This window comes from Streptomyces sp. NBC_01384, from assembly GCF_045040035.1.
GTDB lineage: Bacteria > Actinomycetota > Actinomycetes > Streptomycetales > Streptomycetaceae > Streptomyces.
The window spans coordinates 572,915-681,953 of the sequence record NZ_CP109560.1; the positions used below are offsets into that span (position 1 = coordinate 572,915).

A 109,039-nucleotide genomic window follows, 5' to 3' on the forward strand; every position below is an offset into this window, starting at 1 on the left:
CCGATACAACCGACGCGGTTCGTCAGGACTTCGCATCCTGGGACTGTTCTGCACCGGCCTCCCAGCCTGGGTCAGCAGCGCATTGACGACGAGCGCGGCCGCTGGCGGGCCTTCCGCCGCTGTTGCCACGGCGTTGGCTGTGAGCTTGTTGGTCACGGCGTTCGGGGATGGTGTGCTTGATCTGCCGACGCCGCAGGTAACGGCGGTTGCGGCGTGATGAGTACACCCCTCCCCCGCGCCCTGCCCAGAGACGCCCACTCCGCCGCAGGTGAGAACGCCCCGCATACGTGAGCAATGCGTGAGCGGACTGTCTGGGACGAGCCGTCACACGCCTGTACCTCCTCCTGTACCGCGTGTGGCGGGGGTGCAAGGAGTCGCGTGCAGCGGGTAGTACACGCGGCCGTCGGTCCACACCGTGGTCACCGTGACGATGCCGTTGTCGGTCTTGCCGTACCGGCCCAGCCACTGTCGGCCCACGTGCACGGTGGCCCGTGCCGTCCTTGCGGTCCCCGGAGTCGTCGATCACGATGACCCCGCCGTCGCGCGGAGCGGTCGCCGGCTGTTCGCGGAGCAGTTCAAGCCGCCGGTCGTTGACCTGCTCGGCCTCCCAGGGGGACTCGGACAGGAAGAACTGCAGCCGCTGCACCCCCCGGCATCCCCGCGCCGGTCACCGGCTCCGCGCCTGCCAGGCAGGTGATCGTCCTGTTCCGCTCCCGCGGCGCCAGCAGCCCGGTCAGATACTCACGAAACCCCCGCCGCTGCGCCAGGCTGAAGAAGAGGTCGTCGAACCGGGCCGCGTACTCCTCCAACGGCCGCGGCGCAGGCGGACACGGACGACGAGCAGTCATCTTCAGTTCCCAGCAAGGCAGTTGACTCCTACCACCGGCCTACGACCAACCCGACCTGCCGTCAACCCGCACTACCGCCGGATTTAACGAACTACCGGTAACGCCCTCTCAGGAGTCAGTGGCCGCTGGGTGTTCGGGCGTCGTACAGGTGGCTGTGGGCCTCGTGGACGGCGGCGCGCCCGGCTTCCAGTGCGGTTTCGAGGAGGTCGCCCTGGCGAGCCAGGCGGCCGACCGGCGGTGTGCCCGGGGCGGGGCGGATCGAGACGATCGTCGGGTGGTGGGCCAGGTAGGTGTCGTCTTCGGCCAGGCGCGCTTCGCGGTCGAGGAACACCCGGCGCAAGGTCGCGGGCTCACGGCGCAGCAAAGTCTTGGCGATGACCGGGGCGGAGCGCGAGGGGCGCGCCGCGTCGATCGCACGCCTGGATCGCAGCACCATGACATGGGTCGCGCCCTGGGCCAGCGCGGTTCGGTAGGGCACGGATTCGGAGACGCCCGCGTCGTAGAACCGGCGCCCGCGCAGCATCACGGGGTCGCCCGCCAGGAGCGGCAGCGCGGCGCTGGCCCGCAGCGCCAGGCGCAACTCCGCGGCGTCGTCGATGAAGGGCCGCAGGTCGGTGGAGTCCCCGGTGGCGGCGTCGGTGGCCAGCGGGTGGTACTCGATATCGCTGGCCAGGATCGAGGCGAAGTCCATCGGCGCGAAGTCCCGGTCGCCGTAGCGGTAGAGCACCTCGTAGAAGGCGTAGAGGTCTACGAGCGGCCGCCCGCGCAGAGGGTTCGAGCGCCGGATTACCGTTCTGGCGTAGCGGGAATCCGCCCAGAAGCGCAGCGACTGCGGGCTGCTGCTCAGCAGCCACGCTCCGGACGCGGCGCCGGCGGAGGCGCCGTAGACGGCGTCGAAGCCGTTGGTCAGGCCGAGTTCATGCAGCGCCAGGGCCATCCCGCCGGCGATGATGCCGCGCATCCCGCCGCCCTCGATGGCCAGTGCGACGCGGTGCCCGTCGGTGCGTGCGCCGGGCCGGCTGTCGGCCTGTGCGCGCTCGGTGAGCACGCGCCAGACCGGGTGCGGCCCCTCGGGCTCTGTCGCCGCAGCAGGTGTGGCGGTCATCGTCATCGTGGTCACGGCTCCAGGGGACTTGCTGGGGGGCGGGATCTGCGCGCCGCCCCGGTGTTGCTCGGCTGCTGCTGGCCGGCCTTGCGGTCGAGGGCGGCGTTGGCCGAGTGCCGCAGTGTACGGCGGTTCTCCCAGCCGGGGTAGAGATCGACCATCCGGGCGACGATGTCGGTGGTGGTGGTGGTCTCCTCGGCGGACGTCTGGGTGGTGGTCGCGGAGCTCATGGCTCGCGTCCTTCTCCGCAGTGGTTTTCGAGGCCCGACGTGGGCTCTGAGTGATCAGTGCGCAAGCTGCGGGTAGAGCGCACCGAGGTCGCCGGACAAGCCTGCCTTGACCTGGCGGGTCACCTCATCGGCCAGCACCTCATAAGCGTCGGTTTCGACGCCGTCCAGGGCCGACGCGGCGACGCTTGCGGGGGAGGACTTGGGGGCGTCGATGCGGGCGGCCAGGTCGGTGTCGACGTAGCCGACGTGCAGTCCGGTGACGTTGATGCCGCGGGGCTTGAGGTCCAGGCGCAGCGAGTTGGTCTGGGACCAGAACGCGGCCTTGGACGCGCTGTAGGAGCCGCCGAGGGCGATCCAGGACACAACCGAATGCACGTTGAGCAGGTGGCCGCCGCCGTTGGCCTCGATGATCGGGACAAAGGCCCTGGTGGTGTGCAGCGGTCCGTAGAAGTTGGTCTCGAACTCGCGGCGCACGTCCTCGATCGGTGACGTCAAGTAGGAGGCGGCGACGGCCGCGCCCGCGTTGTTGATCAGGATCGTGACGTCCGGCGCGGCCGCGGCGGCGGCGGCCACCGAGGCCGGGTCGGTGACCTCGAGGGCCAGCGCGACGGCGTCGGGGTGGGTGACGGTCCTCGGGTCGCGGGCGGTGGCGTACACCTTCTTGGCGCCCCGCGTGTACAGGTCTTCGACCAGTGCCTTGCCGATGCCCCTGCTGCCCCCGGTGACCAGGACGGTCGAGCCTGCGATTGCGGTCATCGGCCTTCTCCTCGCACGTTGGAAACCGATCGGTTCCGGATCACCGTAAACCGAACGGTTTCTGCAGGCAAGTCGATGACGTAGCCTGGCCGGCATGAACGTGAGTTCCCCCGCCGCGACGACAGCGCCGCCCGCGGCGGCTGCCGCACCTCGCGAGCGGCTGCCGGAGGCCGCAGCGTTGCTCTTCCACCGGGAGGGCGTCCCTGTGGGAGTCGAGGCGCCGTGCCGGGCGGCGGGGGTGTCCAAGCGGTCGATGTATCAGCTGTTCACCAGCAAGGACGAGGTCCTGGCCGCGAGCCTGGAACGCGCGGCGCCGACCTACTGGGAGACGGTTTCGGTGGCGTCCACGGATTGGCTGTCCACGATCGCCGAGGCCGCCGTCGGGGTCTTCCCGGCGGCGAGGTGGATCCTGCGGCAGAGCTGGTCACGGTTGAGGTTCTCACTCGGGGCGGCTCGGAGGGCCTGCCGCAGAGCCTGGACTTCGTCGCGGTGCCGCAGGGGTATCAGACCGTCGCTGATGCCGGTGAAGGTGAGGGCTCCGCTTCAGGCCGTACATCGCTGGTGAGGCGGATGCCATCCCGGTTCACATCCAGCCTCGCGCCCCGGCCCTTACAGACCCCCTGGGCGCGCCTCGCTGAACCTAGGTCCAGGTGGTCCACCTTCACCGAACCCGTCAAGGGGCTGCGGTGCTAACACTGGATACATGAAACAGAACGGCGAACTGGGTGACTTCCTGCGCTCGCGACGGGCCCGTCTGCGCCCCGAGGACGCGGGGGTGGACTTCAGCGGCGGCGCGCGCCGGGTGCCGGGGCTGCGCCGCGAGGAGGTCGCACACCTGGCCGGGGTGAGTACGGACTACTACGCCCGCCTCGAACAGGGCCGGCACCCTCACGTCTCGGAGACGGTGTTGGAGGCTGTGGCTCGCGCTCTGCACCTGGACGACATCGAACGCGGCTACCTCTTCGAGCTCGCCCGGCCCAAGACACCCGGTCCGGGCCGGCGCCGTCCGGCCCGCGTGCCACGGGTGCGGCCGGCGGTCCACCGCATGCTGGACGTTCTGGACAACGTCTCTCCGGCCCTCGTCATCAACCACCGCAGCGACGTCCTGGCGGCCAACCACCTCGCCCACGCGCTGATCACCGACTTCGACGCACTGCCGTACCGCGAGCGCAACCTCGCCCGATTCGTCCTGCTCCACCCCGCCGCCCGTGATCTGTACACGGACTGGAACAAAGCGGCCGAGACGTTCGTCGCCAGCCTGCGCCTGGCGGCCGGCCGCCAACCCGACGACCCCCAGCTGAACGAGCTGGTCGGGGAGCTGTCCATCAAGGTGCCCGAGTTTCACACCTGGTGGGCCAGCCATCGCGTGGACCAGTGTGCCCACGGCACCCAGCGCCTCCATCACCCCGTGGTCGGCGAGCTCACGCTTTCCTACGAAACGCTGGCCCTTCCCGCCGATCCCGACCAGACCGTCTGCCTCTACACCGCCGAACCCGGCTCCGCCTCCGCGGAGACGCTCCGGCTGCTCGCCAGCTGGAGTACCCCGGCGGCTACAGAAGCATCCTCCCCTTCCGGGCACGGCACGGCGCACCGGAACTGACCGGCCCGGTCAGTTCCGGTGCGCCGCCAAGGAGGTGCGCGGAACATGAACGCCTACCAGGTTTTCCGGGTTGACGGGCTGCCGGAAGTGACAGCGTGCGACGACCTTGCCCCCTTGTTGCCGGCCAGGACGAGCCGGTCGCTGCCGCGGACCTGGCCAAGGGCAAGGCCAAGGGGCATCAGGACAGCCGAGTTCTACCGGGCAGCAGCATGTTTTCGCCGGCAGCGCAGGGTACGGACACACGACAACTGTCGCGCTGACCAACGTCCCGGACGCCGCTGGGTACACCGATCGCCGGAGTATGACGCTTCGCGCTCGCAAGTGCCCACACCATCACCATGACGACATGTCGAACAAGGCGACCAGATCCGGTCGCACAGACCGCCCCCTGACCCAGCCGCACACGGTCGAACGACCGTTCGCCCCGGCCTGAGGCACGGGAAGAAAGGACACCGCACAATGCCATCGACTAGGGCGGAACTGCTGACACAGAGCATCGATCTGGTCGTGGACGCCGTCAACGGCGCGCCAGTGGACCAGTATCAGAATCCGACTCCGTGTTCAGAGTTCACGGTGAAGGATCTCGTCAACCACATCGCCATGATGCTCCTTATGACAAGGGACATAGGCACCCGGACGGCAGAGGACCTCAGCCTGCTGACCGCCAACCCAGTGCCCTTCCTCGCCGGACGACCGGAGTCCGCCTGGGCCCAACTGCTGGCCGGCAAAGCGGAGCCGGCAGCAAAAGCCTGGTCGGAGCCGACGGCATGGGAAGGGGAGGCGAGCCTCGGCGGACCGCCCATGGCCGCCACTGCCCTCGGCGAGATCCTCATCGCCGAATTCACCATCCACGCCTGGGACACGGCAGTAGCCACCGGTCAGCCTGTCAATGTCCCCACGTCCTTGGCCAAGGCCGCGTTCGACACCTACACGCGTGAGGCACCTCGCATGCGCGGCCTGGGCCTTCTCACCGACGAGGTGCCACAAGAAACCCACGCGCCCCTGTTCGACCGCGCACTGGCCTTGACCGGCAGGGACCCCCGATGGAGCCGACCCGCGCATGAGCGGCGTAAAGCCCGACGTTGACGGGGATTCTTGAAAACGTCCAAAGCTGCTCCTCGCCTCACTTGATCAAGTCCTCAAGCGGGTGGGGAAGTTCGGTAAGCGCCGGGCCCCGGGTGAGCCGGGGCCGCCCGCGCGATCGGCGTCCGGGCCACGCCGGCCCGTCAAGGGCGCCTTCGGCGTCGCTCACGCGATGCGCTGCGCGCACCCTGGACCGGCCACCACGGCCCTGGTGCTGGCCGGCTATCGGGCGGCCCCTCCCCTGTGGCGACCCGTCCGCAGGTCAGCGCGGGTTCGCCTGGGAAATCAAGCCGGGCAGCTGTCAACTACCCGTCGCTAAAGCATCGCTAAAGCGACGGCCTGCACAACGGGCATCACTGGCGGTGATGTGTCGTTTGCGTCCAGTCCCACTCCGAGGTGTCCGGGTGGGTCAGGGGCCGTTGACGGGACCCCGCGTCGCCACAACTCCCACGCACGGGCACGGATGTTGCGGGAGCCTCCCCCACTCTCGGCTTCGCTCGAGCGGGAGGTGCCCCCATCGGTCCGCGTGATCAACGAATCCGCAGTTCCGGCTGGAGCTGATCACCGAGGCGGTGCGGGCCTCGCTGGAAGAGCTCGCAGGCACCGCCCCGCACCTGCCGGCCGGCCTGGTGGACGAGGAGGGCCCTCACGGGCTTCCGTCACCTTCCGATGCCCCCGGCTCGATTGAAATCGAGTCATGGGACGACCAGCCCAACGCCGAACAGCCGACCTTCAGTCGATGAAGACGCTCCATGCGACAGCGTTGAGGTTGTCGGCGAGGAAGATGTCGCTCCCCCCGAGGCGCTTCTCCCAGGACGGCATCAGTTCTGCTGCGCGAGCGACGACCGCGTCCATCCAGACCTTGAGCTCCGCCTGCCGATTGCTCGCCGACACCTTGGCGGCGGCCGCGGCCTCTTTCAGATCCACCGTCCGCAGCGCCTCGACAGCAGAGGTCCGCAGGTCGCGAATGTACTCACGATTCGTCTGCACGTCCTCGGGAGTGCCGTACAGGGACATGTGACCGGTCGCGATGGTCTCGAAGTCGTACTCCAGCATCTGGTCCATGGCGTCGAAGTACGCGGGCACGTGCGCGGAGAAGACAAGGCGGAAGAACGGCGCGTTCTTGACGGTGAAGCTGTCCATCGCCGCCATGGCCTTCTGTTCCGGGAGGTGGATGAACAGATTGCCCGCCTGATGCCAGTCCCCCGTGTAATCGAGGACGAACCTCACTCCGTCGATGTCCAGCTCCTTCCGCCTCCCGCTGAAGGTCTCGGTGGGCAGGGGCCGCCTGTCGTCATGTGCCTCCTTGATGAACTCGCCGGTGAGCTCGTGGGAGATGATCTTCAGGCCGTCCCGGTTCAGCAGGTGAGCTGCCCCGATGTGGTCGGAGTGCGCGTGGCTGTAGATGAGGTGAGTGAGCGGCTTCGGAGTGACCTCCTCGATGGCCGCCAGCAGCTTGTCACCCAGGACCAGAGGGGCGTCCACGAGGACAACGCCCTTCTTGGTCACCAGGAACACGGTGTTGATCATCCCCTGGGTGACGCCGTGGACACCGCCGCCCAGGTCAGTGACGACATAACCGGACTCAGGGATTTCCGGACCCTGAGCGAAATCAGGCAAAGGCGTGAATTCAGTCATTGGTGATCTCCCTTTTGCGGCCCGTCCGGCAGACGGGTGGAACGGTGTGGCAGTGGCGCCAGGTGATCGAGGGCCCGTTAGGGCCGTGGACCTCGAGACCCAGAAACAGCGGGGCTTACCCCTGAGGGCTGTCCGCCGAGGAGTTGCCCGACGCGGTGGACAATCTGGTGGCCGGCGTATGCGTGACCGGCCAGGAAGTCACCCGGTTCGCCGTTTTGATCCTGCAATCAGTGTTACCGCTGGAGTGCCCTGCCGGGTTCGGTGAAGGTGGACCGCCTGGACCTGGGTTCAGCAAGGCGCGCGCAGGGGGCCTGTAAGGGCCAGAGGGCGCGAAGCTGGATGTGAACCGGGATGGCAGCGCCGCCTCATCAGCGATGTCCGGCTTGAAGCGGAGCCCTCACCTGCGCGCAGTGCCCGCAGGGAGCGGAGCGGAAGCCACCTGGTTCGTCCTTCGACCACCTTACGGAGCAGCTGGATCATGCCGTTCGTCATCTATGTCCTGGGGCTGGGCATCTTCGCTCACGGCACCTCCGAGTTCATGTACGGAGGGCTATGCGGAAGCGTGCGCGCATGGTGGTGCTGCTGCCCAGGCCGGTCAGCATGTCGCCCTCGGCCATGCTGAGGTCCGGTCCATGGCGCAGCTCCGCGGGGAGGCCCTTGATCAGGTCGAACAGCCTCTCGCGGCCCGGTGCGGTGTGGGCGCTGTGCTGGATGTAGTTGGGGTCGGCAGCCGGCCGGGCGCTTCGACGGGGGTCAGACCTCCGCACGAGGTGGGTCTGCCCTCGGAATCAGGGCCACGGCGGATCGCGCCGCCTGCTCGAGTGTCGCCGCGTCGACATCCGCCTTGGCAATGGAATCGATGCCCCTGATGACGCTCAGCAGCAGATACCCCAGAGCCGAGGAGTCGACATGGTCGGCCACTTCCCCTGCGTCCTGGGCGTCGCGGATCGCGGCCGCGAGGACGCCGGCGAGATCGTCGAACGCGCGGCGGGCCGTCTGTGCCACCTCCTCGTCCTCACCGGCGCGGTCCGCGGTGACCTTGGTGAGGAAGCATCCGCGGTGGGGCGACTCACCGGCGAAGGTGTTGGCGAGGGAGACGAGGTAGCGCTCGAGTCGCGCCATCGGCGAGGGGAGCACCGCTTCCGGGCCGCCCTGCAGCTGCTCGCGGGCCTGGGCGACGAGGTCCTGGCAGTAGTCGGAGAAGACACGCACGTAGAGGTCGTGCTTGTTGCCGAACGCCTTGTAGATGCTGCCCTTGCCCAGCCCGGTCGCTTCCATGAGGTCATAGGTGGACGTGCCGGCAAATCCGGTCGTCCAGAACCGGTCGCGTACGACATCCAGCACAACGGCCTCGTCGAAGCCTCGTTTTCTCCCCATGCCCCTAGGCTACGCCGTTGTGGTCCGCCTGGACCACAACGACTGGTGACCCGCTCACGACGCACGGCATTCCCCCGGTCGCGTCACGCCCGCCCGGGCGAGGAAACACAGGCCCCTCCCCTACCGGAATACGGTCGCCCGCCCCCACGCCGAGCACCGGGACGACACGGTCAAGCGTCACGCAGCAACAGCAGCAGCGACCACGGTCACTCACCGCCGGAGTCGGCTCACATCCCCTGGCCGGGGGCGTGGCGCTGGTCGTAGGCGACGCGGGCCGCGTGAACGTGCGCGGCCCGCTTCTCGGCCCCCGCCGGGGAGCACGTGCCAGGTTGGCGATGAACAGCTGCCCGTGGGCGATGCCTGCGCGGGGGTGTACCCGTGCCGCGGTCAGGCAACAGAGATCTCGGTGAGATCGATGGTGACGAGGACCGGCTCGGGCAGGACCCGCGCATCCTCCTGAATGGGCAGGACGTACCGGTGAGTTGGGAAGACCAGTCCCGATGCCGTTGCGTGCTTCTCGCACAGATGTGCAGCCGGCGCGCCGCCGAGCACCTCGGCAGCGTAGTCATGGCGTCGCAGCAGGCCCGCAGCATTGTAGTAGAAGATCTGCTCTCTGGCGTGTGTTGCGAGAGCATCGGGGAAGGCCGCCCGCAGCCGTCGCCAGTTCTCGCCGGCTTCCTGCCAGGGCTCCAGTTCCTCCACCACGACGCCGGGGCGCGTCAGCAGGTAGGGGGCCGTGAGGTAGTTCCACATGGCGTAGCCCGCGAAGTACAGCACGTGGAGCTGGTCCCAGGGGGTGTCCGGGCCGTGGCCGGCGAAGGCTTCCCGTGGGGAGGTCCGCTCGGCCACGACCTCGCCCTCCCGCCTCTCGATCGCGACACGGTCGGGCGTGAACACGCCGCGCAGCCCCGGGCCGGTGAAGCCCTCATAGACCACGCGCTGCTGCTGCACATCGACGGTCATGTCGGCCGTGGCGAGAATTCCCTCCTGCCCGCGGAGGGTCCACAGGAGCCCGCCCATGGACCCCTTGGCATGGATGGTTCTTGCTTCTCGCCACCGCTGGAGGCCGCCATGGGCCTCAAGAACAAGATCCAATAGGTTCGTCATGGGTAGGTCTCCGTGGTGAGTGACGCTGCCTGTGTGTCGATGTTCCTGCGGCGTTCGCCTGTGGCGCGCGTTCGGCGCGCATGCGGCGGAAGCCGCCGCGAGAAGCGGCGTGGACGCCGTGCCCCGGCATCAGGTTGGCGTGCCGTGGGGTCGGCGGGGTCTCCGCCGGGGTCGGCGTCGGGTCTACGTCGGGCGCCGACTCGGAGTGCGTACCCGAGCCGTCGCGTCTTCGAGTCAGGCCTGCCGGTCGGCCTAGCCGGCCTGAGGGTTGGTGAACATGGGGTTGCCCGCGACGGTGTCCTGCGCGGCCACCTCGTCCTGCAGGACGTCCCAGTGCTCCACCACCAGGCCGTCTTCGAAACGGAAGATGTCGATCCCGAGGAGGGGCTTGTCGAATCCGCCGGAGTACCGGCCGTGGACCATGACCAGGTCTCCCTCGGCGATGATCGCTCCCGGCTCGTAGCGGGTGGCGTCGGGCAGGTCGGCGATGAACCCGCGCAGCCCGGCCTTGGCCGGCGGGATGAACGAGTTGTGCTGCACGTAGTCCGGGTGCAGGTACCGGTCCAGCGCGGTGAAGTCCTTGGAGCTGAACGCGGTCGTCAGGATCTCGAGGATGACGGCCTTGTTCCGCTCCGTCTGAGTCTGGGTCTGGGTCTGGTGCATCGGAATCCTCCACTAGGTTTGTTGACCGATTGGACCACTATCGAAACATGATGTGGTCCAATCGGTCAACAAATCGCCGTGCCGGATCTCAGCGCAAAACGGTCTCAGGCAACCACCGGAAAAGCGAAGATCCATATGAGGTCAGGATGCGGGAGCCCGACCGTTCGCCCCGGCCCGGTCCTCCCAGTCTGTCCTGGTCACCCCCGTACCGAGCTGCTCGAGCGCGGGATCGACCTGCATGTCATCGAGCAGGGCATCGACACCGCCACGATGGGGCCGCGCGATGTTCGGCATGCTCTCCGCCCTCGCCGAGTTCCAGCGCGAACCCATCGTGGCTGGACGGCCTTGCCGCAGCCCGGGCCCGCGGCCAAGTCGGCGGCTGACGCCACTCGTAAGTGGCCTCGCACACGCGCTCCGCAGGCGGGAAGCGGAGCGGTCCACCCGGCGCCCGGCATCCCACGAAACTCCCGATCAGACTCCCCAGCATCGCAATTGGGCCGGCGCTGTCAAGCTCCGTGAGGCGTCCGAGTACCGGTCTGCTCGCCGATCCATGACGCGGCGAAGCGTGTCCATGTCGATGCCTCTCCAGCCCCATGAGCAAGGCCCAGGCTGTGGGGTCCGTGGGGGAAGACGTGCACCGCGTGGGGCACATTGTCGGCGGCCAACGCCGCAGCAAGGCGATAGGTGTGCTCCGGCGGAACATAAGGATCCTCCGCCGTGTGCCAGAGGAAGAACGGAGGAGCCGACGGAGTGACCAGCGCGTCGAGCGAGATCGAACGACGCAGACGCCGGGGTGTCTGCCGCGCCGTTCGGCCAGGGAGACGGTGGCGCCGCCGGCCGGACCGGGGCTTCGCGAAGGCATCGTCCGCAGAGTCGAGGGGACTTTCGGCCCCGTTTTCGGGCCCCGTCGCCGCCCGTCACATCACCGACTCCCGTCGACGCAGGTCCTTGCGCAGTATCTTGCCGGCCGGGGACTTCGGGATCTGGTCCAGGAACTCGACCAGCCGGACCTTCTTGTACGGCGCGACCCGGGCCGCAACGAACGCCTGGACCTCCTCGGCATCCAGACCGGGGTGGGTGGCGCGGCGCACGACGAACGCCTTGGGCACTTCCTCTCCATCGTGGTGCACCCCCACCACAGCGGCGTCGGCGATCCCGCCGTGGGTGAGCAGCAGGGCCTCCAACTCGGCGGGGGCGACCTGGTGACCCCGGTATTTGATCAGCTCCTTGAGCCGGTCCACGACGTGGAAGACGCCGTAGGCATCAACGGTCACTATGTCGCCGGTATGCAGGAAGCCGTCGGCGTCGACGGTGGCGGTGGTCGCCTGGGGGTTGTTGAGATAGCCGCGCATGATGTTCGGGCCGCGGCACCACAGCTCGCCCTGACCTCCGGGCGCGCTGTCTTCTCCGGTGACGGGGTCCACCACTCGGGCTTCCAGGTTGGGCATCAGCACGCCGACCGATCCCCGGTCGAGGTCGGGCCGTGCCACGGGGATGCCGTGAGTGGTGGGACTCGACTCGGTCAGGCCATAGCCCTGGACCACGACGGCGTCCAGCCGCTTGGCGAGCGCCTGTGCCAGATCGCGATCCAGGGGGGCGGCCGCGCTCATGATCAGCTTGACGCTGCTCAGGTCGTACTCGTCCAGCTGTGGACAGTTGAGCAGGGCGAGGGCGATGGGCGGCACGATGTAGAGGTGGTCGATCCGGTGCTCTTCGATCGCGGCCAGGAACCGGGGGAGGTCGAACCGCGGCATGGTGACGATGCGGCCTCGCCTGTACAAGGTACCGTTCATGAGACCCGTGATGCCGTAGATGTGGAACAGCGGCAGCACTGCCAGCATCCGCGAGTCGGGGCCCAGGAGGTTGAGCGGCTGGGTCTGCAGCACGCCGGCAACCAGGTTGCGATGGGTGAGCATGACGCCCTTGGACAGGCCCGTGGTGCCCGAGGAGTAGGGCAGCGCGGCAAGGTCATCGCCGCTGAGTACAGCCTTCGGGGTCGGGGCGGTGCTCGCCAGGAGCTCGTCGAAGCCTGTCTCCCGGACCGGGCCCGGCGCGCCCCGGGCTGAGCCGAGCACGATGATCTCCTCCACCCGGACCCTGTCCTCGGCCACCGCGGCGCGCGCCCGGTCCAGGGAGTCGGCGGAGGCGAACAGGACCCGGGCGCCGGAATCGCGGAGTTGATGGGCCAGTTCGGCCGGCGTGTAGAGCGCATTGGCCGGTGAGGGGACGGCGCCGGTGCTCATCACACCGTGGAAGACCGCGGGGTAGTCCGGGCAGTTGGGGGAGAAGATGACGGCCACGTCGTGGCGGCCCAGACCGCGCTCGGCCAGACCAGCCGCGACCCGGCCGATTGCGGCGGTCAACTGGCCGTAGGTGTAGCCGCGATGGGAGGTGTCGATGATGGCAGGGCGGTCGGCGTCATCGGTGCCGAGTCCGGCGAACAGGAACTCCGGCAGGCAGACCTCCGGGATGGCGATGTCCGGGTAGGGACTGCGGATGATCATCGATACTCCTCGGCTCTCGGCAGTCAGCGTGCGGCAGTGGGCGCGGGTCGGGGCTCCTTCGGCAGGCCGAGCACCAGCTCCCCGACGATGCCGCGTTGGATCTGGGAGGAGCCTGCGTAGATCGTGCCGGCGCGGGCGTTGAGGTAGACGCTGGTCCAGGACGCGGACGAGTTCGGCGCGCCGGGGTCGTCGGTGTGGAACCAGTTCGGCGAGGGCCGCCCGGTCGGGGTCAGCGCGCCCAGGCCGAGGACGTCCACGGCCAGCTCGGTGGCCCGCTGGTGGTACTCGCTCCAGAGCAGCTTGAACGCGGCAGCGGCGGGGCCAGGTTCCTCTCCGGCGATCAGTGTGGCGGCGGTGCGCAGCCCGTGGCAGCGCAGTTGCTCGACCTGGACATGGCACCAGGCGATCCGGCGGCGGATGTCGGGGTCGCGGTGCAGCCCGCGCTCCCGGACCAGCTCGATCAGCCGGTCCAGCTCGTTGCGGAAGCGGATCGGTGCCTTGAGCGCGGTCGCGCCGCGCTCGAAGCCCAGCAGCGTCATCGCAACCGTCCAGCCACGGTCGACCTCTCCCACGACCAGGCCGAGTTCGGTCGTCGCGTTGTCGAAGAAGATCTCGTTGAAGTCCGCCTCGCCGGTGAGGTTGCGGATCGGGCGGATGTCGATGCCGGGTTGGTCCAAGGGGACCAGGAGCATGCTGATGCCGCGGTGCGCCGGGGCGTCGGGATCGGTCCGGGCCAGGACGAACGTCCAGTTCGCCTTGTGTGCGCCGGAGGACCACAGCTTCTGCCCGTTCAGTACCCACTGGTCGCCGTACGGTTCGGCCCGCAGGGAGAGCGAGGCCAGGTCCGAGCCGGCGCCCGGCTCGGAGAAGCCCTGCGCGAAGACATACTCGCCGGAGACGATCCTCGGCAGAAACCGGCGCAACAGGGTCGGGTCGCTCCAGCGCAGCATGGTGTTGCCCAGCATGGTGATGCCGAACTCGTCGTTGTCCGAGCCGGAAGGAATGCCGGCTGCGGTCAGTTCCTCAATGACGACGACCAGTTCCGCCGGTCCGAGGCCGGCGCCGCCGTACTCCCGCGGCCATGCCGGGGCAACCCAGCCGCGCTCGGCGAGCGCGGCCCGCGTCTTCTCCTGGAACGTCTCGCGCTCGATCGGGTCGAGGGCGCCGATGCCCCGCCAGTCCGGCGGGACCAGGTCCGCCACGAATGCCCGCACCGAAGCGCGGAAGCGCTCGGCCCGCTCGCTGCCCTGCGGTTCCACTACAACCTCCTGGTGTCTTCGGTAAGCGAATGAGCAGAACAGTTGCGTAGATAGACTCACTAGTCAATGCTGGGCGCCTTGGATTTCCCCCGACGTGAGGAGGACCCCGATGCGCTTCGCGCCAACCGACGAACAGCTCGAACTGGGCCGAACCGCGGAGCGGTTGCTCGCCGCCCACGCCCGCAGGAACACCCTCCCTCCGCCTTGGGACGCCATCCCCCAGACCCTCAACCGTGAGCTATGGGCCTCGCTCGCCGAACTCGGACTGCTCGGCCTGGGCGTGCCCGAGAGACTGGGCGGCTCGGGTGGCGGTGTTACGGACCTGTGTGTCCTGGCCGAGCGGGTGGGGTCGGCCCTGCCGACCCTCCCGTTCGCCGCCACCGCGACCGTCGCCGCAGTGCTGGCCGAGCACGCCGACAGTCCCGGCGCGCGAGCCGCGCTGGCCGGCGTCGTGGGCGGCTCCACCGTCGCCGTACCGGCCTGGGAGACCTTCCCTGCCCACATGGTGCCCGGCCGGCGGGCGGGCTCGCTGACGCTGAACGGCTCGGCGGCGGACGGCATGCTGGCAGCGGTGCCGTTCGGCCTCGACGCCGAACTGCTGCTGGCTTTCGCCGACGAGGGCAGCGCCCCGGCGCGGCCGGTCCTCGTGGAACTCGCCGAACCGGCCACCGCGCGGACCTCCGTGGAGTCGCTGGACGTCACCGAGCCGATGGCGAGCCTGCGGCTGACCGGCGCGCCCGCCATACCGCTCGGACCGCTCGGCGCACATACGGTCGCCCGCCTGCTCACCGTGCTGGCAGCCGAGCTCATCGGCACCGGGCGACGCGCGCTGGAGGGCGCCGTTGAGTATGCCGGGCAACGTCGGCAGTTCGGCCGGCCGATCGGATCGTTCCAGGCCGTCAAGCACGTACTCGCTGACCGGTCCGTCCAGCTCGACGCCGCCTGGATGCTCGTCCGCGGGGCGGCCCACGCCATCGACGGCAAGCGTGCTGACGCCGACGTGGCGGCTCGTACCGCGCTCGCGGCGGCGGCCGACGCGGTCGAGGCAGTGACGGCCGACGCCCTGCAGACCCATGGAGGCATCGGCTTCACCTGGGAGCACCCGTCCCACGTACTGCTCAGGCGCGCCCGTGCGCGGCGCTCACTCCTCGGCTCGTCGGCCCACCGGCTCAACGTACTCGCCGACCGCCTCCTCGGATCGGCGCATCTGTCCTGACGTCGGCCTTACGGGCTGCCCCATCGCGGCGGGCGGCCTGCGCCTGCGCGGTTCGCGGGCTGCGGCAGTTACCCGGTAGCGCCGCAGCCCACCACTTGACACATAAGTCTATCTACGCAACTTTACTGTTCAGACCCCTATTTTGCAGGGATCTTCACCACCGAATGAGGAGGCCACCGGGCCATGGAATGGACGGGCGCGCGCTACGCGGACAAGCCGACGGTCGAGGTGCCGATCTGGATCGCCGCCCCGCCGGAACGGGTATGGGGGCTGGTGACCGACATCGAGCTGATGCCGCGCCTGAGCGCGGAGTTGCAGTCGGTGGAGTGGCTGGACGGGGCGACACAACCCGCGCCGGGGGTCCGCTTCGTGGGCCGGAGCAGCCACGAGGCGCTGGGTGAGTGGGCCACCACCTCCCACGTTGTGGAGTACGAGCCGCCCAGGGTGTTCGCCTGGGCGGTTGAGGACCCCGAGCAGCCTTCGGCGATCTGGCGATTCACCCTCGACCCCAAGGACGGCGGGACGCTGCTGCGGCAGTGGATGCAGCTGGGACCGGGCCGCTCCGGTCTTTCGTTTGCCATTGACCGCATGCCGGAGAAGGAACAGAAGATCATCTTCGTGCGGATGCGGGAGTTCGAGACCAACATCAGCGTCACTCTCACGGCGATCAAGAAGCTTGCGGAGAAGTCCGGAAAGGCGAGTGTGTGATGCGTACGTCGACCACGATCGAGGCATCCGGGGGCAGCTGGCCGGAGACGGTGGACTTCGTCATCGAGGCGGAGAAGCTGGGCCTGAACATCTGCTGGGTGGCGGAGGCGTGGGGATCCGAGGCACCGTCGCCGCTGGGGTATCTCGCCGCCCGGACGGAGCGCATGCTGCTCGGCTCCGGGATCATCCAGCTCGCCACCCGCACGCCGATGGCCATCGCCCGAGCGGCGATCACCCTGTCGCAGATCTCCCAGGGGCGCTTCCTGCTGGGACTCGGCCCATCCGGCCCGCAGGTGATCGAAGGACTGCACGGCGTACCCTTCGACCGGCCGTTGTCACGGATGCGGGAGACCGTCGAGATCGTGCGGCAGGCCGCCGCGGGCGAGAAGGTCTTTCACGCCGGGCGGGAGTTCCAGATCCCGCTGCCCGGTGGGGATGCCAAGCCCATGCGCCTGTCAATGCGCGCCGAGCACGACATCCCGATCTACTTGGCGACCCTCTCGCCCAAGATGCTGCAACTGACCGGCGAGATCGCCGACGGCTGGCTCGGCACCAGCTTCGTACCCGAGGGCGCCAAAGAGGCCTACTTCGACCACCTGGACGCGGGCCTCACCGCTTCCGGCCGCTCACGCGCGGACTTCGACATCTGCCAGGGCGCCGAGGTGGCCTTCGCCAAGGACGAGGACGCACTGCGGGCGATGGTGGCCGGCCGGAAGAAGGAACTGGCCTTCAGTCTGGGCGGCATGGGCTCCGCGAGCACCAACTTCTACAACAACGCATACAGCCGCCAGGGCTGGGCCGACGTCGCCGCCGAGGTCCGCGAGCGCTGGCAGGCCGGCGACCGGGACGGCGCGGCCGAACTGGTCACCGACGAGATGGTGCTGGGCACCACGCTCATCGGCACCGAGGACATGGTGCGGGACCGGCTGCGGGTGTGGCGCGACGCCGGCGTCGACACCGTTCGTTTCTACCCCGCCGGCGAGACGCTGGACGCCCGGCTCACCACCCTGGGCCGGGCCCTCGACCTGGTCCGCGCCATGGAGCGCGAGCCGGGCCGGGCCGGGAACCCGAACGCTCGATGACGCCGTCCGTCAGGCCGGCGCTCGTGCTGATCAGCATCGACAAGCGGCACAAGGTCCGGTATCCGCATCCCCGGCCTGGGACACGCTGGACGACCACCGACGCGGGTACCGGAAGCACGACCACCGTTGCGTGTCGCCGCGGTGGCGACCACCCCTGCGGCTACCCACCGCTCGGCTTGCGGATTCACAGGTCCGAAATGCTGAGTCCTATGGTGAGACCTATATGCTGAGGCCATGAGGCGGACCTCTTTCGCGAACTGGCCGTGCTCAGTCGCGCGCACCATGGACATGCTCGGGGACTGGTGGACGCCACTGGTCCTGCGGGAGGCCTTCTACGGGATCAAGCGGTTCGACGCGTTCCAGCAGGAGCTCGGCATCGCTCGCAACACCTTGACCGACCGTCTCCGCCGCCTGGTCGATGAGGGCCTCATGGAGAAGAAGGCCTACCAGCACGAGCCGGTGCGCTACGACTACGTGCTCACGGAGAAGGGGCGCGACTTCTTCGGCGTGTTGGCTGCCATGAACACCTGGGGCAATCGCTGGCTCAGCGGCGAGCAGGGACCGCCGGTGGTCTTCCACCACGACCGCTGCGGTCACCAGAGCGACGCCGAGGTCGTTTGCGCCTCCTGTAAGGAACCGATGACAGCCGACGACACCCACCCGCGCCTCGGCCCCGGCTATCCCCCGCACCTCGCCGAGCGCCCGGACATCCAGAGCCGCTTCACCGCCTGAGAGGGGCCCAGGCCCTCATCGGCGCCGAGGCGGCCGCGGCGCGTCCGGGGGCGTTCCCTCGCTGACCGCGTCTCTTCACGGCGGAGCGTGTCGTTCAGGGGGCGGTCTGGTAAACGACGGTTGTGGTCAGGCAGGCCTCGACGAACTGAGTCAGCACGGCATGCCTGCGAGCAGGACAGCACGTCGCGATGCGACTGAAGACCGGACAGCAGGTTACGAAGGGAGGCTGTTCATTGCGGCTTCGGCCAGGTTCGGCCACTGTTTGGCGTGGCGCTCAGGAACAGCGACCCAGTCCTTGAAGGGGTGGTTTTTGAAGGATGGGTCGAAGAGTTCAGCCCCGCGCAGAGCGAGGGCTTCGGCGTGGGCGGGGGTGCCCTCGCCGAGTTTGAAGGCGAGGTTGTCGCCCAGGAGGCAGGCGAAGGCTTTGTCGTGGGCTTTGAGGGCTCGTTTGCCGAACAGGATGCCGGTGGTGACACCGCGGGGCGCCAGGTCGGCAGCGATGCCGTCGAAGAGTTCATCGGGGGTCATGGGCGGATGTCCTTGTCCTGGTGGAGTGCGCTGGTCGCATCGGCCGGATCAGGAGTCGCGTTCAGCCTGGTTGCCCTCGTGAGCGGTGCGAGATCGCAGGCAGCTGCTCCTTCGGTCGTGCGGCCAAGACGGCGCACAAGGTCGTCCTGCGCTGCGGGCAGCAGATGCCTTCCAGCGGTCCGCCTTCTTGAAACCGGTTCCAGCGCCGTCAGGCCGACGTAGGGGTCGCCGGCCATCGCGTGCGGGCGTCGTCGCAGCACAGCGCTGATGCTGCAGGCGGGTTGCCGCAGCCCGGGCGACGAGCTCGGCCCCCGAACTGCGCTACCGCCTGATCCGGTGGACCCGCCGAGCCGCCGTTTTCTGAGACCCCATGCTTCGGGCCCGGCGCCCGGCAGGTGCGCGCTCCGCCGGCACACCACGCGCCGGAGAGTCGGCTGTCAGACCTGGTCGGCGCCGGCCCGCTTGCGCGCACGATAGTTGCGCAGGTTGGCCGCGTTGCCGCAGACGTGGACGTCGTGCCAGACGCCGCTGTTGTTGCGGGAGCGGTCGTAGAAGGCAGCCAGGCAGCGCGTGTTTCGGCAAGACTTCAGGCGGCGCAGTGTGTCGGTGCACTGCGCCTGGTAGGCCTCGATGAGGGCGAGTGACGCCGCCTGCCGCCATCCCGTACCGCGGGGCTCAGCGTGGATGGCCCCGTGCTCGTCGAGCCGCAGACCGGTGGGCAAAGTCATCAGTGAAGCCGCCGGGCCGGGCTCCGTCGCCGAGTCACCGAGCTGGGCGTGGAGGATCTGGCCCAGGTCATGGCGGAAGTCGCGGAGGCCCTGCACGTCCTCGGCTGTCAGTTCGATGCCGGGTGCGGGCCGGTGGGTCACGCCACTCCAGCTCTTCAATGCCTGGTCAAGCCAAGCACGGGCGCCCTCGGCGGTCTGCAGAAGGTCGGGCTCCCGGGGCTTACCGGCGGACAGTGTGTTGAGCAGGTCCTGCACGAAGGCCAGCCCGCCCGGGGCGGGCTCCAGGCCGTATCGGGCTGTCGCAGTCCAGGACATTCGCGGATCTCTTTCGGTGACGACAGCTACGGCAACATGTCCATAGCCTATTTACTTATTACGTTTGGAAGTGTAACTCCCCGAATGACGAGCGTCAGCTCCCCGAAGTTCCACGTAGGGTCCGGTCGGTTCGCCCATGCAGGCTGCGCCGCTCGGGTGAGTCGCGAACAGAAGCAACCGGACGACGGATACGCACTCAGCTGACGCCTCCGTGCCCCGGGCGCCCCGACCATTGCGTGACCGGGCGGCCAGGCCCGGCCGCTCAGCCCTTGGCGGACCTCGCCGAGCCCCACAGTGCGCCCTGGTTGATCCGGCCAGGATGCAGTTCCAACATGCCGCGGTAGAGGTCGAGAGTGGTCGTGGCGCGCTCTGCGACCGCCTCGAAGTCGTGGATATAGCGCCGGGTCTCGGCGATTGTCTTCGGGTCGTCAGGGCGGTCGGGGTTCTTGTGTCCCGCGACCACCGCTTCTGGCTCCAGCGCGGCGATGGTGTCGAGCGCGTCCAGCCAGGCTCGGCGGCCCTCGGCGGGCGATTCGGCGAGGTAGAGGTGCACATCGTTGTAGACGGCGTCTCCGGCCACGACCAGGCCGATCGACGGCACGTGCAGACAGGTGGTGTCATCAGTGTCCGTGTGCCCGAGTCCCACGACGACGAGGTCGTGACCCTCCAGCTCCAGCCGATCGCCGGCCAGCGGCTCCGCGGCCACGAGCCTGTCCGGGATCTGGCCGGGGAAGCGCTTGTCCCAGAACGACGCGACGAACTCCGGTGCCATCTGCTTCTTCATCTGCTCCACCACCGCCGGCGTCGCCACTGCGCGCGCCCCCGGGAAGCGTTCAAGAAGGGTGCCCAGCCCGAACCAGTGGTCACCGTGCCCGTGGGTCACGAAGACCGTCGTGAGGTTCATGCCGCTCGCCGCAACCCAGTCGGCCAGCCGGTCGGCCTGCTCGGCAGTCATCAGCGCGTCGACCAGCACCGCATCGCGCTCGCCAGTGATCAGCGTGGCCGTGATGGGCGACCACATGCGCCGGGGGACGTCGGGCGGCAGGTCCGCGATCTCGGTGGGGATCGACGGCGCTACGTGGACACTCCAGCTCAGTTGCGCTCCGGGCATGATCGCTTCCTTGGGGCTCAGAGGCACCCACGAGGTGGCTGTAACCGATCAGCCATGTCGACACCCGTGGACGCTGCCTGGTCTGTCGTGCTTCTCCAGTCGAAAGTAACGCGAATAAACGACACAGTCAATAGATGTATGCCTATGTTGCGCATTCCGCACCGTAGCCGTCCTCGCGCAGGCCTCGACTTCCCGCGTGCAAGCAGTGCCCGCCGGTACGCGACCAGACAGCCCCGGCGGCCATGCATCACGCCTCACAAGGGGGCCACCATGACCGCAGAGGCTCGCGTCACACACGGGCGACATAACTAACGGGCATATACTTATGTCGGCCGAGCGTTACACATTTGGCCAGGCGTTCGGCACCGCCGCGCGGGCCGCTTCTCTCCGGCGTGGACCGCGCCTCAACCCGATGGAGGTCTGACGATGATCATTGACGCTGCGGAACTCGACGCCGCCCACGCGTACAAACTGCTGATCGGAAGCATCATCCCGCGCCCCGTGGCCTGGGTCAGCACGGTGTCCACCGAGGGCGTGGCCAACCTCGCGCCCATCTCCTTCTTCACCGCCGTCGGCAGGAAGCCGCCCATGGTCTCGATCACGCTGCAGCCGCAGGCGGACGGCGTCACGCTGAAGGACACCTTCATCAACATCCGTGACACCGGCGAGTTCGTGACCAACCTGGTGACGCTGCCGCAGGCGGACGCCATGCACGGTTCGGCGTTCGGGTTCGAGTCGGACGTCGACGAGTTCGAGGCGCTCGGCCTGGGCAAGGAGCCGTCCGAGGTGGTGCGCGCCCCCCGGGTCAAGGATGCGCCGATCTCCTTCGAGTGCGTCGTCGACCGGATCATCCCTGTCGGGGACGACGGGGTCGACCACGTGGTCTGGGGCCGGGTGGTGCGCTTCCACGTCCGGGACGACCTCTACCTGGAGCGGGGCCGAATCGACACCGCCGCCCTGCCGGCCGTGGGACGCCTGGCCGCCGAGTACACGCTGGTCGAGAACGTCTTCACCACCCCCCTGGACAAGGAACTGCTGGAGGCGAAGCACGGCCTGCGGATGCAGCGCCTGGACGGACGGCCCGCCGACTGGTCCCCGATCGACACCAAGGCGTGGTCCCCCTCGGGCGAGGTCAGGGTCGCTCCCGGAAAGTGAGCACAGCAATGAGGACAGAGCGGATCGGAACGAGCGATGTGCGGTTCCGGCGGCAGGGCGAGGGAGACTTCGCCGTGGTGTTCGTCCACGGCTTCCTGGACGACCAGTACGTCTGGGACGGCCTGATCGGCGAACTCACCACCCCCGGCATCGAATGCGTCACCCTCGACCTGGCCGGGAGCGGGGACCGCACGCAGGCGAGCGGGCCGTTCACCTACGACCGGTTCGCCGACGAGGTGGGCGCCGTGGCCGACGCCCTCGGCAAGCCCTTCGTGATCGTCGGGCAGAGCATGGGATCGGCGGTGGCCGAGCTGGTGGCCGCACAGCGCCCCGACCAGGCTCTCGGCCTGGTCCTGGTCACCCCGCTCCCGCTGGCCGGCACCCGGCAGCCCGACGAGGTGATGGACACCTTCCGTTCCCTGGGCGGCGACGGCGACGCGCAGCGCGCGGTCAGGACGCAGCTGTCGGCCGCGCTGGCGGAGGCCGACCTCGACCGGCTGGTGGTGAGCGGCACGCGGATGCGTCCCGAGACCGTGCGGGACGCCGCCGACTGCTGGAACAACGGGCACCCGGCGGGCGAGCAGTCCAGCCGGTACACGGGGCCCGTGCTCATCGTGCGCGGCGAGGACGACGGTCTCGTCACCGACGAGCTGGTCGCCCAGGGGGTCGCGCCGCGGTTCGCCGCGCCCGAGACGGTCGCGGTCGGCCAGGCCGGGCACTGGGCCCACCTGGAGCAGCCGGCCACCGTCGCGGGTCACCTCGACCGCTTCCTGGCCGGTGTGCTGCCCGCCGTGCGCGCGTCGGGCTGGACCAACGCCTTCGAGGAGAAGTCGGCCAACGCGTTCAGCGAGGCGTTCGCCGCCGGCGTGACGCTGGAGGCGAGCGCGCTCACCCGCACGGTCGAGGGCCGGGACCTGGTCAAGAACGTGATGGCCGCGGCGAGCACGATCTACGACTCGCTCGTCTTCACCCAGGAGACCGTCAGCGGGGAGCGCTCCTACCTGGAGTGGCAGGCCACCGCGTTCGGCGGCACGCAGATCGACGGCGTGACGATCCTGACGAAGAACGCGGACAGGCAGATCGTCCGGGCCGCCATCCACCACCGGCCGCTCGGCGCCGTCCACCGGTTCTCCGCCGAACTGGGCCGCAGGCTTGAGGGCGTGCTCGACGCCGAGTACTTCCACCAGGGCTGAGCCCCCGTTTCCGTCATTCCGACCAGGGCCCGGCCCTGGTCGCACCGAGGAGGTTGTTCCATGGTCCAGCGCGAGGATGTCGCTTTCCACGCCGACGGCGGGGTCACGCTGCGCGGCTGGCTCTTCCTGCCGGACGGTCCCGGCCCGCACCCGGCGATCACCATGGCCCACGGCTACGCCGGGGTCAGGGACCACGGCCTGGAGCCCTTCGCGCGGGCCTTCGCCGAGGCGGGGTTCGTCGTCCTGCTGCACGACCACCGCAACTTCGGTGTCAGCGACGGCCTTCCCCGGCAGGACATCGACCCCTGGCGGCAGATCGCCGACTGGCGCCGCGCCATCTCCTACCTGGAGAGCCGGCCCGAGGTCGACGCCGGCCGGATCGGCCTGTGGGGCACCAGCTACGCCGGCGGCCACGCGATCGTGCTGGGCGCCACCGACCGCCGGCTGCGCGCCGTGGTCTCCCAGGTCCCGACCATCAGCGGCTTCGAGCAGGGGCGGCGCCGCATCGCGCCGGAGGCGGTCACGAAGCTGGAGGCGGCCTTCGACGAGGACGAGCGCGCCCAGGCCCGCGGCGAGGCCCCCCGCACCCAGGCCGTCGTCGGCGACGACCCGGCGGTGCCCGCCTCCTACCGGACGCAGGACGCCATCGACTTCTACCTCCAGCCCGTACCGGAGGGCGTGTGGAGCAACGAGGTCACGGTCCGCTCCAACCGGCTGGCCCGTATGTACGAGCCCGGGACCTGGATCACGCGGGTCTCCCCCACGCCGCTGCTCATGGTGGTCGCCGAGAACGACACCGTGACCCTCACCGACACGGGGCTCACAGCCTTCGAACAGGCCCTGGAGCCCAAGCGGCTGCAGATGATCCCCGGCGGCCACTTCGACCCGTACACCACCGAGTTCGACCAGGCGAGCACCGGCGCCCTCGACTGGTTCCGCCGGCACCTCTCCTGACGAGGGCCCCCGACAGAGTGCAAGGACGAACCATGCCCCATCTGACCTACTCCATCGACGACGGCCTCGCCACGCTGGTCCTGACCAACCCGCCGCAGAACCGCATCGACCCGCGGATGGCAACCGACCTCGCCGAAGCGCTGGAGGCGATCGGCCACAGCGACGCCCGCGCGGTCCTGGTGCGCGCCGAGGGCCCGGACTTCAGCTTCGGCGGCGACATCGTCGAGTGGCCGGATGCGGACGTACGCGAACTGCGGACCCTCTTCGAGCGCTACATGCAGGTCTTCAACCAGCTCGAGCGGCTCCCGCTGCCGGTGATCGCCGCCGTTCACGGGCTGTGCTTCGGCGGCGGTCTGGAACTCGCGCTCCGCGCCGACGTGATCTTCGCCGGCGAGACGGCCCGCTTCGGCCACCCCGAGCAGACCCTGGGCATCGTCACCCTGCTCGGCGGGATCTACCGGGTCGCCGAGCGTGCGGGCCGGGCACGCGCCGCGGAATGGGCACTCACCTCCGAGCAGGTGCCCGCCAGGGTCATGGCAGACGCCGGTGTCGTCAACCGGGTCGTCGCCGACGACGCCCTGCTGGCCGAGGCGACCGCCTTCGCTCGCAAGGCGGCCAAGGGACCCACCCGCGCCTACGCCGCACACAAGGCCCTGCTGCGCGCCTGGGCCGTCGGCGGCGTCTCCGCCGCGGACGAGGCGATGTTCGACATCGCCATGCCGCTGTTCGAGACCGACGACGTCACCAAGGGCCTCGCCTCCGCCGTCAAGGCCTTCAAGGCAAAGCAGCCCCGGCCCGCCGTCGACTTCCAGGGCCGCTGACCGGCCCCGGGCCCACCCCACCCCCCACCACCACAGAAAACTGCAGGACCCCTCCCCCAGGCACCGCGCCCCCCCTGCCGCCGGCACCCGCCGATGAACGGTGGGTACCAGGTGCACGGCACCCACCGTGACTGGCACCCATGACCGGCACCGGGGCCCGGGCCGGGCCGGGCCGGCCGCAAGGCCCCCCGGCACCACGGCGCACGGCGCCGACACGACAGTGCACGGCGCCGGCCCGCCGCCGCGGGCGCCTGCCCGTCCCGGCCGGCCGCCCGCGAGCAACCGCGCCGTCCCGTACGGCACCAGCCCGGGGGAACGGACCTCCACCGCAGCCCTCGCGCCTGCCTGCCCAGGGCAGACAGGCGCGACGCGCACGAAGGAACAGCAGTCATGAACACAGAAAGCACCACGTCAGCCGAGCACCGCGAAGCCGCCGGCCGGGACAGCAAGCCGGTCTTCGCGCTGCACCGCCGCGGCAAGATGGCGATCACATCGACCGTGCCGCTGCGCGACAGCGACGACCTCTCCCTCGCCTACACCCCCGGCGTCGCCGAGGTGTGCACCGCGATCGCCGAGCAGCCCGCGGTCGCCGAGGCCGTCGCCACCGCCGCCCGGCTCGAAGAGGTGGCCCGGCGGTGAGCCCCCCAGCGGTGTGACCACGAACGGTCCCGCTGTCGTCGATCCACCACCAGTCATGGAGAAACCCGGAGTGCATCCCCAGCCCCACCCCCCGCATCACAGGCGCCGCCATCCCGTCCGCGTCTGGCTGCAGCCGTTCCTGATCGGCCTGGTCATCGTCTCGGCGTTCGTCAGCTGCTATGTCGGACTCATGCGCGACCCCCAGCCCCACCGGATCCCCGTGGCGGTCACGGGACCGCAGCTGGCGAACAAGGTCCAGCAGGCCCTGGGCGACTCGATCGACGTCCGGCGCGCCGACTCCACCACCGAGGCACGCGACGCGCTGCGCCACCGCGACGTCGTGGCCGTGCTCGGCACCGGCCCTCACGGCAAAGACCTCAAACTCGACGTCGCGAGCGCGAACGGCCTGTCCACGACCACCGCGGTCACCAAACTCGTCACCGCCTACGCACACGGCGCCGACCAGCACCTCAGCGTCTCCGACATCGTGCCGCTCGACCGGTACGACGCCCGCGGCCTGGCCGGGTTCTACGTCTCCTTCGGAGTGACCCTCTCCGGCTTCGCCCTCGCCCAGAACGTCGTGGGACTCAGCAGCCTGCTCCACCTGCGCCACCGCTTCACCCTGCTGGCCGCCTTCGCCGCAGCGTCGGGCCTTGTCGCGGCCGCCATCGCCGGCCCCATCCTGGGCGCCGTCCCCGCGTCGTATCTCCCCCTCGCCTTCGTCCTGGCCCTGCTGGCCGCCGCCGCGGCCTTCACCACGAAAATGCTGGCCACCTACGTCGGCCCCCTCGGCATCCCCCTCGCCACCCTGCTGCTGCTGACCGTCGGCAACTCCACCAGCGGCGCAACCGTCGGCACCGACCTGATGCCCAGCGGAGCCCGGACCCTGTCGGAGCTGCTGCCCCCCGGCGCCGCCGTCCGCGCCATCGCCGACCTCAGCTACTTCCAGAGCTCCCACGTCCTCGCCCCGCTGGCGACACTCATCCTGTGGGCCGCGGGTTCCGCAGTCCTGCTGGCCTTCCACACCACCAAACAACGCCCGGCAGCCCCCGCACCGCCCCAGCCCCAGACCGCCCCGAACCCGCACCTGTCCGGCAATGACCGCCCCACACCACACCGGGCCACAACCGACTACGCACCCACACTGCCCTGGGCCGGCACCGACGACACACCCACAACCCACTGGGCCGGCACCGACGAAAGACACTTCGCACCGGGCAACGGCACCACGCGGCACCACGCGGCACCCGGCGTTCACGTGCCGCCGAAAGAACCCGACACGAACGCTGAAAGGTTCGTCTGATTCCGTCTGACCGATGTGACAACAACCAGGAGAACGCCACGGCACTGCACCACCAGCGCGCGCCCACCCGCCCCGGTCAGGTGCGGACATCTTGTGTAGGGCGTGAGCGGGTCGAGTTTGTTGGGGAGTCGGCGCCTACGGCCCTTGACCATGTCCTGCCGGCGGGCGGCCCGGGCGTACCGCTGGACGGTGTGCCGTCCCCCAGCCCAGGTGGCGGGCGACGCGGCGCAGGCCCATGCCCTGGGCGAGGCGATCGTGGACGAGGGCGTCATGGGCGCGGCCCCGCTCGGAGAACGTGCCGGCCGGATCGTCTGCTTCGTCGCCCTGACCGGGGGCCACCTCGGCAGGCGTCTCCCACTCGGGCTCGGGTTCCGGGGTGGGCGGTGACAGATCACGCAGGCACGAGCGGTGGGCGGCGACGGTCGACGACGAACCGGTCGGCGGACCGGTCATTCGCTGCATGCGACGTGGCGGCGCTGCACCGTAGCTTCGGATTCGTTGAGTGCCTCAGCCCAAGCGGTGTACACGCGGCTCACGAGAGTCAAGAAGCCGCCCTGCGCGAGGGGAAGTAGCGTGGGATCTAGGCTCAGATACAGGCAAAACGCCGCATACAGGTAAAACGCGGCACCGGCGGGCCCACGCCCGGTGGGGCGTGATGGCGATCTGGCCCGGCTGGGGGCTCTGGTTGCCCTGTCCCGGACGGGAGCCGCGCATCTGTCCGTGCGGGGCGAGGCGGGGATCTACAAGCGAGCGTAAGGGAAGAGATGATTGATCATGTCGTCCAGCGACATCGCGCTGACCGCCCCGAACCAGTCTGTTGAGGCACCTAACGGCGTCAGCTACACCTACCGGCGGTTCGGCACTCCCTCCCCCGGCGTGCTCCCGCTGGTGATGCTGCAGCACTTCCGCGGCAACCTGGACAACTGGGATCCGCTCCTTCTCGGCGCCCTCGCGTCCGGCCGCGAGGTCATCCCGGTCGACAACGCCGGGGTCGGCCTGTCGTCCGGGACGGTGCCGCACACCATCACCGAGATGGCCCGCGACGCCATCGCCTTCATCGAGGCGCTCGGGCTGAGCCGGATCGACCTGTTCGGGTTCTCCATCGGCGGGATGGTCGCCCAGGAACTCACCCTGATCCGCCCCCAGTTGGTCCGCCGGCTCGTGCTGGCCGGCACCGGGCCGCAAAGCGGCCGGCTGATGCACGGCTGGATCAACGACGTCCAGGCCCTCGCCAATGTCGCCGACAACCATCCCGAGGATCTGCTCTCCCTGTTCTTCGAAGTCACCCCAACCAGCCAGCAAAAAGGCCGGGAGTTCCTGGAACGGCGCGCCGCCCGCACGGAAGACCGCGACAAGCCCGCCGGCCTGCAGGCCCGCGACGCTCAAATGGACGCCATCACCGAATGGGGCATCCCCGAGCCGTCCCGGCTGAACCGGCTGGCCGGGATCACCCAGCCGGTTCTGATCGCCAACGGCGACAACGACATCATGATCCCGACCCCAAACTCCTGGCTGCTGGCCCAGCACCTGCCCAACGCGCGCGTCCGGATCTACCCCGACTCCGGCCACGGCTTCCTCTTCCAGTGGCCCGAGCAATTCGCCGCACTGGTCCACAGCTTCCTGTCCGGAGCCGGCGAAGAAAAGGCCCCATGATGGACACGACCAGCAAGCTGCACAGGCAGCAGCGAGCGTCACATGCGGCGGCGGTCACCGGGCTGCGGGTGCTGCTGTGGTGGCTCGGGCACCGGCTGGTGCTGGCGTCACGGTTCAGCGCGCCGGTCCGGTCGCAGATCACGCGCAGTCTCACGGTCGAAATCTCCGCGGACGACGGTCCCGCGCGGCACTGGGACTTCGACGGTCAGCGGCGCCGCGTCTCCACCTCGGCGGGCAGGGCCGAGGCACCCGACTTCGCGGTCCGCTTCCCCGGCAGCGGTCACGCGCTTCGTGACCTGATGTCGCGCGATGCGATCGATGCCATCATGCGTGACCGCATCCGCGGAACCGTCCGCGTCGAGGGCAACCATCTGCTCCTGATGTGGTTCCGCGGCCTGATCCGGAAAGTGGTGCCCATCGGCGGGGCCGGTCCTGCCCGGCGGGCCCTCCCGGGCGCGTACGTGGCACACGACCCGGCCTCGAACGGCGTCGAGAAGATCACGATCGAGCCGGCCGTGCGGCAGCTGGATCCGGCCTGGACCGGTGCCTGGAACGCGCGGGCCAAACTGTGGATCGTGCGCGGGGCCAACGGCGAACCGCTACGGGAGCCGTGATGAGCACGCGCGCCGAGACCCCCGAGGCGGGAACGCCCATGGCCGGGCTGAACGACCGCGCGCTGGGCTGGCTGCGGTTCATGTGGGACAAGGCGACGACCCCTGACGACTGGAGTGACCGGGGCGAGCCCCACCCGTGGTGGGATCGCTACACCGCGCCGCCGATGTGCTCCTTCCCCCGATTCGACCTCCACTACATGTCGTACGCGCTTCCGGTCATGCTCGAAGCGACCCCGGCGTGGCGGGAGGCCTACACCCGGATCGCGGATGAGCTCATCCGCCGTTATGTCTCGTTCTGGGGCGCGGTCGACTGGTGCACACTGATCGGGCCTGATCCCGGTGTGGACCGCTACCCGCCTGAGTGGCTGGCCTTCATCCCCGAACCGCTTCGCGGCCGCTACGCGCCACCGGGATGGACAGGGAACGGGGTCGAACCATGGGGGCTGCAGCCGGACCCCGTCGGCGCCGACGGGAACGTGTTCTACCGGGGCTGGCTGAACCTGCTCCTCGGGATACGCCACTACGTTTCCGGAGAGGCCACCGAACACCAACCACTCGATATCACCGGCTACCAGAACCGCCAGTTCACCTGGACCCACGCGCGGATCGCGGAGTTCATCTCCGCCCAGTTCCGTACCCGCCCGCAGGGCCCGCACTGCGAGAACACGAAGATCTGGCCGTTCTGCGTCAGCGCCGCCGGACTCGGGCTGAAACTCTACGACGCGCTGCTCGGAACCACCCTGCACGAGCCGTTCCCGCACTGGGTCGACTACACCCGCCGGCACTACATGAGCCTGACCCGCACCGGCGAGCTGCGCACCTTCGCGCTCTACTACGACCCGATGGAACAACGCCTCCACACACTGCCCGGGCCCTCCGTAGCCCACGGGGTGTTCCCCTGCCTGCTGTATCTCTACCCGCAGGACCGCGAGTTCGCTCTGTGGATCTACGACCTGGCGATGCGGCGACTCGGCTGGAACAACCCGGATCTACCGCTGAGCAAGCTCCACCCGGACCCCAACCACCTCAGCACGGCCATGTGGATGGCACATGAGGTAAAGGACACCACCACCGAAGACCGCATCCGGGACTTCGTCGAGCGTGAATACCAGCCCCGGTTCTTCGGCGAGGAGAACGACCGTTTCGCATTCTGGTTCGGCTACGACTCCACCTGGCCCCGCGGGCAGGTCAACGCCACCCTGATGCTCGCCGAGAGCGGCAGCCCGGGAGCGTGGTGGCGGATCTTCAACGAACCCCGGCTCGCGCCGGCGCCGGAGCCAGAGCTCCGCGGTGTCGACTACCCCAACATCGGCATCCGCCGCGCCCAGAACGACATGGCCCACCGTGTCCTCGGCATCGAGACCACAGCCGCCACGCCCTCACAGCGAGGACATTCCACCAGTTTCACGATCGACCAGCTCGCCAGCCCTGCTGAGGTGTCGGTCACCGTCGACGGTCAGGACTCGGCCGGCTGGCACGTCACTGGCCGCAATTCCATCCGGCTCGACCTGGACATCGGCGACCACCAGATCCGCGTCGCCTTCCCGCGCGGCAGCTCCCGGTAGAGCAGTCCCCGCACATGAAAGGTGCCGTCATGACGCCCGCGTCCGCCTTGGCAGCCGCGCTCATCGAAGATCCGCTCAACGGAGTCCGCCTGATCGCAGAGGGCAAAGGACGCATCGGCCGTAGTCCATCGTCCGCATGGCGGCCTCTGCCAGCGCGTCGGCACTCACCACACCGAGACCCCGTCGGTCCGCTGTTCGGCGTCGGCTTCTGCTGAGGTGGCTGGGCGGCGCCGGGCCCGGGACGTGCACCTCGACCTGGCAACCGGTCGGCAGCAGCTCCACCAGCTGGTCCACACCACCATCTACCAGCCGACTTGGACCATACGGATGACACCGGTGCGGTGGCCTGACTCGTCCTCGCCTCAACGCGGCAACCCGAGCAAGCTCAGCGGCCGACTGCCGCCCACGCTCCGGCCGCGCTCCGGCCGCGCCTCCCGCCCAACCCCTGCCGTCGCCCGATGTCTCGCCTCCGGTACTCCGTAGCACACACGGTCACGGAGACCACGTGCCGCACGTGATTCCTCTTACCAAGGCATGCGTGCGAACCTGGAATGCATCGGAACGTCTGACCCTTGTGCCGTCACCACACACTCTTCCTACCGGATCGGCTCTCTCCGGACACCCGTTCGCCTCCTTCCCCCGCGGGCGGCTGGACGGGGTACCGCATCGTCGCTCTCGGCGTTCTGATGGCGGCCGAGCCAGTCCGCCACCTGCCCTCGCCGGACCAGCCGCGCCAGGAAGGTCAAACCCCACCCACCGACACTTCGGTCCGATTGGCAAAAGTGGGAGGATTCCGCATGAGAATCGCGATTCTGGACGACTATCAAGGCGTTGCGCTGGGCCTGGCCGACTGGGATTCGCTCCACGCCGAGGTCCATGTCTTCACTGAACCCTTCGAAAACGAGGGGGCGGTTGTGACGGCGCTCGCCGAGTATGAGGTAGTGGTGGCCATGCGAGAGCGGACTCCCTTTCCGTCCGCAACCCTGAATAGATTGCCACGTCTGAAGTTGCTCGTCACCACCGGGCCGGTCAACGCGGCAATCGATCTGGATGCCGCACACCGTTCGGGTATCACCGTGTGCGGTACGGGGTATTTCTCGTACCCGACGGTTGAACTCACCTGGGGGCTCATCCTTTCCGCGGCACGCTTGATCCCACAACAGGTGGACTCCGTTCGCCGAGGTGGATGGCAAGAGGGGCTGGGGTCGAGCCTTAGGGGTGCCACTCTGGGAGTGCTGGGCCTCGGGCGATTGGGGACCGCGGTAGCGGAGATTGGGCGCGCATTCGGCATGCAGACCATTGCCTGGAGCAAGAACCTGACACCCGTGGACGCGCAGGCGAAAGGAACGACATACGTTTCGCGAGACGAATTGTTCATGCGCTCCGATGTGCTGAGTATTCACGTAGTACTCAGTGAGCGCACTCGAGGCCTCGTCGGTGAGCGCGAACTGGGCCTCATGAAGTCGACGGCGATTTTGGTGAATACCTCGCGCGGGCCTGTGGTGGACGAGGCGGCGCTGCTCAGGGCATTGGCCGAGAAGAGGATTGGTTCAGCGGCGCTGGATGTCTTCGATCGCGAACCCCTGCCGGCCGATCACCCTCTGCGTTCACTGAACAATGCTGTGGTGACACCCCATATCGGCTACGTAAGTCGGGATCTGTATGAGGTCTTCTATCGGGACGCGGTCGAGGACATCGCCGCATGGAATGCCGGAACGCCTGTTCGCACGCTGTCTTGACGGTCCGCAACGTGCTCCCGGAAAGCACCGTCGCCCCCTGCCCGATCCGCGCCACATCCGTCTGCGGATCACTTCGCTTGCAAGGTTGAGGGGTCTCGCGTTTTCCGGACAGGCGTCCGGAGCGGTTTCGGCTATCGTAGTGATGCCTGTGATGTGGCAGTGGATGAAGCCGATCTCGGCGAATACTTTTGCCGCGGCCTGCACGAGCCGGGCCCTGGTTGCCCATCCCCGCGGCGTCAACTCAAGCGCGACCGCAGTGCCGAACCCCGGCGAGTCCTCGTTGCTCATCCAGTCTCAACCTTTCCGCCGACGAGCACACGAGACGTGCATGCGACTTCTGTCTACGCCCGCGCACCGCCGGTTCCTGATCGCTCTCCAGGACCGGGCCCCGGAGTTCACCAGCGAGGGGCGCCTTCGGCCAGTTGGAGTTCGCCCCTGCCGAAGGGCCAGCAACTGCAGCGGGAAGGGAGGAGAAACATCATGACGTCGTCGTCCTCACCGGCCACCGTGGTACTCCTCCACGGGGCCTTCGCGGATGCTTCCAGCTGGTCCCGGGTCCTGGACCACGTGCGCGCACCAGGTTGAGCGGTGCGGCCATCTGCCGGTGCCCGCCCGTATTACCTTCGCCCACGAGGATGTGACACTTCAGCGCCGAGTGTCACATCCTCGTGCCTCACCACTCGGGCGCCTGCGCTCCCCGCGCACCTCCTAATGATGTTGTCAAGTCGCCACTGTGGCTGGGAGTGCGCTTTGACAGCACCGTCCGTCACGGATCAGGGCCCACAGGACATTGACCCGCCGTCGGGCCAGGGCGAGGACTGCCTGGGTGTGCCGTTTGCCCTCGGTGCGTTTGCGTTCGTAGTAGCGGCGGGAGGCGTCGCAGCTGCGGATGCTGATGAGCGCGGAGGTGTAGAAGACGCGTTGCAGGCCGCGGTGGTAGCGCCGGTGCAGGTTGCCGCTGACGTTGCCGGAGTCGCGGGGAACCTGGGCGAGGCCGGCGAGGCCGGCCAGGCGGTCCGCGCTCGTGTAGCGGGTCATGTCGCCGCCTGTGGCGGCCAGGAACTCCGCGCCCATCAGCGGGCCGATGCCGGGCATGCTCTCGATCACTTCGGCGAGGCCGTGCTCGCGAAAGGGCATCAGCCCCTCGGGCACCAGCGGATCGCCGGTCCTCTGAGCCAACTCCGCCCACCGCAGGCGTCGCCAGCCGGGTCCGGGGTGCTCGGCGCGGCGCCGACTTCCCCGTCCACGTCGCAACTGGAGTACGCACGGGTTCCTGCGCGGACACCACGGCCGTGATCGAGCGAAGTCGGCAGGCAGAAGACCCGTGTTCGAGGTGTCGCTCCGGACACCGGCCGCTACCACCGACCGTCGGCCCACAGCGATGCGGCCCAATCCCTTGCACCCTGACGCGCTATGAAGGTGGGAGGCGACGGTGTCGCGCCCCTCATCGTCCCCGATCCGGCGGTGCGCACCGAGTTTTGAGAAACGTTTTACGCGACGCAGGCAACTGCGGTCCACGCCCTCGCTGTCTGATACGGAGTCGGGCCCGTCAGGGCCGAAGAACGAGAGAGCGGGGCAGGTCGTGGGACGGCGCAAGGGCAGCATAGGGATCGCACTCGTCACGGGTGCGATGCTGGTGGGCGCGAGTGCCTGCGGCGGGGGTGGCAGTGACAAGGCGAGCGGGGACGACGCAAAGGCGCCGGGCAAGCCGAGTGCGAGCACTTCTCCGTCACCGACGAAGCCCGCGGGCCCGCCGATGCTGCTGGAGACGATCACCCCGCAGACGGGAACCACGGTCGGCGTGGCCATGCCGATCTCGGTGGTCTTCACGAACCCGGTGGCGGCAAAGGCACGGGCCACGGTGGAGAAGCACATGAAGGTGAGCGCCTCGCAGCCGGTGGTCGGCGCCTGGCACTGGTTCGGCGACAGGCGCGCCGACTGGCGACCGAAGACGTACTGGCCCTCCGGCACGAAGGTGAAGATCGACGCTGACATGAACGGCGTCAACAACGGCAACGGACGCTACGGCGTGCGCAGCTACACGCACACCTTCGAGATCGGCGACGACGTGCGCGCGGATGTCTCGGTGGCCGGCCACACCATGAAGGTGACCCGGAACAGCAAGGTGGTGCGCACCCTGTCGATCAATGCGGGAAGCGCCCAGTATCCGACGTGGAACGGCACGATGGCCGTCATCGACAAGCAGGAGAAGGTCCACATGACCTCCTGCAGCGTTGGCATCAGCTGCGAAAAAGGCAGCCCCAACTACTACGACCTGACGCTGCCCTGGGACGTCCACCTGACCCAGTCCGGCACGTACGTGCACTACTCGACCGGCGACCCCACTCCGGGCAGCGGCAGCGCCCGCGGCTCGCACGGCTGCGTCCACCTGTCCATGTCGGACGCCAAGTGGTTCTACAGCCAGGTCAAGCAGGGCGACCCCGTCACCATCACCGGCTCGCCCCGTGCCAAGGCCCCGGCCGACAACGGCTACGCCGACTTCAACCTGGGATGGGACCAGTGGCTCGCGGGCAGCGCGTCCGGGAAGGGGACGACCGCGACGTTGTGACGCGCTGCGGTGGCGGCGCCAGTCACCACTCGATGATGTTGACCGCGAGGCCACCGTCGCACTCGCCCTTCAGGCTGATCCAAACGGCTGGCCCTCCGGCACACCCCACTCGTCCAACCGCTGGTCGAGGTCAGCGAACAGGGTACTGAACGTCCCCCACCGGCCCCTGTGACGGCCGGTGGCACGCCCGCAGGAGAGGCCGCAGACCCGATGCGATGGCTCGGTGACCGCTCCATGCCCCCTCTACGCGCGCGTGGCGGCCATCGTGGACAGCGGCCCCTTGTCCGCGGTCTGTTCACGGCCGGCAGCGGCGCTGCCGAGTTCGCCGGCGGCGCCGCGCCGGCTCACCGCTCGGATGCTGCTGGGCAGGACGCTCGGGTAACAGGGACTTGTCCAGCGGCTCGACACAGGGCAATACGCCTAGGTCTTGACCACCTCCGCGTCAAGGAAGCCAAGTCCTTGCGGGGTGGCGATGACGCCGACGTCCCGGTGCCGTTCCTGTGCTTGCGTGATCAGCTTGTCGACGTCGGCGGCGACACCGGCCGTGTCCGGTCAGGTTCCCGGCCGGAGCGGTTCGGAGTCCTCCAGCGGGGTGTCGATCTCGGCCAGGGAACGGAAGAGGGCGGCGTCCAGGGGGTAGTCCCAGCCGGCGATCTCGATCCGGCGGCCGTCGCGCCAGGCGAAGGCCGCGTGCATGACGCGCGGGTCGCCCCAGGCGAAGAACTCGGTGACGACCGGCACGCCCTCGACGATGACGGATTGCTCGGCCCGGTTGTGCAGGGCGTCGCAGGCGGGTGTGTCCGGTCTGCGGCGCAGGATCAGTGACAGTGCGGGGCGGGGCACGGATGGGAGGGCTGACGGCGACGCCGGAAGGGGGCTGTTGCCGATGACCACGCTGGGGCGTGGCTGGTGGGGCAGGACATACGCATGGGCGAGGGTGACGACGACCGACGTGCCAAGACGGTCGTCCGCAGTCCGCTGCCGGACCGCCTGGCGCACGGTCAATTTTCGTTCTCCTGGCCAGGCGTGGGGCGGAATGCCGAGCACGGGGAAGGACAGTTGCTGTTCGTGGTACAGCGGTGGTTGGGACATGGCGACACCCCTTGTGGTGGATCCGTCCCTGTCGGCGCGGCCGGGCCCCCTTTCGGGGGTCCGGCCTCTACCAGCCAACTACGAGTGAACCGTTTCGCACGGCTTGCCTGCAACTCCGGTCCATGAATTGCACAGTTGCGTATGGTTCTCAAAATATTCGGTCTCGTCGTCCCATCTCGTCGAACGGCACCGCGAACAGGTCATGCAGCACGAACGCCAGCCGCTCACTCGGTCCGAGCGACTCCAGGACGACGAGGAGCGCGAGCCCGACCGAGTCGGCGAGCACCGCGTCATCCGGTCCGTACAGCACCGCGATGCAGATCAGATTCGTGGCGGTCTTCGTGTTCTTCCTGGCCGGCGCGCTGCTCCTGGTCCGCAGGATTCCGCCGACGCAGGGCCGTACGCCGGCCACGCTGCTCGCGCTGTGGGCCTGGGGCCCGGTGGCCGGAACGCTGGCCGTGACGGTCTGCGCGCCGTGGTTGATCGCATCCCGGGGGCACGGCAGCTACCGGGTCCTGCCGCAACTGGCGGGTGTGATCGCGTCGAGCGGGCCGGTCATGGTGTTCGCGGCGCTGTTGACCGCCCTGCTCACGGTGCTCGTGGCGCGTGTCACCGCCAAGGGGTGCGGACCCGCTGCCCCGGCGGGGTGTACCGCCGCACGCCGCCCGCCTGGCCGCGAGCGCCGGGACCGCGGTGATCGCGCTGTCGCTGGTGATCCTTTCGTACGAATCGGTGGCGGCCTGGATTCAGACCTCGTTCGGCGGCGGAGGGCTGCTGTCCGAGCCCGGCGACCTGCTGCGCGAGTGGCTGCTGCTCGGCGGCTGGACGGGCCCGGCGACCACGCCGCTCGGCGACTGGCTGCTGTACCGAGCCGCCGACGTGCTCATGCTGACCGTGGTGTGGTGGGCGCTGCGGCTACTGCCGGGCCTGCTCACCCGGACCACGGTGCCGGCGATGGCGGTAGGCGCGGTCTGCGCATTTGGTCCTTGTACAGATCCAGCACGCAAAGCGATCCAGCGCTACAGGCGTCACCGACAGGCTGGGCTGTGTCGCCGGGCGAGGGGTGTAGCTTCACGGACCGCACACCGTGGTGATCACCGTGTCCGCCGACAAAAATGCCGCGAGCAGTGGCCGGAACACAGGCCTGGACGCCATTGTCGTGCGGCCCTGAGCCGACGCGCCGGGCGGGACGGCGGAAGCGGCGGCGTGGTTGGCGAGTCAGTCGGTGGGCGTGCCGGGGCCCGCCTGGCGCAGGCAGCGTTCGAGGCGTTGCAGGTATCCGTCGAAGGACTCGTCAGCGGGCCAGGTCTGGTAGGCGGTGGTGGTGGCGGCTATCGCCAGGTTCAGCTGCAGGATCGGGGTCAGCTCGTCGGAGTCGGTGGTGCGGGACGCCACCCACTGCTCCAGGTCGGTGAAGAACTGCTCACCAAAGCTCTGGGCCGACTGGGCGAAGGCGGGCGATTGCGCCTTGAGGCGGCGCTGCAGCGGCATGCGTTCCCGCAGGCTCCCGCAGAACCCTGTCATGATCGCGGTGAGGGAGTCCCAGAGCGGCTCGTCCGCGGGACGGTCGTTTATGAGGGCCTGCCAGTTGCGCCGCTCCTCGGGGTCCTGGTCGAGGACCGCCGCGTCCTTGCTGGCGAAGTAGTTGAAGAAGGTGGCGCGCGAGATGTTCGCCGCGGCCGCGATCTGCTCGACGGTCGTGGCCTCGTAGCCCTGCTCGTCGAAGAGCCGCAGCGCGGCGGACCGGATGGCGCGCCAGGTCGCCAGCTTCTTGCGCTCCCGCAGGTTCATGGTTCCTCCCATGCGCCTATCGTACGTTTCAATTCCTGGACGGATGCATTTTTGGACGCGTCTAACTTTTGGGGTTACAGTGAATTCGGCCCCCGGAGGTCAGCTCCGGAAGGTCAGCCCCAAAGGAGAAGTCATGAGCAAGGTCTGGTTCATCACCGGCACATCCCGCGGCATCGGCCGCGCGTTCGCCCAGTCCGCCCTTGAGCGCGGGGACAAGGTCGCCGCGACCGCCAGGAACGTGGCCACACTGGACGATCTGGTTACCAAGTACGGAGACGACGCGGTCCTGCCGCTGGCGCTGGACGTCACCGACAAGGCGGCCGTCGCCGCCACGGTGGCCGCCGCGCACGAGAAGTTCGGCCGCCTCGATGTCGTGGTCAACAACGCCGGCTACGGACTGTTCGGCATGGTCGAAGAAGTCACGGAACAGCAGCTGCGCGACCAGATGGAGACGAACCTCTTCGGCGCGTTCTGGGTCACCCAGGCCGTGCTGCCGATCCTGCGCGCGCAGCACAGCGGCCACATCGTGCAGGTCTCCTCCGTCGGCGGCGTCGCCGCGTTCCCGTCGCTGGGCGCGTACCACGCCTCCAAGTGGGCGCTCGAGGGTTTCAGCGAGTCCCTTGCCCATGAAGTCGCCGGCGCGGGGATCAAGGTCACCATTGTCGAGCCGGGCGGCTTCACCACCGACTGGGGTGGCTCTTCGGCCGTGCAAGCCGAGCTCAACCCCGCCTACGACCAGGTCCGCGAGGCCATCGCGGCGCGCTTCGGCGACGCCCGGTACAGCGACCCCTCCAACGCCGGCGCCGCCCTACTGCACATCGTCGACGCGGAGAACCCGCCGCTGCGGGTGCTGTTCGGCACCGAGCCCATCGAGATCATCAAGCCCCTCTACGCCGAGCGCCTCAAGACCTGGGACGACTGGGAGCACGTCTCCCGGATCGCACAAGGCTGACCGGCCACCCATGTCAGGGCGGCCTGATTGCCGGCCATGGCGCCCCGGTCCTTTGGTCTCGGGGTCGCAATATTTCCTCAAGTAACTTGGCAAAGTTACTTGAGGAGTTCTATGGTGGAGGCATGCACACGAACCCCCGGCCGCAGCAGCCCGCCGTGTCTGCTGCGACCGCACAGCGTCTCCAGGACGCGATGAAACGGCTGCGTGCACGCCTGCGCGCGGAGTCGGGGCAGAACGACACCGGTCTGACCGCCACGCAGCTCGGCGTACTGGCGAGTGTCGTACGGGAGGGCCCCGTCACCGCGGCCCGGCTCGCCTCACTGGAACATGTCAGCGCACAGGCCATCGCCCAGAGCCTGGCGGTGCTCAAGGCCGCCGGGCTCGTCCACAGTGAGCCCGACCCGCAGGACGGCCGCAAGAAGTTGATGAGCGCCGATCCATCCGCGATAGATCTGGTGGACCGGCTCCTCAATGGCCGCGCTTCGTTCCTGGCACGCGCCATCGACCAGATGGTCGCCCCGGACGGACGCCAGGACGTCGAGAAGGCCATCGAGCTGCTGGAGCGGCTCGCCGAAGCCGACCTGAGTGGCGGCAGCATATGAGTACGGTCGTGGGTCGCGATGCCTCGGCGGGCGACTTGAAGGACACGTCGTTCTCGTGGCCCTTCACCACACCGCTCTATGTCGGCTCCGCCCTCAACCCGATCAACAGCTCCATCATCGCCACCGGCCTGGTGCCCATTGCCGCCGACCTGGGTGTCTCGGTGGGGGCCACTGCCGTCCTCGTCTCCTCGTTGTACTTGGCCAGTGCCGTCGCCCAGCCCACCGCGGGCAAGCTGGCCGAGGTGGTCGGCCCGCGCCGGGTCTTCCTGTCCGGCATCCTGCTCGTGCTGCTCGGCGGCCTGGTCGGCGGCCTCGGCCAGAACCTGGCGATGCTGACCGTCGCCCGGGTCCTGATCGGCATCGGTACCTCGGCTGCCTTCCCCTGCGCCATGGTGATGATCCGGCGCCGCGCCGAACAGGCCGGCCTGGACACCCCGCCGGGCGGTGTGCTCGGCGGCCTGGCCATCGCGGGCATGGCCACCGCGGCCGTCGGCCCACCGATCGGCGGCCTCCTCGTGGGCGACGCGGGCTGGCGCTGGGCCTTCTTCATCAACATCCCGATCACCGCGATCGCACTGGCCATGGCGCTGCGCTGGCTGCCCAAGGACCCTCCGCTCGACCGCGCGGACAGCAGCTTCCGCACGATCGCCGAACGGATCGACCTGCCCGGCATCCTCGGTTTCGCCACCTCGATGACGGCGCTGGTCATCTTCCTGATGGACCTGCCCCGCCCGAAGTGGGCCGCTCTGGCCGTCTTCGTCGTGGCCGCCGCGCCCACGGTCGTGTGGGAGCTGCGCAAGACCGCGCCGTTCTTCGACTTCCGAGGCCTCGCCGCCAACGGCGCCCTCACCCGCACCTACCTACGCCAAGCCCTCACCCTGCTCGGCGTCTACACCGTGATGTACGGCATGACCCAGTGGATGGAGGCGGCGCACGGCCTGTCCACTGTGGCATCCGGCCTGTTGCTGCTCCCGATGGGCGCCGTCTCCGCACTGCTCTCGCGCCCGCTCGCCAGCCGCAACCTGGTGCGCGGACCGCTGCTCACGGCGGCCATCACGATGGTGCTGGGCTCGGGCGGCATCATGCTGCTCACTTCGCACAGCCCCGCGATCGCGATCGTCCTGGTCTCCCTGATCTTCGGCGTCACCTCGGCCGCCACCACGGTCGGCAATCAGACCGCTCTCTACCTCGCGGCGCCCCCTGACCAGATCGGCACCGCCTCCGGGCTGTTCCGGACCTTCGGATATCTCGGCACCATCACGTCCTCCGTGATCGGCAGCATCGTCTTCCGCGGCGGTGTGAGCGACCACGGCCTGCACGCCCTCGGCTTCGTACTGGTCGCGGCGGGCGTCGCCGTCCTGCTCCTGACCGTCCTGGACCGCCGGCTGATGGCCCGCAAGGCGGACCGCGAGACCGGCATCTCGAACCGCACCGACACCCCTACGCACACGAACGCTGTGAACGCAGCGATATCCCCCCGCAAGGAGAACCACGCATGACCACCCCCGCCCTCCCCGAGATCGACCCCAAGCGGACCGCCCTGCTGGCGATGGACTTCCAGAACGGCATCGTCGCGGTCGCCCCCGAGCCCGACGCGCTCGTCGAGCGGGTCCGGGGCGCGATAGCCGACGTCCGCGCAGCCGGCGGCACCATCGGCTACGTCCGCGTCGCCTTCACCGAGGACGACTGGGCGGAGATCCCGGAGACCAACAAGACCTTCAGCGCGGTCGCCGCGGCGAAGATGATGCACCACGAGGACGACGCCACTCAGATCGACGAACGGATCGCCCCCGAGGACGGCGACATCGTCGTCCGCAAGATCCGCTTCGGCTCGGTCTCCACCACCGATCTCCACCAGCAGCTGCGTGAGCGCGGCATCGACACCCTGATCCTCTCCGGCATCAGCACCGGTGGTGTCGTCCTGTCCACGCTCATCGACGCCGCCGACCGCGACTACCGCGTCTTCGTCCTGACCGACGGCGTCGCCGACCCCCACCCCGAGGTCAATCGGGTCCTGGTCAACGAGGTGTTCCCGTCCCGCGCCCACCTGATCGACACGACCCGGCTGCCCGAGCTGCTCAAGGCCGCCTGACTCGGCGAACCCTGGCTGCCGGAGTTCGCCGGACCGCAGCGCCGCCTCCTCGGGCTCGCATCGGCGCACCCCGGCCTCCGACGAGCCCACGGGGTGCCGCCGCCAGGTCCCCTGAGAGGGACTCGGCAGCATGAAGCCGTATGCCACCAGTCCCAGGGACCTCAGCCGACCGGCGCGGGCGGGCCGCTGCAGCAGTTGACCAAGTGCGTGCCGGCCGGTCGAGTCTGCCGGCCGGTCCGCGGGCCGGCCGGGCCGGCGTGTCCCGTACGCAGGAGTGATCGCCGGGCCGTCGAAACCTCGCCGCGGGCCCTGACGAAGCCGGAACAGGTCCTGCCCGCCCGGCTCCGGCACCGGCACCGGCACCGGCACCGCGTCAACGCGCTCGACCATGCCACCGTGACGCTCCCCGGCCCCGGCCCTGACGTCGCGGCCGACGTACTGACCGTGATCGCGGGCGCGTGCCGCGATCACGAGAAGCTGCGCTTCGGCCACACCACGCGCAAGGACCGGACCGGCGAGCGTAGCGTCTGCCGCGGGGCGCCTGTGTGAGGACCGGTCGAGGATTCAGCGATAGGTGAGGAGTCCGCGTTGGCCGCCGGTGAAGTGGGCGTGGTCGTTGAAGGTGAGGAGACTGGTCCCGGAGCCGCCTACGACGAGCGTGGTGACGGAGGCGTTGACAGTGACCCGGTTGAGGGCGACGACTCCGGCCGACGGCAGGGACAGCAGGGCACCGCAGAGCGTGGCGAGGACGCCGCCCGAGGTGACGACGACCGCGTCGCGGCTCCGGCCGAGTGCGGTGGACAGCTCGGTCAGCGCGGCTGTGGTGCCGTTCTCGAAGGCGGTCCATCCGGCGGGGCCGGTCTCGTCCGTGTCCTGGATCCACGTCCGTAGCGCGCGGTCGAGCAGGTCCTGTACGGCGCGGGAGTCCGCTTGGCCCTTGGGCAGCGGGTCGGTGTAGCGGGCCATGAGGGCGAGGTGGTCGTACTCGTTCCAGCGCGGATCTTCGCGCAGGGGCTCGGTGAATCCGGCGGCGTCCGCGAGGAGTTGGGCGGTGTCGCGTTGGCGGGTGAGGGTGCCGGAGACGACGTGCGGGTCGCGCAGGCCACGGCGGGCGAGTTCCCGGCCGACGGCCGTGGCCTGTTCCCGGCCGAGGTCGGACAGGACGTCGTAGTCCTGCGCGCCGAAGGACGCCTGGCCGTGACGGACGAGGGAGATGAGCGGCATGTCGATGTTCCCCTGTCAGCGTCCGGTGCGGCGGAGGGTCGAACGGCAGCGGTGGTCAAGGTAGTTGACGGCGAGCCAGAGGTGGCGGAAGGCCGGGTTGCTCGTCTGCCTGTGGTGGTAGCGGTAGTAGATCTGCTGGGCGATCACGGCGAGCCGGAACAGGCCGAAGACCTCGTAGAAGGGCCAGTTGTCGGCGGGCAGGCCCATCCGGTCGCAGTACCGTTCGACGATCTCGGCGCGGGTGAGCATTCCGGGGAGGTGGCTGGGCTGGCGCCGGGCGGCGCGGGTCATGCGGTCGTCGTCGGCCTGCACCCAATACGCGAGGGCGCTGCCGAGATCCATCAGCGGGTCGCCGAGTGTGGCCATTTCCCAGTCCAGGACACCGGTGACGTGCAGGTCCCTCTCGTCGAGGACGAAGTTGTCCAGGCGCCAGTCGTTGTGGATGACGCGGGTGGCCGCGTCCTCGGGCTGGTGGTCGGCCAGCCAGGTCGTCACGCGGCGGAAGCTGGGCGTGTTCCAGGTGCGGGCCTGTGCGTAGCGGCGGGTCCAGCCCTCCACCTGCCGGCGGACGTAGCCGGTGCCCTTGCCCAGGTCGGCGAGTCCCGCGGCGGCCGGGTCGACCCGGTGCAGGTCGGTGAGGGTGTCGACGAAGGCTTCCGACAGGGCCCGGGCCTTGGCCGGGGGCAGGGTCATGCCGTCGGGGAGGCGGCCGCGGAGGATGAGTCCGGGCACCTTGTCCATGACGTAGAAGTCGCCGCCGATGACGGACGGGTCCTGGCACAGGGCGCGGACGGTGGGGACGTACGGGAAGGCGGGCTTCAGGGCCTGCTGAACGCGGTACTCGCGGCCCATGTCGTGGGCGGAGGACGCCTTCTTACCGGCCGGCGGGCGGCGCAGGATCAGCTCCCGGCCGGTGTCCGGGTAGTGCAGCAGGTACGTCAGGTTCGACGCGCCGCCCGTGAACTGGGTGACCTCGGGCAGGCCGTCGGGGAGCCCGTCCGTGTGTTCCGTCAGCCAGGTGTGCACGCGCTCGACGTCGAAGGCGTCCTCGGTGCGGACCGCGCTCTGGTTCTTGTCGTTCATCAGCTCGCCTTGGTCACGAGTCGCAGGGGCAGGTGGCGCATGAGGAAGCCCACGGGGACCCAGGGCCAGGCCGGGACTTTCGCGTCGGCGCCCTCTCGTTCGATGGCCTTCACCATGGCCCGTACTCCCTTCTCGGCGGAGGTCATCAGAGGCGTCTTCGCCGCCCCCGTGCTGAGGTCGGTGGCGATGTAACCGGGGTGGATCGTGGTGACGGCGATCGGGGTGCGGGTCGCGGTCATCTCGGCGCGGATGCCCTCGGCGAGCGCGGACACACCGGCCTTGGTGGCCGCGTACGTGGTGAGGTTGCGCGGCAGGCCACGCATGGCGCTCATGGACGAGACGACCACGAGGTGGCCCGTCCGCTGGGTGCGGAAGATCTCCATCGCCGCCTCGCACTGGGCGAGCGCAGCGGTGAAGTTGGTCTGCGCGGTGGCGAGGTTGGCGTCGAAGCGGCCGGTGCCGATCGGCTGTCCCTTGCCGAGGCCCGCGTTGACGATCACCCGGTCCAGGTGCCCCAGGTCGGCGCGGAAGGCGTGGAAGACCTCGAAGACCTGGTCGTGGTCGTTCACGTCGAGCTCGCGCACGGTCACCGTGATGCCGGGGCGGGCGGCGAGGAGTTCCTCGCGCAGCTGATACAGGCGTTCGGTGCGGCGGGCGCACAGGGCCAGATCACGGCCGCGGGCGGCGAACGCGCGGGCCATGCCCTCGCCGAGGCCCGAACTTGCCCCGGTGATCAGGATGTTCTGCCGGACGGTCATGTCGTCGCCTCCTGTCGGTCCTGTGCGTCGAGTTTGGCGGCGGTACGCCTCCAGACCTTGGCGATCTGCGCGTCCACCAGGGAGGGAAGCACGCGCTTGAGGCGAACCGCGCGTCGGCCTTCCGGATGGGTGAGGACCAGGAAACGTCCCCCGGCAACCCCGTCGACGACCTGTTCGGCGACCTGATCTGCGGTCAGCTTGCCGCCCTGGATCATGCGGTCGGCGAGCTCGGCGAGCACAGGGTCCGGACTGCGCAGTCCCGCACCGAGGTTGGTGCGGACGAAGCCCGGGCAGACCACCGTGGTGCGGATGCCGTAGGGGGCGAGCTCCTGGCGCAGGGTCTGGGAGAGGGAGATGACGGCGGCCTTGGAGACGTTGTACGAGGCCATGCCGGGCAGGTTCAACAGCCCCGCCAGGGAGGCGATGTTGACGACGTGGCCGCTGCCCTGTTGTTTGAAGAGCGGGACGAAGGCGCGGCAGCCGTTGACGGTGCCCTTGAGGTTGATGTCGAGGATCCAGTCCCAGTCGTCGGGCTGGAGGCGTTCGATCCGCCCGGCCGCTGCGACTCCGGCGTTGTTCACCAGCAGGTCGAGGCCGCCCCACGTGGTCTCGCACCACTGGCGGGCCCGCTGCCAGTCGCCCAGCACGCGCACGTCCAGCCGGAGGAAGGAGACGTCGCCGTCCGGGAGTTCGTCCGGCTCGTGCAGGTCCGCGATCAGGACGCGGTGCCCGGCAGCGGCGTACCGCTCGACCAGAGCCCGGCCGAGGCCGGAGGCACCGCCGGTGATCAGGATGCGCTTGCTCATGCCGTCTCCCGGGTGCGGTGGCGGCCGAGTTCGGCGCGGGCCACGACGCCGAGGTGCACCTCGTCGGGGCCGTCGGCAAGGCGCAGGGAGCGGGCGGCGGCCATGGCGGCGGCGAGCGGGAAGTCGTCGGACAGGCCGGCGCCGCCGTGAAGCTGGATCGCCATGTCGATCACCTCACAGGCCATCGTCGGCACGGCCGCCTTCACCTGCGACAACTCGCTGATCGCGGCTGCGGCTCCGAGGGTGTCCAACAGCCATGCGGCGTGCAGGACCTGAAGTCTGGCCTGGTTGATCGCGATACGGGCCTTCGCGATGCGCTCGCGGTTGCCGCCCAGGTTGGCGATCGGCTTGCCGAAGGCGGTACGGGACAGCGCGCGCCGGCAGGCCAGTTCGAGGGCGTGCTCGGCGAGCCCGATCAGCCGCATGCAGTGGTGGATGCGGCCGGGGCCGAGCCGGCCCTGCGCGATGTCGAAGCCGCGGCCGGGCCCGGCGATGACCGCGTCGAGCGGTAGCCGGACGTCGGTGAAGGAGACCTCGCCGTGGCCGTAGGGCTCGTCGAGGTAGCCGTACACAGGGAGCATCCGCTCGATGCGCACGCCGGGGGTGTCGAGGGGGACCAGCACCATGGAGTGGCGGGCGTGGCGGGGCGCCTCCGGATCGGTCAGTCCCATGAAGATCACGAACCGGCAGTCGGGATGCCCGATCCCGGTGCTCCACCACTTTCGTCCGTTGACAACGACCGCATCCCCGTCGACGACGGCGGTGGCGGCCATGTTCGCGGCGTCTGAGGAGGCCACCTCGGGCTCGGTCATGCAGAACGCCGAGCGGATCTCGCCGCGCAGCAGCGGCTCCATCCAGCGGCGGCGCTGTTCGTCGCTGCCGTAGTGGAGGAGGACCTCGGCGTTGCCGGTGTCGGGGGCGTTGCAGTTGAAGATCTCGGGGGCGATGAGTGAGCGACCCATGAGTTCGGCGAGCGGCGCGTACTCGACGTTGGTCAGGCCGGCGCCGTGTGTGGTGTCGGGCAGGAACAGGTTCCACAGGCCCGCGGCCCGCGCCTTCGCCTTCAGTTCGCCGATCACCGGCGGGACGGCCGCCCAGCGGTCCTCCTGGGCGTGGAGCGCGGCGAGGTACTCCCGCTCGCGCGGCAGGATCTCCGATTCCAGGAAGACGCCGACGCGTTCGACGTACTCGCGCGCCCGGGGCGAGTGGGCAAAGTCCATGTGCTTCCCATCCTTATCGAGCAATGCTCAGTAATTGAGGCAGACGACGGACGCCTGTCGGGCAACGGCCGGCAGACGCTCAGTGATCCGTGGCGGCGAACTGCTCCATGACCCGCTCCAGGCTGCCCACGAGCAGCTCGACCAGGTCGGCCGTGGTGACCACCTCGTCGGTGGCGTCGACGGCCATCTCCTCGGCCATGGCCAGCCAGCCACGCACCGCCAGCCGCAGCAGCGGCGTCGGGTCGTTCACGCCCGCCGCCTCCAGGACACGGTCGACCAGCGTGTGACGGATGTCCTCGAAGACCTCCAGGACCAGCTCGTCGCCGCCCGCGCCGGCCCGCACGAGCGCCACGTAATTGTTCTTCCGGCGCTGCACGAACGACACGAAGCCGTCGACGATCCCCCGCATCCGCTCCGTCGCGGTGCCCTCCTCCGGGGCCTTGGCGTGCAGCAGCAGCCGGCGTCCGGCTGCCCGCACGACTTCGACGTAGTAGTCCCGCTTGGTCGGGAAGTAATGGAAGAGCAGGCCACGGGAGATCCCCGCCTCGGCGGCCACCTCGTCGATCGGCATCTCATGGATGGGACGGGTCACCAGCAGGCGCAGGCCGATGTTGATCAGCTGTGTCCGGCGTTCCTCGGGCTTCAGTCGCACGCGGGTCGGTGCGGACTTGGCGGTCATGGCGCGACCCTAACTTGTTGAGCGATGCTCGACAAGACTGTTGAGCACTACTCAGCAGGAGCCTATGCTCTGCTGCCACCCGCAGGCGGAGCCGCCTCCGAGCGTGAAGGAGTTGCACGTGCCCACTGTCGACGTCAACGGAGCATCGATCTCCTACACCGACACCGGGACACCCCCCGGAAAGCCCGACGCACCTGCCGTCGTCTTCGGCCACGGACTGCTCTTCAGCGGCTGGATGTTCCATCCGCAGGTCGAGGCGCTCCGCCGGCACTACCGGTGCGTGACCCTGGACTGGCGGGGCCAGGGCGACACACCGGCTACGCACTCCGGCTACGACATGGACACCCTCACCGCCGACGCCGTCGCCCTGATCGGACGGCTCGACCTCGGGCCCGTCCACTATGTGGGCCTCTCCATGGGCGGCTTCGTCGGCCAGCGCATCGCGGCCCGCCACGGCGACCTGCTCCGCTCGCTCACGCTGCTCGACACGAGCGCGGACGACGAGGACCCCGCCAAGCTCGGCGAGTACCGGCTCCTGGCCAACGTCTACCGGCTGACCGGGGTCCGCCCGGTCCTGGGGAAGGTGAAGACCATGATGTTCGGCCCCGCCTTCCTCGCCTCCCCGACGAGCGAGACCATCATCGACGAGTGGGTACGACGCCTGCGGCGCTGCGACCGAGCAGGCATACGCAAGGCCGTGTTCGGCGTCGCCGACCGGCCCCCCGTCCACGATGAGCTCGGCCGCGTCTCGGTACCCACCCTGGTCGCTGTCGGCGCCGACGACGTCGCCACACCGCGCGCAAAGGCGGAGCGCATCGCGGCCGCCATTTCCGGGGCCCGCCTGGAGGTGGTACAGGGGTCGGGACACAGCAGCACCCTCGAACAGCCCACCGCCCTGACCACACTGATCCGCGACTTCCTGGCCTCGGTCGACGACCACACCTGAGCGCATCCGCCACACCGGTGGCATGCCTACGCCCTGTGTCCGCACTTCGCACCGGGCGCCAACTCACTGCGCGCCATGTTCACCGATCCGCAGATGCGCCGCCTCTACCGCGACTGGGACACCCTCACCGCCCAGGCCGTCGGCTACCTGTGCTCCAGCCCGGCATGCCGTCGCAGTTGCCCGCACTCGCGGCAGATCCGCGGCGGCTGCTTGCTCTGCCGGGGACGGGAGCAATGGCCGCACCAACCGGTGTCCTTCCGCAGACAACCCGGCTTGCCGCAGTGCGAACACGACTGCTGGGCAGCCCGTTGGCCGGCCTTGCGTCGGCAGTCGCGGCACAGACCGTTCTGCGGTGACCGGATGGGGTGGCCGCACTGTTCGCAGACGCGCGAGCAGGTGATGCACCGGCCCATGTCCTGCTGCAGGACACGGTCGCGGCCGCAGCCGGGACAAGAGGCCTTGGCGGCGGAACGGTCAAGGTGGCACCTGGAAAACCGGAGTACCACCGCGGGAATCAACGAGGACCTCGGGAGCGGGATAGGGCCAGGTGGCAGCGGCAGCTCTTGTGAGGGAACAAGTGCCCGCCCCAGATGACTGGACCAAGACCTTCACCGACCCGCGGCTCTGCGCGGCGATCGTGGACCGGCTCGCCTTCGGCGGCAACCTGATCCGGACCGGCACCGAGTCCTGCCGCCTCGCCCGCACCAGGGCGATCAGGAGCAGCGGAACGAAACAGAGTGCAAGTTGAAGGGCACCGCCTCCGGTTTCTGGGAGGTGTCCTTCATCGAGTGGCGGCGCGGCCAACCGGAGTGTTTCACTCTCCCGCATGTCATCGACTCTCGGCACATCCCGCCCCAACCAGGCTGCCTACATGCTGCGAACTGCCGCCAGCGCCGCCGGCCGCAGCTACAAACAGGAGTTACTGGAACTGCTGGACATCCACTCAGGGCAGACCGCGCTGGATCTGGGATGCGGCCCTGGCACTGACCTGCCCTCGCTGGCGGAACGCGTCGGCGTGAACGGCACCGTGATCGGCGTGGACCGCGACCCGGCGATGCTCGCCGAGGCCCGCCGACGCACGAGCGGCATGCCAACGGTGGATATCCGCGAAGGAGACGCCCATGCCCTCCCCGTCGAGCCCGGCACAGTGGACCGGGCCAAGATCGACCGTGTCCTCATGCACGTTGCCGAGCCCACCGATGTGCTGGCACAACTCCACCAGGCCACCCGGCCGGGGGCGCGAATCGGTCTTGCCGAGCCGGACTGGGACACCCTGATCGTTGATGGGGAGGACCTTGACACAAGCCGTGCCTTCACGCGCTACACCACATCAGAAGTGGTCCGTCACGCCACCATCGGCCGCAGCCTCGCCCGTCACGCCGAGCAGGCAGGCTTCACCATCGAGACGGTAACCGCCACGACCCCGGTCTTCCTCGACTTCCAGGACGCGGACCACACCCTGGGACTGGGCCGCAACATGCAACAAGCCATCCAGGAGGGTCACATCGATGAAGCACGCGGCCGCCAGTGGTTCGCCTCGCTCTCCGAAGGCCCCTTCTTCGCTTCCATCACCCTCGTCAGCGTGATCTGCTCCCGCTGACAACAGCCGTGGACCGGTGCGGCGCCGCGCCGGTCCACGTTGCAGACCCGGCAGGCCGGTGGTCCCCACTACAGCCGCCTCCCGGGCCCACCTCACGACGCCTGATCTTCACCAACCATCCCCGAAGTGGGGCCGGCCGGAGTCGCCTCGGTGGGGCCGCGGAACCGTCGCCCCAGCCAGCTGAGGTGATGCAGTCGCATTTCGACGATGGCTGCCACGGCCCCGGCGAGAGCGTGCGAATGCTGCACCGAAGACGACGCCGGCAGCACCATGTCCGAGCCGACTGCCTCCCGCCGCAAGCATCGCCGACCTGGTGGCCGCCCCTTGTGCTCCCCCGTCATCCAAACGCTCACGGGCGGGTGCGGAGCGTCCCCGTAGCGGGTCTCGGGCGCAGCCCAACGGGTGCGCCACATCGGCTTCTCGTGGCCGTCGGTGTCCTTCACCTTCCGCTGGCAGAAGCGCAGGTAGTTGTCGAACTTCCCGGCGATGATCGCGGCGATGATTGTGGCGTCCTCGGTGCAGTTGTCGGCCTCGATGAACAGCAGCGGCACCCCGGCCTCCGGGGCGATCAGGACAAGGTCGGCCCGCGTGCTGCCGATGCCGGGGTTCTTCCAGGTGCCGGTCGCCGGGAGCGCCACCTCGGTGGCGTACGAGGTGATGGTGCCGATCCCGTCCGGAGCGTCCACCGCGGCCTGGGCGACGGCGACCGCTTCGGCCGGCTCACCGGCCACCGGGTCCAGGCCGGGCTTCGGCCGGATCAGCGCGACTGGTGACCATTACGCCCAGCAGCAGGCCGAGAGTGTCGACCACGATGTGCCGCTTGCACCCGTTGATCAGCTTCCAGCCGCCGAACCCGCGGCTGTCGGCGCCGACGACAGCATCCGCCTTGACCGACCGCGAGTCGATCACCCCGGCCGTCGGCTCCTCATCCTGCCCGAGCACCCTGCGCCGGCAGCCGTCAGCCGGCGCCGCCGGCGCCGCCGCGGCCGCCCATGCCGCCGCTCTCACAGCCCAGACCGAGGCAGATCCCGCCGATGCCGCCGTTGCCGCCGCGGCCGCCGTCGCCGGTGCCCACCGCGGCCCCGCCCGTCCCGCCGGTGCCGCCGTTGGCACTGCCGCCGCAGATCCCTGCGCAGATCCCGCCCTTGCCGCCGATGCCGCCCTCGCGGCCCGGCGCGCCGGTCGTGCCGGTGCCGCCGTTGGCGCTGCCGTTGCACAGCCCGGCGCAGATCCCGCCCTTGCTGCCGCTGCTCCCGTTGACGGTCCCGTTGCAGTTGCCCGCACACACCCGGTCGCCGATCCGCACGCTGCCGTCGCCCACCTTGACGTTGACGGTGCCGAACGACCCGCTGCCGAACCGGCCGCCGCCGCCCGGCTGGGCGCTGCCGACGGGAAGCTGTCGGGCGGCGGCCACCGCGGTCGTATGGTCTTGCGGCACCGGCGCCGCCATCGCGGCCGGCGCCAGCACGCCGGCCGCGACACCGGCGGTCAGGGCGGTCGAGACCGTGAGACCGAGACGGACCTTCCAAGAACGCATACGCATGACATTCCTCTTTCCAAAGAATTATTTTCCGTACCGCAGTTTCCGCTGTATCGAATAAACCCGGTCAAGGGTCCCGTAAACCCGGTCAAGGGTCCCGCCGTCACGGCCCGAGAATCCGGGGCTTGACAGGAACGCCCCGGCCTGCGCCGGGCCGGGGCGTCCGAGGAGGCTCCTCAGGAGCCGAAGAGGGAATTCAAACCCATCAGCGCGGCCCAGTCCCCGTCGCGGAACTGCTTGTCCCAGGTGTCGATCTCCTTCTCCGAGATCTTGTACTTCTTGGCGACGTCGGCCTTCTTCGCCTGCCCGAACTCCACGGTCAGCACGATCCGTATCTTGTCCACGCCCGTGAGGTCCGGCCTGGGCTTGTCGGGCAGGTCACCGAACGTGAAGCAGCCGAGCCGGCCGGGCTTGCCGGGCTCTCCCGGCTGACCGGGCGCACCGCCCTTGCCGCCTTCCCCGCCCTTCCCGCCTTCCCCTCCGTGGCCGCAGTGGGACGAGTCGGCCGGGGCCATCTGGCTGGTGCCTGTGGTGACACCCGGCGCCGCCTGGGCGGCGCACGCGGTGCCGGTGGCGAGGGCCACCGAGGCCACCGCCAGGACGAGCGGACGCTGCCAGCGAGTTCTGGACATGGGGATTCTCCGTTTTCCCTGAGCAAGGTTGTGGTCCTGCGGGCGCTGCGCCGGCCGTCCGGCTCCGCGCGCTGGTCAATGAGGGTTTGGGGGTGGGGGTTTGGGGGGGTGGGGGGCGAAGGCCGCGCGGGCCTCCGCCCCCCGGGTCGGAACGGTCAGAAGATGCTGCCGCCGCCGGCACCACCGCCGCCGCCCAGGCCGCCGAAGAGGACACCGAACCCGCCCGCACCGCCCTTGCCGCCGTCGCCGCCCTGGAAGACACCGAAGCCGCCGTTGCCGCCCCTGCCTCCGTTGCCGCCCTTGAGGATGCCGTCGCCGCCGGTGCCACCGCCGCCGCCGCTGCCGCCGAACAGGCCGGTGCCGCCGTTGCCGCCCCTGCCTCCGTCGCCGCCGACGACACCGTCGCCGCCACCACCACCGCCGCCGCCCCCGCCGCCGGACAGGATGCCGTTGCCGCCCCTGCCTCCATTGCCTCCGTCACCGCCGGTGCCCAGGACGCTGCCGCCACCGGAGCCCCCGGAGCCCCCGCCGCCGCCGATGAGGCCACCGCCTCCGGCGCCTCCGTCACCGCCGGCGCCGCCGCCGTGGACGAAGCTCACAACATGCGCGGCGGGCATCGGGGCGGCCATCGCGGCGGACGCCGGAAGAACGATGCCCCCGGTGATCACCGCGGCCGAGGCGGCGAGTGTCGCGAGGCGGAAACCCCGGCGCTTGGGACGGACGTCACTGTGGGTGTGAAAAATACGGGTCATGGGTTTTCTCCTACCGATACAGGGGGCTCTTCTACCTGCCCCGGGAATTCGGGACGACGGCCGGCGGACCGTTTTTACCGGGACCGCCACACCGGGACAACTCGCGGTTTCGGTGAAAGAGAGAACCCTCTACGAGGATTTCCGTCCCACCGTCCTGCCTCATTTCTTTTCCGGATTTCCTTTCCGGTGAGGCCCGCACTTCAAGTAGGCCCCACGGGCACCGCACGGTCACGTTCCGAGGAGTCGTGACTTGACCAAGCGGAATAAATCGGGTAAAGCGCGTAAAAAGGGCGCCACGCGGTGGTCCTGGGACACCGTGCGGCGCATCCGCGCCGCCTCTCAACAGCCCCCGTTTCACCGGACTTCACGGGCCTCTTGGGCTCGGGCATCGCTGCCGGGCACCGGGCGGCGACCGGCGCTGCCAGGACCCCGCCGGGCCGGGCGGCTGCTCTTGCTGCTGCCGTTGGTCTTGCTGCTGCTGTTGATCCGGTGCGGGGGTCAGTGGGTAGTGACAGCGGCGTCTGCAAGGTGCGCGCGGAGTGCTTCGCCGGCGGCTCGCACGCGCTCGGCCGTCCAGCCGGATCCGGTCAGTGCGAGCCGGGCCACCTCGTGGCGCATGCCGTCCACGGCGGTGACGTGCACGGTCATGGGACGTACGTCGGCTCCGAAGCTGATGCGGCCGATTGGCGGTGGGGTCATCTCCTGCGCCCGTGTCCATCGGACCGGCACTCGCTCCTCGCGGGCGCCTTCCGGCCTGGGGCAGGCGTGGAATATGGCGTTCAGCAACTGGGAACTGCGGGTGCACTCCCCCGGGCAGTGCAGCAGTACGACCCGGCAGCGGGCCACCCTGAACGCGGGCCGGGTGAAGGAGGAGCGGGCGCGGGTGGTGACGGCGCAGCCCCGGGCGGGAACTCGTGCCGTGCGCTCCGACCAGAAGCCCTGACCGTGCTCATCCCAGTACGGGCTGGCGAGGTCCCATGCGTAGACGCCTGCGGCATGCTCCCAGGTCCAGGGCTCCCCGTTCCGGTAGTCCCAGTCTTCCGGGCCAGCCGTGAGCCACAGGCGGTAGCCGGCGGGTGCAGTGAACATCGTGTTGGGCGCGAAGACCGGTTCGACACGTACAAGGACCTGCGGGGCGTTCACCGGTACGACGGTGCATTGGTCGCGCAGCGCCGCCTCACCGGGCACTCGTCGCACCGACCGCGGCGGATGCAGAGACCACCCGCCGCCCGCCGCCGCTCCAGCCGGGACCGACCGTGCCGGGCGAGACTGCGTGCTGCCGACTCCGGCTCGAAATGGCGGCCCTCCAGATCGCAAAGCCGACCGCAGAGGGGCGCCCCGACGCAGCAAATTGGGCTTCCGAGCGGCAGAGCAGACGCGTCGCTCGACAGGATATGCCGGTCGACGATATATATAGGCGCCATGAATGACCGACCGCTTCAGGAGCCGACGCTGCTTCTGCTCACCGCCCTGGCCGACGAGCCCAGGCATGGTTACGGACTGATCCAGGAGATCGACGCGATCTCCCAGGGCCGCGTGCGGATGCGCACCGGCACCCTCTACGGCGCGCTGGACCGGCTGCTCCAGCAGGGCCTGATCCGGGTCGAGCGCGAGGAGGTCGTCGACGGCCGGGCCCGCAAGGTCTACGCCCTCGCCGAGGCCGGCCGCTCCGTGCTGGCCGCCGAGACGGAGCGGCTGCGCGCCGTCGTCGCCGAGGCGGAGCGCCGGTTGGCCACCCGCCGTGCTCCCGTCACCCGGCCCAAGGGGGCCCTGGCATGACGGAGCAGCACCCGTCGCGCGCCCTCCGCTGGGCGCTGCGCTTCCACCCGGCCGCCTACCGCGCCGAGCACGGAGCCGAGCTGACCGCGATCTACGCTGAGGCCACGCAGGACGCCGGCTCGCTCGTTCGGCTGCGTGAGGCGCTCGACGTCGCCGGGCACGGCCTGCGGCAGCGCACCGGACTTGGCTCCGACCGGGCTGCCGGTCAGGTCCTGGCGCTGGCGGCCCCGCTGGCTGTCGCCGTCGCGACGGGTGGCAGCGTGGCGAACCTGTTGTGGCTCGTGACCCCCGGCGTCCGGACCCTGCCCTCGTCCTCGCTCCCGGGTGTGCTCGTCGTCGCCGACCAGGGCCTCGTGCCGCTGCTCTGGCTGGCGGCACTTGCGGCTGTCTGGACCGGGCGCTGGAATGTGGTCCGGGCGCTGGTCGTGCCGGCGACCGTGCTGCGGCTGGCCGACCTCCCCCTGCTCCTGCTCGCCCACCTCGACTTCCACGGCGACTACACGGGCCCCGTGCTGAAGCTGATCATGCCGCTGCTCACCAGCGCCGTCATCGTCGCCGCGCCCAGGGAGCTGCTCGGCTCCTCCCGGCCGCAACGTGTCGCGGTCGCGGTCACCACCGCCCTGGCCGTCCTGATGTGGGGGGCGCAGCTCGTCAACATCTACTACCCGCCGCTGGGCCCCCGCACTACCCACATGATCTGGGCCGGCGTCCTCGCGGTCGCCCTGCTCTTCAATAGGCGTGACCGGTTGGCCGCCGCGGGCCTGGCGGTGGCCGTGCTCCCCAGTGCGCTGCAGGTCACGCTGCCACTACACCCGTTCTCCCCCGCGGGTGCGTTCGCCCTGCTCCTGGTGCTGCTCAGCGGGGCGGTGCCCCTCCTCCGTGCGCGTCGGCGCCGCGCCCAGATAACTCCGCCGAGTGGGGCGTAGCGGGGTCCGGTGCCCGGTCGGCGGCCCGGATCGGGCCGGGACCTGTGCCGGGTCTTCTCGACGCAACCTGGGCCGGTGGCGAGGAGAAGGGCACCGGCCTGCGCCATCAAGGCTTCCGTCAAGGGTTCGATAGCGCCGACAACTCCGTTGCGGTTGCGGCCACTTGCCCTCCCCACCCAGCCAACTCCCGTGCCGGGCCAGCCTCAGGCGGACCCTTGGTGTCACAGCGTCATCATGAACGGCTCGTACCGGCAGGACCTGATCCGCACTGTGGTCACCTCCGACGCGTCACACGCCCAACGCAAGTACGCCGATTATCCGGTCGCCCGCCGCACCGGGTACCTGCCGGCCGCCAAGCGCAACCAGCCGCACCTGCACCAGCGCGGGCCATGAGATGCCACACGCCCCACCCTGCCGCACGGGCTGCTCGCCCCGCTCCGTCCAAGAAACCCAGACCCGGGAGGATCCATGACCATCACAGCCATCGGCCGAAGGCGAATGACGCGCCGAGCCGTGCTGGCAGCTGCGGCCGCCGTGCCGATCGGCGTCGCAAGCCACGCGTCGGCGGCTCCGGCTACCCGAACCCCGGCGCAGCTCACACTGCCCGTTCCCACCGGACCGTACCCGGTGGGAACGGTGGCGCTGCATCTCGTCGATGGCTCACGTCCGGATCCCGTGGCCGGCCCGGGGCATTACCGCGAGGTGATGGCCAGCGTCTGGTATCCGGCCCGGGAGGTCGGGCGGTATCCGCGGGCGCGTTGGATGGCCGCCGCCCCTCTGCGGGCGCTCCTCACATCCGCGGGGTTCGAGCCCGACGCGGTGATGGCCCCACTCACGGTCGGCCACGAGGGCGCCCCGGTGCGGCGGACGGGCGGACGATGGCCCGTCGTCGTGTTCTCGCACGGCGCGCACGACCACCGGGCCGACACCACCATCGTGGTTCAGGAGCTGGCCAGCCACGGATACGTGGTGGTCACGGTGGATCACACCTACGACGCGTTCAGCGAATTCCCCGACGGCCGGCTCACCGTCCCCAGCCAGGCGACTTGGCCGGCGATCTACGCCACCGACATCCAGTTCGTGCTCGACCGCATCGAGGACCTCGACGCCGGGCGCAACCCCGACGCCGAACACCGGCCGCTACCGGCCGGCCTGCGTGGTGCACTCGACCTGCACCGCATCGGCATGTTCGGCTGGTCGAAAGGCGGGACGGCGACCACCCTCGTCATGAGTGAGGACCAGCGCGTCCGGGCCGGGCTGAGCCTCGACGGCCCGATGCAACCGGTGATCACCACCGACCTGGATCGCCCGTTCATGATGATGACCGCCGAGTTCACCCGGGCCCAGGAGCCGAGCGTCGCCGAGTTCTGGTCCCACCTGCGAGGATGGCGGCTCAACGTCCAGGCCGACGGAGCGGTCCACCGGTCGTACGGCGACTACCAGGCGCTGATCCCGCAGCTGGCGAAAGTGGTCGGGATGAGCGACGAGGAGCTTCGGGGCTGGATCGGTACCCTCGATCCGGCCCGGGCGGTGCGGATCCAGCAGGCGTACCCGCTCGCTTTCTTCGACCTGCACCTGCGGCACCTGCGACACCGGGGGCACCTGCTCGACGGCCCGAGCGCGGCCTTCCCGGAGGTGAAGTTCATTCCGTGAAGCGATGGGCCGCGGCGCTCACGTCCCGCGCCGCGGTCCGCACGCCCCGGCCGGCGACGTCCCAAAGAACTGCGGTGAGAGCCTCTCGCCGCCCCCGGCGAGCAGGACCCCGTCCGGAATACCTTCCCAACGGCTCTGCTGATCAGGCACCGACAGCACCAGCCTCGGCACGTGGGCGCGGGAACTGGTCCCACGCCCGTCACTTTGTCGTTGTGTCGAGGTCGCGGTGGACCATCTCGACGACCAGGCCCCGGCCGAGGAACACGCCAGCGGCGGCGGGCGTGGTCGGCGGGGCGGGCGGGCAGGTGGTAGAGGCGGAACCGCATGGTGTCCGGCTCGGCGTCGGCCAGGTCATCGACGTCGTGCAGGGCCAGCAGCCGCAGCCATGCGTCGAGATCGGCGGCGAGGTTCGCCGGCGAGCATCCAGCCGCGGTTCACCTCCCAGGAGGCGGAGGGCAGGTTGCCCAGACCCATCGCCTTGGTGGTGCGCACCCGGTCTTCCACACCGGCGTGGGACCCCCGGCCGTCTATTCGGCGCGCAGGGCGGATGCCGTTCCGGCCTTCGCCGCCCAGCCGGCCGGGCCGAGCGCGCCGACGATCGCGATGACCAACCCGGCGAGTCCCAGCAGGATCAGCTCCCACGGGGAGTACACCGACAGCAGGGACTGCGGGTACCCGGAGTTCGCGGCGTGCGCCATCACCGGCACCACGGCATGGTGCAGGAAGACTCCGGCGGGGACTCCGACGATTCCGGCGACCAGGCCGACGCCGGCGACCGAGCACACCACCATGAGGAGGGTCTGGCGCGGCGTCATGCCGATCGCCTTGTACACGCCGATGTCGTGAGCTCGCTCGCGGATCTGCAGCGCCACGGTGTTCAGCACGCCGAGGCCGGCGACCACGGTGATCAGGATCGTGAGCATCGTGATCAAGGTGAGTACGGCGAGGAACTGCGTGGTCGAAGCCTGGGACGAGGTGGCCCGGTAGGAGTGGCCGAGCGCCGCGGACACGTTGTTGGTGTACGCCTGCGCGCTGGTGCCGGACTGGAGGGCCACGTCGAAGTACTGCGGCTGCGCGCCCGGGTCGAAGCGGGAGAGCGTGGCCGGGCTCAGGTACAGGTCGGGCTGGCTGCCGGTCTTGAACACCTCGCCCACGATCTGGACCGTCAGCCGGTGCCGGCCGGAGATCAGCGTGTACGTCGACCCGACCGAGGTGCCGGTGTCGGTGAGGAACAGGGTGTTCACGTCCACCTCCGCGGCTCCTGGGGAGGCGGAGTACCAGCGGCCGGAGATCAGCGGAATCCCGCTCAAGGACGGGGTGTCGCCGTAGGCGACGGCGGACGCCTTCTGCGCCGCGCCGGGCACGCTGAACTGGGCGTCGGTCTCGGTCATGTAGTGTCTGGTTCCGGCCTGTGCTTTCAGCACCGACTCGACCGCGCGCTGCTGCGCGTCGCTCAGGGAGGGGGCCTGGCCGCCTGTGCGGCCCGACACCTGCACCGGCATACGCGAGTAGGGCGAGTCGTCGCCGACCCGGTTCAGCGTCGACCCCAGCCCGATGCCGAACGTCACAGCCGCGGCGCCGAACACGATGACCACCAAGGTCGTCACCGTCCGGGCAGGCCGGGCGGCCGGCGCGGCCAGGCCGAGCGTGATCGACCGGGGGAGGGACCGCAGCCGCGCCGCGGCCCGGTGCGCGAAGAAGCCGTGGACCGGCCGGGGGGCACGGCCGGTGGCAATCGCCTGGATGGCGCTCATCCGACCCGCCCGCAGCGCGGGAAGGACCCCGCCGACCGCGGTCAGCGCGAGTGCCGCCGGCGGAACCAGGACGTCGACCCACAGCGGGACGCTCAGCGTCCCCACCTGGTAGACGTGCGCGTTCACCTCGAGCATGGGAATCGCCAGCAGGTTCCCGACCACGACCCCGACGGCGCAGCCGACCAGCGCGGGAACCAGCACCAGCAGCACGTACGAGGCGACGACCTGCACCGGGCTGAACCCGATCGCCTTGAGCACACCGATCCGGGTGGTTCCGGCGATCACCGCACCGGCCACCACGTTCACCACGATCAGCACCGAGATCACCAGCGCGATCACGCCGAACGCGACGATGAACGGCACCCACGGCTGGATCCCACCCTGTTCCGCCTGCCGAACGTCCAGAGAGGACGCGCTGCCGAGCACCGCGCCGCTCGGCAGTGCCGACCGCACCGAGGCGATGTCGGCGGCGACCGCGGACTTCGACTCGGCGTGGGTGAACCGGTAGAGCATCTGGGCCTCCCCGGTTCCTCCGGTTCCTCCGGCGCTCCGCAGCGAGGCGATCTGGGACGGCGTCACCCAGCCGGCGGCGGTGTGCGTGATCGAGTTCGCGGTACCGACCACCGTCAGCGTCTGCGAGCCGATGGTGAGAGTCGACCCGGTGAACACCCCGTTGCCTCGGTCGACCACGATCTGCCCGTCGCCGTCCGGCCAGTGGCCGTCGAGCAGCGTGATGTCGTCCACCGGGCCGTCCGGTGTGGACCGGCCGACGATCCGGAGCGGTGTCGTCGACGAGCCGGGTACTCCGGGAACCGTGACCCGCGCGTCCACCTCGACCTCGCCGAACGGGCCGGACGCGGCCGTCACGCCGGAAAGCCGGGACGTCGCGGCCAGCTGGTCGGCGTCGGCGACCGAGGTGTTCACGGTGACGGTGACGTGGGCGCCGTTCTGTTTCGCGAACGCGTGGTCGAACGCGCCGTGGGCGTTGACGAGCAGACCCAGCGCGACCGTCGAGGTCGCGGTGGCCGACAGCATGACCACGCCGATGATCAGCGCCTGCAGGCGGCGTCCGCGCAGGCCGCTGAGGGCCGCGCGGAGGACCGCGGTCATCGCTGGACCCTCATGCCCGGTGCGCCCGCGGGACCTGCCGGGTTGGCCGAGTCCGACCTGATCCGGCCGTCGGCGACAGAGATCACCCGGCTCGCGTACCTGGCGGCCAGTTCCGGGTTGTGGGTGACCAGGATCAACGTCTGCCCGGTCGAGTTCAGATCCAGCAGCAGTGCGCCGATCTCCTCGCCGGCCCTGGTGTCCACCGCACCGGTCGGCTCGTCGGCGAGCAGCAGCGCGGGCCGGTTGATCAGGGCCCGGGCGATCGCCACCCGCTGCCGCTCACCGCCGGACAGCCGCGCCGGGTAGGCGTCGCGGCGGTGGCTCAGCCGGAGCCTGTCCAGCAGCTGGTCGGCCCGCTGCCGCGCGGCGTCCGACCGGCCCTCGGCGAGCTGGGCGGGCAGCAGGATGTTGTCCATGACGGTCATGTCGTCGAGCAGGTTGAAGAACTGGAAGATCATGCCGACCTGGCGCCGCCGGTACTTGGCGGCGGCGGTCTCGTTCATCTTGTCCACGCGGTCCCGGCCGACCTGCACCGTGCCGGTGGTCGGCCGGTCCATCGCCGCTATCAGGTTGAGCAGCGTCGACTTGCCGCTCCCGGACGGCCCCATGATCGCGACCGCCTCGCCCTGCGCGATCGCCAGGTTGACTCCTGTCACCGCAGGCGTTGCGGCCCCGTCGTACTGCTTCGATACGTTCTGCAGGTGAACAAGTGTCTCCATGCGCAGGACGGTAGGTCGCCGGGGCCGCCTCGCGCGTCGCTCGCGATGGCGAATCGCCTACCGTAATCGGCTGGCCATGGACCCGCTGTCATCCCTTGGATGTAAGCAAGTGGATGTAAGCAAGCTACCCCTGCTGGATGATGCCCAGCAGTGGGGAAGTGGCGACAATGATTCCCATGGCGGCCTCATTGAAGACGCTGCTCGCGTTAGTTCGGCAGGCCGAGCCTCGCACCGCCCCGTCCGGCTGGGGGATCACGCTGGACGGAGCGATCGCGGTGGGTGCGGCCGTCGCCGCTGTGTTCGAAGCAGCGCAGACCACCAGCCATGGGCCGGTTCTGGGCCTCATGGCGCTGACCGCGCTGCCGCTCGCGCTGCGGCGGGTGTTCCCCGTCGCCGCCTGGCTGGTGATCATCGCCGCCATCATGGCCGTACAGCAGACGACGGTGCCGCCAGTGGCCCTCGGCGCGGCGGTGTTCGCCGCCTACAGCGCCATCGCCTACAGCAAGTACCGGAACCTGGCCATTGCCGGCGTGGTCGTCGTCACGCTGGCCGCCACCGCGTACTTCCCCCTGCCCAGGTTCCCCGGCCGGCTCACCGCGGTGCTGACCATCGCGCCCACGGTGATCGCCGGGCTCGGTATTCGCGAACTGCGGCGGCGGCTCAACGACTCCGCCGCGCGGCTACGGCGCGCCGCGGACGAGCAGGAGACCGCCACCCTGCAGGCGATCGAGGCCGAGCGGGCCCGGATCTCGGCCGAGTTGCACGACGTGGTGACGCACAACGTCAGCGTGATGGTGATCCAGACCGGCGCGGCACGCAAGATGCTGAACACCTCCCCAGGCGAGGCCGAGGAGGCGCTGCTGGCCGCGGAGGCCGGCGGCCGGGTCGCCATGGCCGAGCTGCGGAACCTGCTCGGGCTGCTCAGCCCGGCGCAGCGGGACGGCCAGAGCGCCGCTCTGCACCCGCAACCGGGCCTGTATGAGCTGCCTGCCCTGATCGCGCGGGTTTCCGCCGCGGGGCTTCCGGTCGAGCTGGCTGTCAGCGGCACCCCTCGGGCGCTGCCGCCGGGCGCGGACCTCGCCGCCTACCGGGTGGTTCAGGAAGCCTTGACGAACGTACTGCGACATACTGCGAACGCGGCCACCGCCGTGACGATCCACTGGGGGGACGAACTCGTGATCACGGTCAGCGACAACGGCCCGGGCACGGGTGGCGACTGGGGCCGGGGGCTGCTCGGGCTGCGGGAGCGGCTGGCGCTGTACGGAGGAGAGTTCGATGCGGGGCCGCGCGCGGAAGGCGGCTGGCGGGTGCGGGCGGTTCTGCCGCCGTGAAGGTCGTCATCGCCGATGATCAGGCGCTGGTCCGCCGCGGGTTGCGGCTGATCCTGCGGGAGGCGGGAATCGACGTCGTGGCGGAGGTGGCCGACGGAGCGGAGGCGGTCGCGGCCGTCGCCGAGCGCCGGCCGGACGTGGCGCTGATGGACATCCGCATGCCCGAAGTGGACGGGATCGAGGCCACTCGCCGCATCCTGGCGGACGGCCCGGGCGGGCCCGACGGAGTGCGGATCATCATCTTGACCACGTTCGACCTGGATGAGTACGTCTACGAGGCCCTGGCCGCCGGGGCCAGCGGGTTCCTGCTCAAGGACGTCTCACCCGAGCAACTGGTCGCCTCGGTCCAGCTCGTCCGCGCCGGCGACGCGCTGCTGGCGCCGTCGATCACCCGCCGCCTGGTCCATCGCTACGCGGTGCGTCCCGGTACGGTCCCGACCGCTGCGAGTGGCGCCCCGGCGGGAGGACGGGACCTGTCCGCTCTCACGCCGCGAGAGCTCGAGGTGCTCGGGCTGGTCGCGCGTGGCCTGAGCAACGCCGAGATCGCCGCCTCGTTGACGCTCAGCGAGGCGACGGTGAAGACGCATGTGGCGCGACTCCTGACCAAGCTCGAGCTGCGCACCCGGGTCCAGGCGGTCGTCCTCGCATACGAGACCGGGATCGTACAACCGAACGCCGGGGCGTCGGGCCCTTCCGCACCGTAGGTACCGCGAGTCGCCGCCGACCACCAGCGTCGTGCACGCGGCCAGCACCAGGATCACCACCAGGGGATGCCGTCGCCCTCCCTCCGTGTGTCGGTCCGGCACCTGCCACAGCCTGCTGACCAGCGCGGACTCGGGCCGTCGGTCTCCGTCGGCCTTGGTACGCCTGGGACAGCTCAGCGATGGCCCCCAAGTGATGCGGCGGAGTGCACAAGACGTCCCGCCCCTTGTGGGCCGGGTGGGCTCTTGGACTTCGGGGCGAAGCCTTGCCTTCCTCAGTCTGTGGACGGTCACCGGGATCCGCCTCCGGGCGCCGTCATTGATGTCACGCGTGGATGTCAGTCTGGGTCACGTGAGAGGCAGAGGGTCTCGTGGCGGTGAGCCAGGCTACGCTCATCGCAACCCGTACGGCCTGGTGAGAGGCAGTGCACCTTGGTGAGCCGTCCCCTCCTCTACCTCGACGTGGACGAGCCGTTGAACTCTGTGATGCGAAGCGGGGGGTGTCGCCCCGAGGGCTGCACGACCCATCGAATGAAGCCAGGAAGCCGGCTCACCCACCTTGGAGCACGACCGTGAACCCGAAAAGGCACCAGCGGACCCTACGCATCATGTTGGCCGTTGCCGTAGGGGCTGCTCTCGCCATTGCCGTCACTGCATCGATCATGAAGGACCCCCGGCATGGGGAGGGTCTCTTGGGCGAGGTACTGGTGAGCGGTGACGGCCGCACCATCACCACCCTGAACAGCCGGGCCCCATGCCAGCAGGACCCGCCCGAACTGGTGGCGAGCGAATCCCGCGATTCCGTCACCCTGGTACTGAAGGAAAGCGATACCGATCTCCGGCCTCAGTGCAACAGGATCGACGAGCAGATCACCACGACGCTGCAGTCACCGCTAGGGACACGACGGCTGGTAGACCCCGATAACGGCTGGACCATTGCCCCCTTCGACCAGAAGCGGCTGGCCAACCCGCGATATCTCCCGCCAGGCTATTCGCCGACAACTGACGTGAAGTGGAGCGACTCCAGCCAGCATGACCTGCTGTCACCCTTCTTCATGCGTGACCGGAACTCAGGCCCCGCCTGGACCCGTTTCTACCACCGCGCCCCGGAGAAGGCGTCTTTGAGCATCACGCAAATCGCCGGACGGCTCACAGTGAGTGCCGCAGGCACTCCGGAGTCCATCCACGGGTGGGCCGGTCGGCTCACTGCGGACTCCAATAACACCGTGACATGGACGAACGGGACCTACACATTCGTCGTGAGCACCACGGATCAGGACCTGCACGAAGCCGAACTCCTGAGGATCGCCAAACACCTCACCCCCTGAAACCCGAGAGCACCAACTGGAGGTGACGAACGCGGCCCCCGATGATCAAAGGTGTCGAAGCCTTTGATCACGAACAGGGGTCGCGTTCGCGTGTCATCCTCCCTGAGCGGTGTCCTGCAACGCCACCGCGAGGACGTCGACTTGTCCTGCCCACCCGCCGAAATGCCCGACCTGACCTCGTTGTCGACGGTCCTGGACCGGCTTCCCGATCAGGGCTGATGCGTTCTCAGCTAGCGGGATGAGCCGGTTCGTCGGACCTGGCATCCGATGGGCGGTTTGCCGGAGTGGAAGCAGGAGACGCGACACCAGATGATCAAGGTTGCTGAGACCGAAGATCGACCTGGAGCCGCGTCCGCATGCCATCCTCAGGCCCATCGCGCCATCGCCGACGACCAACTCGGGCGCATGCCGCGCCTGCGGCAGTCGCGCAGCAGGTCGGCCCACGACTCGGCCGACTCACGCAGCCCCTCCGTCAGCGCGATCAGCTCCTCGGTGCCGTCCAGGCGCACACCCGTCAGCACCGGGACGCAGGAGTACGCCTGCCCGAGCCGCACCTTGGGGTGCACCCCGTCCGCCCGCACATACACGTAGTCGCTGTCGGCGAGGTCGCGCTGCTGGAAGGCGGCGTGGTCGTCCTGCCACTGCTTCGTCAGCCGGGTCACGGTGGCCGGCGACAGCCCGGCCGCCGAGCCGAGGAACTGCTCCAGCGCGGGCACGAAGTCCCCCGACACCGGCAACCGGGCCGCGCTGTGACGGGTGGCAGCGTGGTCGCTCACTTGCAGTCATTCACAGGGTGGCGCAACAAGATGACACACCATGTTCATCGTGTTGTCACCTTTATGCGGGCCGACACCGGCAGTGTGACCCGTATAAGGCGGTTGGCGGAGAGGCCCTGAAACGTGACGGTGTGGTGGCGTGGAACGGTGACCGCGGGTCGCTCAAGGACATGGATGCCGGTGCTGGCCTGGGCGGTGACGCGAGCCGTACTGCTGCTGACGCTCTTCGGCGCCCTGCGCTTCCCCGGTGACGACGTCCGCCCTGACGTGGTCGTCATCTACCACGGCTGGTACGAACGGCTGCTGACCGGCAGCTTTCCGGTCGGCGACGTCACCTGGCAGTACCCGCCCGCCGCGGCGGCGGCCTTCCTCGCCCCGGCACTGCTGCCGTTCCTGACTTACTCGCACGCCTTCTACCTGCTCGCCTGCGCCGCCGACGCGACGGTCCTGGCGATGCTGCTGCGGGCCGGGCGGGCCCACGGCCGGGACCTGGCCGGCGCCTGGCTGTGGGTCGCCGGGGTCGCCGTGCTCGGCCCGCTGGCCCTGGCCCGCTACGACGTGATGGTCACCGCCCTCGCGGTCGCCGCCCTCCTGGCCGCCGCACGGCACCCCCGGGTGGCGGGCGCGCTGGCCGGGATCGGCGCGCTCGTCAAGGTCTGGCCGGTACTCGTGCTCGCCGGTGCGCGGCCGGGCGGCACGACCCGCCGCTCCTGGGGGGCGGCGCTGGTCACCACCGTCGGCGTCAGCGCCGCGTTCCTGGCGTTCACCCGGGGACCGTTCGCGTTCCTCACCGAGCAGCGTCAGCGCGGCGTCGAGATCGAGTCGCTGGGCGCCCTGCCGTTCCATGTCCTGCGCTGGCTCGGTCTGTGGCACGGCACCTCCCGGCTGCACTACGGGTCGTACGAGTTCCTCGGTCCGTATGTGCCCACCGCGGCCCGGATCGCACTGGCCGGCGCGGTGCTGGCCTTCTGCTGGCTAATCTGGTGGCGGGTACGCGCCCGCACTTTCAGCGACGCCGTGCTGTACGACGCGGCGTTCGCCGCGGTGCTGGTCTTCGTCACCACCAGCCGGGTGATCAGCCCGCAGTACCTGATCTGGCTGCTCGGCCTCGGCGCGCTCTGCCTGACCAGCCGCTCCACCGTCCAGCGCCGGCCTGTGCTGCTCATCCTGGCCGCGTGCTTCTTCACGGTGCTCGAATTCCCCGTCGGCTTCGGCCAGGTCGTGCGGAGCAATCTGCCGGGCATAGTCGTCCTGCTGATCCGCGACGGGCTGCTGCTGGTGGCGACGGTCTCGGCCTGCCGCCGGCTCTGGCGCAGTACGGCCTCGCGGCCGGAAGCCACGTCTGACGACGCGGCGTCCTCAGACGCGGACTACGCGGTGGCACATATGGGTTGAGCTACCCCGGGGCCAGGGGCGTCAGCCCTCGCTCCGGTCGATCCAGGCGTCGAGTTCGGCACGCACCCGGCTGTCCATGGCATCAGGCACCCGACGCCGGTCGCCAACCGCTTCGCCTTACCGACACCGACCGCGGCACCATGATCGCCCCGATCACCCGCACCGGCTGGTCACCGGGCGCCGCCAGTTCCACCGGCAGCTCCGCGACCACCTCGGCCACCGTCTCCCGCGTCACCCGCAGCCGCGACCACGTCTCCCGCTCGGCCTCCAGCCGCGCCGTCAACTCCGCGATCTGCGACTCAAGCTCCTCCACCCGCGCCCGGGCAGCCGCCTCCCGGGCCTCCAACTCCTCGAACAATGAGCCCATCAGAGTAGCCTCCTCCACCGCCACGGTAGAGACGGGAAGACCCGACCACACCCCGATCAGAGTCGCTCAGCTCACGTTCCCTTCAGAGGACCGCACCCATCTGGGACTGCAACACCGGGGCCGAGCAGTACTGGGTCCAGGCCGGTGGTGTCCAGGGCTCTCCGAGTGAAATCGTCAACCGCAAAAGCGGCAAATGCTTGTCCCTTGCGGGCAGCGGCGCAACCGCAAACGGGACCCAGGTCATCCTGTGGGACTGCAACAACAGCCCCGAGCAGGACTGGGTGTATTCGGCTCAGGGCAGTTGGTACGGCACGTGGCGCAACTACAAGGCAGGTAAGTGCATGTCGACGGCGGGCTGCGGTGGCACCGCGAACGGTACCAACGTGATCATCTGGGACTGCAACGGTAACTCCGAGCAGACCTGGGACTATATCGACTAGGGGCGAAGTCCAGAGCACCATCGAGCCTGGTGGCGTGGGGCACGTTTACAAGTACGTGAAGAAGTCAGACAGGTATAGCCGCAGGTCCAGGCGGTGATGACGGAAGAGCACATACGAAACGGGACCCGTGATAGGCAGAAGATCGACCAAGATCGGCACTGCCATCAGAGGTCCCGCTTGCGCCACCGCTCTGCCACCACCACGATCGCCCACACCATCGAGGCCGCCGCCGGGATCTTCGTCCCGGGCCACCTGGGCGACCCGGTCCACGGCAGCGGTTGGGAGAGCGAGTTCCCGCGCGGGAACTGCGCCGGCTCGGCATCGGGGAACCCGGACCCGGCTGCGGTTCGACCGCATCACCCGGCAAAAGCCCGGCCGTGGGATGGATCATGCTCCGCCGACGTCCGGCCCGCGAGGATTCCCTCGTCGCGCCAGTTCGGGGTGGATTCGCGGGTGAGTCGTCGGCTTATGAGGTCGATCATCGCGATGTGGATTATGGCTTCGGAGCGGTGGGGGTGGCTCTCGTAGTCGCGTGCGAGACGGCGGTGCTGCATCAGCCAGCCGGTTGGGTCGGCCGCGCGGTGAGATGCCCGCCGAGGCAGGTCCTGTTCCGCGAGGCCTCCCGCCGAGTGAAGTGACCACTGCGCGACTACTTCGGCAGGCCGTTTTGAGTGGATTCGGTCATGGCGGGTGTCGCAGGCCACGACGGTCCTGCGACGCCGATGCAACATGACGCGCGCCCAGTCGGAGGGCCGCCATCCGGCATGCGCGACCTTACGCGGGGATGTTCTCCTGATCGGCGAGGCGCTCGGCGAGAAACGCCCGCTCAGCCTCGTTGCCGGTCAGCTCCAGCGCCTGCCGGTAGGCGGCCGCCGCCGCGTCCGTACGGCCGAGTCGCTGCAGCAGGTCCGCCTTGATCGCCGGTAGGTACTGGTACCGGGAGAGCCGGCCGTCCTGCTCCAGCGCCTCGACCTGCGCCAGCGCGACCGCTGGTCCTTGGGCCATCGACACCGGCACGGTCCGGTTCAGCGCGACCACCGGTGAGGGCCAGAGCGACAGCAGCCTGTCGTAGAGTGCCACGATCTGTGGCCAGTCCGTCTCCTCGTACGTCGGCGCCTGTGCGTACAGCGAGGCGACCGCCGCCTGCAGCATGTAGCGCCCCGCGCGGCGGCTGCGCAGCCCGGCCACGATCAGCTCGTGCGCCTCGGCCAGTGCGGCGCGGTCCCACAGTGAGCGGTCCTGCTCCTGAAGCCGCAGCAGCCGACCGTCTGCGCCGGCCCGGGTGGCGCGCCGGGCGTCCGTGACCAGGAGCAGCGCCAGCAGTCCGCGGACCTCGGGCTCGTCGGGCATGAGGTCGTGCAGCGTGCGGACCAGGACCAGCGCGCGGTCGGCGAGGTCGGTGCGCATGAGCGCGGGGCCCGAGGGGGCCGTGTGCCCGGCGGTGAACAGCAGGTGGAGTACGCCGAGCACAGCCGTCAGCCGGTCCGGCAGCTCCGCCGGGCGCGGCACCCGGTAGGAGATGCGGGCGGCGGAGATCTTCTTCTTCGCCCGGGTGATCCGGGCGGCCATCGTCTGCTCCGACACCAGCAGTGCCCGGGCGATGTCCGGTGTGGGCAGCCCGCACACCAGCCGCAGCGTGAGCGCGAGTTGCGCCTCCTGTGCGAGCGCGGGATAGCAGCAGGTGAAGACGAGCCGCAGGCGTTCGTCGGGAACGACATCCTCCGGGTCCACGGCCTCACCCTCGTCCTGTTCGTCCAGCTCGTCCAGGGCGAGCTCGTCGACGGCCTCCTCGGGCTCCACCAGCAGCGGCAGCTTCGAGCGGAACGTCCGCTCGCGGCGCATCGCGTCCATCGCCCGGCGCTTGGCCGCGGTGGTGAGCCACGCCGCGGGGTTGCCCGGGATCCCGTCGCGTTCCCAGGCCGACAGCGCCGCGGCGTACGCCTCCTGTACGCACTCCTCGGCCAGGTCCAGGTCCTGCGCGACGCGCACCGTCGCGGCAAGCACGAAGGCCCACTCGCGCCGGTGCGCGTCGGCGACCGTCTGTCCTGCGTCCGTCGCAGCCGTCATCGGGCGATGGGCGTGACGCCGCCCGCGACGGGCCGCACCTCGACACCGCCGCGGCCCCACTGAACAGCCGGGTTACGACGGGCCAGCTCCAGGGCGGCATCCAGGTCGGGAGCCTCGATGATGCACACGCCGGCGATGACCTCCTTGGAGTCGATGAAGGGGCCGTCAGTGACCACGTCGCCGCGCAGCGAGGTCGCGGTGTCGGTGGACTGCAGCGCGTACGCCGTGATCATGGCGCCGGAGTCGATGAGGTCGTCGGCGTGCCGCTTGCTCGCCGCCTGCTGCTCGGGCGTGTAGTCGCCGGCCTCGGGCGTGTCGTAGATGAGGATCGCGTACTGGGCCATGATGGTTCTCCTTGGCTGTGTCTCTGGTCGCTACGCCTCTACGTCGGGCGGGCGACGCGAATTCGACAGACGGTACGCAAACTTTCTTCGGATCCTTCGGGCAGGCTCCGACTACTGACGCTATTGGGTCCAGAGCCACGAGGAGATCCCCGGCCTGCTGGACCGGCTGGCCGAGGTCCCGGATCCGCGTGATCCACGCGGGGTGCGCCGCCGCCTGGCCGTCTCGTTCTCCCGGCGGCGTTCCTCCTTGGCTGACGGTGACGTCGGGTATGGGAACTGTCTCAATGCCTCGGCCGGGCTGCGAAGTTACTGGGGGAGCTGTAGCTCTTGCGACGTCCGGCCGGCATCTGTGTGGAGTCCGGGGCAGAGCAGGTTGAATGCCTGGAGTGCCGCTGTGGCGACGCTGTCGCGGGCGTCCGTGGGTGATTCGCCGGACAAGATGCGTCGTTGTAGTTCGCGTAGGGCTGCCCGGTGTGTGCCCGCGATGGCGCCTGCGAGGAGCGCGGGCATCGGGTCGTCGGTCTGGTTCGGTCCGTTGGCGGTGTTCGGCGGATGGTCGGCCAGGGCGGTTGTCAGGGCGGTCGTCAGGGCGGCTTCGGAGCGTTCGCTGATCTCGCGTTCGCGTGCGCGCAGTGCGGCGCTGTCGTGGATGACCTGCCAGAACCTGGGCGCGTCGGGGTGGAGCCCGAGCGTGGGGTCGTCGTTCCGCAGGGCGGTCAGCAGGTCGTCGCGGATGGTCTCCACTGGGCAGGCGCCGGGCGCACGGTTGCGTACCAGTGCGGCGAGATGGCCTTCTGCCTCTGCCTGGCGATCGAAGAAGAGGTCTTCCTTGGTGGGGAAGTAGTTGAACACGGTGTTGGTGGAGACGCCTGCGCGTCGTGCCACCTCGGCGACCGTGACCTGGTCGAAGCCGCACCCCAAGGAGGACCCGGTCACGGGTGAACTGCACCTGTTCGGGACCGGGTTCGCCCCGCCGTTCCTCACCTACCACCGGGTCACCGCGGAGGGAGTGCTGACAGCCGGCCTGTCGACGTGCCGGGCCCGACGATGATGCACGACTTCGCGATCACCGAGCACCACATCGTCTGGATGGACCTGCCCGTCGTTTTCGACCCCGCTCTCGCCGGGCGCGGCGGCATGCCCTACCGGTGGGACGACGCGTAGGAGCCGGTACGGAGAGTAACGGCTCCGTGGCGGGGACGGGCCCGAGGAGGTAGCCGCTGTCAGCGACGAACTCCGCGCCGGTCGAGCAGCCGTCGTCGTCCGACGCGATGAACAACACAAGGCTGCCGATCTCGTCGACGTCGGCCAGGCGCGGGATGGGCTGGTCGTCGATGCTGACGATGAGCTCGCCGGTGGCAGGGGCGTAGGCCAGGGGTGTCTCGATGATGCCGGGGTGCACGCCGTTGACGCGGATGTTCTCCCGACCGAGTTCCTTTGCGCTGATCCTGGTCAGTCCACGGATGCCCCACTTGCTGGTGCCGTAGGCGGCCAGTCCCGCGGCGGCGCATCGACGGCACGACCGCCCGCTTCAGCCATGCCGCGACTCCTTCCTGGTCTCCCCCATCAGCCGTTGGCTGGAGAGCGTCACGACGTGGGAGGTCCCAAGGACCTTGCCCTGCGCATTCAGTGCCTCTACCTGGAAGTACGGTCCGGGGGCGTTCGTGGTGACGGCTGTCTCGAATCCGGACCGTGGAGCGTGTCCGACAACGACCGACAGGGAGCGGGGGTCGGACCCGGCAAGTACCCGCCATGCTCTGGTCTGCGTCGAGCCGTTCCAGGAGGCGTAGACGACGCCGCCCCCGCCGTCGGCCCGTGCCGCGGCACTTGGTGGGTAGTACGGTGTGCCGATCCATTGGTTCCGGAACGCTCGGTAGGAGATGTCGGATCCCGGCAGCTTCGCGTCGTAGAGCAGGTTCTGCGAGCCGTTTCCCTGGGTGTTCCCCTTACCCGCGTATTCCGAGTAGTACGGGCTCTGGCCCCATCCGATGAATTCGTTGCCGTTGGGAAGGGCCTGGGTGTTTCCCTGGGTCGGCGACTCCAGCGGCGGCTGGTGGTAGTAGGTCCTGTCCACGGTCGCCTTCCGGCTGCGGAAGTCGAGGTTGAGGATCAGGCCGTGTGACACCTGCTCGGGGGCGCCGTCGGGCAGGTCGCAGCAACCGTCGTCGAACATGCTGATCCGGTTACCCGGCCGGAACCGGGCATCGTGCTGCCAGAAGAAGTCCGCGTTCGGGCCGAAGGTGAAGTCGCTTTTCTTCCCTCCGAGTTGCCAGCGGATCCTCCCGGATCTCTTGGAGATGTCGTAGATCGCCCACATGTTCCGGGCCGAGATCAGCAGTCGGCCGTCAGGACCCTCGTCGACCGAGTTGATGTGAAAGGCGTCCCACACCCCGTCGGACGACGACGCACTGGAGACCGGTTCCTCGGAATCGGCGGGGTCGAGGTGGTCCAGCGCGTTCCACGAGAAGAGGAGTCTGCCCGTGGCGAGGTCCACCTCCTGGATCTCGCTGTTCTCGATGGCTCCGTTCTTCGGGCCTCCGTAGGGCCTGAGATCCATTGGCACGGGTCTGGATGCGATGAACAGCGCGGTGCCCCTGCGGGTCAGGGTGAACTCGTGCTCGTCCGGGTAGTAACCGTGGTGCGCGAAGACCGTCTTGAGCAGGCGGTAGTGCGTGTCGTAGATGTAGTAGCACCCGCCCGGTTCCGGGGCACCGGCCGGCAGGTTCGTGTACGCCGGCGGCAGGGCGAGGCTTCCCTGCCACCAGGTCAGCACCGGCTGCCCCCGGTCCCTGCGGGCGTCGTAATAGGTCTGGACCCTGAAGTCGGCGTTCTGGAGGTTCGTGGAGGGCAGTGGGCGGAACCAGACCGGATCGCCGGAGTTGTCGTTGATCAACGCCCCGGTCTGGCCGATCATCCTGTCCGCGCTGAACGGGGCCACGAAGATGTCGCCGGGAGCCGTTCCCGGTTTGTTCGCAGTCACGGTCACTCGCGCGGGGTGAAGGCCCGGCTCGGAGACGAAGCTCCACACATCGCTGCCCGAGAGGATCGGGGGCGGGGTACTTTCCGATGGAGGGAAGGGCTCCGTTGCGCACAGACGGGACGCGCTCCCTTGCGGACTCGCCGTGGCAGGTGGCACGCAGCTTGCGACGACACACCCCGCAGCGAGCACGCAGGCCCCGACGGTGCGACGGGTCTGCCTTCGTGCCCGGCGGGCCCGCAGATCTCGCGTCACCATTGCCAACCTTCCCGGCGCCCGGGCACCCCTTCTCCGATGGCGGTGCCGCTGAGTCTTCGATTGTCCGGTTTCCCCCCGACTCGTAATGATCAAGATCGGGAGTTGTTCCTCGGGTGACAGTAAGGAGCAAGGGCCGCCTGCGGCTGCTCAGAACCACTCAGGTAGGCCATTCGGCAGGCGCGGCGTCACCCGTGATGGCGACAGCGCCGCCAAAGGACCCGTCAGGCGTTTCCTCCGCGACGGTGAACACTGGATCCGGCACAGCAACCCGAATGACGCACCCAACCGGCCCCCGGCAGGCGCAGGTCTCCCTGACCCGCGTACGGTCGGGCGACGCCGGCCGCGCCGGGGATGTACGAGGAGGGCCCGCCGGCCGCGGTGGAGTACGTCGCCGATCCGGTGAAGGTCCCGGCCACCGACTTCGCGACGTACACGCTGGTCGGCCGGACCGCCGAGTACCACCGTAAGCAGATCAACGGCTGTCTATCCGCGGTCTGAACCTGGCTTGGCAGTGCCGCCTGAGGTCGCTTCGGGTTTCGTGTAGAGGACTTCGCGGACCTGCTCCGCGGCGCGGAGGATGCTCTCGCTGATGAAGTCGCTGAAGCGGGCGATGTTCTCCAGGCGGGCGGCGGCCGGGGTGCCGGGGCCGAGGACGCTGACGCCCTGTCGTGCGGTCTCGGCGACCTGGGCGGTGCCGCGGGCGCTGGCGATCGTCGACTGGTACCAGACGTCGTCGTCGACGAAGTAGCGCTCGCGGCGGCGTTCGTCGCGTTCCCGGCGGATGAGGCCCTGATCTTCGAGGAACGCGATCGCCTTGGAGACGGACGCCGGGCTGACCTGGAGGTGCTGGACGAGTTCGGACGCGGTGAGGCTGCCCGCGTCGGCGATGAAGAGGCAGGTCAGCACCCGAGCCGTCATCTTGGGCAGGCCCTGTTGCATCAGGAGGGTGGTGAACATCTCCTCGTACTCACGCACGGCCTCGGCGTCGCGCCCGTGGGCCTGCGCCGGCGCCCCCTGCTCTCGGGGCGCGGCCTGCCTGCGCCGGTGGGCGCGGCGTTCGGTGGCGCGGTGGGCCAGGTCGGCGCGGTAGGCGGTGGGGCCGCCGTTGCGCATCACCTCACGCGTGATCGTCGAGGTGGGGCGGTCGAGACGTCGGGCGATCTCCGCGTAGGCGAGCCCGTCGGCCAGCCCCAGCGCGATCTGCTGACGTTCCTGCTGGGTGAGTCTGCCTCCCGGCATCGCGATCTCCCTTCGTACTTCCCTGATGCCGCCAGCGTAGCGTTCGCCCACAGTCCAATGCAACGATCAGAACACTCGTCATTGCGTTAGATTTATGCCCGTTGCAACGAAAACTGGACTCCCACCTGCATTAATACGGATTGCGCGCAACGAACTAGTTGCATGAATCTTGAACGCAACGTAGCGTTTCCGACATCAGAAACGACGAGCAGCACGAGGAGAGCATGATGCAGAAGTTCGACACCCCCGCCGCGATCTCCGCCGTCCTGGACATCCCCGCCGGGCGCATCCAGGTCATCGCCGCCGACCGGGCCGACACCACCGTCGAGGTCCTGCCCGCCAACGCCTCCAAGAGCCGCGACGTGAAGGCGGCCGAGCAGACCAAGGTCGAATTCGGCGACGGCGTCCTGCGGATCAAGGCCCCGGCGGAGAAGAACCAGATCCTCGGCGCGTCCGGATCCATCGAGGTGACGGTCCAACTGCCCGCCGGTTCCCGCATCGAGGCGAAGGCGGCCGCCGCCGAGTTCCGGGGCGTCGGACGGCTCGGCGACGTCGCCTTCGACGGCGCGTCCGGCGCGATCAAACTCGACGAGGCCGCGAGCGTCCGCCTCACCGCCCTCGCCGGCGACGTCTCGGTCGGCCGCCTGGGCGGCCCCGCGGAGATCAGCACCCAAAAGGGCGACATCCACATCGCCGAGGCCACCTCCGGCACGGTCGTGCTACGCACCCAGATGGGCGACGTGACGGTCGGCGCCGCCCACGGAGTCTCCGCCTCCCTGGACGCCGGCACCGCCCACGGCCGGATCCACAACGCGCTGAAGAACACCGAAGGCGCCGCGGCCGGCCTGAACATCCACGCGACCACCGACCACGGCGACATCACCGCCCGCAGCCTGTGAAGAAGGAGCCATCCGTCAAAACCGTGACCAAAGAACGAACGGATATCCGGATGACAGCGAATCAGGTCCAGGGGTCTGCGATCCACGTGCAGGGCCTGGAGAAGTCGTACAAGACGCTCTCACGCGACCAGGGGGAACAACACATGACGAAGAACAGCACTTCCTCGACCGGTTCGAAGTGGACCGGCATGGTGCCGGTTGACGATACGGCCCTGGCCGTCACCGACACCGGCGGTCCCGGTATCCCTGTGGTCTACCTCAATGGCCAGTTCGCCACTCAAGGGTACTGGCGGCGGGTCGTCGCTGAACTGGGGACGGGGTGGCGGCACATCACCTACGACGAGCGGGCTCGCGGCAAGAAATCGAAGCGTTCGGCGGACTACTCCTTCGAGGCAGCCGTCCGGGACGTCGATGCCGTTCTCGCGGCCAGGGGTGTGGACCGGGCGCTGGTGGTGGGCTGGTCCTACGGAGCGTTCGTCGCGGCTCACTGGGCCAGCCGGAATCCGGACCGTACCTTGGGCGCGGTCCTGGTCGACGGCGCATACCCGTACGACTGGCTCGACGAGGCCATGGAGCAGCGGATCCGGAAGCTGTTTCGGCGGATGGGCTGGTTCACGCCGCTGCTGCGCCCGACGGGCCTGACCCCGCGGATGACCGCCGAACAGCAGGCGAACAGCAACATCGAGCTCGGCAGGCTCTCCCGCGAGCGCGAGCTGGGTCCCGTGCTGGACGAAATCACCGTCCCGGTGCGGTATGTGGTTGCTTCGGGGACGTCCCTCGGAAGCCGCGGTGATGAGCAGGAACAGATACGCACCAGCCTCGATACGGTGACCGCCCGCAACGCGAACATCAAAATCCACGCGAAGGTCGCCAGCAACCACGGTGCGATCCTGAAAAAGGAGTTCCCGGCCGTCGCCGAGGCCGTACGCGAGGTCGCCGCCCTCGACCGCGGCCGGCGCTGAAGACCTGACCAGCGGACTGACGATCAGCCAGGCAGCGGCCTTCGCCGGTGTCGCGGTGAGACTCACATGTCGGCAAACGACCGTCTGCCGACACTCGGACCGGACCCGTGATCACGAACCCGCAGGTGGGCAGTGTCGGGAACTCGCGTCGAAAATCGACGTCGGCGGACGGTGCTGCCGGTGGATTCCGACACGCTCATCGGCTGTCCGCGGGTCTCGGCCGCCGACCAGAACCCCGACCACCGGATCGACGCCCTGTTGCGGGCCGGCGTCGACCGCGACAACATCCATGTCGACACCGCGAGCGGCGCGAAGGCGTACCGGCCGAAGCTCACCGCGGACCAGGCCGCGCTCGCCCAACGGCTCTACGACGAGCGGGAGAAGACCGTCCAGCAGATCGCCGACATGTTCGGCGGATCCCCGTGGGTTCAGGGAAACCGAAGGCCCTTCAGCGCGAACCCACGGGTCCACCAGTGTGCGTCAGGCCGATGCATCCGTGGGTCCGGGTGGAACACGAGGTTGCTGAGCGATCCGAGGGGCTTCGGCAGTGACGTCGGCCTGGACGTCCTCAGGTCATGACGGCCGCCCACCGAACTGCCAGTTGTGCACCTCGATGCCGGCGTACCGGTCCGGAGTCAGGATGGCGCGTGCCGTGTCCGGGTCCGGCGCCCGGACCAGCACCGCCGTGCCCAGCCAGGTGGCGCCGTCGTCGGACAGCAGCGGCCCGTAGGCGATCAGCTCGTCCCGGTCGGGCGGCACCGCGAGGTCGGCGGCCGGCCCCGCGCCGAGGCCGAGACCGAGCACCAGGTAACGGTTGCCGCCGGTCCGGCCGCCGGGGAAGTCCCACATGGTGCGCCCCAGTATGTTGCGCCACCGTCGCAGCAGTACGTCCCGGTAGACGCCGGCCTGGTAGCCGGGCTCGTCGAAGGCGAACGCGCGGGCGGCAGCGGGATCGGGCAGGTCGAGGATGTGCACGCTGCCGGTGGGTGTGTCGCCGTCGTCGGCGAGGGTCGGGCCTCGGGCGATCATCTCCTTCGCGTACTGGTCCATATAGGACCAATGCTCTTCCAGCAGCTCGTAGCGCAGCGGCAGGGAGCCGGGCCGGTCGCGGTGGTAGCAGAGGAATTCCATGCCCAAATAATCTCTTCAAGGAGGTAACCAGGTCGAGCGGGTTTCACTGCGATGGCTGCTCGGCAACCTCATCCGGAAGCACGCGTGCCGACTGCGCGCAGCGGATGGCGGTCTTCTCGTCGATGCCGAAGAGGCGGACGAGGTGGACCGGGTCGGTGGTCTCCCGGGCCTCGTCCAGGATGCGGTCGGCCCATACCTGTCGTGGCAGCAGCCCGATCTGGTCGAACGCGGCCCAAAGTCGAGGATCCCCTATTGTCAGTGGCTGCTGAGAGGCTGTCAGCCCGGAGAAGAAGGGTGTCCTCCGGACGCCCTGGCGGAGAGAGGAAGACTGAGATGCATTTTGCCGAGGCATTGTTCGATCACCTTGTGGATGAGCTGCCGATGAGTGAGCGGCACGATTCCTGGAGGTTCCACCACCTGGGTGAGCTTGCGGTGTCGTCGGGTATGGCGAGCATTTACGATCCCACTTCGGGCGAGGCGGACGATCTGGACGTGCCTCCGGGCAGCCACCGTGTGTATGTGGTGATGGACGCGGTTCCGGAAGCGGCGCCGATGGCGCTCGGAATACTGCTGTGGTTCGGCGAGGCACCGCCGGTGGTGCTCGGTGAGTTCTCAGGTGTCGGCGTGCTGACGCACTGCGGCGTGGTCTGCCTGAGCAGTTCGCAGGACAATGACGATGCCTTGGTGAGCGGGCTGATGAGGCTGGCCGGGCAGGAGATCCGGCGTCGCGCAACGCACGGCCAGGACCGCGGTCTTCTACCGGTCTTCGAGGATGCCTGCCGGCAGTACCGGCCCGATGCCCTGCAACCGCCTGAGGAATCCGCTCCTGGCGCGTTCCGTGCTGGATGGCACATCCTGTCGGACGAAGGGACCAAGACGACCGTCATCGCACTGCTGGACAACGGCGAGGGTGGCAGTATCTACCCCTGTCTTGACGCGCAAGGGCGCGAGGTCGCCCACCTCGTGCAGTTCGAGACAGAGTGACGGCGCGTCAAGTGCGACGTCCCGTGGTGCGGCGGGCGCGCACCTGACACACGGCCAGGTCATCGAGGCGCTGGTGGCGAACCGGCTGACCTCGCCCGCGCCGGCGAGCCCGGCAGTTTGGGCTGCACCGGGCTTCGGGTGACCGGAGCCGCCGACGCGTGGCTTGCGACGCCGAGCGGCAAGGCGACCCCCACTGCCGGCACGGCTTTGGCTTTCTGTCGGCGCGTTATTCGTTTTCGGCCGATGGACGCCGTGATTGTCATGGACCCTCCCGGGTCTAGGTTTCTTGGACAGACCGGGCTCGCCGCCCGTGCCGCTGAGCGCGGCGTGTGCATCGTCATGGCCCTGCGCTGGGGCTAGCGGGAGGCCCGGCAGAAGCCCCGGGCCGATCCGGGGTGCCGCCCGGGGCCCCGGAGCCGGCTATGCCGCGCTCGGCGGGGTTGCCTGGGCGTGGCGCCGACGCGCGCGGAGGAAGGCCGCGCTGCTGAGCAGGACCAGGAGCAGGGCGACCGCGCCCACGGGGGTGAGCGGGTGCAGCAGCGGCACCGTCGCCTGGAGCGCGCTGGGGAGCACGGCCGGCTTCACCACAGGTGATACAAGCCGGTCCGGTCCTCGTCGCGGCGGGCCAGGAACGGCACGCGTCCAGCGTTCAGGCCGGGAGCGGACTGGTGCACCGCTGTCTGGGCAGCACGGGGTTCCTTCGGACAGGCGTCGGCCGGGTTCATGCATGGCGAAGGTTCAGGGCGCGTGTTCCATGTGCTCTTCGAGTTCGACGGCAAAGGCTGGGTCTGGCCGGGGACCAGGCCGTAGCCGTCGTCGGTGTCGGCTTCAAGACGGCACACGGCGTCAGCGATACCGAAGTCACACTCGGAGTATTCCCGTCCAACACAAGGAACGGTGGGTCACCCCGATGGCCCAACCGGTTCATCACGACAACCGGCTCTCACAGCCGTGTCCCTGCATCAGCTGGAAACCCCGAAGCCACTGACCCAGGTGGCGCCACCGCCACCCCTTGCAGACAGTAAGAAACATGAACCGTCACCGACGCTCACCCCGTCGAGCCCCGTGGATCGCGGGCGGTGCCGCCGTGCTGGTCGCCGGTGGCATCGGCGTCGGCATTTGGGCATTGGTGACGCCCGACCATGAAGCCCCTCGGCCCACGCCGTCGGGCGTAACACGGCCCACGTCGACACGCACCCCGAGGCCCACGCCGACAGCGACGGCTCGTCCCCGGCAATCGGCACCCTCGAGCAACCGGCCCCAGCCGACGCCCCACCAGACGGCGACGGCCCCCTCGTCCGGGCCGAAACCGAAGCCACCGGCAACACGGCTCCCCGTGCCCAAACCGTCGGCGACAGCAGTGCCGAAGCCCACGCCGAAACCGCCTGTACCGTCCCTGCCCAAGCCCACGCCGGCCGCACCAACACCGCCCACCTCGCGCCTGCCCGTACCACCCCTGCCCGTACCACCCCTGCCGAAGCCCACACCACCTGCACCGCCACCACCCAAGCCCACACCAACCCGCCCCCCCGTGCCCAAGCCACCGACAACGCCGAAGCCCTCGTCGCCCACGCCCACGCCACCCGTACCACCTACGCCCAAGTCCACGCCGCCCACGCCGCCCCCGCCGCCCCCGCCGCCCGTGCCGCCCGTGCCGCCCGTGCCGCCTCCGTCGCCGACGCCGACGCCGACGCGGTGGTACACGAGCGCGGCGGCGACGGCCGCTGCTCAGCGCATGGCCGCCGCTGGAGTGGTCGGCGATCCTGCCTGTTCGCTGGCGGCCGTCGGCAAGCCGGACCCGGCGCTGCTTCCAAAGGGCCTCACGTCGGTCGGCACCGGGCAGGCCGGCAACTACTGGTGCCTGATCTGGTAGCGCCCTGGGTCCGGTCGTGTCAGGTTGATGAGAACCCTTGAAATTCCTGACAGAAGCCCGGCGCACCGGGCTCGCTGCCTTCTCCTTCTCTATGCCCAGGGGGCGGCAGTGATCACCCGGTTGACCGTCAAAGACGTCGAGGCCACCGACACGGGAGTACGTCTCCGGCTCGGCCGGGCCTCCATCCAGCTGCCCGAGCCCGTCGCCGCGCTGGCCCGCGCCGTTGCCGCGAACCGCAAGGGCCACGCGACCATCGGAGCCCTGGCCCCATCCCCTGGCTCTTTCCCGGCGGCCAGCCCTGTCGGTCGATCAGCACCACACAGATGTCAGTGATGATGTAGCCCGCGGCACCGCTTGGAGGTCTGACCCGGCAGGCGGAGCCTCCGTGGCGGGTGGTTCTACTTGCCTCCGCGAAGTTTTTCCTGCCGCTTCTTGGAACAGGTGGAGAGACACACGCTGGCCTCAACGGTGGTGTCCCACCACGTCTTGCACAGCGGGTACTGCGCTCGCAGTGCCTTCTTGCCGTCAGTCACGTGCCATTGTGGCCTCCTCAGCTACCGGGCTTGCCGGGGACGTACCCGTACACCTTGTCGCTGCACGCGAGGTCATCCGGGTAGTTCTTCTGGCACCAGTTGCCGACCTCGGTCAAGCAGTTGCTCTGCTGAGTGACGGAGAGGCCCTCCTGGTGGGTGGCGCACGACGGCGCCGACAACGAGGAGTCATTGCACGCGGTGACCCCGGAGAGAACCGCGACCGCGATGACGGAGCTGGCGATGACGCGTCGGTTCATGTTCCTGTCTCTGTTCAGTCCTGCGAGCAGCCGTTGCGGCCGCCTCACTGCTGGGTACCACGGAGTTTGTTGCTCCTCTGCCGCGACTTATGCGGCGCCGCTGGAACAGCATGGAGGATGTGATCCTTTAGCGAAACGGTTGTGATCATTCTGTGCTGACCCGGCGTTGGTCTGGCGCTGGCCTGATGCGCCGAGGCAGAGACTGTGCGATCACGGGCCGAGTACAGGAGCGGATCGGGGACACGAGATCGGCTTCATTACTGATGGTGTCGCGTATCCAGGTGTCGTGAGTTGGGCAGGGCTGACGCTATGAAGTGCGGGTGTCGGCGTACGGGGTTGCAGCGCAGGTGTATACGGTCCGAGGTGCAGAGCCGCACTCAGGCCGGACGGCGGATCGCCGGGGCCGACCGCTGGTGGTTGATCTTCGGGCCTGGATTCGTTGTCCCCGTTGCGGAGCGATGCTCCCCGCGGAACCGCGGCCACTGGATGTGCTTGTGCTGACAGTCCGCAGTGCTTGTGCTGACAGTCCGCAGCTTTTGACTCCTACTGGCCGCTCAACTTCGCCCAGGTGTAGCTGTCCATACCGTCGTGAGGGCCGATCCTGGAAAGTTCCGAGCCGTCGCGCCCCATGGCCACGATGAGCGGTCGTGTCCCCCCGCGGCCTGTGGACAGGGACTTCCAGACGACGATGAGGCTGCTGTCCCCGGGCACCTCGATCCGTCGCCGGCCGACGAGGAGATGATCCACCTCCGCGGCCACCTGGAGCTGGTTGGATCCGATCCAGGGGGCCGTCCCGATGGAGTGCGGATAAGGATGCCGCAGGCGGTTGGCACGGCGCAGAGCGCCTGCGCCTCCGCCGAGCTCGATCATGCCGACCTGCCCGGGCTGGCCCGCCGCTGACCTTTTCACAGGCAGGTCACCATCTGAACTGCTGCCACCGCCCGTGTAGTGCCACTCCTCACCGCAGAGCTCCATGAGCGCGGTGTGCGTCTCGGCTTTCGCGGCCCTGGGGCGCCACACCAGCCAGACCGCGCCGATACCCGCGTCGAGGTCGACGTCACTCGACACCACGGTCATCCAGCGACGCGGCAGCCAACCGGGCTGCGGAGCACGCCCGTTGACCACCCTCCGGACCACCCCCGGCAGGATGATCCCCATCCAGCGGTGAATCCGGCGCATCCGACGCAACTCCACAGAAGTGGGCATGTTCACACGGTACCCAGAGTGGGTGAGGCCCGTCACTCCCTCAGCGCGGAAGCCGCGCCGCTGACCGTGAGGAACGCTCTGCGCGATCCGAGAACGGGAGACCCTGGCATCCCGGCGAAGCACGGCGTCCCGGTCTCCGATGTTCGCGGCGATGACCGCGACGACCAGGAGCAGGCCGAGCCAGTCGGTCACGATGTGCCACCGAGGTGGTCGTCACCAGGTTCGCGACTGAGATCTGTGTGAACACCACGGCGCGGCAGGCGCTGAGCCACCGGTTCGACCTGCTGCTGGTCGCCGACGGGCACACCACGTCCGTCCGGCTCGACAGTGGCGAGTACGCCTCGCCGGGGCAGTCGATCGCACACCACAATGAGATCTTCCGGCACATCGACTTCCCTGGGCGGAGCATCCGGGTGCTGCCCGCGTCCGAAGTGGCCTTCGCTGCGGTTGAGAAGCTGCCCAGGTAGGTGTGTGGTCAATGGGCGACGACTTCCTCGTCATCGACGAAAGGACCGCCAGGGGTGACGACCTGACCCTCGGCCAGCAGGTCTTCACTTGGCTGCTGGACGGCTCCCGCCACAAGTCGAGGATCGGCGCCGTCATCCAGACCGGCCGCGACGGGGACGCCACCTTCCTCTCCGCCACCCGCACCCCGGCCGGTACCGGCAGGAGGTACAGCAGCGGCTGACCGCCGCCCTCGCGCACCAGCCGGTCATGGCCTGGCATGCGACAGGGCCGGGCGATCGACGTCATGAGCATGCGGGAGTAGACCCCCGACTCCCGCAGAGGGACGGCCCCTTGCCCGCCTGGAGCGGGCCGTCTACGGATCTCGCAGCCGACGGCAGACCGATGCCCTGGCTCGCTCTCCCCAAAGGACGCTGTTGGCGAATCCGGCGCGGCCGGGTAGTCGGCCGCGGGAATGTGACACTCGCCGCGCAAGTGTCACATTCTCCGAGCCATACACCGTGCCCCTGAGGCCACCGGCCAGACCGCCCACCACGCCGACCAGGATTCGCCAACAGCGTCCTTTGGACGGTGTAACCCGCGTTCACGGGCTCTCCAGCCACTCGGTGTACCAGGCGCGAAAACCGGGGCTCACCGGAACGAAGCCGCCCCAGTCCGGATCGATCTGCCAGACCTCGCCGGCTCGCGGGCCGTTCAGTACCAGCCGGAAGAAGATCCCGCAGCCCTGTTCGGCCAGCATGAGCGTGCCCCGGGGCAGCGCATCGGCCAGAGCGCCGATCCGGCCGGGCAGGGGCTCGGTAAGTGGGAACGGCTTGGCAAGCCGGCCCGGCAGCCGGTCTTCCCCCCACTCATCGTCCACAGCCCACTCCTCGCCGGCCTCCGGGCGGGGGACGGTCAAAGGCATCAACCCGTGGCAGGGACCGGCGGGGCCGTTGCCTACCTCCCCGACGAAGGAGCGGTACTCCGCCGGCAGATCGATGCCATGGGTTTCCTCGAACGTCCGGATCTCCGCCTCCGGCAGCGGAGGCGCCAGCTCGTACCGGTGCGTGTCCGCCCCGAAGCGCTCCCGCCCCGGGTCCTGTGCCGCCATCTCCCGTATCCGAGCGCGTACGCCGTCCTCGTCCCAGCTCACCATCCAGCGACCGTAACAATGGCGCCCGCCACCGGCAGCCGCGCGGCTGCCGGTGGCGGGCTTCGGTGCGGTACCCGACGCGGACCAATGAAACTGCGCATCGTTCAACGAACCTGCACGCTGCTCTGCAGCTCGAGCGGAGAACCCGGTCCACGGCACCGCGCCCTGGAGCGGAGCCTCTCCAGGGGGATTCGGGCCAGGGCCCGTCGTCTGCGGTCTGTTCGACGGGATACCTCGTTCCGCTGGAACGACTTGGGCACCCCGACCCCCGCGGAGAAGATCGTCGCCGGAGGCGAGGTACCACCCCGGCGTCCGGTCAGCGGGTGGCGAGGAACTCGAGCGTGTCGATCACGCGGTTCGAGAAGCCCCACTCGTTGTCGTACCACGCGGCCACCTTGATGTGGCGGCCGTCGACGCGGGTGAGGGCCGAGTCAAAGATCGACGAGGCGGGATTGCCCGTGATGTCGGACGACACGAGCGGGTCGTCCGAGTACTCGAGGATGCCGGCGAGCGGCCCCTCCGCTGCGGCGCGGTACGCCGCCAGCACGTCGTCGCGCGTCACCTCGCGGGCGACGGTCGTGTTGAGTTCGACGATCGAGCCCACCGGCACCGGTACGCGGATCGAGTCGCCCGATAGCTTGCCGTCGAGGTTCGGCAGCACCAGGCCGATCGCCTTGGCGGCGCCGGTCGTGGTCGGCACGATGTTGACGCCGGCGGCTCGGGCGCGACGGGCGTCGCGGTGCGGACCGTCCTGCAGGTTCTGCTCCTGCGTGTAGGCGTGTACCGTCGTCATGAACCCGTGCTCGATACCGGCGAGTTCGTCGAGGACCGCGGCCAGCGGCGCGAGCGCGTTGGTGGTGCAGGAGGCGTTCGAGACGATCGTGTGCACGGCCGGGTTGTAGGCGTCGGTGTTGACCCCGAACGCGAGCGTGACGTCGGCGCCGTCCGACGGCGCGCTGACGAGTACCTTCTTCGCGCCCGCGTCGAGGTGGGCGCGGGCGGCCTTGGCCGAGGTGAAGCGGCCGGTGGCTTCCAGGACGATGTCGACGCCGAGTTCGGCCCACGGCAGCTGCGCCGGTTCGCGCTCGGCCAGCACCGTGATCCGACGGCCGTCGACGACGAGGGCGTGCCCGTCGACGGTGACCGGGCGCCCGAGCCGGCCGGCGGTGCTGTCGTAGGCGAGCAGCCGGGCGAGAGTGGCGGGCTCCGTCAGGTCGTTGACGGCGACGATCTCGAGGGCGCTGTCGCGCTCCAGCAGTGCGCGCAGCACATTGCGTCCGATGCGGCCGAATCCGTTGATGGCGATGCGAGTCATGAGTGATGTCCCTTCCCTTCGCCACCAGGGTCGCCCGCGGCTCGCGCCGCTGACAGTGGCGGGATCGCCATGGTTCAAAAGGATCCCGCCACGCGGTGCCGGGCGGGTTACTCGCCCCGGGTGAAGGTGCGCCGGTACTCGCTCGGTGTGGTGCCGAGGATGCGCTGGAAGTGCAGGCGCAGGTTCGCGCCGGTGCCGAGCCCGACGTCGGCGGCGATCTGTTCGACGCTGCGCTGCGAGCGCTCGAGCAGTTCGCGGGCCAGGTCGATGCGGGCGCGCATCACCCATTGCATCGGCGTGCAGCCGGTCTCCTCGACGAAGCGCCGGGAGAACGTGCGCGGCGAGACCTCGGCCTGCCGCGCCAGTGTGTCGAGGGTGAGGGGCTCGCCGAGCCGGTGCAGCGCCCACTCGCGGGTGGCGGCGAACCGCTCGCCGAGTGGCTCGGGGACGCTGCGCGGCACGTACTGGGCCTGGCCGCCGCTGCGGTAGGGGGCGGCAACCAGACGCCGGGCCGCGTGGTTGGACGCGGCCACTCCGAGGTCGCCGCGCAGGATGTGCAGGCACAGGTCGATGCCGGAGGCGGCGCCGGCCGAGGTGAGCACGCTGCCCTCGTCGACGAACAGCACGTTCTCGTCGACCTGGACGAGCGGATGCCTGGCCACGAGTGCCCGCGTGTAGTGCCAGTGCGTCGTGGCGCGCCTGCCGTCGAGCAGGCCCGTGGCGGCGAGCGCGAAGGCACCCGTCGAGATGGCGGCGAGCCGCGCGCCCCGGTCGTGGGCGGCGATCAGTGCGTCGACGACGGCCTGCGGTGGGTCGTCGCGGTCCGGGAACCGGTAGCCGGGGACGAAGACGATGTCGGCCCACGCAAGCGCGTCGAGGCCGTGGGCGACGTGGTACGCGAGGCCATCGCCGCCGGCCACGAGACCGGGTGTCGCCCCGCACACCCGCACCTCGTACGGCATGCTCGCGCGGGTCGTGAAAACCTGCGCGGGAATTCCGACATCGAGCGGCTTCGCACCCTCGAGCACAAGGACGGCGACGCGATGCAGGCGGGAGGCTGGCACAGGAAGAGGTTACGTGGGGCGTGACTTCGATACGCCCGCTGCGTGGACCGGGCAGACGACGCACCGGCCGGGCTGTCTTCCACCTTGCAGTCCACCGCCCGTCCCACCCTTCGCCCGCCTCCAGCCGATCTGAGACGGGCCAAGCCAGCCGCTCACGGGAAGCGCTCAGTTACAGCTTCACAGCCATCGGCTACCTCGCTCGGTGGGGAACAAGAGCAGGTCTGGGGAACGAGGTGAGCGCTGGTGGAGAATTTCAGAGAGCCCCAACATCCTGATCCCTCAGGACACCGCCGCATCGGCGAGAACTTCGCGCGACTCGCGTTCGGCGATGGTGGCCCCTTCGCCGCCAAGACCGGCTGATCAAGTCGCGGTCACGCAGACCGCGATCGCTACCTGGCCGTAGGGATGCAGTTGTCCCTGCCGCGCCGCGGCCGGGACGGGCCACCCGCTCGCCGCACTCCCCCACCGCGGTGCTGGGCTGAGCTGCGCCCTTGGTTGAGTCTGTTCGCACTACTTGACACCGGAAGGTCGTTCTCTGTTGCTACCTGCGCCTGTTTTCGCGTGCCGGGCGGACCTCAACTCTTGACGGCCTCTGCGATGTGCAGGGCGGCCTGGGCGGGCGTGAGGTGCGTGGTGTCGACGACCTCGGCCTCGCCGTGCAGCCACGTGCGGGCCGCCTCGGCGTAGGGCTCAAGGTATTTGAGACGGAAGGGGGAGGGGCCAAGAAGAGTGTCCCCCTCGATGCGCCGGCGGAGGGTGTCTTGGTCAGCGTGGAGGACGAAGTGCCGTACCGGAATGGCATGTTGGGCTAGGCCCGTGCTGATCTCGCGCCAGTACTGCTCGACCAGGACAGTCATGGGCATCACCAGAGTGCCGCCGGTGTAGTCGAGTACCCGGCGGGCGGTCTCGACCACGAGCGGCCGCCACGGCGGCCAGTGCTGGAAGTTGTCCGTCCTGGGCAGCCCCGGCGTGATGTCCATGAGTGTCTCGCCCACCTTCTCGGCATCGAACACCCGTGAATCCGGGATCAGCTGCTGCACGAGTGCACTGGTCGTCGTCTTGCCTGCGCCGTGGGTGCCGTTGAGCCATACGATCACGGGACCCGACGCTAGCGCAGTGCGGGCCGCGGGAACGGACACAGCAGAAATCCGGTACGGCTTCGGCGTTTCTCGGGGTGGTGTCAACCACCAAGATCAGTGTCACCTATCTCGAAACCGCACCCGCGCCGAGCCCACACGACAGATAGCTCGCCACCACGACACTGAGCGTGACGAGTCACAACGACGAGCAGCAATCAGCGACACGAACAACAACCCCCGCCGAGAGCGAATGTGTGCGAGATGTGAGCCTTGCCGAGGATCACTGACGTCGTTGGCCAGTTGGCGCCGGATGAGATCTGCCCGTGCCTTGCCTGCCCTCAGCCGAGACGACCGAGCGTTCTGTGATCATCAGCCTCCGATCACTTGGCGGTGCGGCCAATTTGTACTCGGCATGCTCCTCACCGAGCCGGGCGGCGGAAGACGGCACCCCACACCCATACTTTGAATCCCGGGGTTGCATCGTGAAGCCGCGACCCATATCCTTCATCTTGCAACCCCGGAATTCAAAGTATTCCCGGGTGGGAGAACAGAGGGTTGACCATGCTCACCATCGCACTCGGCACCTACCAGACGTTCCCGACAGACGAGTACGGGAAGTCGACTGCGGGCTGGCGCCCGGGACTGACCGACGAGGAGGTCTACGAGGCGGGTCGTGGCCGCTGGCGGCTCGGCACCCGCGCCGACCGCGAGCGTTACGCGTTGTTCACCGCCAAGGGCATCGTCGTCCTGGCCGTCAGGATCGACAGCATCACGGCCGCCGATCCTGACGGCCGCCGCACCATCAACGGCACAGTCCTCAAGCCGGGCGACCCGATGTACGACAAGTACGTGGGCAGCGACGCGCCGGTGGGAAAGAGCCAGAACCCGGTCCAGTACGTCGACTCCCCGTTCGACAGGACTCTCTGCGCCTGCGGGTGCGGCAGTGAGACACCCTCGGGTCGCAGCTTCATCGCCGGACACGACCAGAGGGCGATTCACGACCGGATCTCCAAGGTCGGTGGCGTCGTCCCGTTCCTCGACTGGTTCGACAAGACGTGGAACGAGGCCGGCTGACCTGGCAGCCCTGAGCCCGGCGTCACCCTCAGCCCGCCGGACACGGAGGCGGCATGGTCCCCGTCGCAACCGGGTCGTTCCCTCTGTCGGCAGGTCGCGGCGCTTTGACGCGAGGCGGGAATCTGGTTTCCGTTCTGTTCGGTGTCGAGGGGCGGTCCGAGCACGGTTGGTCTGTGCTCCGCTTCGCCGGCGTTACGCCTGTGTAGGGCCGAGGAAGGCGCGCACCCACTCTGGCATGAGGTCGGGACTGTGCGGGGTTTCCCACTGCAGGCCGGGGATCATGCTTTCCAGACGGTAGGGCATGTCCCCGCAGGCGACGCAGCGCGTCGGTGAAGGCAGTGGTCAGGCCGGTGGCATCGGCCAGATCGGCCAGCAGGCGGAATCCGGCGTGGCTGACCGCTCCGTGGCCGTCGGCCGAAGCGATGAGCTCGGGGCGCGAGGGACGCGACCCTCCTCAGTCGCGTCAACGGGCCCCGGTAAAGAGTTTGGGCATCACTGAACGCCGCCGGTACCCGCAGGCGGCGCTCGGTGATGCCGTTCCGTTTCAGGCGCTCACGGTCTTCAGGAGCGCGGCGAGGCCGTCGACGTAGATGCCATGGAAGAGCTCTTCGACGTCGGTGTCGCTGACACCGACGGGGGTGAACGTGCCGGACCATTCGACGCGCGAGACGTCGGGGCGGCCGGGGACGGCGTGCACGCGCAGAGTGGAGAGGTAGCCGGTCACCGGGAACGGCGCCTGTTCGATGGCGTAGGAGTAGCTACGCGCATCGTGGTCGAAGGCCTGGAGGCGTTCGACGATGACGCCGCCGTCCTGGCTGGTCAGGCGGCGTACACGGCCGCCTTCGCTCACTTCGCTCTCGGGGATGTAAGGGAGCCAGTCGGGCAGGGATCCGAAACCGCCGATGAGCTGCCAGACGCGGTCGGGGCTCTGCGGGATGTCGAGGGATGCCGTGGTGGTGGCCATGGTGGGTGCTTCCTACGGTGTGCTGTGGTGTGTCAGGCGGTGGGGGTGGGAGCGTCGGCGGCGATGAGCTTCTCGTCGCGCAGGGCGGCCCAGAAGGCAGCCGGGACGCTCTCGGCGAGGGCGGCGACGTCCTCGCCGATGCGGCTGGGCCGGGTGGCGCCGGGTACGACGGCGGCCGTGGCGGGGTGGGCCAGTGCGAACTGCAGTGCAGCCGCCTTGATGCTCACACCGTGCTCGGCGGTGAGTGCCTTGATCCGTTCGACCTTGGCGACAATCTCCGGCGGGGCCTCCTGGTACTCGAAGTGCCGACCGCCGGCGAGGACGCCGGAGCTGTACGGGCCGCCGACGACCATGTCGACGCCCTGCTCGGTGGCGACGGGCAGCAGGCGCTGCAGGGACCGGTCGTGGTCGAGGAGGGTGTAGCGGCCGGCCAGGAGGAACGCGTCGGGCCGGGGCTCGTCCAGGTCGAGGGTGAGCTCGATCGGCTCCACACGGTTGACGCCGAGGCCCCAGGCCTTGATGACGCCTTCGTCGCGGAGACGCTGCAGGACGCGGAAAGCACCGGTGCGCGCGGTCTCGTAGACGGCCGGCCAGTTGTCGCCGTGGAAGTCCTGGGCAACGTCGTGCACCCAGACGATGTCGAGGCGGTCCGTCCTCAGGCGCGTGAGGCTGTCTTCGATGGAGCGCAGGGTGGCGTCCGCCGTGTAGACGTCGATCATCTTGTTCGGACGGCCGTGCTCGAACAGGCCGCCCTTTTCGCCCAGGTCTCGGGCGGTGGGGTCCTCCAGCTCGTCGAGGATGACACGGCCGACCTTGGTGCTGAGCACGAACTCGTCGCGCGGCCGGCCGGCCAGCACCTCGCCCAGGCGGATCTCGGACAGACCGGCACCATAGAAGGGGGCGGTGTCGAAGTAGCGGATGCCCTGGTCCCAGGCGGCCTCGACGGTGGCCGCGGCCTCCTCGTCCGGGATGCTGCGGAACATGTTGCCCAGCGGTGCGGTACCGAAGCCGAGGGTGCCCGGCAGAAGGGACTTGATGCCCATGAGGAAGATCCTTCTCTCCATTACGTGACGCGGAGTTCGGGAGGGTTTTTCCGCTCCGCGGCTCTTGCTCTGTCGAGGTTAGGATCGAGGGATAAGACTGTCCAAGACTTGCTTGGACACACTTGAGTCCCGAGAGGTCTTACGTGCTTGACCTGCGCCAACTCCGATATTTCGTGGCCGTCGCCGAAGAGGAACACGTCGGCCGGGCCGCCGAACGCCTGCACATCTCGCAGTCACCGCTGAGCCGGCAGATCGCCCAGCTGGAGAAGGTCCTGGGCCTGACGCTGTTCGAGCGCAGCCAGCAACGCATCCGGCTCACCTCCGACGGCCGCGTCTTCCTCACCGAGGCCACAGCCCTGCTGCGGCACGCGGACCGACTGGAGAACCTGGGCCGACGCCTCGGCCGGGGCGAAGAGGGCGGCCTGTGCGTGGGGTACGTGGGCGACGCCATGCACACCGGCCTCCTGCCCCGGGCCCTGCGCGCTCTGCACGACGAGCGTCCCGGAATCCACGTCGCCCTCTACGACCTGACCTCTCCACAGCAGTTCGAGGGACTGCGCCAACGCAGCCTGGACATCGCCCTGGTCCCGGAGGCACCGCCCGAGACGGACCCGGACCTGCGCAGCGCCCTCCTCCTCGAGGACCCTCTGCTCCTGGCCATGCCGAGCAACCACCCCCTCGCCGACGCGACGGAGATCCTGCCCGAAGACCTGGACACCCAGCCATGGATCGCCATCGAGGACAGTCAGCATCACGCCTGGCGGGACAGTTTCGTCGCATCCTGCGCCGCCGCCGGGTTCACCCCCGACATCCGACTCGAAGCCCCGGAATCCCTCACCGCACTCGGCCTCGTCGCGTCCGGGCTCGCCGTAGCGTTCGTACAGAAGAGCATGCTGCACGGCCACACACCAGGCATCACGGTCCGCGAACTCCCCTGGTTCCAGAGGTCTGTGCGCCTGTGGGCCGCCTGGCACCGGATCGATCTCCGCCCGGTCGTCGCCTCGTTCCGCGCAACCGTCCTGAACACCGGAGACAAGGAGCAGGAACACACCGGCTGAACCCGCGAAACCCGCGGCACAGCGTTGTCGGCGACGACCGCTGCCTACTTCGCGAACACCGCGTGAAGGCCCAAGGCCGTCGCGAGGTCCTCGGCCCACACCCGGTCCCGGCCCGTCGCCGCCTCACTCCCCTGGACCGACCCTCCACCCCGTCCACGTCCTGGTCCCCGGCCCGGGTTGCCGGCTCGGCCAGCACCTCCGCCACGACTTCCCGGACGATGATCACCGCTCCAGCAGCCGCTCGGCATCCACCGACGCCATCAGCCACCCCACCGATCAAAAAAGCAACCCGGCGCCCCAACGCTCCCTCGCAGACAGCGGGTTCACTCCTGACCAGCAGCAACGCAATGGTCAGGACCGGAAAGACAACGGCTCACACGCCGTCCGCACGGCAAGGCCGGAAAGGCTCGGCGACAAGCCGTGGGGACCGGCCCCTTCGATTCCGGTCCCCACGCCGATGAAACGGTGCCGTGGTCGGGTCAGTTGACGCTTTGCCCGCCGTCGACCATCAGTGTCTGACCGGTGATGTACGAGGAGAGGTCCGACAGCAGGAAGAGGGTCGCTTTGGCCACTTCCTCGGGCTCACCGAGCCGGCCCAGCGGGATCTTCTCGCCATGTGGGTGGTACTCGGTCCCGTCCTCGTTCCTGGTGATTCCGCTTTCGGTGAGAGGGGTGCGAATCACCGTCGGGTTGACGCTGTTGACACGGATGCCGTCGGGGCCGAGTTCGACGGCGGCGGCGCGAGCGAGCGCGGTGACGCCACCCTTGCTGGCGCTGTAGATCGAGATGCCCTCGATGCCCAACTGGGCGAAGACGGACCCGTTCAGCACGATCGAGCCGCCTTCCTTCTGGCGCTTCATCTGCGCCGCTTCCGCCTGGAGGTAGAAGAACGTGCTCTTGAGGTTGCCGTCCACCAGGACGTCCCAGGTCTTCTCGTCCAGCTCGGTCAGCGGACCGACCATGGCGGTACCGGCGTTGTTGAACGCCGCATCCAGTCGGCCGAAGTGCTCGACGGTCCGACGCACCACGTCAGCTGCGCCGGCGATGTCGGTTGCGTCGGCCCGGATGAAAAGCGCCTCACCTCCCGCCTTGGAGATCTCGTCGGCAACCTGTTCGCCGGCCTCGGCGCGACGCCCGGTGAAGGCCACCTTGGCGCCTTCCTCGGCGAACAGGTCGACGGCGGCGCGGCCGATGCCCGAAGTGCCGCCGGTGACCAGCACCACTTTGTCGTTCAGCAGTCCCATGGTTCTTCCTCTGGGGTGTCGGTTCGTTGCCCGCCTTCACGGGACGATAGGCGATATGTACCTTGTGCGGGCGATATGGAGAATTTATGGGTGATTACGTGATTGGGTGACGGGTGATTGGGTGATGTGGAGCATGCTCGCGCAGCGACCCTGCTCCAGGGGGTCAGGTGAGGGCCACCGCTCCGCCGTCCACGGTGAGGACGGTTCCGGTGACGTAACTGGCCCGCGGAGAGGCCAGGAAAAGGATCGCCTCGGCGATCTCCTCGGGGTCGGCGAGCCGACCGAGCGGCACCTCGGCGCCGATGCGCTCGAAGGTCTCCTCGCCGATCATGCTGGAAACGTTCCGGGTGCGAGTGTGACCGGGCGCAACGGCGTTCACCCGGACCCCGAGGCCACCGAACTCGACCGCCCAGGTGCGGGTCAGGGAATCGACTGCGGCCTTGGCCGACCCGTAGGCGGCAGTGCCGGGAATGCCGCGCTGTGCGGCGATCGTCGTGACGTTGACGATGCTGCCGCCGCCCCGGGCCGCCATCTTCTCCGCCAGTGCTGCGGTGAGGAAGAACGGCCCCTGCACGTTCGTCGTGAAGAGCTGCTGGAACGCGTCCAAGCCCTGCTCCACCGTGGGGGCGAACGGGAACGCGCCGGCGTTGTTCACCAGGACGTCCACGTCCCCCACCTGCTCGACGAGCCTGCGCACCGACTCCGGATCACGCAGGTCGACCTGGAGGAAACGTGCCCGGCCGCCGTGCTCCCCGAGCTCGGCCACGGCCTTGGCACCAGCTTCCTCGCTCCGGCCGGCGATCACGACCTCGGCTCCCTCCCGGGCGAGCAGTCGTGCCGTCGCGAAGCCAATGCCGGTTGCGCCCCCGGTCACGAGCGCCTTCCGGTCTCGAAGCTCCATGATCCTTTCCCTTCCGTCGGTGTCATCGCGGCGTGGTGACCACCGCGATGTCTCACAACCGAGGGAGCGGTCGGTGCCATGCCCTCCGGCCATTCGTCCTCGCCGGCCCGGCCATCAGGAATGTTTATGGCCCGCGGTGGCGCTGCGGGTCGCCACGCTCGAACCAACCCGATGCGCGCCCGTCGGCCGACGATGCCGCCGCGCCCGCCCGGCAAGATCGCCTGGAGTCCCGGAGCCACGATGACCTGGGCGGCCTCGGCTTCGGGCGACAGCGTCACCGGAGGCGGCAGCAGGTCATCCGCCGCTGTCGTTCCCCAGCGCCACCACGAAATGGCCGAGGTCCAGTCGGTGCGACCTGGCCTGCCACACGGCCCATGTCCGACGCACCAGAGGACTGCCTGCCAGGGGCTGCCAGACGACGTTCTCGGGCAAGGGGTGGAACCAGTGCGGCGGCGCCAGGGCGAAGGCCGTCCCGTCGCTCACCGCTGCCAGCTTGACTTCGGCAAGCAGCGCCTCCCCTCCCACCGCGGAGGCTTCGGTGGCGATGCCGTGTCCGCGCAGTACGGCGGTGACCTCGTCGTACCAGACGGGGCTTCCGGAGCGGGGGAAGCCGACCCAGTGCAGCCCGGCGAGGGAGTCGAGCCGCACACCTTCCGGGCCGGACAGTTCGGCGCCCCGCTCGGCCGCGAGCAGCACGCCCAGTCTCTCCTCCAGGACCTTGATCGCGTCCAGGTCACCCCCGGAAGGGCGTTCGCGCAGCAGGCCGATGTCGAGTTCCCCGGAGCGCAGGGCCGCCACCTGGTCCGCGGTGGACATGTGCCGGGGTTCCACCCGGGTTTCGGGATACGCGTCGGCAAGTGCCGCCAGCGGGCGGGTCAGGAACCCGGGGGGCAGTTCGAGCGGGATGCCGAGCCGCAGGACGGAGCCACCTGGTGCGCTGTGCCGGGCGACGGCGGCGACGGCCTGGTCGTACCGGGCGAGCACCGCACGGGACTCGGCGAGCAGGGCGGTGCCGGCCTCGGTCGGCTGGACCCCGGTCGAACTGCGCACCAACAGGCCGACTCCGAACTCCCGCTCCAGCGCGAGCACCATCTGGGAGAGCCGGGGCTGGCTCATATGGAGCCGGCGGGCCGCCGCGGACAGGGCGCCCTCCTCCACCACCGCCACGAAGGCGCGCATGTCCCGAAGCTCCATGGACCCCATCGCACCACATCGACGGATCGCGGCTCGACCGGGTGCCATAAACATCCCTGATGGGGGGTGGTCCCGGAGCGACTGGGCGAACGCTACGAACCGGCCTGCCCAGGTGGTTGTGTGGAAGAGCGGCGCACGACGGCGCCGCGCCACCGTAGGAGTGACCATGACCGGCGCAACACCTGACTACTTCACTGCCTTCAAGAACATCGCCTTGAGCCGCACGGACTCCGGAGTGCTGACCCTGCGCTTCCACACCGACGGCGGCCCGGCCACCTTCACCGGTCAGCTGCACACCGACTTTCCCCGCGCCCTGTTCGAGATCGGCGAGGACCGCGACAACCGGGTCCTGGTGCTGACCGGCACCGGGGACCGCTTCATGACCGAGATCGACGGCGCCAGCCTCGGGGACATCACCAAGCCCGCGCAGTGGGACCGCACCGCCGCCGAGGGCCGCCGGGTGATGCAGCGCCTGGTCGACCTGGAGATGCCGATCGTCGCCGCCGTCAACGGCCCGGCCTCCGTGCACAGCGAATACGCGCTGCTGGCCGACATCGTCATGGCCGCGGACACCACCGTCTTCTCCGACTTCCCCCACCTGACCTTCGGTATCGTGCCCGGCGACGGCATCCAGATCGCCTGGGAGGAGGCCATCGGCGTCAACCGCACCCGCCACCTCACCCTCACCCAGGGCTCCTTCACCGCCGACCAGGCCGAACGGTGGGGTGCCGTCGCCGAGGTGCTGCCGCTGGAGCGGGTGCTGCCCCGGGCCCAGGAACTCGCCGAGCAGATCGCCGCCAAGCCGCAACTGCTCACCCGCCATCTGGCCGTCACCCTGCGGCAGCGGATCAGCCGCCGCATGGCCGAAGGCACCCAGCTGGGCATGGCGCTCGAGGGCCTCACCGCGGCCGACCTCGCGTACCGAAGCGGGGCCGGGGCGTGACCGCCGCCGACTGCTGGATCGGGGCCCTGCACGACTCGTCCGAGCGACTGGGGCACGCTGTCGCCGACCTGCCACCCGACCGGCGCCCCCGCCGCCAGGTGATCGACCGGCCAAGGTCCTGAGGGTGTCCTGTGCCAGCGAACCTTGACCGATTGTCACTGAAGTTTGACCGCTTGGGTGGGGGTGTGACTGAGCACGCTGGTTGGCCACTTCGGCGCTCATTGGGGCAGCTTGCGCACCATGAACACGTCTATCGGATCCTCGGTCTCGACGGTGAACCCATGCCGTTCATACAACCGTCGGGCCGGACTGCCCTGCAGCACGTTCAACCGGACGAGGACACCGCTGCGGTCACACCGCTCCAGTAGCTCGCGCAGCACGCCCGAGCCGATGCCGTCGCCCTGAAGATGCGGGGCCAGGTAGAAGTGCTCCAGCCAGTGGAAGCCCTTGGCCGGTCGCAGTGCCACGCAGCCGGCGAACGCACCGCCCACCTCGATCACCCAGGTGTGGGCCGGGTCGAATCCGTCTCGCAGCCGCTGCCGCACCCGCTGCGCGTCGTACCGCCCGAGCCGGTCCAGATCCGCCCGCAGCACCATCGCACGCAACTCGGCCACCGCCTCGACGTCCGACACCGATGCCAGCCGAATATCCCAGTCCGCCATGATCGCCACGCTATCGCGCCGGGCTTCTCCTGGTCTCACTGCTCCGTTGGCTCCACGGCGTGACGCGAATGCGGCCAACTAGCTCCGTATTTCGCGGGTCACTCGTTCAGGTCTCTGGCCAGCGGGGACGTGTCGGTTCCAGGCCGAGGAGGTCGAGCAGATGGAGTTGCACGCCCTGGCTGACGACGATGGTGGGCGGGTCGGTGGCGCTGCCGACCCGCAAACGGAGGCCGGAGAGTTGGTAGAGGATCATCCGTCCGGTCGGTTAATTTTTGACCCTGCGTACCGGGTGAGCCGCTCGCTGTGACTCAGTGGCGGTGGCGATCGGACGATGAGAATCCTGGAGTTGCTGTCGAGGTCTCGGGGAGAGCGAGCAATCGGCCCGGAGAAGGCTCTGGCCGGCCTCGGCCTCCTCGACGACGCCCTCGCCCTGGACCTGCGCAAACCCCAGGACTACTTCCACCGCGTGTGGTCCACCGCCTTCCGCGCCACCGCCCTCGCCGAGGCAGGCACGGAAAGCGACGAGGCGAACGAGTACAGCGATACGTGCACAGCCGAGGACATCGATCCCGAACAGGACGTCGCATGAACACCGCCACCGTCCCTGCACCGCGCACGGCCGCGGCCCTGGCAGCCCGTCGCCGGAAGACCGAGGCCGCCCTTCAGCGTGTCCACCAGGCCATCGCTCGACTGCGGCGCGAGAAGGCACAGGTCAGCGTCGCCGGCGTCGCCCGCCGCGCGGACGTCTCGCGCACCTTCCTCTACGACAACCCCGAGGCCAGAGCCGCCATCACCGCGGCGATTTCCCAGGCCGGCGAACGCCGGCCCCGGATGCTCGCCGAACAGGACGACGAGCGGGAGGCGACCTGGCGCGAACGCGCGCTGAACGCCGAGGACGCCCTCAAGGCCGCCCATACCGAGATCCTCGCCCAACGCACCCGCATCGGTGAACTCCTCGGCCAGATCCGCGACTTGCGAGCCGAGTGGACCGAAGAGGCCATCCAGCGGATCACCACCGAGAACACACCGCTCAAGCTGCGAGTCCGCCAACTCACCACCGACAACCGCACCCTCGACGAACGACTCAAGGCCGCCCGCTCCAACCTCCGCTTCCAAGACCGTCGTGTCGCCGACCTCGAATCCCGCCTCGCAGACCCGGAACCAAGCGCCTGATCCCGATCTGGCGAAGGCCGTGTCGTCACTGTGTTCGATGGGCGACTCATGGCCTTGATAGGTTCGCCACGTGCAATTCATGGTGATCACGCAGCGATACAGCGACCAGTTCAGCGACGAGGACTTTGCAGCCGTCCTGCCGCAGGAGACCGAGACGGTTCGAGAGCTCTACGCCGATGGCACACTCCGTCAGATCTGGCTGCGGGGGGACACCCGAGGTGCTTGCTTCCTCCTCGAAGCCGAGTCGCTGAGTGACGCCGAAGCCGCTGTGGCTGCACTTCCGCTGGCACAAAAAAAGATGTCGGACTTCCAAGTCATTCCACTGCGGCCATACGGCGGATTCGGTCCCCGCTGACCCAAGCCCTGCGGCTTCAATCTCACGGCCCGTCCACCGCCACGGTGGACGGGCCGTTGCACGAGACCACCCGGACGAGCTACAGCAACGGCCCCAACTCGCCGTCGCCGACATGTAGTCTGTGAATCGTCGCAGTTCAGAGCCGGTATCCGAGCTCCTGCGGTCGGTGATGTCGAGAATTAGCCGAGCGCGAGTCTGGTCTCGGCCCTGCAGCCGTCGAACCTTGCACGGCTCCGCTGGTCGGGTGGGCCGGGGGGAGACTCCCTCGGGCCACCCGACCAATGTCGGACTGCCATGTTCAGAACGACACGGAAGCGGGCTTCGCCGGGCACCATGCGCTCGTAGGCGGGCCGTCGCTGTTTTGGTCGAACACCGCCGCCACCTCCCGTTATTCGGGATGCGGTGCCGCGGTGAGCTGCGTGCTCGTCTGCCAAAGGCGGAGCCGGGCTGTGGTGTCGTACGCCTGGGCGTGGGCGTAGGTTTCGCGGGTCCGGTCGTAGAAGCGTCCGGTGATCCCGGCGAGCGTGGGGTCGGTGATGAGGCGGCTGGTGGCCGCTACGCCTTGTTCCAAGGTGTCGATGCTGTGGCCGACTTCATCGAGGACGATCTTCGTCGGCATGTAGGTGGCCGGGTGGAGGCTGTTGACCGTGACCTCGCCTGCGGGGATCCGGGTGGCGAGATGGAGGCCGCACATGATCTGGGCGAGCTTGCTCTGACCGTAGGCGCGCATTCCGGAGTAGGTGCGCTCCAGCATCAGGTCGTCGAAGTCGATGGGGTGCTGGCCGATGGAGGCGACGTTGACGATGCGGGCGGGTGCCGATGCTCGGAGCAGCGGGAGGAGTTCGAGGGTGAGCAGGAATCCGGCGAGGTAGTTGACAGCGAAACGTAGCTCGTGACCGTCGGCACTGGTCCGGCGGGTGCGGCCGTCGGGTTCGCCGCCGCCGATCCCCGCGTTGTTCACCAGTACGTCGAGTCGGCCTGTCATCGCGCGAACCTGGGTGGCCATGCGACGCACCTGGTCGAGGTCGCCGAAGTCCGCAGTGACGGTTCGGGGCCTGGTTGCGCCGAGTGTCGCGCACCGGCCCGCGATCCGGTCGAGCTTGGCCCGGGTACGGCCGTGCAGGATCAGGTCGGCGCCGTTGGCTGCCAGGTCTTCGGCCAGGGCCCGGCCCAGGCCGTCCGTGGCGCCGGTGATCAGGATGGTGTGGAAACCGGTCATGGGGTGCCTTCCGAGCTGCTCGTCAGGGTGGCGGTGAGGTCATCGATGAGGTCGTCGTCGACGGGCTGGCGAGTGGCCAGGAGGCGGTACCACAGGGCGCCGAAGACGATGTCCAGAGCGGTGGACGGGGTGGGACGGGAGGGCAGATCGCCCCGGGCGCGGGCACGGTAGCGAGGGTGGCCGCCGCGCGGCACCGATGCCCGGCGTTGCCGAGGGCAACGCCGACCGCGCCGCCTCCTGGCATCTCCTCAGGACTTGGTGCAGGTCGGGTGCCTGGTTGTGCCCGCGATCCGTGCGGAGTGCCGATCCGGCGGCGGTGGGCGGCGAGCAGGCGAGCGAGGAACTCGACGATGCGGCGCGGGACGCCGAGCGTGGCAGCATAGGTCACCAATGTCGAGCCTCTGGTTCTGACGGAAAATCTTGTAGCGGGAACTGTCCTATCAGCGGCTGTTTCCCTGAACGCGCGATGCGGGAGCCAGTGTGGCCGAGATGCCGATAACGACCACCTTCGTCAGCACACCGGCTACGGTGCTTCGCTCGTATCGGGCGTGCGCCCGGCGCGGGTACATCCAGCGCGTGGCCATCACTATCGGGCTTGTGGCGGCCGGCGCTGCCGCGGTGGTCGCCGGACTCGCCGGAGTGCCCGGCGCTGTCCGGCTCGGCGTGGCACTGGCGGTCTCGGGAGCGGCGTTCTTCCTGCTGCGCGAGCGTTCCGTCCGGCGTCAGCTGGCGCCTTACCTGAAGGGGGATCGGGAGGTCACCATCACCATGACGGACACGGAGTACCGCACGCAGGGCCCGGACCGGGCGACTTCCCGGACGTGGACGACGTTTCGGAGTGTCTCGCGCGTCGGTGACTTCTGGGTACTGCGCGTGTCCCCGCAGATGGCCATGGGCCTGCCCGTCTCGGCGCTGGACGAACAGCAGACAGCCGCCTTCCTCCAACTGCTGCGGGAAAAGGGACTCCACCGAACCACGTCCCCCTGATGCGGCCGTCAGGGCCATGGACCGCCAGGATCGGCCCGGGATGAGCGTCAATTACAAGTTGACGATTGGGGATCGTCAACTTAAGATTGACGCATGAGCCCACTCGACATCAGCCTCGCCGACCTGATCGCCCGGCTCGACGAGGAACTCCCCAACGCCAACGAACTGGCCCGCATCAGCGAGGCGCGACTTCGCGCCCAGACACTGTCCGACCTCGGTGACCAGCTCATCGACCACTACGTCAGCAAGGCAAAGCAGACCGGCGCGTCATGGACCGAGATCGGCGATGCCATCGGAGTGTCCAAACAGGCCGCGCAGCAACGCCACGCGCCCGCCGCGTTTGAGCGGTTCACCAACCTGAACCGGCACAGCATCGTGCTGGCGCAGGAGGCCGCCCGAACGCACAAGCACCACTTCATCGGCACCGAACACATGCTGCTCGGCCTGCTCGGCGAACCGCGGGGCCTGGCGTACGAGGTGCTGGTGGCGAAAACCGAGTCGGAGCAACGCATCCGCGACGCGATCGAGGAAGCGATGCCGCCGGCCGGGGAGAAGGCGCTGCGGGGGCACATCGCGTTCCGGCCGGAGAGCAAGGAGGCCATCGAACAGGCACGCCGCGCGTCAGCCGACCTCGGCCACGACTGGGTCGGCACGGAACACACGCTGCTGGGCCTGATCCGCGCCGAGGAGAGCCCGGCCGCGCAGATCCTGCGCAACCTCGGCTTCACGTCAGACGAGTTGCACGAGACGGTCAAGACCGAGATCACCAAACGGCTCGCCGCGCGCGACAAGTAGTAACGTCCAGCGGCAGGTCCCGGTTGTCGGCCAGCTCGTATATCTGCCCGAGCACCGAGCGGGGTGCCTCGCCCACCGACACGGCGTACGACAGAAGCCCACGCACCGCGATCAGCACCCCGTTGATCCGCCGTTCCTTCCGGGCCGGCTCGGCCCCTGGCCCCAGCACCACCGAGGCTGGTTCACCGTCCGGCGTCGACGGCGTGTACTTCAGCCAGACCATGAACAGGCCCATGTCCCGGGCCGCTTGCGGCCATTGCCGCCCCGTGATCCGGCACCACAGCAGGTACAACGCCACGCCCTCGGCGTACGCCTTCGTCGTCAGCTCGGCCCGGCTCCGACCGAACCGCAGGAACCGCAGCCACTGATCTGCGACCCACACCACCTCGAAGTCGTCGTCGACGACCGTCCAGTACCGAACTCCCGACGGCAAATCCACAGGAAAGGCAGCAATGCAACTCCATGACCTGACGGTTGATGCAACAACCCGCCACAGAGCCACACCCCCCGAGAACGAGTCTCAGAAGATCGACTTACTGCCCCCACACAACGTCACACCACACCGGGCTTACCCCCAGAGAAGCAGGACGACGACGGCCGCGGCGTCGACCTCCACCCCGTTCGAAACGACGGCGCTCTACCCTCTGTGAACCGCGTTCCACCCTCTGATAGGCAGCTGACCTGCAAAGAAGCGGCGCGGTTCGACCATCGGGCGAAGAAGGCGGGGTTTTCGGTCACCCACCGCATCCTGGCTGCCGGCCCAGCACGTCGGACACCCGGCGCCACCGAGTGGGCAGGACCCTGACCTGCGTGTGAGAATTGGGTACTGGATCACAGTTCGGTGTCCGAGGCCCGCCCGTCGCTGCATGGGGGAGCGGGCGCATCACCTGACGTCCCCTCCCACTGATCCCATCGACACGCTGGGAGGCTCTCTGTGAGCGAACGTCTCAATGCGTGGCCGACGCTGGTCTATGAGGACTTGGCGCCCATGGTTGACTACGTGAACCGGGTGGTACAGGTCGCAGGCAAGTACACCCTCGACGAGCCCTTCGAAGTCGGCTGGGGAAACACCGTCCTCGATGTCACCCCCCGGGGGCTCAGAACGCCAACCCTTCGGCAGCGAGGCGTGACCTTCACGGTGCACTACGGCTTGCTCGACGGTGGCGTGGTCATCGAGGCCGACAATGGCTCGCGGACGGTGCCATTGTCCAAGGGATCAGTCGCCATGTTCTATGCGTCCTTCTGCGATGCGGCAGACGAGCTCGGCATACACCGACCGCGCAGCTCGTTGATCTGCGAGATTCCCGATGCTCCGCCGCGCTTCGAGGACGATCACGTCGAACGCACCTGGGATGGCCACGCGGCCCGGCTGATCTGGACAGCGTTGAACCTCGCCGCTGACGGGCTCGAGGCGTGGCAGGCCCCCTTCCTGGGATACCGCCCCCGGGTCGGTGTGATGTGGGGCGGCTTCGACCTGTCCGCCACGCGTTACCGGGCGCAGCCCACCGTGCCGACGCCCCACCAGCCGCCGTTCATGGAGAACGCCCAGCTCGATGCGTACGTGTCGGTGGGATTCTCCTTCGGGGATGCCAAGGCGCCGAACGCCGGCATGTACGCGTACATCTGGCCCCAGCCGGACGGTCTCGGGGGCCGGTCCTGGGGTGTTGAGGGCGCCGCCTGGCATCCCGACGCCGGTCTGGTTCGTCTGCCGTGGGCCAAGCTCAGGGAGACAGCGGACCCTCACCAGGCCATTGTGGCGTTCGGTGACGCCGTCTACGATGCCGCCGTCGAGACGGCAGGCTGGCCGTCCAACCTCGTCGGACCCCGCGTCGAGGGTTGGTACATGAGCAGGACACCGCCCGCGCTCGTCCAGCACCAGCACGGCTGACTCAGGTCGAGATTCCTGACTCGGAAGACTGGGAGCGTCTCTAGAACTCTGTGTGTGCCTGTGGTTTCCAGGCTTTTCGGGCGCGGCGTGGCCGTGTGCGGTCGCCGGTGTGGGGTCCGAACCTCGGGGTCAGGGCCCAATGACTGCTAACCCGTTCCGCCGCACCCGCGTCTACTCCGGCAGCTTCACCGAGCTGGGCCTGCGCCACGGCCGGCGCCTCGGCCCCTGGGAGATGGCCCGCCGCCTCTGGCAGCGGGCGTACGCCGCGGTCCTCGCCCGCTGAGCCGCCGCCCCTCGCCCGAGGCGACGTTCGCACTGATCGCGGACTTCTTCGACGCTGGAGAGGGTCTTCAACTGTTGGGTGTTTGGCTTGAGCAGGCTGGTTGATGCTACTTCGTGTCATCGGTGCGGATCCTCAGGATCCGCCACTGCTTTCATCCTGGTTGGTTACGGTTTCCGTCGGCTTTGAGAGATGCGGGTGTTCCCCGTCTCGTCCTCGTCGGATGCCGACGAGCGTGGTCTTCCCGCACTTTCCCGGCCTTCCCGCACCCTCGGGGTGCGGGAAGGCCGTGTCTTTGTGTGATGGTCGGTCGTTAGGCCGATCGGAGTGCCGGGATGCGGCCGCTGCTGAAGATGACCGGCACAGGTACGGGATAGGCGGGGTGGCGGGCATGGCCAGGCTGATGGCGACGGCGACGTGCACCGCCTTCTCCGGTGTGCTGGAGGGCAGTGGTGAGCAGGTCGGGCAGCGTGTCCTGCTGGAACGGGTGGGCTTTCTGGCGGAGTTGAGCCGGGAGCTGGCCGGCGCTCTGGTGACCGCCCGATGGGATGAGGATTCCCTGGATGTGCTGGCCGCCGGGGTGGACGAGCGGGGCGAGGCACTGCCGCCCAAGGGGTGGATGGCGCTGCGCCGCCTGAACTGGCCCCAGGATGTGCCGTCCCCGGCGGGGGTGTACGTCTCGGACCGGGTGCGCCGGGGTGCTGAGGAGTATGCCGCGCGTACCCTTCGGCTGGCCCTGCACCGGCGCAGTATCGTGGCCGCGGTCCTGGCCACCTGGCCCGCTGATCCGCGGCGGCGCACCGAGGCGGAGTGGACGGCGCTGCGAAAGCTGTTGCCTGCTGGGGTGAGTGGTGCGGAGATCCGCAACCGCACCCGGCAGATCTGCGCGTATGTAACCGGGCACGGGAAGTTGCCCGCCGGGTTGTGCGTCCTGGAGGGCCCGCCGCAGGTGGCCAGGCAGGTGTTGCTGGCGGCGATGGACCGCCAGCAGGTCACCCTTCAGCGGGTGGATGAGGTCACCGCCCGGTTGCGGGTCAAGCTCCCCCTGCGGGCGGCCCCGGCCACGGGGCGGGACTGGGCCTGGCACGTGATCGACATCCGGCTGCTCGGCACCGTCACGGCGGACGCGGCGCTGCACACTCCGACCTTGCGCACCACCCGCACGGGCCGGATCGCCGTCGACCTGCCGCACTCCCGGCCCGCCCAGGCCACCAAGGCGACCGGCCATCGGGTGGCACTCGGTTTCGACTGGGGTGTCAACACCCTGCTCACCGGCGTCCTGGGCCGCCTGACCGGCCACGGCCCGGCCAAGCGGGTGGTCACCGACGGCCGTCCCCTGGTCTTCGACGCCACCACGGTCAGTGCCGCCCTGCACCGGCTGCGCGGCCACCGCGAGCACCTCGCCGCCAAGCGCGACCACTACCAGGCCCTCGCGGACGGGCTCGGCTCCCCCCACCCGGCCTGGGGCGAACACCTCGACCGGGCCCGGGTACTGGAGGCCGAGCACGGGCGGGTGTGTGCCCGCATCCGGCAGCTGAATGCCGCGCTGGCCTGGGCGGCGGCCCGCTGGGCCGTCGGCCAGGCGGCAGCGCTCGGCGCGAGCGTCATCTACCTGGAAGACCTCGCCACCCTGGAAGCCCGCGGCCACCGCAAGGGCAACGCCCGGCTGTCCGGGCAGGTGCGCGGCACGGTGGCCGAGGCGATGCGGCACCTGGGAGCGAAGGCGGGGATCGCGGTGGTCACCGTCCCGGCCCGGGGCACCTCCACACTGTGCCCCGGCTGCCTGAACACCCTCACCCACCATCCGGCCCCCGACCGGCTCGCCGAGCGCGGCTGGAAGTGGGCGCACTGCGCGCGGTGTGGACTGTCCATGGACCGGGATCACGCCGCCGCCCGCCGGATCGTCTCCCGCGGCCTGCTCGCCCAGGCCCACACCCTCACCGACCGCGCCACCGGCGCCCGGACCATCCGCACCACGATGGAGGGCACGGTGGCTCTGGTCCGCCGCCCGAAGAAGGCCACCCGCCGCCTGCGCCGACTACGCCGCGCCGAGATGACCCCACCCCGGCCGCGCGGACCGAAGGCCACCCCGGGCAAGGGGCACCCCACGCCCAGCAGGCCCACCGGCCCCCAATACCAGCCCGCCCGGCGTGCTGCCCCGGCACATGCCCCGGGCCCCACGACTTCCCGCCGTATGCCCGATGTGCGTACGGTCCCCGCCACCACCCCCACCACAGGGGCAGTCCAGCGTCCGGCGGGGCATGACACCCAGACACCAGCCGCCGTATCCGGGCCGGTGCCAGGTCATGGAGTACCCGCACCCCACCGGCCGGAAGATCTTCTTCCGGCCGGCCGGATGCGGCTCTCGAACAGAACCTGCCGACGGCGCACCCGCGCCGCCGAGCGGACCGGCTTCCACCACCTGCACGCCACCCAGGTCCACCCCCTCACCCCGAGGTTCGGACCCCACACCGGCGACCGCACACGGCCACGCCGCGCCCGAAAAGCCTGGAAACCACAGGCACACACAGAGTCCCAGAGACGCTCAACGCTGAGCTGCCGCCATCTTGAAGGCAGGTCAGGGGCCTGGTGTGACGTTGTTCGGGGGTGCTTGTGCCGGCCGGGGGAGGCAGTCTGCCGTGCAGATCGTCTGGCAGGGCGGTTTCGGGGTTTTCCGCTCGACGTCGCCGGTGTTGCTCGTACGATCCGGCCCATGACGGACCCCGAGGTGCTGGAGCGGATCGCCACGCGTCGTGCGGAGCTGGACGGACTCGAAGAGCAGTTGGCCAAGCAGCTGGAAGGCGGCCCGCACGAGGGTCTGCGAGGAACTCGACCTCGACCCCGAACCCGACAAGATCCTCAAGCGGACGCGGCGGCGTTCAGCGCGGAATCACCCAGCCCGGCGCCCAGGTCCCGGCGGCGTCGTGGCCGGCCGCTGTGGCGGCGAGGTGGGCGCGGAGAGTGGCCAGCGCTGGGTGGGGGTTGTCGCGGTGCCAGAGGAGCGAGTGCGGGTAGACGGGCGTCGGGTCGGTCACCGGGATGCGGCGCAGGCCGTGGCCGGCGGGCCAGACGAGGCGGGTCTGCTCGCCCATGAAGGTGGCCAGGGCCGGGGTGTCGGCGACGGTGTCGAGGAGCGCGTCGGAGCCGAAGTTGGGGCCGGTCGCCTCGATGGTGAGGCCGAACTCGGCGACGAGGTCGTCGTAGTAGGCGGCCCACTCGGTACCGGGGACGATGCCGGGCATCCAGATCCGGTGCCCGGCGAGCTGCGCGACGGTCACCGACCGGGCGCCCGCCAGCGCGTGGGCGGGGCCGGTGAGGAGCTGGAGCGCCTCGTCGAGCACCCGGACGGACTCGATGTCCTCGGGAAGGGGCCGGCCGGGCACGGCGACGGCGCGGAAGGACGCGTCGATCGCACCGGACCGGATGGCGGCGACGGCCGTCTCGATGTCGAACAGCCACACCACGTCGAGCTCGATCTCGGGGTGCGCGCGGTGGAAGCCGCGCATCAGGCCCGACGCCGCGCCGCGCGAGGCGATCACGTCGACGCGCAGCGGACGGCGGCCGGTACGCACGGACGCGACCGCGCGCTCGGCGACGCGCAGCAGCTCGCGCGCGTGGGGCAGGAACGCCTGCCCGTCGATGGTGAGCTCGGCGCCGTGCGCGGTGCGGGTGAACAGCCGCACGCCGAGGTTGCGCTCCAGCGCGGCGATGCGCTTGGAGACGGCCTGCTGGGTGACCGCCAGCTCGGCGGCGGCCTCCTGGAACTGCCCCGCGTCGGCGGCGGCGGCGAAGGTCCGGACGGTGTTGAGGTCCATGTCGACACCCTATGGGCACAACCATTGGTTGTGGCCAGGCGGTCCTGCGGTTGTTTGATCCCCGGGTATGGTGCCCGCTTTGATGCTTCCGATCGCGGATCGGTTGTGCGAGTGAGTGGCGAGGGGCGGCGGGCATGAGGAGCGGGCACCGGCTGGGACATCTGCTCGGACAGCGGCTGGGGCGGCGGTTCGGGTGGCTCTGGGGAGCGTACGGGACCAGCGCGCTCGGCACCTGGCTCGCCTTCGGCGCGTTCCCGCTGATCGCCATCCGGGTGCTGCACGCCGGACCGGCCGAGGTCGCCGCGCTCTCCTCCGTGGGGGCTGCGGTGGGCGCGGCCGTGGCGGTGCCGCTCGGCCCGTGGGTGGAGTTCCGCCGCAAGCGGCCGGTGCTGATCGCGATGGACCTGGTGCGGTTCGCGGCGCTGCTGACGATCCCCGCCGCGTTCGCGCTCGGCGTGCTCACCTTCCTTCAGCTCCTGCTGGTCTCGGTCGTCGTCGCGGCGGCCGACATCACCTTCCGCGCCGCCTCCGGCGCGTACCTGAAGACGCTGCTGCCGGCCGAGGACCTGCTCGTCGCAGGCGCCCGGTTCGAGTCCACGGCCTGGACGACCACGATCATCGGACCGCCGCTGGGCGGCGCCGCGATCGGGCTCCTCGGTCCGGTGGCCACGGTGGTGGCCGACGCGGTCAGCTACCTGCTCTCGGCCCTGGGCATCCGCGCGATGGGCGGGCACGAGCCGCTGCCCGAGCGCCGGGAGGCCGCGCGCATGCGGGCCGGGGACCTGCTCGACGGTTGGCGGTACATCCTCGCCGACGCGACGCTGCGTCCGCTGTTCTTCAACACCGCCTTGTTCAACGGCCTGGTGATGGCCGCCCAGCCGCTGCTGGCCGTCCTGATGCTCGGCCGACTCGGGTTCGCACCGTGGCAGTACGGGCTCGCCTTCGCCGCGCCCTCGATCGGCGGGCTGCTCGGTTCGCGGCTGGCCCGACCGCTCGTCACCCGGTTCGGGCAGCACCAGGTCCTGGTCGTGACCGGGGCGCTGCGCGCACTCTGGCCCGTCGGCCTGGCCTTCCTCGGGCCGGGCACCGGCGGGCTGCTGCTGGTGATGGGCGTCGAGCTCGGGCTCATCTTCTGCTGCGGGGTCTTCAACCCCGTCTACGCCACCTACCGCCTCCAGCGCACCGCGACCGACCGGGTCGCCCGCACGCTGTCCGCCTGGGCGGTGACGACCAAGGCCTCGACCGCGCTCCTCACGGCCGTCTGGGGCGCGCTGGGCGGCCTGCTCGGCCCGCGTACGGCCATCGGCCTGGCCGGCGTGCTCCTGCTGGCGACCCCGCTGCTGCTCCCCCGCCGCGCGGCAGCGCCTCTCTCCGAGCCGGAGCCGGCACCGAGCCGCACCTGACGGGCCGCCGCGGCCGTCACCGCGACCGGGCTGCGCCGCCCCTCTTCGGAGCGGTTCACCCCTCCGCGTACAGCTCGCAGACGCGCGCGACGGCCTCCGCCGTGGCCGGCGCGGCGCGGCGCGGCGCGGCAAATCGTGGCGCGGCAAATCGTGGCGCGGCAAATCGTGGCTCACGTGCCCCATATGCCTCCACAGCCCGCAGATACTTGTGAGGCCCATACGGCGCCGGGTCACTTGCGTCATATGTCTGAAGCCTTCTGGCGACCCCGGAGATCGCCGGCAGCGTGGGGTCAGCGGGTGTTGAGCAGGCCGGCGAGCAGTTGGAGTCGCTCGGCGTCGGGGCTGCCTTCGGCGGCGGTGCAGACGAGGAGCATCGGGCCGGGAGTGCCCGGCATGGGGTAGGCGTCCCAGTCCAGGTTCAGTTCCCCGACCAGGGGGTGGTTGACGCGCATCCGGCCGCGGGTCGGTTCCTCCACATCGTGGCGGGCCCACAGGGCCGCGAACTCGTCACTGCGGACCGCGAGTTCACCCACCAGCTCGACAGCGCGCGGGTGCCCCGGATCGGCGGCGACCTGCGTCCGCAACATCCCGATCAACTCTGCCAGAGTGGCTGCCCGCTCCGGGCATGTCTGGTCGGCCTCGGGGTGCAGGAGCAGCGACAGCAGGTTCCGCTGCTCCTGGGGCTGCTGGGTGAACTCGCCCAGCAGGGCACCGGCGAGCGGGCTCCAGGCCAGCACGTCCAGGAAACGGCCGACAACCAGAGCGGGCGAGGTCATGGTGCGCAGCAGTCGTAGCGTGGTGTCCGGTACCTCCTCCGGCACGTACGGACGCGGACGGCGGGCCGGGGTACGCGCGGCGGCGGCGAGGCTGTGCAGGTGCCGGGTCTCCTCTGCGGAGAAGTTGAGGGCGCGCGCGAGGGCGTCCAGGACCTGGTCGGAGGGCCGGACATCGCGCCCCTGCTCCATGCGCTGGTAGTAGTCCGCGCTCACCCCGGCCAGCAGGGCCAGTTCCTCCCGCCGCAGCCCGGCGACGCGCCGCCTCGGGCCGGGCTCCAGGCCGACGTCCTGTGGCCGCAGCCGAGTTCGGCGGGTTCGCAGGAACTCGGCGAGTTCGCGCCGGGGATCGTCGCTCATGGCGAGGGGGGCGTCGGTCACGGCGCCAGTATGCCGCGGACGCGGCCCCTGAGGGTGGGTCTGCCAGTCCCAGGAAAAGCGGAACGACCGTGATGCCGCGTGCAGGGTCCAGCATCGGATCCACCACAGCCGGCCACGGAAGGACAGCGACATGAAGGCCGTTCAGATCACGAGTTACGGTGCGGCGGACGTCCTGCGGGTCAACGACGTCGACCGCCCCGCTCCCGGTGCGGGCGAGGTACTGGTGTCGGTCGAGGCGTCCAGCGTGAACGGACACGAC

The 109,039-nt window shown here is 69.4% G+C and carries 112 protein-coding genes and 12 pseudogenes (1 of these 124 only partly in view); 60 read left to right on the forward strand and 64 right to left on the reverse strand.

Annotated features, from left to right (window positions below):
• Positions 1 to 106 precede the first annotated feature (106 nt).
• The 5 genes and pseudogenes from OG747_RS50215 to OG747_RS50235 form a co-directional block, all read right to left on the reverse strand.
• Positions 107 to 235, reverse strand: a pseudogene (locus OG747_RS50215) (IS5/IS1182 family transposase); the annotation flags it as partial.
• Positions 236 to 324: 89 nt separating this feature from the next.
• The gene (locus tag OG747_RS50220; protein WP_331765124.1) at positions 325 to 483 is read right to left on the reverse strand and encodes a hypothetical protein; all 159 of its coding nucleotides are present in this window, start codon (positions 481 to 483) and stop codon (positions 325 to 327) included.
• Between the two features lie 480 nt (positions 484 to 963).
• A complete protein-coding gene (locus tag OG747_RS50225; RefSeq protein ID WP_331745015.1) occupies positions 964 to 1,959 on the reverse strand; it encodes a patatin-like phospholipase family protein in 996 nt (331 codons plus the stop codon).
• Between the two features lie 5 nt (positions 1,960 to 1,964).
• The gene (locus tag OG747_RS50230; protein ID WP_331743933.1) at positions 1,965 to 2,183 is read right to left on the reverse strand and encodes a hypothetical protein; all 219 of its coding nucleotides are present in this window, start codon (positions 2,181 to 2,183) and stop codon (positions 1,965 to 1,967) included.
• A gap of 54 nt (positions 2,184 to 2,237) precedes the next feature.
• Positions 2,238 to 2,939: an SDR family oxidoreductase gene (locus OG747_RS50235; protein ID WP_331743930.1), complete on the reverse strand. Its 702-nt coding sequence runs from the start codon at positions 2,937 to 2,939 to the stop codon at positions 2,238 to 2,240.
• Positions 2,940 to 3,033: 94 nt separating this feature from the next.
• Between OG747_RS50235 and OG747_RS50240 the strand changes: the two genes are divergently transcribed.
• The 3 genes from OG747_RS50240 to OG747_RS50250 all read left to right on the forward strand — a co-directional run bounded on the left by OG747_RS50240 (position 3,034) and on the right by OG747_RS50250 (position 5,625).
• Positions 3,034 to 3,504, forward strand: coding sequence for a TetR/AcrR family transcriptional regulator (locus tag OG747_RS50240; RefSeq protein WP_331743927.1), 471 nt, complete (start codon positions 3,034 to 3,036; stop codon positions 3,502 to 3,504).
• Positions 3,505 to 3,642: 138 nt separating this feature from the next.
• Positions 3,643 to 4,539: a helix-turn-helix transcriptional regulator gene (locus OG747_RS50245; protein WP_331743924.1), complete on the forward strand. Its 897-nt coding sequence runs from the start codon at positions 3,643 to 3,645 to the stop codon at positions 4,537 to 4,539.
• A gap of 459 nt (positions 4,540 to 4,998) precedes the next feature.
• Positions 4,999 to 5,625 carry a TIGR03086 family metal-binding protein gene (locus OG747_RS50250; RefSeq protein ID WP_331743921.1) on the forward strand — a complete coding sequence of 209 codons (627 nt, stop codon included), beginning with the start codon at positions 4,999 to 5,001 and terminating at the stop codon, positions 5,623 to 5,625.
• Between the two features lie 729 nt (positions 5,626 to 6,354).
• Here the strand turns inward: OG747_RS50250 and OG747_RS50255 are convergent.
• The 8 genes from OG747_RS50255 to OG747_RS50290 form a co-directional block, all read right to left on the reverse strand.
• Positions 6,355 to 7,260 carry an MBL fold metallo-hydrolase gene (locus tag OG747_RS50255; RefSeq protein WP_331743918.1) on the reverse strand — a complete coding sequence of 302 codons (906 nt, stop codon included), beginning with the start codon at positions 7,258 to 7,260 and terminating at the stop codon, positions 6,355 to 6,357.
• A 536-nt stretch (positions 7,261 to 7,796) separates the two neighbouring features.
• Positions 7,797 to 8,027, reverse strand: a complete 231-nt coding sequence (locus OG747_RS50260) for a hypothetical protein (protein WP_331743915.1) — start codon at positions 8,025 to 8,027, stop codon at positions 7,797 to 7,799.
• Positions 8,014 to 8,637, reverse strand: a complete 624-nt coding sequence (locus tag OG747_RS50265; RefSeq protein WP_331743912.1) for a TetR/AcrR family transcriptional regulator — start codon at positions 8,635 to 8,637, stop codon at positions 8,014 to 8,016. The genes OG747_RS50260 and OG747_RS50265 overlap by 14 nt, the downstream gene beginning before the upstream one ends.
• A 387-nt stretch (positions 8,638 to 9,024) precedes the next feature.
• On the reverse strand, positions 9,025 to 9,744 hold the full coding sequence (locus OG747_RS50270; protein ID WP_331743909.1) for a hypothetical protein: 720 nt from the start codon (positions 9,742 to 9,744) through the stop codon (positions 9,025 to 9,027).
• Positions 9,745 to 9,996: 252 nt separating this feature from the next.
• Positions 9,997 to 10,407 (reverse strand): nuclear transport factor 2 family protein, encoded by a 411-nt coding sequence (locus OG747_RS50275; RefSeq protein WP_331743906.1) that lies wholly within the window; start codon positions 10,405 to 10,407, stop codon positions 9,997 to 9,999.
• A gap of 506 nt (positions 10,408 to 10,913) precedes the next feature.
• Entirely contained in the window at positions 10,914 to 11,192 is a 279-nt protein-coding gene (locus OG747_RS50280) for a prolyl oligopeptidase family serine peptidase (protein WP_331765400.1), read from the reverse strand.
• A 132-nt stretch (positions 11,193 to 11,324) separates the two neighbouring features.
• Positions 11,325 to 12,911 carry an AMP-binding protein gene (locus OG747_RS50285; RefSeq protein WP_331743900.1) on the reverse strand — a complete coding sequence of 529 codons (1,587 nt, stop codon included), beginning with the start codon at positions 12,909 to 12,911 and terminating at the stop codon, positions 11,325 to 11,327.
• Between the two features lie 23 nt (positions 12,912 to 12,934).
• On the reverse strand, positions 12,935 to 14,170 hold the full coding sequence (locus OG747_RS50290) for an acyl-CoA dehydrogenase family protein (protein WP_331743897.1): 1,236 nt from the start codon (positions 14,168 to 14,170) through the stop codon (positions 12,935 to 12,937).
• 109 nt (positions 14,171 to 14,279) lie between these two features.
• On the opposite strand from OG747_RS50290, the gene OG747_RS50295 reads away from it, so the two are divergent.
• From OG747_RS50295 to OG747_RS50310, 4 genes are all read left to right on the forward strand, one after another.
• Positions 14,280 to 15,386, forward strand: coding sequence for an acyl-CoA dehydrogenase family protein (locus OG747_RS50295; RefSeq protein ID WP_331743894.1), 1,107 nt, complete (start codon positions 14,280 to 14,282; stop codon positions 15,384 to 15,386).
• A 183-nt stretch (positions 15,387 to 15,569) separates the two neighbouring features.
• The gene (locus OG747_RS50300; RefSeq protein ID WP_331743890.1) at positions 15,570 to 16,094 is read left to right on the forward strand and encodes an SRPBCC family protein; all 525 of its coding nucleotides are present in this window, start codon (positions 15,570 to 15,572) and stop codon (positions 16,092 to 16,094) included.
• Positions 16,094 to 17,176, forward strand: a complete 1,083-nt coding sequence (locus tag OG747_RS50305) for an LLM class flavin-dependent oxidoreductase (protein ID WP_331745009.1) — start codon at positions 16,094 to 16,096, stop codon at positions 17,174 to 17,176. Before OG747_RS50300 ends, OG747_RS50305 begins: the two co-directional genes overlap by 1 nt.
• A 234-nt stretch (positions 17,177 to 17,410) precedes the next feature.
• Positions 17,411 to 17,908 (forward strand): helix-turn-helix domain-containing protein, encoded by a 498-nt coding sequence (locus OG747_RS50310; RefSeq protein ID WP_331743887.1) that lies wholly within the window; start codon positions 17,411 to 17,413, stop codon positions 17,906 to 17,908.
• Between the two features lie 213 nt (positions 17,909 to 18,121).
• On the opposite strand, the gene OG747_RS50315 is transcribed toward OG747_RS50310, so the two are convergent.
• The 3 genes from OG747_RS50315 to OG747_RS50325 form a co-directional block, all read right to left on the reverse strand.
• Positions 18,122 to 18,436, reverse strand: a complete 315-nt coding sequence (locus OG747_RS50315; RefSeq protein WP_331743884.1) for a hypothetical protein — start codon at positions 18,434 to 18,436, stop codon at positions 18,122 to 18,124.
• 437 nt (positions 18,437 to 18,873) lie between these two features.
• A complete protein-coding gene (locus OG747_RS50320) occupies positions 18,874 to 19,479 on the reverse strand; it encodes a CGNR zinc finger domain-containing protein (protein WP_331743881.1) in 606 nt (201 codons plus the stop codon).
• A gap of 262 nt (positions 19,480 to 19,741) precedes the next feature.
• A complete protein-coding gene (locus OG747_RS50325) occupies positions 19,742 to 20,590 on the reverse strand; it encodes an MBL fold metallo-hydrolase (RefSeq protein WP_331743878.1) in 849 nt (282 codons plus the stop codon).
• 426 nt (positions 20,591 to 21,016) lie between these two features.
• Here OG747_RS50325 and OG747_RS50330 point away from each other — a divergent pair, with 426 nt between their 5' ends.
• The 6 genes and pseudogenes from OG747_RS50330 (at position 21,017) to OG747_RS50355 (ending at position 26,655) form a co-directional block, all read left to right on the forward strand.
• The gene (locus tag OG747_RS50330; RefSeq protein ID WP_331743875.1) at positions 21,017 to 21,745 is read left to right on the forward strand and encodes a flavin reductase family protein; all 729 of its coding nucleotides are present in this window, start codon (positions 21,017 to 21,019) and stop codon (positions 21,743 to 21,745) included.
• A gap of 8 nt (positions 21,746 to 21,753) precedes the next feature.
• Entirely contained in the window at positions 21,754 to 22,938 is a 1,185-nt protein-coding gene (locus OG747_RS50335; RefSeq protein ID WP_331743872.1) for an alpha/beta hydrolase, read from the forward strand.
• A 60-nt stretch (positions 22,939 to 22,998) separates the two neighbouring features.
• On the forward strand, positions 22,999 to 23,892 hold the full coding sequence (locus OG747_RS50340; protein ID WP_331743869.1) for an alpha/beta hydrolase: 894 nt from the start codon (positions 22,999 to 23,001) through the stop codon (positions 23,890 to 23,892).
• A gap of 32 nt (positions 23,893 to 23,924) precedes the next feature.
• On the forward strand, positions 23,925 to 24,713 hold the full coding sequence (locus OG747_RS50345; RefSeq protein WP_331743866.1) for an enoyl-CoA hydratase/isomerase family protein: 789 nt from the start codon (positions 23,925 to 23,927) through the stop codon (positions 24,711 to 24,713).
• Between the two features lie 390 nt (positions 24,714 to 25,103).
• Positions 25,104 to 25,295, forward strand: a pseudogene (locus OG747_RS50350) (NAD-dependent malic enzyme); the annotation flags it as partial.
• A 112-nt stretch (positions 25,296 to 25,407) separates the two neighbouring features.
• Positions 25,408 to 26,655: a hypothetical protein gene (locus OG747_RS50355; protein WP_331743862.1), complete on the forward strand. Its 1,248-nt coding sequence runs from the start codon at positions 25,408 to 25,410 to the stop codon at positions 26,653 to 26,655.
• 135 nt (positions 26,656 to 26,790) lie between these two features.
• Here OG747_RS50355 and OG747_RS50360 read toward each other — a convergent pair whose 3' ends face one another.
• Positions 26,791 to 27,108 carry a hypothetical protein gene (locus tag OG747_RS50360; RefSeq protein ID WP_405886341.1) on the reverse strand — a complete coding sequence of 106 codons (318 nt, stop codon included), beginning with the start codon at positions 27,106 to 27,108 and terminating at the stop codon, positions 26,791 to 26,793.
• Between the two features lie 321 nt (positions 27,109 to 27,429).
• Here OG747_RS50360 and OG747_RS50365 point away from each other — a divergent pair, with 321 nt between their 5' ends.
• From OG747_RS50365 to OG747_RS50380, 4 genes are all read left to right on the forward strand, one after another.
• Positions 27,430 to 28,308, forward strand: a complete 879-nt coding sequence (locus OG747_RS50365; protein WP_331743856.1) for an alpha/beta hydrolase — start codon at positions 27,430 to 27,432, stop codon at positions 28,306 to 28,308.
• Entirely contained in the window at positions 28,305 to 28,922 is a 618-nt protein-coding gene (locus OG747_RS50370) for a hypothetical protein (RefSeq protein ID WP_331743853.1), read from the forward strand. The genes OG747_RS50365 and OG747_RS50370 overlap by 4 nt, the downstream gene beginning before the upstream one ends.
• The gene (locus OG747_RS50375) at positions 28,922 to 30,487 is read left to right on the forward strand and encodes a hypothetical protein (RefSeq protein ID WP_331743850.1); all 1,566 of its coding nucleotides are present in this window, start codon (positions 28,922 to 28,924) and stop codon (positions 30,485 to 30,487) included. The genes OG747_RS50370 and OG747_RS50375 overlap by 1 nt, the downstream gene beginning before the upstream one ends.
• Before the next feature lie 797 nt (positions 30,488 to 31,284).
• On the forward strand, positions 31,285 to 32,226 hold the full coding sequence (locus OG747_RS50380) for a D-2-hydroxyacid dehydrogenase family protein (protein ID WP_331743847.1): 942 nt from the start codon (positions 31,285 to 31,287) through the stop codon (positions 32,224 to 32,226).
• A gap of 720 nt (positions 32,227 to 32,946) precedes the next feature.
• Here OG747_RS50380 and OG747_RS50385 read toward each other — a convergent pair.
• A pseudogene (locus OG747_RS50385) lies at positions 32,947 to 33,357 on the reverse strand (transposase); the annotation flags it as partial.
• 451 nt (positions 33,358 to 33,808) lie between these two features.
• Here OG747_RS50385 and OG747_RS50390 point away from each other — a divergent pair.
• On the forward strand, positions 33,809 to 34,795 hold the full coding sequence (locus OG747_RS50390) for an Ig-like domain-containing protein (RefSeq protein ID WP_405886344.1): 987 nt from the start codon (positions 33,809 to 33,811) through the stop codon (positions 34,793 to 34,795).
• 552 nt (positions 34,796 to 35,347) lie between these two features.
• On the opposite strand, the gene OG747_RS50395 is transcribed toward OG747_RS50390, so the two are convergent.
• Together OG747_RS50395 and OG747_RS50400 are read right to left on the reverse strand one after the other, a co-directional pair.
• Positions 35,348 to 35,887, reverse strand: coding sequence for a hypothetical protein (locus OG747_RS50395; protein WP_331743844.1), 540 nt, complete (start codon positions 35,885 to 35,887; stop codon positions 35,348 to 35,350).
• A gap of 166 nt (positions 35,888 to 36,053) precedes the next feature.
• Positions 36,054 to 36,182 (reverse strand): annotated as a pseudogene (locus tag OG747_RS50400) (RNA polymerase subunit sigma-70); the annotation flags it as partial.
• Between the two features lie 7 nt (positions 36,183 to 36,189).
• Here OG747_RS50400 and OG747_RS50405 point away from each other — a divergent pair.
• Positions 36,190 to 36,865, forward strand: a pseudogene (locus OG747_RS50405) (hypothetical protein); the annotation flags it as partial.
• Between the two features lie 240 nt (positions 36,866 to 37,105).
• Here the strand turns inward: OG747_RS50405 and OG747_RS50410 are convergent.
• A complete protein-coding gene (locus OG747_RS50410) occupies positions 37,106 to 37,690 on the reverse strand; it encodes a TetR/AcrR family transcriptional regulator (RefSeq protein ID WP_405886346.1) in 585 nt (194 codons plus the stop codon).
• A 121-nt stretch (positions 37,691 to 37,811) separates the two neighbouring features.
• Between OG747_RS50410 and OG747_RS50415 the strand changes: the two genes are divergently transcribed.
• The 5 genes and pseudogenes from OG747_RS50415 to OG747_RS50435 form a co-directional block, all read left to right on the forward strand.
• Complete coding sequence (locus OG747_RS50415; RefSeq protein WP_331743838.1) at positions 37,812 to 38,630, forward strand: SDR family oxidoreductase; 819 nt, start codon at positions 37,812 to 37,814, stop codon at positions 38,628 to 38,630.
• 122 nt (positions 38,631 to 38,752) lie between these two features.
• A complete protein-coding gene (locus OG747_RS50420) occupies positions 38,753 to 39,232 on the forward strand; it encodes a MarR family transcriptional regulator (RefSeq protein WP_331743835.1) in 480 nt (159 codons plus the stop codon).
• The gene (locus OG747_RS50425; RefSeq protein WP_331743831.1) at positions 39,229 to 40,731 is read left to right on the forward strand and encodes an MFS transporter; all 1,503 of its coding nucleotides are present in this window, start codon (positions 39,229 to 39,231) and stop codon (positions 40,729 to 40,731) included. Before OG747_RS50420 ends, OG747_RS50425 begins: the two co-directional genes overlap by 4 nt.
• Entirely contained in the window at positions 40,728 to 41,324 is a 597-nt protein-coding gene (locus OG747_RS50430) for a cysteine hydrolase (protein WP_331743829.1), read from the forward strand. Before OG747_RS50425 ends, OG747_RS50430 begins: the two co-directional genes overlap by 4 nt.
• Positions 41,325 to 41,615: 291 nt before the next feature.
• Positions 41,616 to 41,852 (forward strand): annotated as a pseudogene (locus OG747_RS50435) (DNA-binding transcriptional regulator); the annotation flags it as partial.
• Between the two features lie 36 nt (positions 41,853 to 41,888).
• On the opposite strand, the gene OG747_RS50440 reads toward OG747_RS50435, so the two are convergent.
• The 6 genes from OG747_RS50440 to OG747_RS50465 form a co-directional block, all read right to left on the reverse strand.
• Positions 41,889 to 42,548, reverse strand: coding sequence for a histidine phosphatase family protein (locus OG747_RS50440; RefSeq protein ID WP_331743826.1), 660 nt, complete (start codon positions 42,546 to 42,548; stop codon positions 41,889 to 41,891).
• 15 nt (positions 42,549 to 42,563) lie between these two features.
• Positions 42,564 to 43,631 carry a phosphotransferase family protein gene (locus OG747_RS50445; RefSeq protein ID WP_331765135.1) on the reverse strand — a complete coding sequence of 356 codons (1,068 nt, stop codon included), beginning with the start codon at positions 43,629 to 43,631 and terminating at the stop codon, positions 42,564 to 42,566.
• Positions 43,631 to 44,389, reverse strand: a complete 759-nt coding sequence (locus OG747_RS50450) for an SDR family oxidoreductase (RefSeq protein WP_331743820.1) — start codon at positions 44,387 to 44,389, stop codon at positions 43,631 to 43,633. Before OG747_RS50450 ends, OG747_RS50445 begins: the two co-directional genes overlap by 1 nt.
• Positions 44,386 to 45,195 carry an SDR family NAD(P)-dependent oxidoreductase gene (locus OG747_RS50455; RefSeq protein WP_331765137.1) on the reverse strand — a complete coding sequence of 270 codons (810 nt, stop codon included), beginning with the start codon at positions 45,193 to 45,195 and terminating at the stop codon, positions 44,386 to 44,388. The genes OG747_RS50450 and OG747_RS50455 overlap by 4 nt, the downstream gene beginning before the upstream one ends.
• Positions 45,192 to 46,415 (reverse strand): acyl-CoA dehydrogenase family protein, encoded by a 1,224-nt coding sequence (locus OG747_RS50460; protein WP_331743814.1) that lies wholly within the window; start codon positions 46,413 to 46,415, stop codon positions 45,192 to 45,194. The genes OG747_RS50455 and OG747_RS50460 overlap by 4 nt, the downstream gene beginning before the upstream one ends.
• Before the next feature lie 79 nt (positions 46,416 to 46,494).
• On the reverse strand, positions 46,495 to 47,094 hold the full coding sequence (locus OG747_RS50465) for a TetR/AcrR family transcriptional regulator (RefSeq protein WP_331743811.1): 600 nt from the start codon (positions 47,092 to 47,094) through the stop codon (positions 46,495 to 46,497).
• 118 nt (positions 47,095 to 47,212) lie between these two features.
• Between OG747_RS50465 and OG747_RS50470 the strand changes: the two genes are divergently transcribed.
• The 4 genes and pseudogenes from OG747_RS50470 to OG747_RS50485 all read left to right on the forward strand — a co-directional run bounded on the left by OG747_RS50470 (position 47,213) and on the right by OG747_RS50485 (position 49,640).
• On the forward strand, positions 47,213 to 48,040 hold the full coding sequence (locus tag OG747_RS50470) for an alpha/beta hydrolase (protein ID WP_331743808.1): 828 nt from the start codon (positions 47,213 to 47,215) through the stop codon (positions 48,038 to 48,040).
• Between the two features lie 93 nt (positions 48,041 to 48,133).
• On the forward strand, positions 48,134 to 48,634 hold the full coding sequence (locus OG747_RS50475) for a hypothetical protein (protein ID WP_331765401.1): 501 nt from the start codon (positions 48,134 to 48,136) through the stop codon (positions 48,632 to 48,634).
• Position 48,635: 1 nt separating this feature from the next.
• A pseudogene (locus tag OG747_RS50480) lies at positions 48,636 to 48,788 on the forward strand (AAA family ATPase); the annotation flags it as partial.
• Between the two features lie 78 nt (positions 48,789 to 48,866).
• Positions 48,867 to 49,640 (forward strand): methyltransferase domain-containing protein, encoded by a 774-nt coding sequence (locus tag OG747_RS50485; protein WP_405886349.1) that lies wholly within the window; start codon positions 48,867 to 48,869, stop codon positions 49,638 to 49,640.
• 92 nt (positions 49,641 to 49,732) lie between these two features.
• Here OG747_RS50485 and OG747_RS50490 read toward each other — a convergent pair whose 3' ends face one another.
• The 6 genes from OG747_RS50490 to OG747_RS50515 all read right to left on the reverse strand — a co-directional run bounded on the left by OG747_RS50490 (position 49,733) and on the right by OG747_RS50515 (position 53,707).
• Positions 49,733 to 50,371 carry a hypothetical protein gene (locus OG747_RS50490; RefSeq protein ID WP_331743797.1) on the reverse strand — a complete coding sequence of 213 codons (639 nt, stop codon included), beginning with the start codon at positions 50,369 to 50,371 and terminating at the stop codon, positions 49,733 to 49,735.
• A complete protein-coding gene (locus OG747_RS50495; protein ID WP_405886351.1) occupies positions 50,361 to 50,549 on the reverse strand; it encodes a transposase in 189 nt (62 codons plus the stop codon). Before OG747_RS50495 ends, OG747_RS50490 begins: the two co-directional genes overlap by 11 nt.
• A gap of 49 nt (positions 50,550 to 50,598) precedes the next feature.
• The gene (locus OG747_RS50500) at positions 50,599 to 51,183 is read right to left on the reverse strand and encodes a hypothetical protein (RefSeq protein WP_331743794.1); all 585 of its coding nucleotides are present in this window, start codon (positions 51,181 to 51,183) and stop codon (positions 50,599 to 50,601) included.
• 173 nt (positions 51,184 to 51,356) lie between these two features.
• On the reverse strand, positions 51,357 to 51,812 hold the full coding sequence (locus tag OG747_RS50505; protein WP_331743791.1) for a hypothetical protein: 456 nt from the start codon (positions 51,810 to 51,812) through the stop codon (positions 51,357 to 51,359).
• A gap of 155 nt (positions 51,813 to 51,967) precedes the next feature.
• Positions 51,968 to 52,564, reverse strand: coding sequence for a hypothetical protein (locus tag OG747_RS50510; protein WP_331765140.1), 597 nt, complete (start codon positions 52,562 to 52,564; stop codon positions 51,968 to 51,970).
• A 498-nt stretch (positions 52,565 to 53,062) separates the two neighbouring features.
• A complete protein-coding gene (locus tag OG747_RS50515) occupies positions 53,063 to 53,707 on the reverse strand; it encodes a hypothetical protein (protein WP_405886354.1) in 645 nt (214 codons plus the stop codon).
• Between the two features lie 279 nt (positions 53,708 to 53,986).
• Here OG747_RS50515 and OG747_RS50520 point away from each other — a divergent pair, with 279 nt between their 5' ends.
• The 4 genes from OG747_RS50520 to OG747_RS50535 all read left to right on the forward strand — a co-directional run bounded on the left by OG747_RS50520 (position 53,987) and on the right by OG747_RS50535 (position 56,922).
• Positions 53,987 to 54,343 (forward strand): PadR family transcriptional regulator, encoded by a 357-nt coding sequence (locus OG747_RS50520; protein ID WP_331743783.1) that lies wholly within the window; start codon positions 53,987 to 53,989, stop codon positions 54,341 to 54,343.
• The gene (locus tag OG747_RS50525) at positions 54,340 to 55,269 is read left to right on the forward strand and encodes a hypothetical protein (RefSeq protein WP_331743780.1); all 930 of its coding nucleotides are present in this window, start codon (positions 54,340 to 54,342) and stop codon (positions 55,267 to 55,269) included. The genes OG747_RS50520 and OG747_RS50525 overlap by 4 nt, the downstream gene beginning before the upstream one ends.
• A gap of 234 nt (positions 55,270 to 55,503) precedes the next feature.
• Complete coding sequence (locus tag OG747_RS50530) at positions 55,504 to 55,662, forward strand: hypothetical protein (protein WP_331743777.1); 159 nt, start codon at positions 55,504 to 55,506, stop codon at positions 55,660 to 55,662.
• A 75-nt stretch (positions 55,663 to 55,737) separates the two neighbouring features.
• Positions 55,738 to 56,922 (forward strand): acetylhydrolase, encoded by a 1,185-nt coding sequence (locus tag OG747_RS50535; protein ID WP_331743774.1) that lies wholly within the window; start codon positions 55,738 to 55,740, stop codon positions 56,920 to 56,922.
• 527 nt (positions 56,923 to 57,449) lie between these two features.
• Here the strand turns inward: OG747_RS50535 and OG747_RS50540 are convergent.
• Together OG747_RS50540 and OG747_RS50545 are read right to left on the reverse strand one after the other, a co-directional pair.
• Positions 57,450 to 59,786 (reverse strand): ABC transporter permease, encoded by a 2,337-nt coding sequence (locus tag OG747_RS50540; RefSeq protein ID WP_331743771.1) that lies wholly within the window; start codon positions 59,784 to 59,786, stop codon positions 57,450 to 57,452.
• Complete coding sequence (locus OG747_RS50545) at positions 59,783 to 60,505, reverse strand: ABC transporter ATP-binding protein (RefSeq protein WP_331743768.1); 723 nt, start codon at positions 60,503 to 60,505, stop codon at positions 59,783 to 59,785. Before OG747_RS50545 ends, OG747_RS50540 begins: the two co-directional genes overlap by 4 nt.
• Positions 60,506 to 60,681: 176 nt before the next feature.
• Between OG747_RS50545 and OG747_RS50550 the strand changes: the two genes are divergently transcribed.
• The 4 genes from OG747_RS50550 to OG747_RS50565 all read left to right on the forward strand — a co-directional run bounded on the left by OG747_RS50550 (position 60,682) and on the right by OG747_RS50565 (position 64,084).
• A complete protein-coding gene (locus tag OG747_RS50550; RefSeq protein WP_331743765.1) occupies positions 60,682 to 61,836 on the forward strand; it encodes a histidine kinase in 1,155 nt (384 codons plus the stop codon).
• Positions 61,833 to 62,540 carry a response regulator transcription factor gene (locus tag OG747_RS50555; protein WP_331743761.1) on the forward strand — a complete coding sequence of 236 codons (708 nt, stop codon included), beginning with the start codon at positions 61,833 to 61,835 and terminating at the stop codon, positions 62,538 to 62,540. The genes OG747_RS50550 and OG747_RS50555 overlap by 4 nt, the downstream gene beginning before the upstream one ends.
• 605 nt (positions 62,541 to 63,145) lie before the next feature.
• Entirely contained in the window at positions 63,146 to 63,865 is a 720-nt protein-coding gene (locus OG747_RS50560) for a hypothetical protein (protein WP_331743758.1), read from the forward strand.
• A 90-nt stretch (positions 63,866 to 63,955) separates the two neighbouring features.
• Entirely contained in the window at positions 63,956 to 64,084 is a 129-nt protein-coding gene (locus OG747_RS50565) for a hypothetical protein (protein ID WP_331745104.1), read from the forward strand.
• 150 nt (positions 64,085 to 64,234) lie between these two features.
• On the opposite strand, the pseudogene OG747_RS50570 reads toward OG747_RS50565, so the two are convergent.
• Positions 64,235 to 64,593, reverse strand: a pseudogene (locus OG747_RS50570) (transposase); the annotation flags it as partial.
• Between the two features lie 222 nt (positions 64,594 to 64,815).
• Between OG747_RS50570 and OG747_RS50575 the strand changes: the two are divergent.
• The gene (locus OG747_RS50575; RefSeq protein ID WP_331743755.1) at positions 64,816 to 66,036 is read left to right on the forward strand and encodes a glycosyltransferase 87 family protein; all 1,221 of its coding nucleotides are present in this window, start codon (positions 64,816 to 64,818) and stop codon (positions 66,034 to 66,036) included.
• Between the two features lie 82 nt (positions 66,037 to 66,118).
• Here the strand turns inward: OG747_RS50575 and OG747_RS50580 are convergent, their stop codons facing one another.
• Positions 66,119 to 66,403: a hypothetical protein gene (locus OG747_RS50580; RefSeq protein ID WP_331743752.1), complete on the reverse strand. Its 285-nt coding sequence runs from the start codon at positions 66,401 to 66,403 to the stop codon at positions 66,119 to 66,121.
• Positions 66,404 to 66,501: 98 nt separating this feature from the next.
• Between OG747_RS50580 and OG747_RS50585 the strand changes: the two genes are divergently transcribed.
• The gene (locus tag OG747_RS50585) at positions 66,502 to 66,843 is read left to right on the forward strand and encodes an RICIN domain-containing protein (RefSeq protein WP_331745004.1); all 342 of its coding nucleotides are present in this window, start codon (positions 66,502 to 66,504) and stop codon (positions 66,841 to 66,843) included.
• A 356-nt stretch (positions 66,844 to 67,199) separates the two neighbouring features.
• Here OG747_RS50585 and OG747_RS50590 read toward each other — a convergent pair.
• The 4 genes and pseudogenes from OG747_RS50590 to OG747_RS50605 all read right to left on the reverse strand — a co-directional run.
• Positions 67,200 to 67,406, reverse strand: a pseudogene (locus tag OG747_RS50590) (hypothetical protein); the annotation flags it as partial.
• Positions 67,407 to 67,617: 211 nt separating this feature from the next.
• A complete protein-coding gene (locus OG747_RS50595) occupies positions 67,618 to 68,910 on the reverse strand; it encodes a sigma-70 family RNA polymerase sigma factor (RefSeq protein ID WP_331765148.1) in 1,293 nt (430 codons plus the stop codon).
• Positions 68,907 to 69,254: a YciI family protein gene (locus OG747_RS50600; RefSeq protein WP_331743746.1), complete on the reverse strand. Its 348-nt coding sequence runs from the start codon at positions 69,252 to 69,254 to the stop codon at positions 68,907 to 68,909. Before OG747_RS50600 ends, OG747_RS50595 begins: the two co-directional genes overlap by 4 nt.
• 306 nt (positions 69,255 to 69,560) lie before the next feature.
• Positions 69,561 to 70,139 (reverse strand): TetR family transcriptional regulator, encoded by a 579-nt coding sequence (locus tag OG747_RS50605; RefSeq protein ID WP_331743743.1) that lies wholly within the window; start codon positions 70,137 to 70,139, stop codon positions 69,561 to 69,563.
• A 28-nt stretch (positions 70,140 to 70,167) separates the two neighbouring features.
• Here OG747_RS50605 and OG747_RS50610 point away from each other — a divergent pair.
• Positions 70,168 to 70,412, forward strand: a pseudogene (locus tag OG747_RS50610) (carotenoid oxygenase family protein); the annotation flags it as partial.
• On the opposite strand, the gene OG747_RS50615 reads toward OG747_RS50610, so the two are convergent.
• Both OG747_RS50615 and OG747_RS50620 read right to left on the reverse strand, forming a co-directional pair.
• Positions 70,321 to 70,749, reverse strand: a complete 429-nt coding sequence (locus OG747_RS50615; protein WP_405886548.1) for an SDR family NAD(P)-dependent oxidoreductase — start codon at positions 70,747 to 70,749, stop codon at positions 70,321 to 70,323. The pseudogene OG747_RS50610 and the gene OG747_RS50615 sit on opposite strands and share 92 nt — an antisense overlap.
• 36 nt (positions 70,750 to 70,785) lie before the next feature.
• Entirely contained in the window at positions 70,786 to 72,240 is a 1,455-nt protein-coding gene (locus OG747_RS50620; RefSeq protein WP_331743740.1) for an arylsulfotransferase family protein, read from the reverse strand.
• Positions 72,241 to 72,840: 600 nt separating this feature from the next.
• Here OG747_RS50620 and OG747_RS50625 point away from each other — a divergent pair.
• Positions 72,841 to 72,987, forward strand: coding sequence for a hypothetical protein (locus OG747_RS50625; protein WP_331743737.1), 147 nt, complete (start codon positions 72,841 to 72,843; stop codon positions 72,985 to 72,987).
• Here OG747_RS50625 and OG747_RS50630 read toward each other — a convergent pair.
• Positions 72,973 to 73,728 (reverse strand): helix-turn-helix domain-containing protein, encoded by a 756-nt coding sequence (locus tag OG747_RS50630; protein WP_331743733.1) that lies wholly within the window; start codon positions 73,726 to 73,728, stop codon positions 72,973 to 72,975. The two genes, OG747_RS50625 and OG747_RS50630, sit on opposite strands and share 15 nt — an antisense overlap.
• Before the next feature lie 227 nt (positions 73,729 to 73,955).
• Between OG747_RS50630 and OG747_RS50635 the strand changes: the two genes are divergently transcribed.
• From OG747_RS50635 to OG747_RS50645, 3 genes are all read left to right on the forward strand, one after another.
• Complete coding sequence (locus OG747_RS50635) at positions 73,956 to 74,627, forward strand: DUF4097 family beta strand repeat-containing protein (protein WP_331745001.1); 672 nt, start codon at positions 73,956 to 73,958, stop codon at positions 74,625 to 74,627.
• A 143-nt stretch (positions 74,628 to 74,770) separates the two neighbouring features.
• The gene (locus tag OG747_RS50640) at positions 74,771 to 75,589 is read left to right on the forward strand and encodes an alpha/beta hydrolase (RefSeq protein ID WP_331744999.1); all 819 of its coding nucleotides are present in this window, start codon (positions 74,771 to 74,773) and stop codon (positions 75,587 to 75,589) included.
• Between the two features lie 180 nt (positions 75,590 to 75,769).
• Positions 75,770 to 76,168: a recombinase family protein gene (locus OG747_RS50645; protein WP_331743730.1), complete on the forward strand. Its 399-nt coding sequence runs from the start codon at positions 75,770 to 75,772 to the stop codon at positions 76,166 to 76,168.
• Here OG747_RS50645 and OG747_RS50650 read toward each other — a convergent pair.
• On the reverse strand, positions 76,163 to 76,720 hold the full coding sequence (locus OG747_RS50650; protein WP_331743727.1) for a YciI family protein: 558 nt from the start codon (positions 76,718 to 76,720) through the stop codon (positions 76,163 to 76,165). The genes OG747_RS50645 and OG747_RS50650 overlap by 6 nt on opposite strands.
• A 333-nt stretch (positions 76,721 to 77,053) precedes the next feature.
• Between OG747_RS50650 and OG747_RS50655 the strand changes: the two genes are divergently transcribed.
• Entirely contained in the window at positions 77,054 to 77,704 is a 651-nt protein-coding gene (locus tag OG747_RS50655; protein ID WP_331765155.1) for a hypothetical protein, read from the forward strand.
• A 420-nt stretch (positions 77,705 to 78,124) separates the two neighbouring features.
• Here the strand turns inward: OG747_RS50655 and OG747_RS50660 are convergent, their stop codons facing one another.
• On the reverse strand, positions 78,125 to 78,277 hold the full coding sequence (locus OG747_RS50660) for a hypothetical protein (RefSeq protein WP_331765157.1): 153 nt from the start codon (positions 78,275 to 78,277) through the stop codon (positions 78,125 to 78,127).
• Between the two features lie 1,087 nt (positions 78,278 to 79,364).
• On the opposite strand from OG747_RS50660, the gene OG747_RS50665 reads away from it, so the two are divergent.
• Positions 79,365 to 79,577, forward strand: coding sequence for a hypothetical protein (locus tag OG747_RS50665; protein WP_405886359.1), 213 nt, complete (start codon positions 79,365 to 79,367; stop codon positions 79,575 to 79,577).
• A 550-nt stretch (positions 79,578 to 80,127) separates the two neighbouring features.
• Here OG747_RS50665 and OG747_RS50670 read toward each other — a convergent pair.
• Both OG747_RS50670 and OG747_RS50675 read right to left on the reverse strand, forming a co-directional pair.
• Positions 80,128 to 80,367: a hypothetical protein gene (locus OG747_RS50670; RefSeq protein ID WP_331743706.1), complete on the reverse strand. Its 240-nt coding sequence runs from the start codon at positions 80,365 to 80,367 to the stop codon at positions 80,128 to 80,130.
• Positions 80,368 to 80,910: 543 nt separating this feature from the next.
• Entirely contained in the window at positions 80,911 to 81,573 is a 663-nt protein-coding gene (locus OG747_RS50675) for a hypothetical protein (RefSeq protein ID WP_405886361.1), read from the reverse strand.
• A 191-nt stretch (positions 81,574 to 81,764) separates the two neighbouring features.
• Between OG747_RS50675 and OG747_RS50680 the strand changes: the two are divergent.
• Both OG747_RS50680 and OG747_RS50685 read left to right on the forward strand, forming a co-directional pair.
• Positions 81,765 to 82,040, forward strand: a pseudogene (locus OG747_RS50680) (cysteine hydrolase); the annotation flags it as partial.
• A gap of 11 nt (positions 82,041 to 82,051) precedes the next feature.
• Positions 82,052 to 82,261, forward strand: a complete 210-nt coding sequence (locus OG747_RS50685) for a hypothetical protein (protein ID WP_331743699.1) — start codon at positions 82,052 to 82,054, stop codon at positions 82,259 to 82,261.
• A gap of 360 nt (positions 82,262 to 82,621) precedes the next feature.
• Here OG747_RS50685 and OG747_RS50690 read toward each other — a convergent pair whose 3' ends face one another.
• From OG747_RS50690 to OG747_RS50705, 4 genes are all read right to left on the reverse strand, one after another.
• On the reverse strand, positions 82,622 to 83,173 hold the full coding sequence (locus tag OG747_RS50690) for an SMI1/KNR4 family protein (protein WP_331743696.1): 552 nt from the start codon (positions 83,171 to 83,173) through the stop codon (positions 82,622 to 82,624).
• 313 nt (positions 83,174 to 83,486) lie between these two features.
• Positions 83,487 to 84,485, reverse strand: coding sequence for a type I glyceraldehyde-3-phosphate dehydrogenase (gap, locus tag OG747_RS50695; protein ID WP_331765162.1), 999 nt, complete (start codon positions 84,483 to 84,485; stop codon positions 83,487 to 83,489).
• Positions 84,486 to 84,592: 107 nt separating this feature from the next.
• Positions 84,593 to 85,549 (reverse strand): helix-turn-helix domain-containing protein, encoded by a 957-nt coding sequence (locus tag OG747_RS50700; protein WP_331743690.1) that lies wholly within the window; start codon positions 85,547 to 85,549, stop codon positions 84,593 to 84,595.
• A gap of 575 nt (positions 85,550 to 86,124) precedes the next feature.
• Complete coding sequence (locus OG747_RS50705) at positions 86,125 to 86,646, reverse strand: AAA family ATPase (protein ID WP_331743687.1); 522 nt, start codon at positions 86,644 to 86,646, stop codon at positions 86,125 to 86,127.
• Between the two features lie 543 nt (positions 86,647 to 87,189).
• Here OG747_RS50705 and OG747_RS50710 point away from each other — a divergent pair.
• Positions 87,190 to 87,702 (forward strand): hypothetical protein, encoded by a 513-nt coding sequence (locus tag OG747_RS50710; RefSeq protein WP_331743684.1) that lies wholly within the window; start codon positions 87,190 to 87,192, stop codon positions 87,700 to 87,702.
• 544 nt (positions 87,703 to 88,246) lie between these two features.
• On the opposite strand, the gene OG747_RS50715 is transcribed toward OG747_RS50710, so the two are convergent.
• Both OG747_RS50715 and OG747_RS50720 read right to left on the reverse strand, forming a co-directional pair.
• Complete coding sequence (locus tag OG747_RS50715) at positions 88,247 to 88,666, reverse strand: SRPBCC family protein (RefSeq protein ID WP_331743682.1); 420 nt, start codon at positions 88,664 to 88,666, stop codon at positions 88,247 to 88,249.
• 32 nt (positions 88,667 to 88,698) lie between these two features.
• Positions 88,699 to 89,709: an aldo/keto reductase gene (locus OG747_RS50720; protein ID WP_331743679.1), complete on the reverse strand. Its 1,011-nt coding sequence runs from the start codon at positions 89,707 to 89,709 to the stop codon at positions 88,699 to 88,701.
• Between the two features lie 143 nt (positions 89,710 to 89,852).
• Between OG747_RS50720 and OG747_RS50725 the strand changes: the two genes are divergently transcribed.
• Positions 89,853 to 90,767, forward strand: a complete 915-nt coding sequence (locus tag OG747_RS50725; protein WP_331743676.1) for a LysR substrate-binding domain-containing protein — start codon at positions 89,853 to 89,855, stop codon at positions 90,765 to 90,767.
• Positions 90,768 to 91,246: 479 nt separating this feature from the next.
• Here the strand turns inward: OG747_RS50725 and OG747_RS50730 are convergent, their stop codons facing one another.
• The 3 genes from OG747_RS50730 to OG747_RS50740 form a co-directional block, all read right to left on the reverse strand.
• Entirely contained in the window at positions 91,247 to 92,011 is a 765-nt protein-coding gene (locus tag OG747_RS50730) for an SDR family NAD(P)-dependent oxidoreductase (protein ID WP_331743673.1), read from the reverse strand.
• A 163-nt stretch (positions 92,012 to 92,174) separates the two neighbouring features.
• Complete coding sequence (locus OG747_RS50735; RefSeq protein WP_331743670.1) at positions 92,175 to 92,912, reverse strand: SDR family oxidoreductase; 738 nt, start codon at positions 92,910 to 92,912, stop codon at positions 92,175 to 92,177.
• Positions 92,913 to 93,206: 294 nt separating this feature from the next.
• Positions 93,207 to 94,106, reverse strand: a complete 900-nt coding sequence (locus OG747_RS50740; RefSeq protein ID WP_331765166.1) for a LysR family transcriptional regulator — start codon at positions 94,104 to 94,106, stop codon at positions 93,207 to 93,209.
• Positions 94,107 to 94,272: 166 nt separating this feature from the next.
• Between OG747_RS50740 and OG747_RS50745 the strand changes: the two genes are divergently transcribed.
• Positions 94,273 to 95,049 (forward strand): enoyl-CoA hydratase/isomerase family protein, encoded by a 777-nt coding sequence (locus OG747_RS50745; RefSeq protein WP_331743663.1) that lies wholly within the window; start codon positions 94,273 to 94,275, stop codon positions 95,047 to 95,049.
• A 218-nt stretch (positions 95,050 to 95,267) separates the two neighbouring features.
• On the opposite strand, the gene OG747_RS50750 is transcribed toward OG747_RS50745, so the two are convergent.
• On the reverse strand, positions 95,268 to 95,711 hold the full coding sequence (locus tag OG747_RS50750; RefSeq protein ID WP_331744996.1) for a GNAT family N-acetyltransferase: 444 nt from the start codon (positions 95,709 to 95,711) through the stop codon (positions 95,268 to 95,270).
• A gap of 106 nt (positions 95,712 to 95,817) precedes the next feature.
• Positions 95,818 to 95,964, reverse strand: coding sequence for a hypothetical protein (locus tag OG747_RS50755; protein WP_331743660.1), 147 nt, complete (start codon positions 95,962 to 95,964; stop codon positions 95,818 to 95,820).
• 78 nt (positions 95,965 to 96,042) lie between these two features.
• On the opposite strand from OG747_RS50755, the gene OG747_RS50760 reads away from it, so the two are divergent.
• The 3 genes from OG747_RS50760 (at position 96,043) to OG747_RS50770 (ending at position 97,239) form a co-directional block, all read left to right on the forward strand.
• The gene (locus OG747_RS50760; RefSeq protein ID WP_331743657.1) at positions 96,043 to 96,300 is read left to right on the forward strand and encodes a hypothetical protein; all 258 of its coding nucleotides are present in this window, start codon (positions 96,043 to 96,045) and stop codon (positions 96,298 to 96,300) included.
• Entirely contained in the window at positions 96,297 to 96,884 is a 588-nt protein-coding gene (locus OG747_RS50765) for a DUF6262 family protein (RefSeq protein WP_331743654.1), read from the forward strand. Before OG747_RS50760 ends, OG747_RS50765 begins: the two co-directional genes overlap by 4 nt.
• 79 nt (positions 96,885 to 96,963) lie before the next feature.
• Positions 96,964 to 97,239 carry a muconolactone Delta-isomerase family protein gene (locus OG747_RS50770; protein ID WP_331744993.1) on the forward strand — a complete coding sequence of 92 codons (276 nt, stop codon included), beginning with the start codon at positions 96,964 to 96,966 and terminating at the stop codon, positions 97,237 to 97,239.
• A 388-nt stretch (positions 97,240 to 97,627) separates the two neighbouring features.
• Here OG747_RS50770 and OG747_RS50775 read toward each other — a convergent pair whose 3' ends face one another.
• Together OG747_RS50775 and OG747_RS50780 are read right to left on the reverse strand one after the other, a co-directional pair.
• Positions 97,628 to 98,458, reverse strand: coding sequence for an SDR family NAD(P)-dependent oxidoreductase (locus tag OG747_RS50775; RefSeq protein ID WP_331743651.1), 831 nt, complete (start codon positions 98,456 to 98,458; stop codon positions 97,628 to 97,630).
• On the reverse strand, positions 98,455 to 98,652 hold the full coding sequence (locus OG747_RS50780; protein WP_331743648.1) for a TetR-like C-terminal domain-containing protein: 198 nt from the start codon (positions 98,650 to 98,652) through the stop codon (positions 98,455 to 98,457). The genes OG747_RS50775 and OG747_RS50780 overlap by 4 nt, the downstream gene beginning before the upstream one ends.
• Positions 98,653 to 99,034: 382 nt before the next feature.
• Between OG747_RS50780 and OG747_RS50785 the strand changes: the two genes are divergently transcribed.
• Both OG747_RS50785 and OG747_RS50790 read left to right on the forward strand, forming a co-directional pair.
• Complete coding sequence (locus OG747_RS50785; RefSeq protein WP_331743645.1) at positions 99,035 to 99,445, forward strand: hypothetical protein; 411 nt, start codon at positions 99,035 to 99,037, stop codon at positions 99,443 to 99,445.
• Positions 99,446 to 99,538: 93 nt separating this feature from the next.
• On the forward strand, positions 99,539 to 100,240 hold the full coding sequence (locus OG747_RS50790; protein ID WP_331743642.1) for a Clp protease N-terminal domain-containing protein: 702 nt from the start codon (positions 99,539 to 99,541) through the stop codon (positions 100,238 to 100,240).
• On the opposite strand, the gene OG747_RS50795 is transcribed toward OG747_RS50790, so the two are convergent.
• Positions 100,209 to 100,673 carry a hypothetical protein gene (locus OG747_RS50795; RefSeq protein ID WP_405886368.1) on the reverse strand — a complete coding sequence of 155 codons (465 nt, stop codon included), beginning with the start codon at positions 100,671 to 100,673 and terminating at the stop codon, positions 100,209 to 100,211. The two genes, OG747_RS50790 and OG747_RS50795, sit on opposite strands and share 32 nt — an antisense overlap.
• Positions 100,674 to 101,174: 501 nt before the next feature.
• Between OG747_RS50795 and OG747_RS50800 the strand changes: the two genes are divergently transcribed.
• The 3 genes and pseudogenes from OG747_RS50800 to OG747_RS50810 form a co-directional block, all read left to right on the forward strand.
• Complete coding sequence (locus OG747_RS50800) at positions 101,175 to 102,128, forward strand: DUF5996 family protein (RefSeq protein WP_331743636.1); 954 nt, start codon at positions 101,175 to 101,177, stop codon at positions 102,126 to 102,128.
• A 139-nt stretch (positions 102,129 to 102,267) separates the two neighbouring features.
• Entirely contained in the window at positions 102,268 to 102,411 is a 144-nt protein-coding gene (locus OG747_RS50805) for a hypothetical protein (protein WP_331743633.1), read from the forward strand.
• A 1,699-nt stretch (positions 102,412 to 104,110) separates the two neighbouring features.
• Positions 104,111 to 104,305 (forward strand): annotated as a pseudogene (locus OG747_RS50810) (zinc ribbon domain-containing protein); the annotation flags it as partial.
• A gap of 982 nt (positions 104,306 to 105,287) precedes the next feature.
• Here the strand turns inward: OG747_RS50810 and OG747_RS50815 are convergent.
• Positions 105,288 to 106,223: a LysR family transcriptional regulator gene (locus OG747_RS50815; RefSeq protein ID WP_331743630.1), complete on the reverse strand. Its 936-nt coding sequence runs from the start codon at positions 106,221 to 106,223 to the stop codon at positions 105,288 to 105,290.
• 134 nt (positions 106,224 to 106,357) lie between these two features.
• Here OG747_RS50815 and OG747_RS50820 point away from each other — a divergent pair, with 134 nt between their 5' ends.
• Entirely contained in the window at positions 106,358 to 107,626 is a 1,269-nt protein-coding gene (locus OG747_RS50820) for an MFS transporter (protein ID WP_331743626.1), read from the forward strand.
• Between the two features lie 290 nt (positions 107,627 to 107,916).
• Here the strand turns inward: OG747_RS50820 and OG747_RS50825 are convergent, their stop codons facing one another.
• Complete coding sequence (locus tag OG747_RS50825; RefSeq protein WP_331744991.1) at positions 107,917 to 108,759, reverse strand: helix-turn-helix transcriptional regulator; 843 nt, start codon at positions 108,757 to 108,759, stop codon at positions 107,917 to 107,919.
• Between the two features lie 151 nt (positions 108,760 to 108,910).
• Here OG747_RS50825 and OG747_RS50830 point away from each other — a divergent pair, with 151 nt between their 5' ends.
• Positions 108,911 to 109,039: the 5' end (the start) of an NADP-dependent oxidoreductase gene (locus OG747_RS50830; RefSeq protein WP_331743622.1), read on the forward strand. The gene runs 822 nt beyond the window's last position; only the first 129 of its 951 coding nucleotides appear in the window; the start codon lies at positions 108,911 to 108,913; its stop codon lies off the right edge, out of view.

Excerpts from the sequence above, each read along its gene's own strand:
- OG747_RS50225 (WP_331745015.1), bottom strand. The coding sequence starts at position 1,959 with ATGACGATGACCGCCACACCTGCTGCGGCGACAGAGCCCGAGGGGCCG.
- OG747_RS50230 (WP_331743933.1), bottom strand. The coding sequence starts at position 2,183 with ATGAGCTCCGCGACCACCACCCAGACGTCCGCCGAGGAGACCACCACC.
- OG747_RS50235 (WP_331743930.1), bottom strand. The coding sequence starts at position 2,939 with ATGACCGCAATCGCAGGCTCGACCGTCCTGGTCACCGGGGGCAGCAGG.
- OG747_RS50240 (WP_331743927.1), top strand. The coding sequence starts at position 3,034 with ATGAACGTGAGTTCCCCCGCCGCGACGACAGCGCCGCCCGCGGCGGCT.
- OG747_RS50245 (WP_331743924.1), top strand. The coding sequence starts at position 3,643 with ATGAAACAGAACGGCGAACTGGGTGACTTCCTGCGCTCGCGACGGGCC.
- OG747_RS50250 (WP_331743921.1), top strand. The coding sequence starts at position 4,999 with ATGCCATCGACTAGGGCGGAACTGCTGACACAGAGCATCGATCTGGTC.
- OG747_RS50255 (WP_331743918.1), bottom strand. The coding sequence starts at position 7,260 with ATGACTGAATTCACGCCTTTGCCTGATTTCGCTCAGGGTCCGGAAATC.
- OG747_RS50265 (WP_331743912.1), bottom strand. The coding sequence starts at position 8,637 with ATGGGGAGAAAACGAGGCTTCGACGAGGCCGTTGTGCTGGATGTCGTA.
- OG747_RS50270 (WP_331743909.1), bottom strand. The coding sequence starts at position 9,744 with ATGACGAACCTATTGGATCTTGTTCTTGAGGCCCATGGCGGCCTCCAG.
- OG747_RS50275 (WP_331743906.1), bottom strand. The coding sequence starts at position 10,407 with ATGCACCAGACCCAGACCCAGACTCAGACGGAGCGGAACAAGGCCGTC.
- OG747_RS50285 (WP_331743900.1), bottom strand. The coding sequence starts at position 12,911 with ATGATCATCCGCAGTCCCTACCCGGACATCGCCATCCCGGAGGTCTGC.
- OG747_RS50295 (WP_331743894.1), top strand. The coding sequence starts at position 14,280 with ATGCGCTTCGCGCCAACCGACGAACAGCTCGAACTGGGCCGAACCGCG.
- OG747_RS50300 (WP_331743890.1), top strand. The coding sequence starts at position 15,570 with ATGGAATGGACGGGCGCGCGCTACGCGGACAAGCCGACGGTCGAGGTG.
- OG747_RS50305 (WP_331745009.1), top strand. The coding sequence starts at position 16,094 with ATGCGTACGTCGACCACGATCGAGGCATCCGGGGGCAGCTGGCCGGAG.
- OG747_RS50310 (WP_331743887.1), top strand. The coding sequence starts at position 17,411 with ATGAGGCGGACCTCTTTCGCGAACTGGCCGTGCTCAGTCGCGCGCACC.
- OG747_RS50315 (WP_331743884.1), bottom strand. The coding sequence starts at position 18,436 with ATGACCCCCGATGAACTCTTCGACGGCATCGCTGCCGACCTGGCGCCC.
- OG747_RS50320 (WP_331743881.1), bottom strand. The coding sequence starts at position 19,479 with ATGTCCTGGACTGCGACAGCCCGATACGGCCTGGAGCCCGCCCCGGGC.
- OG747_RS50325 (WP_331743878.1), bottom strand. The coding sequence starts at position 20,590 with ATGCCCGGAGCGCAACTGAGCTGGAGTGTCCACGTAGCGCCGTCGATC.
- OG747_RS50330 (WP_331743875.1), top strand. The coding sequence starts at position 21,017 with ATGATCATTGACGCTGCGGAACTCGACGCCGCCCACGCGTACAAACTG.
- OG747_RS50335 (WP_331743872.1), top strand. The coding sequence starts at position 21,754 with ATGAGGACAGAGCGGATCGGAACGAGCGATGTGCGGTTCCGGCGGCAG.
- OG747_RS50340 (WP_331743869.1), top strand. The coding sequence starts at position 22,999 with ATGGTCCAGCGCGAGGATGTCGCTTTCCACGCCGACGGCGGGGTCACG.
- OG747_RS50345 (WP_331743866.1), top strand. The coding sequence starts at position 23,925 with ATGCCCCATCTGACCTACTCCATCGACGACGGCCTCGCCACGCTGGTC.
- OG747_RS50355 (WP_331743862.1), top strand. The coding sequence starts at position 25,408 with ATGGAGAAACCCGGAGTGCATCCCCAGCCCCACCCCCCGCATCACAGG.
- OG747_RS50360 (WP_405886341.1), bottom strand. The coding sequence starts at position 27,108 with ATGACCGGTCCGCCGACCGGTTCGTCGTCGACCGTCGCCGCCCACCGC.
- OG747_RS50365 (WP_331743856.1), top strand. The coding sequence starts at position 27,430 with ATGTCGTCCAGCGACATCGCGCTGACCGCCCCGAACCAGTCTGTTGAG.
- OG747_RS50370 (WP_331743853.1), top strand. The coding sequence starts at position 28,305 with ATGATGGACACGACCAGCAAGCTGCACAGGCAGCAGCGAGCGTCACAT.
- OG747_RS50375 (WP_331743850.1), top strand. The coding sequence starts at position 28,922 with ATGAGCACGCGCGCCGAGACCCCCGAGGCGGGAACGCCCATGGCCGGG.
- OG747_RS50380 (WP_331743847.1), top strand. The coding sequence starts at position 31,285 with ATGAGAATCGCGATTCTGGACGACTATCAAGGCGTTGCGCTGGGCCTG.
- OG747_RS50395 (WP_331743844.1), bottom strand. The coding sequence starts at position 35,887 with ATGTCCCAACCACCGCTGTACCACGAACAGCAACTGTCCTTCCCCGTG.
- OG747_RS50410 (WP_405886346.1), bottom strand. The coding sequence starts at position 37,690 with ATGGGAGGAACCATGAACCTGCGGGAGCGCAAGAAGCTGGCGACCTGG.
- OG747_RS50415 (WP_331743838.1), top strand. The coding sequence starts at position 37,812 with ATGAGCAAGGTCTGGTTCATCACCGGCACATCCCGCGGCATCGGCCGC.
- OG747_RS50420 (WP_331743835.1), top strand. The coding sequence starts at position 38,753 with ATGCACACGAACCCCCGGCCGCAGCAGCCCGCCGTGTCTGCTGCGACC.
- OG747_RS50425 (WP_331743831.1), top strand. The coding sequence starts at position 39,229 with ATGAGTACGGTCGTGGGTCGCGATGCCTCGGCGGGCGACTTGAAGGAC.
- OG747_RS50430 (WP_331743829.1), top strand. The coding sequence starts at position 40,728 with ATGACCACCCCCGCCCTCCCCGAGATCGACCCCAAGCGGACCGCCCTG.
- OG747_RS50440 (WP_331743826.1), bottom strand. The coding sequence starts at position 42,548 with ATGCCGCTCATCTCCCTCGTCCGTCACGGCCAGGCGTCCTTCGGCGCG.
- OG747_RS50445 (WP_331765135.1), bottom strand. The coding sequence starts at position 43,631 with ATGAACGACAAGAACCAGAGCGCGGTCCGCACCGAGGACGCCTTCGAC.
- OG747_RS50450 (WP_331743820.1), bottom strand. The coding sequence starts at position 44,389 with ATGACCGTCCGGCAGAACATCCTGATCACCGGGGCAAGTTCGGGCCTC.
- OG747_RS50455 (WP_331765137.1), bottom strand. The coding sequence starts at position 45,195 with ATGAGCAAGCGCATCCTGATCACCGGCGGTGCCTCCGGCCTCGGCCGG.
- OG747_RS50460 (WP_331743814.1), bottom strand. The coding sequence starts at position 46,415 with ATGGACTTTGCCCACTCGCCCCGGGCGCGCGAGTACGTCGAACGCGTC.
- OG747_RS50465 (WP_331743811.1), bottom strand. The coding sequence starts at position 47,094 with ATGACCGCCAAGTCCGCACCGACCCGCGTGCGACTGAAGCCCGAGGAA.
- OG747_RS50475 (WP_331765401.1), top strand. The coding sequence starts at position 48,134 with ATGCGCCGCCTCTACCGCGACTGGGACACCCTCACCGCCCAGGCCGTC.
- OG747_RS50485 (WP_405886349.1), top strand. The coding sequence starts at position 48,867 with ATGTCATCGACTCTCGGCACATCCCGCCCCAACCAGGCTGCCTACATG.
- OG747_RS50500 (WP_331743794.1), bottom strand. The coding sequence starts at position 51,183 with ATGCGTATGCGTTCTTGGAAGGTCCGTCTCGGTCTCACGGTCTCGACC.
- OG747_RS50505 (WP_331743791.1), bottom strand. The coding sequence starts at position 51,812 with ATGTCCAGAACTCGCTGGCAGCGTCCGCTCGTCCTGGCGGTGGCCTCG.
- OG747_RS50510 (WP_331765140.1), bottom strand. The coding sequence starts at position 52,564 with ATGACCCGTATTTTTCACACCCACAGTGACGTCCGTCCCAAGCGCCGG.
- OG747_RS50520 (WP_331743783.1), top strand. The coding sequence starts at position 53,987 with ATGAATGACCGACCGCTTCAGGAGCCGACGCTGCTTCTGCTCACCGCC.
- OG747_RS50525 (WP_331743780.1), top strand. The coding sequence starts at position 54,340 with ATGACGGAGCAGCACCCGTCGCGCGCCCTCCGCTGGGCGCTGCGCTTC.
- OG747_RS50530 (WP_331743777.1), top strand. The coding sequence starts at position 55,504 with ATGAACGGCTCGTACCGGCAGGACCTGATCCGCACTGTGGTCACCTCC.
- OG747_RS50535 (WP_331743774.1), top strand. The coding sequence starts at position 55,738 with ATGACCATCACAGCCATCGGCCGAAGGCGAATGACGCGCCGAGCCGTG.
- OG747_RS50540 (WP_331743771.1), bottom strand. The coding sequence starts at position 59,786 with ATGACCGCGGTCCTCCGCGCGGCCCTCAGCGGCCTGCGCGGACGCCGC.
- OG747_RS50545 (WP_331743768.1), bottom strand. The coding sequence starts at position 60,505 with ATGGAGACACTTGTTCACCTGCAGAACGTATCGAAGCAGTACGACGGG.
- OG747_RS50550 (WP_331743765.1), top strand. The coding sequence starts at position 60,682 with ATGGCGGCCTCATTGAAGACGCTGCTCGCGTTAGTTCGGCAGGCCGAG.
- OG747_RS50560 (WP_331743758.1), top strand. The coding sequence starts at position 63,146 with ATGTTGGCCGTTGCCGTAGGGGCTGCTCTCGCCATTGCCGTCACTGCA.
- OG747_RS50575 (WP_331743755.1), top strand. The coding sequence starts at position 64,816 with ATGCCGGTGCTGGCCTGGGCGGTGACGCGAGCCGTACTGCTGCTGACG.
- OG747_RS50580 (WP_331743752.1), bottom strand. The coding sequence starts at position 66,403 with ATGGGCTCATTGTTCGAGGAGTTGGAGGCCCGGGAGGCGGCTGCCCGG.
- OG747_RS50595 (WP_331765148.1), bottom strand. The coding sequence starts at position 68,910 with ATGACGGCTGCGACGGACGCAGGACAGACGGTCGCCGACGCGCACCGG.
- OG747_RS50600 (WP_331743746.1), bottom strand. The coding sequence starts at position 69,254 with ATGGCCCAGTACGCGATCCTCATCTACGACACGCCCGAGGCCGGCGAC.
- OG747_RS50625 (WP_331743737.1), top strand. The coding sequence starts at position 72,841 with ATGTACGAGGAGGGCCCGCCGGCCGCGGTGGAGTACGTCGCCGATCCG.
- OG747_RS50630 (WP_331743733.1), bottom strand. The coding sequence starts at position 73,728 with ATGCCGGGAGGCAGACTCACCCAGCAGGAACGTCAGCAGATCGCGCTG.
- OG747_RS50635 (WP_331745001.1), top strand. The coding sequence starts at position 73,956 with ATGCAGAAGTTCGACACCCCCGCCGCGATCTCCGCCGTCCTGGACATC.
- OG747_RS50640 (WP_331744999.1), top strand. The coding sequence starts at position 74,771 with ATGACGAAGAACAGCACTTCCTCGACCGGTTCGAAGTGGACCGGCATG.
- OG747_RS50650 (WP_331743727.1), bottom strand. The coding sequence starts at position 76,720 with ATGGAATTCCTCTGCTACCACCGCGACCGGCCCGGCTCCCTGCCGCTG.
- OG747_RS50655 (WP_331765155.1), top strand. The coding sequence starts at position 77,054 with ATGCATTTTGCCGAGGCATTGTTCGATCACCTTGTGGATGAGCTGCCG.
- OG747_RS50670 (WP_331743706.1), bottom strand. The coding sequence starts at position 80,367 with ATGAACCGACGCGTCATCGCCAGCTCCGTCATCGCGGTCGCGGTTCTC.
- OG747_RS50675 (WP_405886361.1), bottom strand. The coding sequence starts at position 81,573 with ATGCCCACTTCTGTGGAGTTGCGTCGGATGCGCCGGATTCACCGCTGG.
- OG747_RS50685 (WP_331743699.1), top strand. The coding sequence starts at position 82,052 with ATGGGCGACGACTTCCTCGTCATCGACGAAAGGACCGCCAGGGGTGAC.
- OG747_RS50690 (WP_331743696.1), bottom strand. The coding sequence starts at position 83,173 with ATGGTGAGCTGGGACGAGGACGGCGTACGCGCTCGGATACGGGAGATG.
- gap (WP_331765162.1), bottom strand. The coding sequence starts at position 84,485 with ATGACTCGCATCGCCATCAACGGATTCGGCCGCATCGGACGCAATGTG.
- OG747_RS50710 (WP_331743684.1), top strand. The coding sequence starts at position 87,190 with ATGCTCACCATCGCACTCGGCACCTACCAGACGTTCCCGACAGACGAG.
- OG747_RS50715 (WP_331743682.1), bottom strand. The coding sequence starts at position 88,666 with ATGGCCACCACCACGGCATCCCTCGACATCCCGCAGAGCCCCGACCGC.
- OG747_RS50720 (WP_331743679.1), bottom strand. The coding sequence starts at position 89,709 with ATGGGCATCAAGTCCCTTCTGCCGGGCACCCTCGGCTTCGGTACCGCA.
- OG747_RS50730 (WP_331743673.1), bottom strand. The coding sequence starts at position 92,011 with ATGGGACTGCTGAACGACAAAGTGGTGCTGGTCACCGGCGGCACTTCG.
- OG747_RS50735 (WP_331743670.1), bottom strand. The coding sequence starts at position 92,912 with ATGGAGCTTCGAGACCGGAAGGCGCTCGTGACCGGGGGCGCAACCGGC.
- OG747_RS50740 (WP_331765166.1), bottom strand. The coding sequence starts at position 94,106 with ATGGAGCTTCGGGACATGCGCGCCTTCGTGGCGGTGGTGGAGGAGGGC.
- OG747_RS50745 (WP_331743663.1), top strand. The coding sequence starts at position 94,273 with ATGACCGGCGCAACACCTGACTACTTCACTGCCTTCAAGAACATCGCC.
- OG747_RS50750 (WP_331744996.1), bottom strand. The coding sequence starts at position 95,711 with ATGGCGGACTGGGATATTCGGCTGGCATCGGTGTCGGACGTCGAGGCG.
- OG747_RS50755 (WP_331743660.1), bottom strand. The coding sequence starts at position 95,964 with ATGATCCTCTACCAACTCTCCGGCCTCCGTTTGCGGGTCGGCAGCGCC.
- OG747_RS50760 (WP_331743657.1), top strand. The coding sequence starts at position 96,043 with ATGAGAATCCTGGAGTTGCTGTCGAGGTCTCGGGGAGAGCGAGCAATC.
- OG747_RS50765 (WP_331743654.1), top strand. The coding sequence starts at position 96,297 with ATGAACACCGCCACCGTCCCTGCACCGCGCACGGCCGCGGCCCTGGCA.
- OG747_RS50770 (WP_331744993.1), top strand. The coding sequence starts at position 96,964 with ATGGTGATCACGCAGCGATACAGCGACCAGTTCAGCGACGAGGACTTT.
- OG747_RS50775 (WP_331743651.1), bottom strand. The coding sequence starts at position 98,458 with ATGACCGGTTTCCACACCATCCTGATCACCGGCGCCACGGACGGCCTG.
- OG747_RS50790 (WP_331743642.1), top strand. The coding sequence starts at position 99,539 with ATGAGCCCACTCGACATCAGCCTCGCCGACCTGATCGCCCGGCTCGAC.
- OG747_RS50805 (WP_331743633.1), top strand. The coding sequence starts at position 102,268 with ATGACTGCTAACCCGTTCCGCCGCACCCGCGTCTACTCCGGCAGCTTC.
- OG747_RS50815 (WP_331743630.1), bottom strand. The coding sequence starts at position 106,223 with ATGGACCTCAACACCGTCCGGACCTTCGCCGCCGCCGCCGACGCGGGG.
- OG747_RS50820 (WP_331743626.1), top strand. The coding sequence starts at position 106,358 with ATGAGGAGCGGGCACCGGCTGGGACATCTGCTCGGACAGCGGCTGGGG.
- OG747_RS50825 (WP_331744991.1), bottom strand. The coding sequence starts at position 108,759 with ATGAGCGACGATCCCCGGCGCGAACTCGCCGAGTTCCTGCGAACCCGC.